General features: G+C 69.8%; 92 protein-coding genes, 1 tRNA gene and 1 pseudogene (2 of these 94 running past the window's edge). 42 read left to right on the forward strand and 52 right to left on the reverse strand.

Annotated features, from left to right (window positions below):
- From ACZ3H8_RS11560 to ACZ3H8_RS11590, 7 genes are all read right to left on the reverse strand, one after another.
- Positions 1 to 765, reverse strand: the 5' portion of a protein-coding gene (locus tag ACZ3H8_RS11560; RefSeq protein WP_467400320.1) for a M14 family metallopeptidase. 2,181 nt of this gene lie to the left of the window's left edge; only the first 765 of its 2,946 coding nucleotides appear in the window; it begins with the start codon at positions 763 to 765; its stop codon lies off the left edge, out of view.
- A 218-nt stretch (positions 766 to 983) separates the two neighbouring features.
- The gene (gene whiA, locus ACZ3H8_RS11565) at positions 984 to 1,973 is read right to left on the reverse strand and encodes a DNA-binding protein WhiA (protein WP_215093490.1); all 990 of its coding nucleotides are present in this window, start codon (positions 1,971 to 1,973) and stop codon (positions 984 to 986) included.
- Positions 1,964 to 2,998, reverse strand: a complete 1,035-nt coding sequence (locus ACZ3H8_RS11570; RefSeq protein WP_398988085.1) for a uridine diphosphate-N-acetylglucosamine-binding protein YvcK — start codon at positions 2,996 to 2,998, stop codon at positions 1,964 to 1,966. Before ACZ3H8_RS11570 ends, whiA begins: the two co-directional genes overlap by 10 nt.
- Positions 2,995 to 3,933, reverse strand: a complete 939-nt coding sequence (gene rapZ / locus ACZ3H8_RS11575) for an RNase adapter RapZ (RefSeq protein WP_467400323.1) — start codon at positions 3,931 to 3,933, stop codon at positions 2,995 to 2,997. Before rapZ ends, ACZ3H8_RS11570 begins: the two co-directional genes overlap by 4 nt.
- The gene (gene uvrC / locus ACZ3H8_RS11580; RefSeq protein WP_467400325.1) at positions 3,930 to 5,900 is read right to left on the reverse strand and encodes an excinuclease ABC subunit UvrC; all 1,971 of its coding nucleotides are present in this window, start codon (positions 5,898 to 5,900) and stop codon (positions 3,930 to 3,932) included. The genes rapZ and uvrC overlap by 4 nt, the downstream gene beginning before the upstream one ends.
- Before the next feature lie 269 nt (positions 5,901 to 6,169).
- The gene (locus ACZ3H8_RS11585; RefSeq protein ID WP_467401270.1) at positions 6,170 to 6,994 is read right to left on the reverse strand and encodes a hypothetical protein; all 825 of its coding nucleotides are present in this window, start codon (positions 6,992 to 6,994) and stop codon (positions 6,170 to 6,172) included.
- 5 nt (positions 6,995 to 6,999) lie between these two features.
- On the reverse strand, positions 7,000 to 7,620 hold the full coding sequence (locus ACZ3H8_RS11590; protein WP_467400327.1) for a papain-like cysteine protease family protein: 621 nt from the start codon (positions 7,618 to 7,620) through the stop codon (positions 7,000 to 7,002).
- A 240-nt stretch (positions 7,621 to 7,860) separates the two neighbouring features.
- Between ACZ3H8_RS11590 and ACZ3H8_RS11595 the strand changes: the two genes are divergently transcribed.
- The gene (locus ACZ3H8_RS11595; protein ID WP_467400329.1) at positions 7,861 to 8,793 is read left to right on the forward strand and encodes a hypothetical protein; all 933 of its coding nucleotides are present in this window, start codon (positions 7,861 to 7,863) and stop codon (positions 8,791 to 8,793) included.
- A gap of 16 nt (positions 8,794 to 8,809) precedes the next feature.
- Here ACZ3H8_RS11595 and ACZ3H8_RS11600 read toward each other — a convergent pair whose 3' ends face one another.
- A complete protein-coding gene (locus ACZ3H8_RS11600; RefSeq protein WP_467400331.1) occupies positions 8,810 to 9,238 on the reverse strand; it encodes a Rieske (2Fe-2S) protein in 429 nt (142 codons plus the stop codon).
- A 114-nt stretch (positions 9,239 to 9,352) separates the two neighbouring features.
- Here ACZ3H8_RS11600 and ACZ3H8_RS11605 point away from each other — a divergent pair, with 114 nt between their 5' ends.
- Positions 9,353 to 10,246, forward strand: coding sequence for a carbohydrate kinase family protein (locus ACZ3H8_RS11605; RefSeq protein WP_467400334.1), 894 nt, complete (start codon positions 9,353 to 9,355; stop codon positions 10,244 to 10,246).
- Between the two features lie 230 nt (positions 10,247 to 10,476).
- On the opposite strand, the gene uvrA is transcribed toward ACZ3H8_RS11605, so the two are convergent.
- Complete coding sequence (gene uvrA / locus ACZ3H8_RS11610; protein WP_467400335.1) at positions 10,477 to 13,473, reverse strand: excinuclease ABC subunit UvrA; 2,997 nt, start codon at positions 13,471 to 13,473, stop codon at positions 10,477 to 10,479.
- A gap of 200 nt (positions 13,474 to 13,673) precedes the next feature.
- Here uvrA and ACZ3H8_RS11615 point away from each other — a divergent pair, with 200 nt between their 5' ends.
- Entirely contained in the window at positions 13,674 to 14,366 is a 693-nt protein-coding gene (locus tag ACZ3H8_RS11615; RefSeq protein WP_467400338.1) for a maleylpyruvate isomerase family mycothiol-dependent enzyme, read from the forward strand.
- Between the two features lie 9 nt (positions 14,367 to 14,375).
- A complete protein-coding gene (locus ACZ3H8_RS11620) occupies positions 14,376 to 15,032 on the forward strand; it encodes an MBL fold metallo-hydrolase (RefSeq protein ID WP_467400340.1) in 657 nt (218 codons plus the stop codon).
- A gap of 48 nt (positions 15,033 to 15,080) precedes the next feature.
- Here the strand turns inward: ACZ3H8_RS11620 and ACZ3H8_RS11625 are convergent, their stop codons facing one another.
- From ACZ3H8_RS11625 to ACZ3H8_RS11650, 6 genes are all read right to left on the reverse strand, one after another.
- Positions 15,081 to 15,818, reverse strand: coding sequence for an alpha/beta hydrolase (locus ACZ3H8_RS11625; RefSeq protein ID WP_467400343.1), 738 nt, complete (start codon positions 15,816 to 15,818; stop codon positions 15,081 to 15,083).
- Positions 15,819 to 15,940: 122 nt separating this feature from the next.
- A complete protein-coding gene (locus tag ACZ3H8_RS11630) occupies positions 15,941 to 16,975 on the reverse strand; it encodes a TerC/Alx family metal homeostasis membrane protein (RefSeq protein ID WP_467400345.1) in 1,035 nt (344 codons plus the stop codon).
- Positions 16,976 to 17,198: 223 nt separating this feature from the next.
- Positions 17,199 to 19,241 (reverse strand): TerD family protein, encoded by a 2,043-nt coding sequence (locus tag ACZ3H8_RS11635; RefSeq protein WP_467400348.1) that lies wholly within the window; start codon positions 19,239 to 19,241, stop codon positions 17,199 to 17,201.
- A 97-nt stretch (positions 19,242 to 19,338) separates the two neighbouring features.
- The gene (locus ACZ3H8_RS11640; protein ID WP_215093514.1) at positions 19,339 to 19,917 is read right to left on the reverse strand and encodes a TerD family protein; all 579 of its coding nucleotides are present in this window, start codon (positions 19,915 to 19,917) and stop codon (positions 19,339 to 19,341) included.
- Between the two features lie 137 nt (positions 19,918 to 20,054).
- Positions 20,055 to 22,175, reverse strand: coding sequence for an excinuclease ABC subunit UvrB (gene uvrB, locus ACZ3H8_RS11645; protein ID WP_467400351.1), 2,121 nt, complete (start codon positions 22,173 to 22,175; stop codon positions 20,055 to 20,057).
- A gap of 59 nt (positions 22,176 to 22,234) precedes the next feature.
- Positions 22,235 to 23,113 carry an MHYT domain-containing protein gene (locus ACZ3H8_RS11650; protein WP_467400353.1) on the reverse strand — a complete coding sequence of 293 codons (879 nt, stop codon included), beginning with the start codon at positions 23,111 to 23,113 and terminating at the stop codon, positions 22,235 to 22,237.
- A 243-nt stretch (positions 23,114 to 23,356) separates the two neighbouring features.
- Between ACZ3H8_RS11650 and ACZ3H8_RS11655 the strand changes: the two genes are divergently transcribed.
- The 6 genes from ACZ3H8_RS11655 (at position 23,357) to ACZ3H8_RS11680 (ending at position 28,725) form a co-directional block, all read left to right on the forward strand.
- Complete coding sequence (locus ACZ3H8_RS11655; RefSeq protein WP_467400355.1) at positions 23,357 to 24,247, forward strand: glycerophosphodiester phosphodiesterase; 891 nt, start codon at positions 23,357 to 23,359, stop codon at positions 24,245 to 24,247.
- A gap of 37 nt (positions 24,248 to 24,284) precedes the next feature.
- Positions 24,285 to 24,815, forward strand: coding sequence for a methylated-DNA--[protein]-cysteine S-methyltransferase (locus tag ACZ3H8_RS11660; RefSeq protein WP_467400358.1), 531 nt, complete (start codon positions 24,285 to 24,287; stop codon positions 24,813 to 24,815).
- 81 nt (positions 24,816 to 24,896) lie between these two features.
- Positions 24,897 to 25,121, forward strand: a complete 225-nt coding sequence (locus tag ACZ3H8_RS11665; RefSeq protein ID WP_467400360.1) for a hypothetical protein — start codon at positions 24,897 to 24,899, stop codon at positions 25,119 to 25,121.
- On the forward strand, positions 25,118 to 26,377 hold the full coding sequence (locus ACZ3H8_RS11670; protein WP_467400363.1) for an MFS transporter: 1,260 nt from the start codon (positions 25,118 to 25,120) through the stop codon (positions 26,375 to 26,377). The genes ACZ3H8_RS11665 and ACZ3H8_RS11670 overlap by 4 nt, the downstream gene beginning before the upstream one ends.
- A gap of 489 nt (positions 26,378 to 26,866) precedes the next feature.
- Entirely contained in the window at positions 26,867 to 27,781 is a 915-nt protein-coding gene (locus tag ACZ3H8_RS11675) for a pseudouridine-5'-phosphate glycosidase (protein ID WP_467400365.1), read from the forward strand.
- Positions 27,778 to 28,725, forward strand: coding sequence for a carbohydrate kinase family protein (locus tag ACZ3H8_RS11680; RefSeq protein WP_467400367.1), 948 nt, complete (start codon positions 27,778 to 27,780; stop codon positions 28,723 to 28,725). Before ACZ3H8_RS11675 ends, ACZ3H8_RS11680 begins: the two co-directional genes overlap by 4 nt.
- A 31-nt stretch (positions 28,726 to 28,756) precedes the next feature.
- Here ACZ3H8_RS11680 and ACZ3H8_RS11685 read toward each other — a convergent pair whose 3' ends face one another.
- The 3 genes from ACZ3H8_RS11685 to ACZ3H8_RS11695 form a co-directional block, all read right to left on the reverse strand.
- A complete protein-coding gene (locus tag ACZ3H8_RS11685; RefSeq protein ID WP_467400369.1) occupies positions 28,757 to 29,395 on the reverse strand; it encodes a nucleoside/nucleotide kinase family protein in 639 nt (212 codons plus the stop codon).
- A gap of 7 nt (positions 29,396 to 29,402) precedes the next feature.
- Entirely contained in the window at positions 29,403 to 29,867 is a 465-nt protein-coding gene (locus ACZ3H8_RS11690) for a cupin domain-containing protein (protein WP_398988043.1), read from the reverse strand.
- Between the two features lie 481 nt (positions 29,868 to 30,348).
- Positions 30,349 to 31,080 carry a DUF7873 family protein gene (locus tag ACZ3H8_RS11695; protein ID WP_307664162.1) on the reverse strand — a complete coding sequence of 244 codons (732 nt, stop codon included), beginning with the start codon at positions 31,078 to 31,080 and terminating at the stop codon, positions 30,349 to 30,351.
- Between the two features lie 134 nt (positions 31,081 to 31,214).
- On the opposite strand from ACZ3H8_RS11695, the gene ACZ3H8_RS11700 reads away from it, so the two are divergent.
- Complete coding sequence (locus ACZ3H8_RS11700; RefSeq protein ID WP_467400372.1) at positions 31,215 to 31,673, forward strand: hypothetical protein; 459 nt, start codon at positions 31,215 to 31,217, stop codon at positions 31,671 to 31,673.
- Here the strand turns inward: ACZ3H8_RS11700 and ACZ3H8_RS11705 are convergent.
- Entirely contained in the window at positions 31,642 to 32,628 is a 987-nt protein-coding gene (locus ACZ3H8_RS11705; RefSeq protein WP_467400375.1) for a D-2-hydroxyacid dehydrogenase family protein, read from the reverse strand. The genes ACZ3H8_RS11700 and ACZ3H8_RS11705 overlap by 32 nt on opposite strands.
- A 35-nt stretch (positions 32,629 to 32,663) precedes the next feature.
- Here ACZ3H8_RS11705 and ACZ3H8_RS11710 point away from each other — a divergent pair, with 35 nt between their 5' ends.
- Positions 32,664 to 33,350, forward strand: a complete 687-nt coding sequence (locus ACZ3H8_RS11710) for a DUF2293 domain-containing protein (RefSeq protein WP_467400376.1) — start codon at positions 32,664 to 32,666, stop codon at positions 33,348 to 33,350.
- Between the two features lie 31 nt (positions 33,351 to 33,381).
- Here the strand turns inward: ACZ3H8_RS11710 and ACZ3H8_RS11715 are convergent, their stop codons facing one another.
- The gene (locus ACZ3H8_RS11715; protein WP_467400377.1) at positions 33,382 to 34,029 is read right to left on the reverse strand and encodes a chaplin; all 648 of its coding nucleotides are present in this window, start codon (positions 34,027 to 34,029) and stop codon (positions 33,382 to 33,384) included.
- A gap of 146 nt (positions 34,030 to 34,175) precedes the next feature.
- On the reverse strand, positions 34,176 to 35,537 hold the full coding sequence (locus ACZ3H8_RS11720; protein WP_467400380.1) for an amidohydrolase: 1,362 nt from the start codon (positions 35,535 to 35,537) through the stop codon (positions 34,176 to 34,178).
- 206 nt (positions 35,538 to 35,743) lie between these two features.
- On the opposite strand from ACZ3H8_RS11720, the gene ACZ3H8_RS11725 reads away from it, so the two are divergent.
- A complete protein-coding gene (locus ACZ3H8_RS11725; RefSeq protein ID WP_467400382.1) occupies positions 35,744 to 36,211 on the forward strand; it encodes a DUF3574 domain-containing protein in 468 nt (155 codons plus the stop codon).
- Positions 36,212 to 36,224: 13 nt separating this feature from the next.
- On the opposite strand, the gene ACZ3H8_RS11730 is transcribed toward ACZ3H8_RS11725, so the two are convergent.
- On the reverse strand, positions 36,225 to 37,406 hold the full coding sequence (locus tag ACZ3H8_RS11730; protein WP_467400384.1) for a cytochrome P450 family protein: 1,182 nt from the start codon (positions 37,404 to 37,406) through the stop codon (positions 36,225 to 36,227).
- Between the two features lie 38 nt (positions 37,407 to 37,444).
- Positions 37,445 to 37,795 carry a MerR family transcriptional regulator gene (locus tag ACZ3H8_RS11735; protein WP_467400387.1) on the reverse strand — a complete coding sequence of 117 codons (351 nt, stop codon included), beginning with the start codon at positions 37,793 to 37,795 and terminating at the stop codon, positions 37,445 to 37,447.
- A gap of 128 nt (positions 37,796 to 37,923) precedes the next feature.
- Here ACZ3H8_RS11735 and ACZ3H8_RS11740 point away from each other — a divergent pair, with 128 nt between their 5' ends.
- Both ACZ3H8_RS11740 and ACZ3H8_RS11745 read left to right on the forward strand, forming a co-directional pair.
- Positions 37,924 to 38,808: an SDR family NAD(P)-dependent oxidoreductase gene (locus ACZ3H8_RS11740; protein WP_467401272.1), complete on the forward strand. Its 885-nt coding sequence runs from the start codon at positions 37,924 to 37,926 to the stop codon at positions 38,806 to 38,808.
- 73 nt (positions 38,809 to 38,881) lie between these two features.
- The gene (locus ACZ3H8_RS11745; RefSeq protein ID WP_467400389.1) at positions 38,882 to 39,415 is read left to right on the forward strand and encodes a hypothetical protein; all 534 of its coding nucleotides are present in this window, start codon (positions 38,882 to 38,884) and stop codon (positions 39,413 to 39,415) included.
- Between the two features lie 27 nt (positions 39,416 to 39,442).
- On the opposite strand, the gene ACZ3H8_RS11750 is transcribed toward ACZ3H8_RS11745, so the two are convergent.
- Both ACZ3H8_RS11750 and ACZ3H8_RS11755 read right to left on the reverse strand, forming a co-directional pair.
- The gene (locus ACZ3H8_RS11750; protein ID WP_467400390.1) at positions 39,443 to 40,414 is read right to left on the reverse strand and encodes a DNA-3-methyladenine glycosylase family protein; all 972 of its coding nucleotides are present in this window, start codon (positions 40,412 to 40,414) and stop codon (positions 39,443 to 39,445) included.
- A 2-nt stretch (positions 40,415 to 40,416) separates the two neighbouring features.
- Positions 40,417 to 40,788 carry a VOC family protein gene (locus ACZ3H8_RS11755; RefSeq protein WP_467400393.1) on the reverse strand — a complete coding sequence of 124 codons (372 nt, stop codon included), beginning with the start codon at positions 40,786 to 40,788 and terminating at the stop codon, positions 40,417 to 40,419.
- An 85-nt stretch (positions 40,789 to 40,873) separates the two neighbouring features.
- Between ACZ3H8_RS11755 and ACZ3H8_RS11760 the strand changes: the two genes are divergently transcribed.
- Complete coding sequence (locus tag ACZ3H8_RS11760) at positions 40,874 to 41,335, forward strand: MarR family winged helix-turn-helix transcriptional regulator (RefSeq protein WP_467400395.1); 462 nt, start codon at positions 40,874 to 40,876, stop codon at positions 41,333 to 41,335.
- Positions 41,336 to 41,377: 42 nt separating this feature from the next.
- Here ACZ3H8_RS11760 and ACZ3H8_RS11765 read toward each other — a convergent pair.
- Positions 41,378 to 41,950, reverse strand: a pseudogene (locus ACZ3H8_RS11765) (ATP-binding protein); the annotation flags it as partial.
- Between ACZ3H8_RS11765 and ACZ3H8_RS11770 the strand changes: the two are divergent.
- The 6 genes from ACZ3H8_RS11770 (at position 41,949) to pglZ (ending at position 58,177) form a co-directional block, all read left to right on the forward strand.
- On the forward strand, positions 41,949 to 42,785 hold the full coding sequence (locus ACZ3H8_RS11770; RefSeq protein WP_467400397.1) for a helix-turn-helix domain-containing protein: 837 nt from the start codon (positions 41,949 to 41,951) through the stop codon (positions 42,783 to 42,785). The pseudogene ACZ3H8_RS11765 and the gene ACZ3H8_RS11770 overlap by 2 nt on opposite strands.
- Positions 42,785 to 42,982 (forward strand): DUF397 domain-containing protein, encoded by a 198-nt coding sequence (locus tag ACZ3H8_RS11775; RefSeq protein WP_467400400.1) that lies wholly within the window; start codon positions 42,785 to 42,787, stop codon positions 42,980 to 42,982. The genes ACZ3H8_RS11770 and ACZ3H8_RS11775 overlap by 1 nt, the downstream gene beginning before the upstream one ends.
- A gap of 141 nt (positions 42,983 to 43,123) precedes the next feature.
- Positions 43,124 to 47,776: a BREX system serine/threonine kinase PglW gene (gene pglW / locus ACZ3H8_RS11780; protein WP_467400403.1), complete on the forward strand. Its 4,653-nt coding sequence runs from the start codon at positions 43,124 to 43,126 to the stop codon at positions 47,774 to 47,776.
- Complete coding sequence (gene pglX, locus ACZ3H8_RS11785) at positions 47,773 to 51,387, forward strand: BREX-2 system adenine-specific DNA-methyltransferase PglX (RefSeq protein WP_467400405.1); 3,615 nt, start codon at positions 47,773 to 47,775, stop codon at positions 51,385 to 51,387. Before pglW ends, pglX begins: the two co-directional genes overlap by 4 nt.
- A 2-nt stretch (positions 51,388 to 51,389) precedes the next feature.
- The gene (gene pglY, locus ACZ3H8_RS11790; protein ID WP_467400407.1) at positions 51,390 to 55,301 is read left to right on the forward strand and encodes a BREX-2 system ATPase PglY; all 3,912 of its coding nucleotides are present in this window, start codon (positions 51,390 to 51,392) and stop codon (positions 55,299 to 55,301) included.
- Positions 55,298 to 58,177, forward strand: a complete 2,880-nt coding sequence (pglZ, locus tag ACZ3H8_RS11795) for a BREX-2 system phosphatase PglZ (protein WP_467400410.1) — start codon at positions 55,298 to 55,300, stop codon at positions 58,175 to 58,177. Before pglY ends, pglZ begins: the two co-directional genes overlap by 4 nt.
- A gap of 128 nt (positions 58,178 to 58,305) precedes the next feature.
- Here pglZ and ACZ3H8_RS11800 read toward each other — a convergent pair whose 3' ends face one another.
- Positions 58,306 to 59,019: a DUF3800 domain-containing protein gene (locus ACZ3H8_RS11800; protein ID WP_467400413.1), complete on the reverse strand. Its 714-nt coding sequence runs from the start codon at positions 59,017 to 59,019 to the stop codon at positions 58,306 to 58,308.
- 130 nt (positions 59,020 to 59,149) lie between these two features.
- Between ACZ3H8_RS11800 and brxD the strand changes: the two genes are divergently transcribed.
- The 4 genes from brxD (at position 59,150) to ACZ3H8_RS11820 (ending at position 66,769) form a co-directional block, all read left to right on the forward strand.
- Positions 59,150 to 60,484, forward strand: coding sequence for a BREX system ATP-binding protein BrxD (gene brxD, locus ACZ3H8_RS11805; protein WP_467400415.1), 1,335 nt, complete (start codon positions 59,150 to 59,152; stop codon positions 60,482 to 60,484).
- Complete coding sequence (locus ACZ3H8_RS11810; RefSeq protein ID WP_467400418.1) at positions 60,484 to 62,607, forward strand: DEAD/DEAH box helicase; 2,124 nt, start codon at positions 60,484 to 60,486, stop codon at positions 62,605 to 62,607. The genes brxD and ACZ3H8_RS11810 overlap by 1 nt, the downstream gene beginning before the upstream one ends.
- A gap of 147 nt (positions 62,608 to 62,754) precedes the next feature.
- Positions 62,755 to 64,713: a DNA/RNA helicase domain-containing protein gene (locus ACZ3H8_RS11815; RefSeq protein WP_467400420.1), complete on the forward strand. Its 1,959-nt coding sequence runs from the start codon at positions 62,755 to 62,757 to the stop codon at positions 64,711 to 64,713.
- Positions 64,714 to 64,846: 133 nt separating this feature from the next.
- Positions 64,847 to 66,769, forward strand: coding sequence for a DNA/RNA helicase domain-containing protein (locus ACZ3H8_RS11820; protein ID WP_467400422.1), 1,923 nt, complete (start codon positions 64,847 to 64,849; stop codon positions 66,767 to 66,769).
- Between the two features lie 53 nt (positions 66,770 to 66,822).
- On the opposite strand, the gene ACZ3H8_RS11825 is transcribed toward ACZ3H8_RS11820, so the two are convergent.
- From ACZ3H8_RS11825 to ACZ3H8_RS11860, 8 genes are all read right to left on the reverse strand, one after another.
- Positions 66,823 to 67,200: a hypothetical protein gene (locus ACZ3H8_RS11825; RefSeq protein WP_467400425.1), complete on the reverse strand. Its 378-nt coding sequence runs from the start codon at positions 67,198 to 67,200 to the stop codon at positions 66,823 to 66,825.
- A gap of 167 nt (positions 67,201 to 67,367) precedes the next feature.
- Complete coding sequence (locus tag ACZ3H8_RS11830) at positions 67,368 to 67,796, reverse strand: hypothetical protein (RefSeq protein ID WP_467400427.1); 429 nt, start codon at positions 67,794 to 67,796, stop codon at positions 67,368 to 67,370.
- 48 nt (positions 67,797 to 67,844) lie between these two features.
- Positions 67,845 to 69,092, reverse strand: a complete 1,248-nt coding sequence (locus ACZ3H8_RS11835; protein WP_467400429.1) for an SWIM zinc finger family protein — start codon at positions 69,090 to 69,092, stop codon at positions 67,845 to 67,847.
- Positions 69,089 to 71,980, reverse strand: coding sequence for a DEAD/DEAH box helicase (locus tag ACZ3H8_RS11840; protein ID WP_467401275.1), 2,892 nt, complete (start codon positions 71,978 to 71,980; stop codon positions 69,089 to 69,091). Before ACZ3H8_RS11840 ends, ACZ3H8_RS11835 begins: the two co-directional genes overlap by 4 nt.
- Before the next feature lie 151 nt (positions 71,981 to 72,131).
- Positions 72,132 to 73,091 carry a slipin family protein gene (locus ACZ3H8_RS11845; RefSeq protein ID WP_467400432.1) on the reverse strand — a complete coding sequence of 320 codons (960 nt, stop codon included), beginning with the start codon at positions 73,089 to 73,091 and terminating at the stop codon, positions 72,132 to 72,134.
- Positions 73,092 to 73,257: 166 nt separating this feature from the next.
- Positions 73,258 to 73,698, reverse strand: coding sequence for a DoxX family protein (locus ACZ3H8_RS11850; RefSeq protein WP_467400434.1), 441 nt, complete (start codon positions 73,696 to 73,698; stop codon positions 73,258 to 73,260).
- A 126-nt stretch (positions 73,699 to 73,824) separates the two neighbouring features.
- Complete coding sequence (locus ACZ3H8_RS11855; RefSeq protein WP_467400436.1) at positions 73,825 to 74,742, reverse strand: acyltransferase domain-containing protein; 918 nt, start codon at positions 74,740 to 74,742, stop codon at positions 73,825 to 73,827.
- Between the two features lie 55 nt (positions 74,743 to 74,797).
- Positions 74,798 to 75,955: an ADP-ribosylglycohydrolase family protein gene (locus ACZ3H8_RS11860; protein ID WP_467400439.1), complete on the reverse strand. Its 1,158-nt coding sequence runs from the start codon at positions 75,953 to 75,955 to the stop codon at positions 74,798 to 74,800.
- Between the two features lie 72 nt (positions 75,956 to 76,027).
- Between ACZ3H8_RS11860 and ACZ3H8_RS11865 the strand changes: the two genes are divergently transcribed.
- On the forward strand, positions 76,028 to 76,327 hold the full coding sequence (locus ACZ3H8_RS11865) for a DUF6343 family protein (protein ID WP_467400441.1): 300 nt from the start codon (positions 76,028 to 76,030) through the stop codon (positions 76,325 to 76,327).
- A 68-nt stretch (positions 76,328 to 76,395) separates the two neighbouring features.
- Here the strand turns inward: ACZ3H8_RS11865 and ACZ3H8_RS11870 are convergent, their stop codons facing one another.
- From ACZ3H8_RS11870 to ACZ3H8_RS11880, 3 genes are all read right to left on the reverse strand, one after another.
- Entirely contained in the window at positions 76,396 to 76,764 is a 369-nt protein-coding gene (locus ACZ3H8_RS11870) for a tetratricopeptide repeat protein (RefSeq protein WP_398988009.1), read from the reverse strand.
- An 85-nt stretch (positions 76,765 to 76,849) separates the two neighbouring features.
- A complete protein-coding gene (gene coaE / locus ACZ3H8_RS11875) occupies positions 76,850 to 77,464 on the reverse strand; it encodes a dephospho-CoA kinase (protein WP_467400443.1) in 615 nt (204 codons plus the stop codon).
- A 22-nt stretch (positions 77,465 to 77,486) separates the two neighbouring features.
- Positions 77,487 to 78,425 carry a PAC2 family protein gene (locus tag ACZ3H8_RS11880; RefSeq protein ID WP_467400446.1) on the reverse strand — a complete coding sequence of 313 codons (939 nt, stop codon included), beginning with the start codon at positions 78,423 to 78,425 and terminating at the stop codon, positions 77,487 to 77,489.
- A gap of 249 nt (positions 78,426 to 78,674) precedes the next feature.
- On the opposite strand from ACZ3H8_RS11880, the gene ACZ3H8_RS11885 reads away from it, so the two are divergent.
- Positions 78,675 to 79,634 carry a right-handed parallel beta-helix repeat-containing protein gene (locus ACZ3H8_RS11885; protein WP_467400447.1) on the forward strand — a complete coding sequence of 320 codons (960 nt, stop codon included), beginning with the start codon at positions 78,675 to 78,677 and terminating at the stop codon, positions 79,632 to 79,634.
- Positions 79,635 to 79,741: 107 nt separating this feature from the next.
- Here ACZ3H8_RS11885 and rpsA read toward each other — a convergent pair whose 3' ends face one another.
- Positions 79,742 to 81,250, reverse strand: a complete 1,509-nt coding sequence (gene rpsA, locus ACZ3H8_RS11890) for a 30S ribosomal protein S1 (protein WP_398988003.1) — start codon at positions 81,248 to 81,250, stop codon at positions 79,742 to 79,744.
- 365 nt (positions 81,251 to 81,615) lie between these two features.
- Here rpsA and ACZ3H8_RS11895 point away from each other — a divergent pair, with 365 nt between their 5' ends.
- Positions 81,616 to 82,419, forward strand: coding sequence for a class I SAM-dependent methyltransferase (locus ACZ3H8_RS11895; protein WP_467401276.1), 804 nt, complete (start codon positions 81,616 to 81,618; stop codon positions 82,417 to 82,419).
- Positions 82,420 to 82,457: 38 nt separating this feature from the next.
- Positions 82,458 to 85,007: an ATP-dependent helicase HrpB gene (gene hrpB, locus ACZ3H8_RS11900; RefSeq protein ID WP_467400449.1), complete on the forward strand. Its 2,550-nt coding sequence runs from the start codon at positions 82,458 to 82,460 to the stop codon at positions 85,005 to 85,007.
- Between the two features lie 9 nt (positions 85,008 to 85,016).
- Here the strand turns inward: hrpB and pgfA are convergent, their stop codons facing one another.
- From pgfA to ACZ3H8_RS11915, 3 genes are all read right to left on the reverse strand, one after another.
- Positions 85,017 to 86,006, reverse strand: a complete 990-nt coding sequence (pgfA, locus tag ACZ3H8_RS11905) for a cell envelope lipid trafficking protein PgfA (protein WP_467400452.1) — start codon at positions 86,004 to 86,006, stop codon at positions 85,017 to 85,019.
- Positions 86,007 to 86,018: 12 nt separating this feature from the next.
- The gene (locus ACZ3H8_RS11910; RefSeq protein WP_215093574.1) at positions 86,019 to 86,156 is read right to left on the reverse strand and encodes an SPW_0924 family protein; all 138 of its coding nucleotides are present in this window, start codon (positions 86,154 to 86,156) and stop codon (positions 86,019 to 86,021) included.
- A gap of 152 nt (positions 86,157 to 86,308) precedes the next feature.
- A complete protein-coding gene (locus tag ACZ3H8_RS11915; RefSeq protein ID WP_467400455.1) occupies positions 86,309 to 87,988 on the reverse strand; it encodes a lytic transglycosylase domain-containing protein in 1,680 nt (559 codons plus the stop codon).
- Between the two features lie 203 nt (positions 87,989 to 88,191).
- Here ACZ3H8_RS11915 and ACZ3H8_RS11920 point away from each other — a divergent pair, with 203 nt between their 5' ends.
- Positions 88,192 to 89,001 carry a DUF4184 family protein gene (locus ACZ3H8_RS11920; protein WP_467400457.1) on the forward strand — a complete coding sequence of 270 codons (810 nt, stop codon included), beginning with the start codon at positions 88,192 to 88,194 and terminating at the stop codon, positions 88,999 to 89,001.
- Between the two features lie 150 nt (positions 89,002 to 89,151).
- On the opposite strand, the gene polA is transcribed toward ACZ3H8_RS11920, so the two are convergent.
- Positions 89,152 to 91,860, reverse strand: coding sequence for a DNA polymerase I (gene polA / locus ACZ3H8_RS11925; protein ID WP_467400459.1), 2,709 nt, complete (start codon positions 91,858 to 91,860; stop codon positions 89,152 to 89,154).
- A 116-nt stretch (positions 91,861 to 91,976) separates the two neighbouring features.
- On the opposite strand from polA, the gene ACZ3H8_RS11930 reads away from it, so the two are divergent.
- The 4 genes from ACZ3H8_RS11930 to ACZ3H8_RS11945 all read left to right on the forward strand — a co-directional run bounded on the left by ACZ3H8_RS11930 (position 91,977) and on the right by ACZ3H8_RS11945 (position 96,380).
- Complete coding sequence (locus ACZ3H8_RS11930; protein ID WP_467400462.1) at positions 91,977 to 94,250, forward strand: FdhF/YdeP family oxidoreductase; 2,274 nt, start codon at positions 91,977 to 91,979, stop codon at positions 94,248 to 94,250.
- A gap of 83 nt (positions 94,251 to 94,333) precedes the next feature.
- A complete protein-coding gene (locus ACZ3H8_RS11935) occupies positions 94,334 to 94,807 on the forward strand; it encodes a PaaI family thioesterase (protein WP_467400464.1) in 474 nt (157 codons plus the stop codon).
- Positions 94,808 to 95,013: 206 nt separating this feature from the next.
- Positions 95,014 to 95,892: a trypsin-like serine protease gene (locus ACZ3H8_RS11940; protein WP_467400467.1), complete on the forward strand. Its 879-nt coding sequence runs from the start codon at positions 95,014 to 95,016 to the stop codon at positions 95,890 to 95,892.
- 137 nt (positions 95,893 to 96,029) lie between these two features.
- Positions 96,030 to 96,380, forward strand: a complete 351-nt coding sequence (locus tag ACZ3H8_RS11945; protein ID WP_467400468.1) for a hypothetical protein — start codon at positions 96,030 to 96,032, stop codon at positions 96,378 to 96,380.
- Between the two features lie 241 nt (positions 96,381 to 96,621).
- On the opposite strand, the gene ACZ3H8_RS11950 is transcribed toward ACZ3H8_RS11945, so the two are convergent.
- The gene (locus tag ACZ3H8_RS11950) at positions 96,622 to 96,807 is read right to left on the reverse strand and encodes a hypothetical protein (protein ID WP_467400470.1); all 186 of its coding nucleotides are present in this window, start codon (positions 96,805 to 96,807) and stop codon (positions 96,622 to 96,624) included.
- A 447-nt stretch (positions 96,808 to 97,254) separates the two neighbouring features.
- Between ACZ3H8_RS11950 and ACZ3H8_RS11955 the strand changes: the two genes are divergently transcribed.
- The 5 genes from ACZ3H8_RS11955 (at position 97,255) to ACZ3H8_RS11975 (ending at position 102,974) form a co-directional block, all read left to right on the forward strand.
- Positions 97,255 to 98,484, forward strand: a complete 1,230-nt coding sequence (locus tag ACZ3H8_RS11955) for a branched-chain amino acid ABC transporter substrate-binding protein (protein WP_467400473.1) — start codon at positions 97,255 to 97,257, stop codon at positions 98,482 to 98,484.
- A gap of 97 nt (positions 98,485 to 98,581) precedes the next feature.
- Positions 98,582 to 99,511, forward strand: coding sequence for a branched-chain amino acid ABC transporter permease (locus tag ACZ3H8_RS11960; protein WP_307664129.1), 930 nt, complete (start codon positions 98,582 to 98,584; stop codon positions 99,509 to 99,511).
- Between the two features lie 5 nt (positions 99,512 to 99,516).
- Positions 99,517 to 101,343 (forward strand): branched-chain amino acid ABC transporter permease, encoded by a 1,827-nt coding sequence (locus ACZ3H8_RS11965; protein WP_467400475.1) that lies wholly within the window; start codon positions 99,517 to 99,519, stop codon positions 101,341 to 101,343.
- Between the two features lie 3 nt (positions 101,344 to 101,346).
- Positions 101,347 to 102,258 (forward strand): ABC transporter ATP-binding protein, encoded by a 912-nt coding sequence (locus ACZ3H8_RS11970; protein ID WP_467400478.1) that lies wholly within the window; start codon positions 101,347 to 101,349, stop codon positions 102,256 to 102,258.
- A complete protein-coding gene (locus ACZ3H8_RS11975; RefSeq protein ID WP_307664126.1) occupies positions 102,258 to 102,974 on the forward strand; it encodes an ABC transporter ATP-binding protein in 717 nt (238 codons plus the stop codon). Before ACZ3H8_RS11970 ends, ACZ3H8_RS11975 begins: the two co-directional genes overlap by 1 nt.
- A 60-nt stretch (positions 102,975 to 103,034) precedes the next feature.
- On the opposite strand, the gene ACZ3H8_RS11980 is transcribed toward ACZ3H8_RS11975, so the two are convergent.
- A complete protein-coding gene (locus ACZ3H8_RS11980) occupies positions 103,035 to 103,688 on the reverse strand; it encodes an ANTAR domain-containing response regulator (protein ID WP_467400481.1) in 654 nt (217 codons plus the stop codon).
- Positions 103,689 to 103,786: 98 nt separating this feature from the next.
- Here ACZ3H8_RS11980 and ACZ3H8_RS11985 point away from each other — a divergent pair.
- Positions 103,787 to 103,861, forward strand: a tRNA-Leu gene (locus ACZ3H8_RS11985).
- Between the two features lie 138 nt (positions 103,862 to 103,999).
- Here the strand turns inward: ACZ3H8_RS11985 and pyk are convergent.
- Complete coding sequence (gene pyk, locus ACZ3H8_RS11990) at positions 104,000 to 105,433, reverse strand: pyruvate kinase (protein WP_467400484.1); 1,434 nt, start codon at positions 105,431 to 105,433, stop codon at positions 104,000 to 104,002.
- Between the two features lie 190 nt (positions 105,434 to 105,623).
- Positions 105,624 to 106,337, reverse strand: coding sequence for an SIMPL domain-containing protein (locus ACZ3H8_RS11995; protein WP_467400485.1), 714 nt, complete (start codon positions 106,335 to 106,337; stop codon positions 105,624 to 105,626).
- A 170-nt stretch (positions 106,338 to 106,507) separates the two neighbouring features.
- Between ACZ3H8_RS11995 and ACZ3H8_RS12000 the strand changes: the two genes are divergently transcribed.
- Complete coding sequence (locus tag ACZ3H8_RS12000) at positions 106,508 to 108,310, forward strand: bifunctional metallophosphatase/5'-nucleotidase (RefSeq protein WP_467400487.1); 1,803 nt, start codon at positions 106,508 to 106,510, stop codon at positions 108,308 to 108,310.
- Here ACZ3H8_RS12000 and ACZ3H8_RS12005 read toward each other — a convergent pair whose 3' ends face one another.
- From ACZ3H8_RS12005 to ACZ3H8_RS12025, 5 genes are all read right to left on the reverse strand, one after another.
- Positions 108,311 to 109,744, reverse strand: coding sequence for a lysine N(6)-hydroxylase/L-ornithine N(5)-oxygenase family protein (locus tag ACZ3H8_RS12005; RefSeq protein ID WP_467400489.1), 1,434 nt, complete (start codon positions 109,742 to 109,744; stop codon positions 108,311 to 108,313).
- On the reverse strand, positions 109,741 to 111,141 hold the full coding sequence (locus ACZ3H8_RS12010) for a pyridoxal phosphate-dependent decarboxylase family protein (RefSeq protein ID WP_467400492.1): 1,401 nt from the start codon (positions 111,139 to 111,141) through the stop codon (positions 109,741 to 109,743). The genes ACZ3H8_RS12005 and ACZ3H8_RS12010 overlap by 4 nt, the downstream gene beginning before the upstream one ends.
- 359 nt (positions 111,142 to 111,500) lie before the next feature.
- On the reverse strand, positions 111,501 to 114,029 hold the full coding sequence (gene pepN, locus ACZ3H8_RS12015) for an aminopeptidase N (RefSeq protein ID WP_467400494.1): 2,529 nt from the start codon (positions 114,027 to 114,029) through the stop codon (positions 111,501 to 111,503).
- Between the two features lie 95 nt (positions 114,030 to 114,124).
- Positions 114,125 to 114,511, reverse strand: a complete 387-nt coding sequence (locus tag ACZ3H8_RS12020; protein ID WP_467400497.1) for a chorismate mutase — start codon at positions 114,509 to 114,511, stop codon at positions 114,125 to 114,127.
- Positions 114,512 to 114,547: 36 nt separating this feature from the next.
- Positions 114,548 to 115,343: the 3' portion of a helix-turn-helix domain-containing protein gene (locus ACZ3H8_RS12025; RefSeq protein WP_467400499.1), read on the reverse strand. It continues 83 nt past the right edge of the window; the window shows 796 of its 879 coding nt (coding positions 84-879); the start codon falls outside the window, past its right edge — the gene reads right to left on this strand; the stop codon is at positions 114,548 to 114,550.

The following is a 115,343-nucleotide window of genomic DNA, read 5'->3' on the forward strand; positions in this document are numbered from 1 at the left end:
GCCGTCGCCGGGGGCGATCTTGCCGTCGCCGTTGTTGTCGCGGAGGTTCTTGCGCCACTGGCGCTCGGCGGTGCCCTTGAACGTGTAGTCGTAGCCGTCGGGGTTGGCCGAGATGACGAACCACAGTTCGGTGGAGTCGACGATCTTCGTGATCCGCGGGTCCTTGCCGTAGCCCGCGAGGTAGTGGTGCATCAGCCGACGGGTCATTTCCGGGGTGATCCACTCGCGGGCGTGCTGGTTGGACATATACAGCGTGGCGGGCTTGGAGCCGTCCTTGTACTTCTTGGCGCCCTTGCTGAGCTTGAGGGCGAGGATGTCCTGGCCCCCCACGGTCTTGCCGATGCTGACGACCTTGGTGAGGGCGGGGTTGGCCTGCGCGGTGGCGAGGATCTCGCGCTTCAGGCCCGTCTCGCCGCCGTACGGGCGGAAGACGCCGTCGCCCGCGGCGGCAGCGCGCTTCTCGGCCGTGGCCGAGACGGTGTGCTCGGTGATGCCGATGCCCTGCTCGCGCAGTTCGCCGGCCTGCTGTTCGGTGAGGTAGAGCTCGACGGTGGCGGTGCCCTTGTCGGGCACCTGCTCGCTGAGTTCATGTCCGTCGGCGCCCGCCGCGAGGATCAGCGGGACCTGGGCCTTGCTGACTTTCGCGTGCCATACGGAGAGTCCGTCGTCGTCACCCCCCTGTTCCGCCTGTGCGATCGGCGCCGCCACCAGTCCGGCCATCAGCAGTGAAGCCGCGGCGAGGATCGATCTCGCTCTGCGTCTCATGAGCCCCCCTTTTCTTTTGTGTGCCACGAAAGTGGACAGACGACAGGCTCATGACACTTCATGATCATGTCAAGAGCATACAAATAGACATAACGCCGCTGTCGGCGCCGGGAAGGCGCCGACAGCGGTGGGTCGATCATGGCGGTGGACATTCAGCCGGAACTCCGTCGGGAATCAGGCGGGACTCAGCCGCGGCTCAGGCAGGACTCAGCAGGGACTCAGCCGACGAGACCGTCGGCCATTTCCTCGGTCAGATTGGACTCCGTACCCGGAATGCCCAAGTCCTGGGCCCGCTTGTCGGCCATCGCAAGCAGCCGGCGGATACGGCCCGCGACCGCGTCCTTGGTCAGCGGCGGGTCGGCCAGTGCACCCAGCTCCTCGAGCGAAGCCTGCTTGTGCTCCATCCGCAGCCGGCCGGCCGCGGCGAGGTGCTCCGGCACCTCCTCGCCGAGGATCTCCAGCGCGCGCTGCACCCGGGCGCCCGCAGCGACCGCGGCGCGCGCCGAGCGGCGCAGGTTGGCGTCGTCGAAGTTGGCGAGGCGGTTGGCGGTGGCGCGCACCTCGCGGCGCATCCGCCGCTCCTCCCAGGCCAGCACCGACTCGTGCGCCCCGAGGCGGGTCAGCAGCGCGCCGATCGCGTCCCCGTCGCGCACGACGACGCGGTCCACGCCGCGTACCTCGCGGGCCTTGGCGGCGATGGAGAGCCGGCGGGCCGCGCCGACCAGAGCCAGAGCTGCCTCCGGGCCGGGGCAGGTGACCTCCAGCGAGGAGGAGCGGCCCGGCTCGGTGAGCGAGCCGTGTGCCAGGAACGCGCCGCGCCAGGCGGCCTCCGCGTCACAGGTGGCACCGGAGACGACCTGCGGGGGCAGCCCGCGGATCGGGCGGCCCCGGCCGTCGACGAGACCGGTCTGGCGGGCCAGTTGGTCGCCGCCGGCCACGACTCGTACGACGTAGCGCGAGCCGCGGCGCAGTCCGCCGGGCGCCATCACCATCAGCTCGGAGCTGTGCCCGAAGATCTCCAGGATGTCCCGCTTCAGCCGGCGCGCCGCGATGCCGGTGTCCAGCTCCGCCTCGATCACGATGCGGCCACTCACCAGGTGCAGCCCGCCCGCGAACCGAAGGATCGCCGAGACCTCCGCTTTTCTGCAGCAGGTCCGGGTGACGGGAAGCCGGGAGATTTCGTCCTTCACCGCTGCCGTCATCGCCATGGGCCGATCCTTCCATGCATCCGAAAAATACGGTCGTACGCGGCGGCCAACAGCTCCGGATCATGCTTCGGAACGCCGTCGGGCGAGGCCACGGGGGCCAGCTCGACCGCGGCGCCGAGCCGCGTTGCGGCGTCGGCGAGGGACTCACGGTCGGGCACGGCGGCCTCGTCGGCCAGCACCACGTCCAGGGCGAGTTTAGGCGCGTGTCGTCCCAAAACCTCCAAATGACGCTGCGGTGAGAAGCCATCTGTTTCCCCGGGCTGCGGCGCGAGGTTGAGGGAGAGGACCCGGCGGGCCTTCGTCTCGATCAGCGCGTCCAGCAGTTCTGGCACGAGCAGATGCGGGATCACCGAGGAAAACCAGGAACCAGGGCCGAGCACCACCCAGTCGGCGTCCAGGACGGCGGCGACGGCCTCGGGGACGGCGGGCGGGTCGTGCGGGACGAGGTGCACCGACTGCACCTCACCGGGCGTGAGCGCGACGGTCGCCTGGCCGCGCACGGTCTCCACGTCGTTCGGGCGGGCCGGGTCGTGGCCCCGGACCAGCGCCTGCAGCTCCAGCGGGACGGCGGACATCGGCAGTACCCTGCCGTGCGCGCCGAGCAGCTTGCCGACCAGGTCCAGGGCCAGGACATGGTCGCCGAGCTGCTCCCACAGCGCCACTATCAGCAGATTGCCGACCGCGTGTTCATGCAGGTCGCCCTTGGACTGGAAGCGGTGCTGGATCACCCGGGCCCAGGTCTGGCCCCAGTCGTCGTCGCCGCACAGCGCCGCCAGGGCCTTGCGCAGGTCACCGGGCGGCAGCACGCCGAGCTCGTCGCGGAGCCGGCCGCTGGAGCCGCCGTCGTCGGCGACGGTGACGACCGCGGTGAGGTCGCCGGTGATACGGCGCAGGGCCGTGAGCGACGCGGACAGGCCCATGCCGCCGCCGAGCGCGACGACCTTGGGCTGCGCGCCGCGCTTACGTCCGGTCGGCGCGTGCGTGGACCTGCGCAGTCGCCGCAGACGGAGGTTACGTCCGGTCACTCGCGCCCCATGTCCCGGTGGACAACGACGGTCTCGATCCCCGCGGAGGCGAGCCTGGCGGCGAGCTTCTCGGACGTGGCGACGGAGCGGTGCTTACCGCCGGTGCAGCCGACCGCGATGGTCACGTACCGCTTGCCCTCGCGGCGGTAGCCCGCGGCGATCAGCTGGAGCAGCTCGGTGTAGCGGTCGATGAACTCCTTGGCGCCGGGCTGGTTGAAGACGTAGTTCGACACCTCTTCGTTGAGGCCGGTGAACGGACGCAGCTCCGGGACCCAGTGCGGGTTCGGCAGGAAGCGCATGTCCACGACGAGGTCCGCGTCGACCGGCAGTCCGTACTTGAATCCGAACGACATCACCGTGGCCCGCAGCTCCGGCTCCTCGTCGCCCGCGAACTGGGCGTCCATCTTGGCGCGCAGCTCATGGACGTTGAGGCTGGAGGTGTCGATCACCAGGTCGGCGTCGCCGCGCAGCTCGCGCAGCAGGTCGCGCTCGGCAGCGATGCCGTCGACGATCCGGCCGTCGCCCTGGAGGGGGTGCGGCCTGCGGACCGACTCGAAGCGGCGGACCAGGGCGTCGTCGGAGGACTCGAGGAAGACGATCCGCCGGGTGACCTGCTTGGTGTCCAGGTCGGCGAGGGACTGGCGAAGGTTGTCGAAGAACCGCCGGCCGCGTACGTCGACGACCACGGCGATCCGGGCGACATTGCCCTGCGAGCGTGCGCCGAGCTCCACCATGGTGGGGATCAGCGCGGGCGGCAGGTTGTCGACGACGAACCAGCCGAGGTCCTCCAGACACTTCGCGGCCGTGCTGCGCCCGGCGCCCGACATTCCGGAGATGATCACCAGCTCGGGGATTGCCGCGTCCGCGGCCCCGCCGGGCTCGATCGTGGTGCCCGTACTCACGTCTGCTGCTCCGTCTCCATCGTGCTCAGTCATGTCCTGCTGCCCCCGTCGTTCTCTTCAATGATCTCTCCTGTTGCCGTATTCACGGCAGGAGCGGCCGGAGCCGCCTGGGCGAGGGCCACCACGACGGACTCCGCCGTCTTGCGGCCCATGCCTGGAACCTCGCAGATCTGCTCGATTGTCGCCTGCTTCAGCCGCTTCACCGAGCCGAAATGCTTGATCAACGCCTGTTTCCGGGTTTCACCGAGACCCGGGACCGCGTCCAGCGGGCTGGTCCTGATGCGCTTGGTCCGCTTGGAGCGCTGGTAGCGGATGGCGAAGTCGTGAGCCGTGTCACGGACCCGCTGAAGGAGATACAGCCCCTCGCTGGAGCGCGGCAGGACCACCGGGTCGTCGTCGTGCGGCAGCCAGACCTCTTCCAGTCGCTTGGCCAGTCCGCACACGGCGACATCGTCGATGCCCAGCTCGTCGAGGGCGCGCTGGGCGGCGGCCACCTGCGGCTGTCCGCCGTCCACGACGACGAGCTGGGGTGGATACGCGAAGCGCTTGGGCTTGCTGTCATCCTCGGGGGTGTCGTCGCCGATCCACTCCCCCGTCTTGTCCTTCTCCGCCAGATACCGCTTGAAGCGGCGGCTGATCACCTCGTGCATCGAGCGGACGTCGTCCTGGCCCTCGAAGCCCTTGATCTGGAAACGGCGGTACTCGCTCTTGCGCGCCAGGCCGTCCTCGAAGACGACCATGGACGCCACCACGTCCTCGCCCTGGAGGTGCGAAATGTCGAAGCACTCGATCCGCAGCGGCGCCGAGTCCAGGCCGAGGGCCTCGGCGATCTCCTCCAGGGCGCGCGAGCGGGTGGTGAGATCGCTGGCGCGTTTGGTCTTGTGCAGGGCGAGGGCCTGCTGGGCATTGCGCTGGACCGTCTCCATCAGGTCCTTCTTGTCGCCGCGCTGAGGGATACGGAGCGAGACGTTCGAGCCGCGCCGGCCGCTCAGCCACAGACTGACCGCGTCGCTGTCCTCGGGGAGGGCCGGGACGAGGACCTCCTTGGGGACGGCGTCGCCGCGCTCCTCGCCGTACAGCTGCTGGAGTGCGTGCTCGACGAGGCCGGCGGTGTCGACGGCCTCGACCTTGTCCGTGACCCAGCCGCGCTGGCCGCGCACCCGACCGCCCCGGACGTGGAAGATCTGCACCGCGGCTTCGAGCTCGTCCTCGGCGACGGCGATCAGATCGGCGTCGGTGGCGTCCGCGAGCACGACGGCGTTCTTCTCCAGGGCCCGCTTGAGGGCCTCTATGTCGTCACGCAGCCGTGCCGCCCTCTCGTACTCCATCTCCTCGGCGGCCGCCATCATCTGCTTCTCCAGACGACGGATGTACGTGCCGGTGCGGCCGGCCATGAAGTCGCAGAACTCCTCGGCCAGTTCGCGGTGCTCCTCGGGGGTGACCCGGCCCACGCAGGGCGCGGAGCACTTGCCGATGTAACCGAGCAGACAGGGGCGGCCCTTCTGCTGGTGATTCCTCAAGACCCCGGCCGAGCAGGTGCGTACGGGAAAGACCCGCAGCATCAGGTCGACGGTCTCGCGGATCGCCCAGGCGTGGCCGTACGGACCGAAGTAGCGCACGCCCTTCCTCTTGGCGCCGCGCATCACCTGGACCCGCGGGAAGTCCTCATTGAGGGTGACCGCGAGATACGGATAGCTCTTGTCGTCCCGGTACTTGACGTTGAACCGCGGGTCGAATTCCTTGATCCAGGAGTACTCCAGCTGGAGCGCCTCGACCTCGGTGGAGACCACCGTCCACTCCACCGAGGCCGCCGTGGTGACCATGGTGGCGGTGCGCGGGTGCAGATTCGCCACGTCCTGGAAGTAGTTGGCGAGGCGCTGGCGCAGGCTTTTGGCCTTCCCGACGTAGATCACCCGGCGGTGCTCGTCGCGGAATTTGTAGACCCCCGGCGAGTCGGGGATCTGTCCCGGCTTGGGGCGGTAGCTGGAGGGGTCTGCCATGTCGACCAGCCTACTGGCGCACAGTGACAGTGCGGGCCGGGACCGGGCGCCCGGCACCGTGGGGAAGCGCCGGGCGCCCGGGGCTCGTCGGGGCTCCGCCCCGAACCCTCCCCCCATAGCCCTTCGGGCATGGGAGGTGCCCCCACCCCCTACGCCCTGGCGGGCGTGGGGCCCCCGCCTCAAGCGCCGGAGGGGCTGAAACTCAGCCCGCCCGGCGTTTGAGGGCACGACCGAATGTCGTACCCGGTCCGGGGCGGAGCCCCGGCCGATCAGGCGCGGCGGCGCAGACGGACGGCCGTCAGCCCGCACAGGGCGAGGGCTGCGAGGGCGCCGGCTCCGACGGCCGCCGAGGCGAAAGTGACGGCGCCGTTCCGGTCGTTCTCCTCATGCACGGCGTAGCCGCCCGCGCCGCCCTTCCTCGCGTACCCCGACCCCGGGAGCTTGTCGGCGTACGCGGCCCGGACCCGGGCCTGGTAGGCGGCGAGCGTCGTGCCGCGGCGGCCCACCGCCCGTATCGCGTCCTCGTCCAGCGGGAGGATCTTCGTGCCCTTGTTGACGTACCAGGCGTCGATCTGCGGCTCGTGGAAGACGGTGCCGCCGGGGAGCTTTTGGTCGCCCAGCCGCGCGTAGCGGAACTCGTCGTCGCCGGTGGCGATGTTCACCACCTGCCACCGACTGCCCTGTCGGGCCGTCCACAGCGAGGCCTGCTGTCCGTCCGACGAGACCGCCTGGCTGGCGAGGAACTCCACCTTCGCCACGGGAGCGCCCGCCTTTCCGGCCACGAACTCCGGCGCGAGCGTGTGGACGGGGACGGTCGCGCCTTCGACGCGGGGAGCCGCTGCCGCCTTGCTGACGGCACCGTCGCGGGCGAAGAAACGGGACAGGGTCTCCAGGGTTGCGGGGGCCGTGGCGGCGCTGTGGGCCGCGGCCCGGTCCGCCGCCGAGGGGCCGGTGGAGGTGGCGGCGCCGGTGGCCGTGCCTGCGCCGACGGAAGTGCCTGTGGCAGTGGCCGTGCCGATGGTGCCGAGGGAGAGGCAGGCCGCGCAGGCGGCGGTGACGGCAGCTCGCGCGGTCGCTCGTGAGGTCCTCTTCATCGCGCTCACGCCCCGATCCGGTAGAGCGAGTGGGTCCAGGAGAAGGAGCTGTTGTTGACGTACCAGGCGTGGGAGGCCCAGTTGTAGCGGTCGCTGGAGGGCCATGGATCGCCCCAGTAGACCCAGCTGTTCGCGGTGTCGTAGCCGTAGATCACATGCATATGGCCGCCGCCGCTCGACCACTGGATACGGGTCTCGATGGGGCGGTCCGCGTCGATCTCCGTCTGCACGGTCGGGTAGCCCAGCCAGCCGGTGACGTACGAGCCGGAGTTGATGCCCGCCCAGCGCAGACCGTTCTGCACATTGCCCAGCGTGGCCTGCGAGTTGGGGCACTCGCTGCCCTGCTGGCGGTTGAAGGCGGCGTTGCAGAACTGGTTCTGCGAGTAGTTCCTGCCGAAGTACGCGGCGATGGTGTTGCCGCCCGCTGCCCAGCACCAGTTGGTCTTCTGCTGAGCCTGCATGGCTATGTTCAGGCGCCTCCAGGCGAGGGTGGACGAGTCGGACTGGTCGTCGGTCGGCGCGGCGGTCGCCGTCGACAGGGGCAGAGTGAACAGTGCGGCGAGAACGACGGCTGCGGCGGACAGCCGTCTGACTGCTGTGCTCTTTGGCTTGCTCTCTGTGCGCATCGCGTTCCTCCCAGTGGGGGTGGGGATGGAGGATCGCGTCCGGACGCTGCGGATGAGCATCAGTCCTTGTCGGAGGCGGGTCAACACGCTTCAATGCGGGGTGACACGGCGCTGTGAACGCTACGGCCGGGATGTGAACACCTCCGTCCCGCTCCACCTGGACGCCGGTCGCCGCCCACCCACAGCGGCTCGCCCCTGTCGTGAACGTTCACTCAATTCCCGCAAGTCGCTGGAGGAACCATGGGGCACACCGAGGCCGATCTGGCACAGGTGCTGCACACCGGCCCGTTCCATCTGGCGCTGCGGGCCGCCCTCGCGGTACGCGGGCTGCCGCTCCAGCGCGTCCAGCACCATCTCGCGCACCGCGGGATAAAGGTGGGCGTGACCAGCCTCAGCTACTGGCAGCAGGGCGCGCGCCGCCCGCAGCGCCCCGAGTCGCTGCGCGCCGTGCGTGCTCTGGAGGACGTACTCGAACTGCCCGGGAACTCGCTGATCCGGCTGCTCGGCATCGGCGAAGGCGGCGCGCGAACCGATTTCGAGCGCCCCGCCACGCGCTCCTACCGCTCACTGGTGGAGGCCTCCGGCGCGGTGGAGCAGCTGCTTGCCGGCCTGGAGTCGCCTGCTGACGGCGGGCTGCACACGGTGGGCCACCACGAGCGGGTACGGATCGGGGCGGGGCGCGAGCTGCTGGGGCGCGATTCGGCGCATGTCGTACGCGCCCACCGTGACGGCATCGACCGCTATCTGGCCATCCACCACGGTGATCCGGGCTGCGATCCCGCGCGGGTGGAGGTCAGCGCGCTGGAGAACTGCCGCACGGGGCGGGTGCGGTGGCACCGGGAGACCGGGGTGCTGATCGCGGAGCTGCTCTTCGACGCCCGGCTGCGCGCGGGTGAGACGTACCTCTTCGGCTACGGCTTCGAGGACGGGACCGGCGGGCCGAGCGAGGAGTACGTCCGCGGCTTCAGCTTCGCGGGCGGGCAGTACGTCCTGCAGGTGCGCTTCGACGAGGGTGCGCTGCCGGTGCGGTGCCGGCGGTTCGCGCAGGCCACGACGGGAGCACCGCGCGGCGCCAGGACGGATCTGACGCTGAGCGGCCGGCACCGCACGGTCCATCTGGTGGAGCAGGGCGTACGGCCGGGGATCCTGGGGATCGACTGGGACTGGGACTGACGCTCGCTGGCGTGCTTTACGCCTCGGGACCTGCGACGAGCTTGCCGCCCTCGGCCTTGATCGGGACCTCGGGGAGCGGCACGGTCGCCGGGCCCTGGAGCGCCTTGCCGGTCATGACGTCGAAGCGGCTGCCGTGGCAGGGGCAGTTGCCTTCGTTGCCCTCGACCTTGTCGAGGACGCAGCCCGCGTGCGTGCACTGCGCGCTGAATGCCTTGTACTGGCCCTTGGCCGGGCAGCTCACGACCAGGCGCTGCTCGCGGTAGAGCTTGGCGCCGCCGACCGGGACGGCGTCGGCAGCGCCGAGATCGACGGGCGCGGTGGGGGTGGGGTTCTCGGCGTGGCCGAGCTTCGATTCGGTGGAGCAGGCCGCGACCCCCAGCCCGGCTGCCCCGGCGAGGGCGGCGCCTTTCAGCACGGTACGGCGGGCGGCTGGCTGGCCGGACATGGAAACTCCACTGATCAGGGCGTCGGTGACAGACCCGACGATACCGGCGGAGATCGGCGGCCCTCCTGGCGGGCTCCCTGGTCGCCCCCGCAAGCGATGGGTTACGTTCTCGCCGTGATCGTCGTCGCCGGAGAGTCCTTGATCGACCTGGTCCCGCAGGGGGTCGGCGACCCGCTGCCCATGCTGCTGCCGCGGCTCGGCGGTGGTCCGTACAACACGGCGGTCGCGCTCGGGCGGCTCGGCGCGACGGTCGGCTTCTGCTCCCGGGTTTCGACGGACGGCTTCGGCGAGGCGCTGCTGGCCGGGCTGTATACGGCGGGGGTCGGGACGTCCCTCGTCCAGCGCGGGCCCGAGCCGACGACGCTGGCGGTCGCGAGCATAGGCGCGGACGGCTCCGCCGGGTACCGCTTCTATGTGCAGGGCAGCGCGGACCGGCTCTTCGAGCTGCCGCCCCAACTGCCGGATTCCGTACGGGCACTGGCCCTCGGGACCTGCTCGCTGGTGCTGGAGCCGGGCGCGAGTGCGTACGAAGCGCTGCTGCGACGGGAGGCGGGGCGCGGGGTCTTCACGCTGCTCGACCCGAACATCAGGGCCGGTCTGATCCCGGACGCGGACGCCTACCGGGCGCGCTTCGCCGGCTGGCTGCCGTATGTGTCGCTGCTGAAGCTGTCGGAGGACGACGCCCGGTGGCTCGGCGGCGTACCGGAGGGGCCCGCGGCGGTGGTGCTGACGCGGGGTGCGGCGGGGCTGTCGGTACGGACGCGGGGCGGGCTTGAGGTCTCGGTCCCGGCCACGGCCGTGACTGTCGCGGACACGATCGGCGCGGGCGACACGGTGAACGCGGCCCTGCTGCACGGCCTCGCGGCCCGGGACGCCCTGTCGGCGAACGCCCTGGCCGGTCTGGGCGCGGAGGGGTGGCACGAGGTGCTGCACTTCGCGTCCCGGGCGGCCGCGGTGACCTGCTCCCGCACGGGCGCGGAGCCGCCGTACGCGTGGGAGCTGTCCTAGCCCCTACCCGCCCTCCCCCAGAGCTTCGCCTGGGAGGTACCCCCATCCCGAAACTGGGGGCTTCGCCCCAGACCCCCAGTCCTCAATCTCCCCCGGACGGGCTGAAAGATTCAGCCCCTCCGGGGATTGAGGTGGGGGTCCCCCACGCCCGCAAGGGCGTAGGGGGTGGGGGCACCTCCCATGCCCGAAGGGCTATGGGGGAGGGTCCGGGGCGGAGCTCCGGCCCGGGCTCAGGCCTTGCGGGCCCGGGCGGTCCTGGCCGTGGCCGTCTTCTTCACCGGTGCCGCCTTCGCGGCGACCGCGTTCTTCGCCGCGGTGGTCTTCTTGGCCGCCGCCTTCTTCGGCGCCTTGCGCGCCGCCGGCACCACCGCGTCACTGATCCGCTCGGCGTCCAGGATGTCCCGCAGGAACTTGCCGGTGTGGCTGGTCGGCACTCCCGCGACTTGCTCCGGGCTGCCCTCGGCGATGACCAGGCCTCCGCCGTTGCCACCCTCCGGGCCCATGTCGACGACCCAGTCCGCGGTCTTGATGACGTCCAGGTTGTGCTCGATCACGATGACCGTGTTGCCCTTGTCGACCAGGCCGGAGAGCACATTGATCAGCTTGCTGATGTCCTCGAAGTGCAGACCGGTCGTCGGCTCGTCCAGGACGTAGACCGTGCGGCCGGTGGAACGCTTCTGGAGCTCCGAGGCCAGCTTCACACGCTGGGCCTCGCCGCCCGAGAGCGTCGGCGCGGACTGGCCGAGCCGCACATAGCCGAGGCCCACCTCGTGGAGGGTCTTCAGATGACGGGCGATCGTCGGGACGGCCTCGAAGAAGTCCAGCGCCTCCTCGATCGGCATGTCCAGCACCTCGGCGATGGACTTGCCCTTGTAGTGGACCTCCAGGGTCTCCCGGTTGTAGCGCGCTCCGTGGCAGACCTCGCACGGGACGTACACATCCGGCAGGAAGTTCATCTCGATCTTGATGGTGCCGTCGCCCGAGCAGTTCTCGCAGCGGCCGCCCTTGACGTTGAAGGAGAACCGGCCGGGGAGGTAGCCCCGGACCTTGGCCTCCATCGTCTCCGCGAAGAGCCTGCGGACATGGTCGAAGACGCCGGTGTACGTCGCAGGGTTGGAGCGCGGCGTACGGCCGATGGGCGACTGGTCGACGTGCACCACCTTGTCGACGAGGTCGTCGCCGTCGACCCGGGTGTGGCGGCCCGGCACCGACTTGGCGCCGTTCAGCTCGCGGGCCAGGTGGGTGTAGAGGATGTCGTTGACCAGGGTCGACTTGCCGGAGCCCGAGACACCGGTGACCGCGGTGAGCACGCCGAGCGGGAACGAGACGTCGATGTCGCGCAGGTTGTTCTCACGGGCGCCGTGGACCGTGAGCTGACGGGTCGGGTCCATGGGCCGGCGGATGTCGGGCGTCGGAATGGACCGCTTCCCGGCGAGGTACTGCCCGGTCACCGAGTCCTTGTTGGCGAGGAGATCCTTCAGCGAGCCGCTGTGCACGACCTTGCCGCCGTGCTCGCCGGCACCCGGGCCGATGTCGACGACCCAGTCGGCCACCTTGATGGTGTCCTCGTCGTGCTCGACGACGATGAGCGTGTTACCCATGTCGCGCAGCCGGACAAGGGTCTCGATGAGCCGGTGGTTGTCGCGCTGGTGCAGGCCGATGGACGGCTCGTCCAGTACGTACAACACTCCGACCAGGCCGGAGCCGATCTGCGTGGCGAGCCGGATGCGCTGGGCCTCGCCGCCGGAGAGCGTGCCGGCCGCGCGGTTCAGCGAGAGGTAGTCGAGGCCGACGTCGACCAGGAACTTCAGCCGTTCGTTGACCTCCTTGAGCACCCGCTCTGCGATCTTCTTGTCGCGGGCGTTCAGCCTCAGCTCGCCGAGGAAGTCCGCGCACTCGCTGATCGACATCGCGGCGACGTCGGCGATGGACTTCTCCATCACCGTGACCGCGAGGACGATCGGCTTCAGCCGGGTGCCCCTGCACGTCGGGCACGGCACCTGGCGCATATAGCCCTCGAAGCGCTCCCTGCTGGAGTCGCTCTCGGCCTCGCTGTGCCGCCGCTTGACGAACTGGACTGCCCCCTCGAAGACGGGCGAGATGTACGCCCGCTCCCGTCCGTATCTGTTGCGGTAGCGGACCTCGACCTGGGTCTTGTGTCCGTACAGCAGGGCCTTCTTGGCTCGCTGCGGCAGCCCGGCCCAGGGCATGTCGGTGGAGAAGCCGATGGCCTGGGCAAGACCGCCGATCAGCCGCCCGAAGTACTCCTTGGTGTGGCCGTGCGACCAGGGGTGGATCGCGCCGTCGTCGAGGGACCTCTCCTCGTCCGGGACGATCAGCTCGGGGTCCACCTCCATGCGCGTGCCGATGCCGGTGCAGTCGGGGCAGGCGCCGAAGGGTGAATTGAAGGAGAAGGAGCGGGGCTCCAGCTCCTCGAAGGACAGGTCGTCGTACGGGCAGTAGAGATGCTCCGAGAACATCCGCTCGCGCTCGGGGTCGTCCTCGGCGAGGTCGACGAAGTCGAGGATGACCATGCCGCCGGAGAGCCCGAGCGCGGTCTCCACCGAGTCGGTCAGCCGACGCTTGGCGCTGTCCTTGACGGTGAGGCGGTCGACGACCACCTCGATGGTGTGCTTCTCCTGCTTCTTCAGCGTGGGCGGCTCGGCCAGCTGGATCGTCTGTCCGTCGACCCGCGCCCTGCTGTATCCCTTGGTCTGGAGGTCGGCGAAGAGGTCGACGAACTCGCCCTTGCGCTCGCGCACGAGGGGCGAGAGGACCTGGAAGCGGCTGCCCTCGGGCAGCTCCAGCACCCTGTCGACGATGGCCTGCGGCGACTGGCGCGAGATGGGCCGGCCGCACTCGGGGCAGTGCGGCTTGCCGATACGGGCGAAGAGCAGCCGGAGGTAGTCGTAGACCTCGGTGATGGTGCCGACCGTCGAGCGCGGGTTGCGCGACGTCGACTTCTGGTCGATGGAGACGGCCGGGGAGAGGCCCTCGATGAAGTCGACGTCCGGCTTGTCCATCTGGCCGAGGAACTGCCGGGCGTACGAGGAGAGCGATTCGACGTACCGGCGCTGCCCCTCGGCGAAGATCGTGTCGAACGCGAGGGACGACTTGCCCGACCCCGAGAGCCCGGTGAACACGATGAGGGAGTCACGCGGGAGGTCGAGCGAGACGTTCTTGAGGTTGTGCTCGCGAGCGCCACGAACGATGAGACGGTCGGCCACGCCGGTCCGCACCTTTCTTGAGAGAAGCGGGGGCACAGCCCCCGTCCCAGACTATGGGGGCCGCCGGATCGTTTGGATTCCAAGCTGTGAAATGCCTGCTGCAACCAGGATGCTCCACTGAGCCTATAGCACGCGCATTCGAATTACGGCCACGCGCTGCCACCTTCACCCGATCGAGTCCCAGGGCTATCGTCGGCCCCATGATCGATCCCTTGCGTGACCTGGCCTCTGTACGTGAAGCCACCGACCGGCTCCTCACCGCAGCCGCCGGTCTTGACGAGTCCAGGGCCGCCGCACCGTCCCGGCTCCCGGGCTGGAGCCGCGGCCATGTGCTGGCCCACCTCTCCCGTAACGCTGACGCGCTCGTAAATGTTCTCGAGGGCCGCCCGATGTATGTGAGCGCCGAGGCACGCGAGACGGACATCGAACGGGACGCGCACCGCCCGCTCGCCGCCCAGCTCGCCGACGTACGCGAGAGCGCTGCCCGCTTCCAGTCCGCGTGCGCGGTCCCCGCCGACTGGAAGCGCACGGTCGAGCTGCGCAACGGCATCACGGACGCCGCGGCCCGCGTCCCCTTCCGCCGGCTCGTCGAGGTCGAGCTGCACCACGTCGACCTGGACATCGGCTACGAGCTGGAGGACCTGCCCGAGGAGTTCACCGGCCGGGAGATCGCCTTTCTCGCCCATCGCTTCTCCGGGCGCGCGGACGTCCCGCCGACCCGAATCGTCGCGGCCGGCAAGGGCTCCGGCGAGTGGCACACGGGCGGCACGGAGGGCGCCCCGGTGACGGTCACCGGCCCCGCCCCCACCCTTCTCGGGTGGCTCGCCGGCCGCCGCGACGGGGCGGATCTGGACACCGCGGGAGGCCTGCTTCCGGCGCTGCCCCCGCTATAGGCTGACCTCATGACGTACAGCGGAGTGGTGAAGGTCGGCGGCGCTGCGGATGTGCATGAACTCCCAGACCTGATGATCTCCAAGGTCGCGGTCGGCCCGATGGACAACAACGCCTATCTGCTGCGCTGCCGGGCCACCGACGAGCAGTTGCTGATCGACGCGGCCAATGAACCCGAGACGCTGCTGACGCTGATCGGCGACGACTCCATCGCGTCCGTCGTCACCACCCACCGCCACGGCGACCACTGGCAGGCGCTGGCCGAAGTCGTCCGCGCGACCGGTGCCCGCACCTACGCCGGCCGGTACGACGCCGAGGGCATCCCCGTCCCGACCGACGTGCTCGTCGAGGACGGGGACACGATCCGGGTGGGCCGCGTCGAGCTGACCGCCCGTCATCTCGTGGGGCACACTCCCGGCTCGATCGCCCTGGTCTACGACGACCCGCACGGCCACGCGCACGTTTTCACGGGCGACTGCCTCTTCCCCGGCGGGGTGGGCAACACGCGCAAGGACCCCGAGGCCTTCGCGAGCCTGATCAACGACGTCGAGACGAAACTCTTCGCCGTGCTTCCGGACGAGACCTGGGTCTATCCGGGGCACGGCAAGGACACGACGCTGGGCGACGAGCGGCCGCATCTGCCGGAGTGGCGCAAGCGCGGCTGGTAGCGCGCTCTCATTCCGCGCGCTCGTTTCGCGCTCTTGTACGCCGCCGTCTCAACTGCCGTCCGCCGACGGGACGTCGCTCGGCCCGACGTCGCCGAACCTGTCGAAGTCGTCGAACCCGTCCGCCACCGCCGACGGCAGCGGTCCCAGCCGCAGGAGTCCGGTGACCAGGCGGGCGGTGAGCGCGTGCCAGACGCCGGCGCGGCGGAGCATGGCGTGGTCGCCGCCGGGCATCCGCAGCGCGCAGGACTCGGCGCCGGCCGCGCGTGCCGCGGCCGCGAGCTCCCAGGAGCCGCGCGGGTCGGTCACCCGGTCGCGGTCGCCGTGCACCAGGACGACGCGCTTGCCCTCCAGATGTGCCACCGGCTCTCCGGCCGGGCACCACGGGGCGAGGCCGACGACGGCCTCCACGAGGGGGTGGCTCGCGGCCCGCAGGGCGGCCCGGCCGCCCATCGAGTGGCCGACCAGGACGACCGGAACCGGCCCGGTGAGAAAGGCCAGTTCGTCCAGGGCGCGCAGCGCGTCACGCGCCGCGTCGGCGCGCACGCCGTTCCAGCCGCGGTGGCGGTAGCTGACTCTGCCGAGCACCACATCGTGGTCGACCGTGGCGCGCGCGATCGCCCGTGCGAAGGGACGCATCCGGACGCCGGGCAGGTTCCACTGCGTCGGCGGCTCCAGGGCATCGGCAGTACCGCCGTGCAGCAGCAGAACGGCACCCTGCGGCGGCTCTGCGGCCCGGTCGAGCCGCAGAGCGGGGGCGGGCGGCCGCCCCTCTTCCTGTACGCGCATGGGTGTCACGTCCTTGCCGATTCGGGCCCGGCACCATTCGATGTCCTCGCTGACACTGCCCGGCTGCGCTCCCGATCATGACGGAGCCCAGCCATCCGCCCAAACCGCCCCGGCGACTGACGTCAGGCCTCGACGCTGTCCTTCTCCGCGTTCCCGGCGTTCCCGGCGTTCTCTGCGTTCCCAGCCTTCTCTGCCGCCTCGGATGCTTCTCGTTCCGCCTTCCTCTTCGAGGCGATCAGGCTGGTGATCGTGGTGACGATCAGCACGCCGCAGATGACCGCCAGCGAGAACGGAATCGAGATCTCGGGGACATGCACCCCGCTCTCGTGCAGCGCGTGCAGCACCAGTTTGACGCCGATGAAGCCGAGGATCACCGACAGGCCGTAGCTGAGGTGGACCAGCTTCCTCAGCAGTCCGCCGATGAGGAAGTACAGCTGACGCAGGCCCATCAGCGCGAAGGCGTTCGCGGTGAAGACGATGTACGGGTCCTGGGTCAGGCCGAAGATCGCGGGGATGGAGTCCAGCGCGAAGAGCACATCGGTGGTGCCGATGGCGAGCATGACCACCATCAGCGGGGTCAGGACGCGCTTGCCGTTGTTGCGTATGAAGAGCTTGGTGCCGTGGTACTTGTCGGCGACGCCGAAGCGGTTCTCGATGGACTTGAGGAGGCGGTTCTCCTCGAACTCCTCTTCCTCCTCGTCGGAGCGCGCCTCCTGGATGAGCTTCCAGGCGGTGTAGATCAGGAACGCGCCGAAGATGTAGAAGACCCACGAGAAGCTGGCGATGATCGCAGCGCCGGCGGCGATGAAGATGGCGCGCAGGACGAGAGCGATCAGCACACCGACGAGCAGCACCCGCTGCTGGAGGTGGGACGGCACCGCGAACTTCGCCATGATCAGGACGAAGACGAAGAGATTGTCGACGCTCAGCGACTTCTCGGTGATGAAGCCCGCGAAGAACTCTCCCGATGCCTGGCTCTCGCCGAATATCAGCAGGCCGAGGCCGAAGAGAGCGGCCAGGACGATCCAGACGACGGTCCAGATTCCGGCTTCCTTGATCGACACGTCATGGGGTTTGCGCCCGATGAAGAAGTCGACTGCGATCAGGGCACACAGACCAAGAATGGTCAGCACCCACAGGGTCCATGAAACGTCCACTGCGCCTCCGGCGTCGTACGGCTACTGATCAGCGTCGTCGCTGCCGGAGGTCTCCTCCACCCGCCGAGCGGCTCTGCCGCCACGGGCCGGCGCCCCGGGACCGGTATCGGTCCGTATTGACGGGAACGCCGCAGCCGGGAGTACTCCCCTCCGCTCAAAGGAGCGTACAGGAATCCCCAAGGGAAGGTAAAGAGCTTGGTAAAGCGGACTTCAAGTGTGCAGGTCAGCGACGCCAGGAGCGACGGGCTGCGGCCACCTGTTCCAGCACCTGGCGCAGCACGGCGCTGCCCTGCGGCACCGTGAGCGGTTCGTACGTCCAGGCGTGCCGGACCCACGGGTCGGCCAGATGGTCGTCCGGGACCGGGGTGATGCGCAGCAGCGAGCGCCAGAGCGGGTCGAGTACCGGTCCGTACGCGCTCGCGTCCTCGCGGTCCGCCACCATCAGCAGATGGACGCCGACCGCCGGGCCCTCGTCGGCGAGGTAGCGCAATTGGGTAACCGCGCGGTCGTCGAAGCCGTGCGGGAAGTCGTTGACTATCAGCAGCTGCTCCGCGGTGTCCAGGTCGGGCGGGAGCGAGTCGGCCGCGCCGCCGCGGACCGCCATCGTCACCAGGTCCACCCGCTGGGTGAGCTTGGCGAGCGTGTCGCTCACGCCCTGCGCGCCCGCCGCCGGCGGACCGGCGAGGACCCCGGAGCCGACCAGCGGGGCGAGCGAGGGGGCCGCGGTGCCCGCCGGGTCGATGACATGGACCGTGAATTCGCCCGGTGGATAGACCGCGAGCAGCCTGGCCGCGAGCGCGACCGCGCAGTCCAGGGCGAGCTTGCGCAGCTGTGCCTCGTCCAGCACCATCGCCGTCTCGGAACCGGAACGTCCGCTGTCCACCCAGAGCCCCCGCTCCAGCGGCAGCCGCACCAGGAACGGAATGCGCAGCTCGGGACTCTCGGGCAGCTGGAGATCGCCCAGGCGCAGCGCCATCGGGATCTCCATCGGGACGCGGTAGGCATGCCAGGCCGGATTGTCCCAGCGGGCGAAGGCGGGCGGCAGCGCGGGCTCGACGACCTCGGACTCGGTGGTGAGCTGGGCCAGGTCTCGGTCGAGGACCTCGCGGGCCCGGTCGGTCAGTTGCTCGCACTTGGCGCGGGCCGCCTCGCGGGCGGCGTCCCCGGCGCCGCCGATGCGGCTGCGGGGGTCGGAGAGCACCTGGTCGAGCTCCTGGTCCAGCCGGGTCTCGGCGAAGTCGACGGCGCTGCGGTACGCGGCGACGCTGCGGGCCAGGTCCTCGAACATGCCCCAGATCTGGTTGTAGAGCCGCTCCTCCATGGACCAGCCGGTGGCGTCGCCCGCGACGGGCGGGGCCGGCTGCCCGGGCTGGGCGGGATGGGCGGCCGGGGGCGGCGGCGGGGGCGCGACGGACTGGCGCCGCGGGTGCGCGTAGTTGATCGGCCCGCCCGCCGGCTGCGGGGCGTCGGGCGTGGGCGTCTGCTGGGAGCCCGCGGCGCCAGGCTGGGTGCCGGCAGCCGAAAGGCCGTCCGGAAGGGTCGCGTCCGGCCCCGGCGCAAGCGTCGCGTCCGGCCCGGGCGGCTGATTCGGTCCAGGCGGCTGATTCGGTCCGGGCGTCTGGTTCGGTCCGGGCGTCTGGTTCGACCGCGGCATGGCCGGCCTGGTGTACGCGCCGTCGGCGCCGCTCGTACGCAGCTGTGCCGGCTCCGCCCGGGGTGTGCGCATGGCCGTCGTCTCCTGGATGCCGGCGGCGGTCTCGCGGGCCGTGTGCAACCCCTGGTCGGCCAGCAGCTCCGCGAGCCCGCCCGCGTACCCCTGACCCACCGCGCGCACCTTCCAGGCACCCTGGCGGCGGTACAGCTCGACCGCGACGAGCGCGGTCTCGGCGTCAAGGCCGGTGATGGTGAAGCTCGCCAGCTCGGCGTCCTCCTGGCCGATGACGGCGACAAAGGGGGCCGCGGAGGCGCCGAAGTGGGCCGGGCCGCCGGTGCCTTCGGGGAGGGCGAGCAGCACATTGACCTGATGCACCGCCTCGGGCACCGCGTCCAGGTCGACGGTGAACCGGGGCGCTTCGGTGGCCCGCCGGGACACCTCGACGCCGGGCAGCATGGGTGCGCCGGGGTGGGCGATCCACTCGCCCCGCACGACCCCCTGCGGGTCGGAGCAGGTGGCGCAGGCCACGACCGGATGGCCTGCCGACACCCGAATCTCCAGGCGGGTGTGGGGCAAGGGGTGGTTCTGCCCCCGGACCAGCTCGGCCGTCATCGCTCTGTCCCCTCAGTGCTGTGCGGTGGTGGTAAGCGGTGCAGCTCCCGGCGGCCTGGTGCCTCCGGGAGCTGCGTGTCTTCCGTACGCTCCGCGCCTACAGGTGCGGCAGGATCGCCGGCATCAGGTCCTGGAAGGTACGGCCGTTGGCCGGGGTGCCGACGGCGGTCATCTGCCAGCCGCCGCCCACGCGGTGCACCTTCGCCATGATCTGAGCGGTGTACTGACCGCCGCCGGTGAGCGTGTAGCGGGCGAGCTCCTGGCCGTTGGTCTCGTCGACGATGCGACAGAACGCGTTCTGCACCTCTGCGAAGGTCTGCCCGGTGAAGGAGTTCACCGTGAAGACGATCTGGTCGATGTGGACCGGCACCCGCTGGAGGTCGACGAGGATGGCCTCGTCGTCGCCGCCCGACCCCGCTCCGCCGACCAGGTTGTCTCCGGTGTGGCGGACCGAGCCGTCGTCGCTGACGAGATGGCGGAAGAAGACCACGTCCACCGGCTGCTTGTCGGCGAACAGCACGGCCGACGCGTCGAGGTCGACCTCCCTCGTGCGCGACCCGAACAGTCCACGGCGAGGGGCCGCCTGCCAGCCCAGGCCCATCCGCACCGCACTCAGTTCGCCCCCGTCGGACTTCTGCAGGCTGATGCCCTGTCCCTTGGACAAGTTGACGCTCACGCGCTGTCCCCTCTCAGAACGTTCCCCTCGGCCGCCTGTCTGGGCGGTTGGACTGAAACCCTACGCAGTAGCGCCAATGGCGCAGCAGAATTGGCTCGTTTTTGTGTCGGTCTTGAAACACACCAGGTGCGCGGGGCTCAGGCGAGGCCCGCCTCCTTCATCTGGCGCAGCTCCTTCTTCAACTCGCTCACCTCGTCGCGCAGCCGTGCGGCGATCTCGAACTGCAGGTCGGCGGCAGCGGCCCGCATCCGGTCGGTCATCTCCTCGATGATCCCGGCCAGTTCGGCAGCAGGCCGGTCGGTGAGCACCTCGCCCGTCTTTCCGCCCCGGCCGCCGAGCACCGGGACCGGCGCCTTGGCACCCTTGCCCGGCTTGTCCGCCTTCGCCTGGCGGTAGCCGGTGCCGAGCAGCTCCTCGGTGTCGACCTCCTCGCGCGCGATGGTCGCGACGATGTCGTTGATCTTCTTGCGGAGCGGCTGCGGGTCGAGGCCGCGCTCGGTGTTGTACGCGACCTGCTTCTCCCGGCGGCGGTTGGTCTCCTCGATGGCCTGGGCCATCGCCGGGGTGATGGTGTCCGCGTACATATGGACCTGGCCGGAGACATTGCGCGCCGCGCGGCCGATGGTCTGGATCAGTGAGGTGCCGGAGCGCAGGAAGCCCTGCTTGTCGGCGTCGAGGATGGCCACCAGTGACACCTCGGGGAGGTCGAGGCCCTCACGCAGCAGGTTGATGCCGACCAGCACGTCGTACTCACCGGCGCGCAGTTCGCGCAGCAGCTCGACCCGGCGCAGGGTGTCGACGTCACTGTGCAGGTACCGGACCTGGATGCCCAGTTCGAGGAAGTAGTCGGTGAGGTCCTCGGCCATCTTCTTGGTGAGGGTGGTGACCAGGACACGCTCGTCCTTCTCGGTGCGCAGGCGGATCTCGTGCACCAGGTCGTCGATCTGGCCCTCGGTGGGCTTGACGACGACCTCCGGGTCGATCAGTCCGGTGGGGCGGATGATCTGCTCCACGAAGCCTTCGCCGCGGGAGAGTTCGTACTTCCCCGGGGTCGCCGAAAGATAGACGGTCTGGCCGATCCGCTGCTGGAACTCCTCCCACTTCAGCGGCCGGTTGTCGAGGGCTGACGGCAGCCGGAAGCCGTGGTCGACCAGGGTCCGCTTGCGCGAGGCGTCGCCCTCGTACATCGCGCCGATCTGCGGCACGGTGACGTGCGACTCGTCGATGACGAGGAGGAAGTCCTCGGGGAAGTAGTCGAGGAGGGTGTTGGGCGCGGAGCCGGGGCTCCGGTCGTCGAAGTGCATCGAGTAGTTCTCGATGCCGGAGCAGGAGCCGATCTGGCGCATCATCTCGATGTCGTACGACGTGCGCATGCGCAGCCGCTGGGACTCCAGCAGCTTGCCCTGCTTGTCGAGCTCGGCGAGGCGCTGCTCCAGCTCCAGCTCGATGCCGTTGATCGCCTTCTCCATGCGCTCCGGGCCCGCCACATAGTGGCTGGCCGGGAAGACGTACAGCGAATCGTCCTCGCTGATGATCTCGCCGGTGAGCGGGTGGAGGGTGGAGAGCGCCTCGATCTCGTCGCCGAACATCTCGATGCGGACGGCGAGCTCCTCGTAGACCGGGAAGATCTCGATGGTGTCGCCGCGGACCCGGAAGGTGCCGCGCGCGAAGGCCACGTCATTGCGCGTGTACTGGATGTCGACGAAGCGGCGCAGCAGCTGGTCGCGGTCGATCTCATCGCCGACCTTGAGGGGCACCATCCGGTCGACGTACTCCTGCGGGGTGCCGAGGCCGTAGATGCACGAGACGGAGGCGACCACGATCACATCGCGACGGGTGAGCAGGGAGTTCGTCGCGGAGTGGCGCAGCCGCTCGACCTCTTCGTTGATCGAGGAGTCCTTCTCGATGTAGGTGTCCGACTGCGGGACATACGCCTCGGGCTGGTAGTAGTCGTAATACGAGACGAAGTACTCGACGGCGTTGTTCGGCAGGAGCTCGCGGAACTCGTTCGCCAGCTGGGCGGCCAGGGTTTTGTTCGGTGCCATCACCAGGGTGGGGCGCTGAAGCTTCTCGATCATCCAGGCGGTGGTCGCCGACTTGCCGGTGCCGGTCGCACCCAGCAGGACGACATCCTTCTCATCTGCGCGGATGCGCCGCTCCAGGTCGGCGATGGCCGTCGGCTGGTCGCCGCTGGGCTGGTAGGGACTGACGACCTCGAAAGGCGCCACCGTACGTTCGATCTTGGAAACGGGCCGCATGGATCCACCGTACGACCCACCACTGACAACCGGGGGCGATCCGCTGTGGCCTCAGGCACTCACCAGTCGCCGGACCGCGGCGAGCCCCGGCGAGGTGACCGGTCGGCGGCCCAGGCCGCGGGCTCTCCCTGCCGCTGCCCGGCGCGCTGCGCGGGCACTCCGGGGCGGGCGGGCACCCCCTGGGCGGCCCGCTGCCAGTCCGGCGCTCCCATGACGAGCAGCGGGTCGAACATCACCACCACTCCGGCGATGAGCAGGAAAATCACCGGGCCGATCAGCATGGGCGCGAGCAGGGTGGCGGCCGAGTCGCCGGTGCCGGCCGAGCCCGCCGCCCCGTGCAGATGGACGCTGACCGCCGCCATCCCGGTGTAGTGCATGCCGCTCACGGCGATGCCCATCACCAGGCTGGCGCCGAGGCTCGCCAGGAAGCCGTGGACCGATACGGCCGCCCAGAGTGCCGAGGTGGCGGCCACGACGGCGATGACCACGGAGAGAACGACGGTCAGGGTGTCGTACTCCAGGCGTCCCTGCAGTCGCATTCCGGCCATGCCGAGGTAGTGCATGGAGGCCACCCCCAGGCCGGTGATCGTGCCGCCGGTGACCAGTGCCATGGGGGTCGCGCCGCGGTATCCGACGATGAAGATCCCGATGCCGACCATGACGATGGCGACCGCCAGGCTGGCGAAGGTCGTCGGTCTGTCGTAGCCGATGGGGGCCTCCGCGACGGTGAAGCCCATCATCGCGATGAAGTGCATCGTCCAGATGCCCGAGCCGATCGCGGTCGCGCCCAGGGCGAGCCAGCCCGGCTTGAAGGAGCGCCCGTTGCGGATGGATCTGGTGGTGCAGCGCAGGCCGAGGGCCCCGCCGAGGCACGCCATCATGTAAGCCGCCACGGGTGTGACGAGGCCGTAACTGAATCCGTCGACAGTCCCCTGCATGCCGGTAAGCCCTTCGCTCCTTGTGATCCCCGCGATCCCTGACGGAACGTCTGGTCCGGGGGCGAGAGTAGGGCTCTCGCCACTGTAAGCAAACAATTGAACGGAGATTTATCGACACAGAAACTGTCACGTGATGCGTTCTGGGCGGATCCGTTCACGTTCTGGCCATACTTCGCCTGTTCCACGTTGGCCGTCAACTGCCACCCTCGGCCCGTCCGTGACCCGACGCCGTGAGGAGTCCAGGTGTACGTACGACGCGCCGCAGCAACGGCCGCCGCCGTCCTGGGAGTCAGCGCGCTGCTGCTTCCGGGCCCCGCGACCGAGGCCGCCGAGGCCGCGGCCCAGACCGCAGGCCGGCACGGTGAACCCCTTGTGATCGCCCACCGCGGCGCCTCCGCGTACGCGCCGGAGAACACCTTCGCGGCCATCGATCTCGCCGCCGACATGGGCTTCGCCTGGGTCGAGAACGACGTCCAGCGCACCAAGGACGGCGAGCTGGTCGTCGTCCACGACGACTCCCTGGGGCGTACCACCGACGTGGAGCAGCGCTTCCCCGGGCGCGCGCCGTGGAAGATCAAGGACTTCACGGCCGCTGAGATCGCCACGCTGGACGCGGGCAGCTGGTTCGGCCCGAAGTGGGCGGGTGCACGAGTGCCGACGCTCAAGCAGTATCTGAACCGGGTCGACGACAACGGCCAGAAGTTGCTCCTGGAGATCAAGAAGCCCGAGGCCTACCCGGGCATCGAGAAGGACACCCTGCGGGTGCTGCGCGAGGAGGGCTGGCTCGACCGCCACCACGTCAAGCACAGGCTGGTCATCCAGAGCTTCGGCGCGGACAGCGTGAAGGCCGTGCACCGGCAGCGGCCCGACATCACGACCGGCTTTCTCGGTACGCCCGCGCTCGCCGATCTGCCGTCGTACGCGGCGTTCACCGACCAGATCAACCCGACGCACACGTCCATCTCGGCCGAGTACGTGGCCGCGGTGCACCGGCTCAAGGGCGCGCACGGCAAGCGGCTGTGGATCAGCACCTGGACCGTGAACGACGCGGCGGGGGCGGCGCGGGTGGACGGCTTCGGGGTGGACGGCATCATCACCAACAACCCGGATGTCGTACGGGACGCGGTGGACTGAACCGGCACTGTCAGTGCCCGGTCGTACGGTGGTTCGCATGAAGAGCTTCGAGTGGACCGTCGTGGGCACGGACATCGGGCCGCTGCTGCTCGCCGCGACCGAGGAGGGCCTGGTGAGCGTGGTCTTCCATGCCGACGCGGCGATACGGGACAGGGCACTCGGGCAGCTGGCGGGGCGGCTCGGCGCTGAGCCGGTTCAGGACGCGGCGGGCCTGCTGGCCGAGCCGATACGCCAGCTGGAGGCGTATTTCGCGGGCGGGCTGCGGGAGTTCGACCTGCGGCTGGACTGGTCGCTGTCCGGCGGGTTCAACCGGCAGGTGCTGCGGGAGCTGGCGGACGGCGTGCCGTACGGCACGGTCGTCGGGTACGGCGACCTGGCGGCCCGGGTGGGCCAGCCGGGCGCTGCGCAGGCCGTGGGCGCGGCGATGGGCTCCAATCCGCTGCCGGTGGTGGTGCCGTGCCACCGCGTGGTGGAGACGGACGGCGGTCTGGGCGGGTTCGGGGGCGGCCTGGAGACCAAGCGGAAGCTGCTGGCGCTGGAGGGGGTACTGCCGGAGCCGCTGTTCTGATGGGGGCCGGTGCCGAGGCATCCGGTCCGGATGCAGAGGCATGCGGTTTCGTACGCGCGTACGGGCTGGCACACTGCGCCAGTGACCACCAGCCCTGACGCGCCTGACATATCCGATGCGCCTGCCGCGGTCGTTGCGGGAGCAGTCGCTCCTGCCGCGACCGCGGCCGCCGGCAGCCCGGCCGCCTTCGCGACCGCCTCAGTGGCCGGTCGTGCGGCCGCCTTCGCGACCGGTCTCGCGCCCGCCTCAATGGCCGGTCTCGCGAACGCCTTGGCTCCCGGCTGTGGAACCGCGTACGCGCGGTGACGTCTACCGACAAGGCCGCGGCTCCCGCGCCGGTGTCGGCCGACGAGCTGCCCGCGCTGCGGCGGCGGATCACCGCGGTGCTCATCGCCAGCCAGATCCTCGGCGGGCTCGGCGTCGCGACCGGGATCGCGCTCGCCACCGTGCTGGCGCAGCAGGTGAGCGGGACCGAGTCGCTGTCCGGTCTTGCGCCGACCGCCACCGTGGCCGGGACCGCGCTGCTGTCCATGCCGCTGGCCGCGCTGATGACGGCCCGCGGGCGGCGGCCCGGACTCGTACTCGCCTATCTGATAGGCGCGTTGGGCGCGGGCGTGGTCGTGCTGGCCGCGGTCGTCGAGAACTTTCCGCTGCTGCTCCTGGGCATGGCCCTCTTCGGCGCCGGCTCGTCGGCGAATCTGCAGGCGCGCTTCGCGGCAGCCGACCTTGCCGAGCCCGAGCAGCGCGGCCGGGCCATCTCCAATGTCGTCTGGGCGACCACGATCGGCGCGGTTCTCGGCCCCAATATCGCGGCGCCCGCGGGCCGCAGCGTGTCCGGGCTCGGGATACCGGCGGCCGCGGGGCCGTTCTTCTGGGCGGCCGGGGTGTTCCTCGTCTCCGGGGTCATGGTCCTCGTCCTGCTGCGCCCCGATCCGCTGCTGACCGCCCGCGCGCTGTCTCCTGCCGACCGCTCCCCCGAGGGGCGCTCGCTGCGCGCCGGGATGCGGGCCGTACGTGAGTCGCCGATGGCCCGGCTGGCGCTGGTCACCGTCGCCGTCTCGCACACCGCGATGGTGTCGATCATGATGATGACGCCGGTCGCGCTCAGCCACCACGGCGCGGGCATCCAGCTGATCGGCCTGGTGATCAGCGGCCATATCGCGGGCATGTACGCCTTCTCGCCGGTGATGGGCTGGCTGGTGGACCGGGTCGGCCGGCTGGCGGTGATCGGCCTCGCGGTCGGGCTGCTCTGCTCGGCCGCTCTGCTCGCCGGTACGGCGGGGGCGAGCCACGGGCAGACCGCCGCCGGGCTCTTCGTCCTCGGACTCGGCTGGTCGGCGGGCCTGGTGTCCGGCTCCACGCTGCTCACCGACTCCGTGCCGCAGCCCGCCCGGGCCGCCGTGCAGGGCCTGTCCGACCTGACCTCGAACACGGCGGCGGGCGTCGGCGGCGCGGCCGCCGGACTGATCGTCGCGCAGGCGAGCTACGGCTGGCTGAACGTGGTCGGCGCCTGCCTGCTGCTGCCGATGGCCGCACTCGCCATACGCAGAGCGCGCAGCTGACCGTTCCGCTCCTGCCTGCGCCGAAATTCACCGCCCGGAAATCTTTCGCCGATCAGCGTCCCCGCTGGTCGGCGCATCCGTCTTTGGTAGGGCCAATGTTGCTCGCAGGGAGGGGGACGCACCCCCTGTCCAGCATGGCGTGCACCCGTCAAACTCAGCCTCGCAGCACTCCCCCACCCCGGACAGGAGAGCCCCATGTCGGCACAGCTCACCGGGCGCTGCCTCGCCCTCGCCACCGTCACAGGTCTGGCCGCGGCCTGCCCTCGATCTCCGCTCGGCGGCGTACTCCCGTATCACTCCTCGGTACGGCTACGCCCAGGCAAGGGGCGGCGCACTCGCGATCGCGCACAGCAGGGGCGATGCGAAGTTCGGCCGGATCGCGCTCGGTGATCCAGGTGGTGCGGACGGACCGGCTGCCCCGGCTGCCGCGGTGCGGCTGAGCGCTGTGGTTCGGGTTTGGGCGCGGCGCTCCCGTGCCAGGGATGGGACATGCTGCTGACCACGGAAGTGACGGAAGTATCCGCGGAAGTACAAGAAGCGCTCGCCGCGCACCGGCCCGTCGTGGCCCTGGAGTCGACGATCATCGCGCACGGACTGCCGCGTCCGCGCAATCTGGCCGTCGCCGAGGAGCTGGAGGCGATCGTACGGTCCGGGGGCGCCGTTCCCGCCACCGTCGCGATACTGGACGGAAAGGTCCACATCGGCCTGGACAAGCGGCAGTTGGAGCGGATCGCCGAGGACGCCGACGTACGCAAGCTCGGGCAGCGGGACCTCGCGCCCGCGCTGGCGGCCGGGGTGAGCGGGGCGACGACCGTGTCGGCGACGGCGTTCCTGGCGGCGCGGGCCGGGATCCGGGTCTTCGCGACCGGCGGACTCGGCGGGGTGCACCGCGAGTGGACCGAGACTCAGGACGAGTCGGCGGATCTGCGGGTGCTCGCGCAGACCCGGATCGCGGTGGTGTGCGCGGGCGTGAAGTCGGTCCTCGACGTTCCGGCGACGCTCCAGCGGCTGGAGACGCTTGGGGTCGGGGTTCTCGGGTACGGCACCGACCGCTTCCCCGGCTTCTATCTGACCTCCTCCGGACAGCCGGTCGACTGGACGGTCCGTACGCCGGAGGAGGTGGCGGAGGTGATCCGGGCGAAGGAGGAGCTGGGCGGGCCGGATTCGGCGCTGATCGTCGCGAATCCGGTCCCGGAGGCGGAGCAGCTGGATCCGGCGCTGCACGACCGGGTGCTCGGCGAGGCGCTGGACGAGTGCCGGGAGCGGGGGATCAGCGGCCAGGCCGTGACGCCGTTCCTGCTCGACCATCTGATGCGGCGGACGGAGGGGGCTTCGCTGGAGGCGAATGTGGCGGCGGTGCGCGGGAACGTGCGGCTGGCGGCGCGGATCGCGGCGGCGCTGTGACGGCCGCCACCGGCGGGTTGCTGGTCATCGGCGATGTGGTCACCGATGTCGTGGCCCGGCACCGGGCTCCTCCCCCAGCCTTCGGCCGGGGGGACCCCCGACTCACTTCGTTCGCCCGGGGGACGGACACGGCGGCCCGGATCCGTATCCTGCCGGGCGGGGCGGGGGCCAATGCGGCATGCTGGGCGGCGCGTTGGGGCTGCACGGACGTACGTCTCCTCGGCCGGGTCGGCCGCGACGAGGCGGGCTGGCACGAGGCGCGGCTGCGCGCCGCGGGCGTACGGCCGCTCCTCGTCGCGGACGCCGAGGCCCCGACGGCCACGGTCATCGCGCTGGTCGACGCGACCGCCGAGCGGACGTTCCTCACCGACAGCGGTGCGGTGCTGCGTATCTCCCCTGCCGACTGGTCGCCGTCGCTGCTGGACGGCGTCGGCCATCTGCACCTCTCCGGCTACCTCCTCTTCTCCCCCGCCGGCCGTCAACTGGCCCGGCTCGCCCTGGAGTCGGCGCGGACCCGCGCCGTCACGGTGAGCGTGGACCCGGCCTCGGCGGGCTTCATCGCGGAGCTGGGCGTGGACGGCGCGCTGGCAGCGCTCGCGGGCGCGGACGTGCTGTTCCCGAACGCCGACGAGGCCCGCCTCCTCACCGGCCTGCCCGACCCGGCCGACGCGGCAGCGAAGCTGAGCCGCCTTGTCCCGCTGACCGTCGTCACGCTGGGCTCGGACGGCGCGCTGGTCGCCGAGTCCGGCACGGTCACGGCGCGCGTCCCGCCGGTTCCGGCGGAGGCGGTGGACTCGACGGGCGCGGGCGACGCCTTCACCGGCGCGTTCCTCGCCGCCCGGCTGGCAGGGGCGGATGCGGCGACGGCCGCGGCGGAGGGCTGCCGGGCGGGCGCGGAGGCGGTGACGCTGATCGGCGGCCGACCGCACAGCCCGGGAGCCTGAGCGGAAGCAACCGCAGAACCCGGGCTGAAGGTCAGCGGAGGCCGCCCCACGCGGGGTGACGCGGATCATCGGCGCGTACGACCACATCGGCGGCCTCCGCCGGCCCCACCTCGTCCTCGTACCGCCCGAACGCGGGCAGTGTCCAGCGCTCGCTCCCCGGCGTACGCCGCCGCAGCGCCGCGGGCGACAGCCGCAGATGCACGCTCAGATCGAACGGGAACCAGTGCCCGAGCAGAAACGGCCCGTGCAGCAACAGCACGCCGCCGGACGGGAGTTCGACATGCGGACTGCGCGTCGCCCGGTCGGTCACGGGATCCCACAGATCGGGCAGCACGCGCCCGCTGCCACCGGCCTCCAGGGGCCCGAAGACCTCCCGCCACAGCGCGCCGGTGTCGAACCAGCCGCTGTAGTACGTATCGGGGTCCTCGCGCCCGTACTCGTACCGCAGCGAGGCGGGCCGCAGAAACCCACTCGTCCCGGCCACGAGCACGCTCCGTCCGCGCAGCCGCAGCGCCTCGGCCACCCGCTCGGCAAGCTCACCGGTCCGCGCGGCTGGGGCGCCGTCGACGCCGACCCGCAGCCAAGGGCTGCCGTCCTCGGCCTTCCCCGCCACGGCCCGGTCGGCGAGGGCCTCGGTCAGCCGCTCCCAGGTGATCGCTTCGAGTCGCACCCGTCCATCATGCTCCGGCGCAGGCCGGCGCGTCGGCGTCGATCGACAGCGGGCTGCCCTTGGGCAGCAGATACGTCACGTACAACACCACCGGCTCGCTGCCGAGGTTGCGCCCGATGTGCCGGTGCTTCGGGCCGGAAGGCTCGATGAACGCCGTACCGGCAGGAGTCACCTCGACGGAACAGTCGTCCAGAGTCCGGGTCAGTGTCCCGGACTTGACGACGGCGAGGAGCTGCCCGGGGTGGGTGTGCCAGCCGGTGGAGCCGCCCGGGGCGATCGTGATCGTCCGTACGACCACATCCGTCTTCCCTCTGGCCTTCAGCTTGAGGGTCCCCTCCGAAACGCCCTGCGCGAGGACTGTGCCCGAAACGCCGCTGCCGGGTGTGGCGTTCGCCGCGGACGGCACCGTCGCGAGCGCCGCAAGACATCCGACCAGGACCATCGCCGTACGCGTTCTGTCCTTGAATCCCATGGAACCCCTCCAACTCAGCGGCGTCGCCGAAACCGCCTCAACGTACCGGATGAGAAGTCCGTTCCGGGCCGGAAACGGGAGCGGGCCCGGGGGCGTAGCCGGCCCCCGAGCCCTGTGATGCCACCCATGTCGCACGCCGGCACGCTTAAGAACCCGAGTCAGTCGTTATGTCGCCGCGTCCTGCCTTTGGACCACCGCACATCGAGCTGCGCGGGCCGGACTTGAACCGGCATTTCGACGCACCAGGGCCCGGGCCCGGTCGATCCGGCGATCGGCGGCGAATGCTGAGTCTGGAGCAATAGTCTGAGATTGATCGCGGTCTGCCTCTGCCGAGTTGGGCTACCGCGGCCCGTACGTACGGAAAGTGCCGCGGGGAGGACTCGAACCTCCACTGGAACCGCTCAGTCACGACAAGCTTCAGTTTCAGCTTGCGCTCCTCGCGCACCCCGTCCGCACAAGGGCGGACGGGGAATCTTTGAGGCTACCCGAACAGGTAGCCAAATACGGCGTCGCCCACCCGCTGGTCGGTGACCTCCGCGCCGTTCGCCTCCTCGCGGGCGAACTTCACAGCCTGCTGCAGCTTCTCCACCCGCTCCAGCAGCTCGTTCACCCGCCGGGCCGGCAGCGCACCGGAGAACTTCACGGTCGTCCAGTAACCGACAGGAATGTCCTCGTAGTACACCTCGACCTGCGCCGGGTGCTTCTCGGTCGCCTCCGCCTTCACATGGTTGCGGGGGACCTTCTTCGTACGGAGAGTGCGTACCGACTCGGTTTTCCACGCGTCGGTCGACGGGTCCTGCGTCCACGACTCCGAGGCATCGAGCACCGGGAGCTTGCGCACAAAGGTGTTGATGTCCGTCAACTGCTTCTCGAGGAACAGGAGATACGCCACCGGCACCTCGCTCACCAGGACGCGCCCGTCCACCGTCACATCGGCGCGCGCGGCGCAGTTGGCCCAGTCCTTGGTGGCGGTCACGTCGAACAGCCGGGTCAGCGTCTTCGCCGTCTCGCGCAGCACGTCCTCGGCCTTGACCTGGACCCGCGTGGACTCGGGCGGCAGCTGCTCGCCCTCCTCGTCCTTGGGCTGGTACGTACGCGAGATACCGGCCAGCAGCGCAGGCTTCTGCAGCCCGTGGTGGGCCGCCGTCAGGTCCTGGTGCGCCTTGGACTTGACGCCTTTCTCGACTGCGATGATCTGATTGAGTTTCGCCACGTCGATCAAGCTAGCAAGACCTGCGACCCCCGCTCGAACGATTATTCAGATCCCTGTTCAGATCCGTTGCTCAGATCCGTTGCTCAGATCCGTTGCTCAGACCGCTTGTTCAGATCCCTCGGGGAGTACGCACCATGGAGACAGCCGTCATCGCGGTCATAGGCACTCTGCTGGGCTCGATCGCCACCCATTTCTTCCAGCGCCAGGCGGCCGAGCGCACCGCCGCCCTCGCCCGCGCCGAACAGTTGCGCCAGGAGCGGATCTCCGCGTACAGCGCCTTCGCGGGCGCGCTCGTCGACTACCGGCGCGGCCAGAACGACCGCTGGCACCGGGCGAAGGAGTCGCCGGGCAGCGCGGTCGCCGAGGAGGCGCGCATCGGCTCGTACCGGCTGCGCTCGGCGGCCCATCAGGCGCTGATCCGCGTCCAGTTGGTCTGTGACGACGTCCAGGCCCTGGAGCTGGCCGCGTCCGCCTTCGAGGTGACGAACTGCATGCACGAGGCGCCGGACGAGACAGACCGGTCGCAGCGCTCGGAGCAGGCCCGCGAGACGCTGTCGGAGTTCATCGGGGCGGCTGCGCCGGGCGTGCGCTGAGCGTACGCATCGGGCGGCCGGCGAGATACCCGGCGATGTCCTCGACGGCCTGCCGGAAGTACCCCTCGTAGTTGCGCCGGGTGACATAGCCGAGGTGCGGCAGGCCGAGGAAGTTCGGCGCGGTGCGCAGCGGGTCGTCGGCGGGCAGCGGCTCGGTCTCGAAGACGTCGGAGCCCGCCCCGGCGATCCAGCTGTCGTGCAGGGCCCGCACCAGCGCCGCCTGGTCGACGATCGCGGCCCGCGAGGTGTTGACGAGATATGCGGTGCGCCGCATCCGCTTGAGCTCGCTCGTCCCGATCAGACCGCGGGTGCGGTCGCTGAGCTGCAGGTGTACGGAGACGAAGTCACCGGCTTCGAGCAACTCCCCGAGGGAGTGCGCTCGTACGACTCCATGCTCGGCGGCCCGCTCGTCGTCGAGGTTCTGACTCCAGGCGATCACCTCCATGCCGAAGGCCTGGCCGACGCGGGCGACTTTCGCGCCAATCTTGCCGAGGCCGACGAGGGCGAGCCGGCGGCCGTGCAGATCGGCTCCGACGGTGGACTGCCAGGGGCCGTTCTGGTGGAAGGCCGAGCCCTCCCGCACCACATGGCGGGCCAGACCGAGGATGAGCGCCCAGGTCAGCTCCACGGGCGGTTCGGAGCTGCTGTCGGTGCCGCAGACGGTGACGCCGTGCCGGGCCGCTGCTTCGAGGTCGATGGAGGCATTGCGCATGCCGGAGGTGATCAGCAGCTTGAGGCGCGGGAGGCGGGCGAACAGCGATTCGGGGAAGGGGGTCCGTTCGCGCATCGCGACGAGGATCTCGCAGTCGCCGACGGCTTCGGCCACCTCGTCCTCGGACGTGAAGTGGCTTTGCACCGACCGGACTTCGACCTCGCGCGCAAGGGCCGACCAGTCCGCCATGGAGAGCGCGACGCCCTGGTAGTCGTCGAGCACGGCACAGTGCAGCAGCGTCATGGGAGCGGAGCGTACCTGGTGGGTACCCTCCGGGCATGGACCTGGTGGTGATCGAACCACTGAAGCAGCGGCACTGCGCGGAGTGCCGTAAGGGGCCTCTTCCGCTGCATCTGCTGGAGTTCAACGCACCGGTCTGTCTGGACTGCGCGGACCTGGCCCACCTGGTGTATCTGCCGCGGGGCAGTGCGGCGCTCACCCGCCGTGCCCGCGAGGCGAGTTCGCTGTGCGCGGTGGTGGTCCGCTTCAACCGCCGCCGCAAGCGGTACGAACGCCAGGGGCTGCTCGTCGAGGAGGCGGCGCTGGCCCGCGCCGAGTCGGCGTGCCTGGCGGACGCGGATGCGCGGGCCCGTCACCGCGAGCGAAGCGAGATGGGGGTCCCCCCGGCCGAAGGCTGGGGGAGGGACGCGGTGCGCAGGGCGGGCGAGGACGTACGGTTCACGGCCGACCTCACCGCCGAGATCCTGCGGCTGTTCCCCGGCTGTCCGCCCGCTCGCGCCCGGGACGTCGCGGCGCACGCCTCGGTGCGCGGCAGCGGCCGGGTGGGCCGCACCGCGGCGGGCCGCTCCATGGAGGTGGGTGCGGTGACGGCCGCGGTGCGGGCGTCCGTACGGCATCTCGATACGGAGTACGACGCCCTGCTGATGGCCGGGGTCGCCCGCCACGAGGCGCGGACGCGGGTGGCGGCGGTGATCGAGGGGGTGCTGGCGTCCTGGCGCGCGTAGGCAAGCGCGCGGACTGGGCCGAGCGCTCGGACTAGGCGCGGCGCCCCGACTCCTGGGCGGGCCGGAAGCGGCGGTAGAGCACCATGCCGCCGAGCAGCATCGCGGCACCGGCCGGCACGGCGTACGCGACCGGTCCGGCACCGGTGCGGGCGAGCGCCACGTCGGGGCCGGGTGGCTGCGGCGCGGGGGTGTGCGGCGTTGCGGCCCTCGGCGGGGTGGCGGGCCGCGGCCGGACCGGCGGCTTGCCGGGGGTGTTGGACGAGGAGTTGCCGACTGCGGCGTTCCCGATGCCGACGACGTTCACGGAGTTCCCGGTGACGTTGACGGGGATATCGATGGGGAGCTGGACGCTGTTGCCGGACAGGACGCCAGGGGAATCCTTTCCGCCGCTTTCGGCGGTGGCGCCGGAGGATCCGGTCTGCGAACCACCGCCTCCTTGGCCGGAGTTGGCGCAGGAATTTCCGGCGGCCGGGTTGAGGAGTCCCACGACATCGACCGTATTGCCGCACACATTGACCGGGACGTTCACGGGAAGCTGCACCGTGTTGCCGGCCAGCAGTCCCGGCGAACGGGCCGCACCGCCGTCCGCGTTCGAGTCTGCGTGCGCGTAGCCCGAAATGGCGAGCGCGCCACCCGTGAGCATCACGGTGGCCAGACCCTTTCGGTGAACCTGCCTCATGGGTTCCCTGCCTTCAGAAGACGTTCACGGGCACTCGCCCGCACCGGAATAACGCCATGCGGCCAATAGGGTTATGGCACATTCACCTTTCACTCTTTCGGGTATGCGGCTTGTCGAACAGGCCCTCGTGGCCGCACGCCGGACCGCTAACCGTCGTAGTCCTGGATCCTGCGGCCCTTGCGGCGCTCGGTCAACGCGGGCAGCTGAGCGGTGAGTTCGGCGACGATCGCCCGTACGTCGAGGGTCAGCAGCCGCCGGTCCCGCATCAGGATCCGCCCGTCGACGACGGTGGTCCGTACGTCACCGGAGCGCGCGCTGTGCACAAGGGTCGCGGCGATGTCGTGCAGCGGCTGGGTGTGCGGCCCGGTGAGATCCACCAGAATCAGATCGGCCCGCCGCCCGGGAGCGAGCGCGCCGATCTGCTCACCGAGCCCAATGGCCCGCGCGCTCTGGGTGGTTGCGTGGTCGAGCGCCTGGCGGGCGGTCAGCCAGGTCGGGTCGTCCTCCACGGACTTCTGCACCAGTGCGGTGAGCGCCATGCTCTCCCACACATCGAGGGTGCTGTTCGACGCGGCCCCGTCGGTGGCCAGTCCGACGGGAATCCCCGCGGAGGCGAGCGCCCGGATCGGAGTGGTGTCCCAGGCGAACTTGAGGTACCCCTTGGGCGCACTGGCGACCGCGATCCGCCCGGCGCCCCGCCGCAGCACGGACAGGTCCTTCTCAGTGATCCCGGTGCCGTGCGCGATGAGCACATCCGCATCCAGCAGCCCGGCCCTCTCGAGCACCTCGACGGGCGTACGGCCGCACCGCGCAAGGCTGTTCTCCGTCTGCGCCGCGTTCTCGGCCGCGTGGATGTGCACGAGCAGCCCGTGCTCACGAGCGAGCTCGGCAGTGGCCTCCAGATCGCCGTCGTCGACGGTGTACGGGGCGTGCGGAGCCAGCGACGTGGTGATCCGCCCAGCGGCCGCACCCCGCATCCGCAGCGCGAAGTCGAGGGAACGCTCCCGCCCTTCGGCGCCCTGGCTGGAGAAGTAGGCCCAGCCGAGATTGGCCCGCAGCCCGCTGTCCGCCACGGCGGCGGCCACCTTGTCCATGGAGAAGTAGTGATCGGCGAAGGCGGTGACCCCGCCCCGGATCATCTCGGCACAGGCCAGCTGGGCCCCGAGCTCGACGACCCGGTCGGTGAGGTTTGACTCGATGGGCCAGATCCAGTCGTTGAACCACTCTTCGACGGGCATGTCCTCGGCGATTCCGCGCAGGGCGACCATCGGTGTGTGGGTATGGCAGTTGATCAGCCCGGGCATGGCGAGCTGCCCACGCCCGTCGATGCGCTCGACGGCCTGTACGCCGGCCACGGCATCGGTGGATGTCACGGCGTCGATGACTCCACCGCGTACGACGACGGCCGCGTTCTCGACGAAGTCGATCTCACCGCGCTCACCGTGCACGAGGGCGGTGCACCCGTCCACGACGAGATCGGCGGGCCGGTCCATGTCCGCAGCAGCCATCTGGTCCTCCTCCTGACGTCCTCGGCTCCCAGTCTGTCGGTCCCGATCTGCCCGCGGACACATCGAGGGATGCGCTCGTGCGGGTGGTTTCCGGACGAATTCGGCGTCCCGGCGCACTGTATTCGTGGCCCGCTTGGTGGAGTCGCGACGCACGTGGTGGCCGCCCTGCGGCCCCCGATGGCCCCCGATGGAAGGACCCGCTCCCCGTGCCCACCTTGAAGCAGCGCTCTCTCCTTGCCGTCGCCGGTGCCGCCGTACTGGCAGTGGGTGCGCCCGCCTCCACCGCCGCGCTCGGCAGTGAACAGGCGAAGGCACCCAGGGCCTTGTCCGCGTCGGCGCGTGGTGCGGCGTACATCGAGACGCGGCTCTTCTTCGGTACAGAGCGTCCGGACGGCGGACCCGATGTGACCGACCGGCAGTTCATGGCGTTCATCGACCGGAGTGTCACGCCGAGCTTCCCGTCCGGGCTGACGGTCCAGGACGGCCGCGGACAGTGGCGGGACTCCAACGGCACCATCGAGCGGGAGCGTTCGTACGAGCTGATCCTGCTCTACCCGGCCGCGGAGGCACACGCACGCGACCCGCAGATCGAGCGGATCCGCGAGGCCTACGTCGTGGCGTACGCACAGGACTCGGTGGCCCGGCTGGACGAGCCGACGCTCGCCGACTTCTGAGGGCGCCCCTGGCTCAGGAGCGCACGGGCAGAGTGAGCAGCCCCCGGGCGCGCATCGAAGGCCGCCATCGCAGTTCGCCGTATGGGACGTCGAGCTCCAGCCGCGGAAACCGCTCCAGCAGCGCGGCGAGAGCGATCTCGGTCTCCATCCGGGCCAGAGGGGCGCCCAGGCAGTAGTGGATGCCGTGGCCGAGCGCGAGGTGGCCGGTCGCGTCGCGGCCGATGTCGAGACGGTCGGGGTCGGTGAAACGGTGCGGGTCACGGTGGGCGCCCGCGAGCGAGAGCAGGACGGTCTCGCCCGCCGGGATCGTGACGCCGCCGACGGTGATGTCCTCGGTGGGGAAGCGGCGGATGGCCAGCGGTACGGGGCCGTCGTAACGGGCCAACTCCTCGACGGCGCCGCCCAGTCGGTCAGGGTCGGCGCGCAGCACAGCCAGTTGGTCGGGGTGGCTGAGCAGGGCCAGGGTGGCGTTGCCGATGAGGTGGACGGTGTTCTCGTATCCGGCGAACAGGATGAGGAAGGCCAGGGACATCAGCTCGTCCTCGCTCAGCCTGTCTTCCTCGTCGCGTACCGCGATCAGGGCGGAAAGCAGGTCGTCGGCCGGCTCGGCGCGCTTGCGGGCGATGAGCTCGGTGAAGAACGCCAGCATGCCACCGACCGCTTCCTTCGCCCGTGACGGCTCCGCAGGGTCCGGGGCAACCAGAGCGTCGGTCCACGCCCGGAAATCGCGCCGGTCTTCAGGGGCCACGCCGAGCAGGTCACAGATGACGTTGATCGGCAGCGGCGCGGCGTACGAGGCGATCAGATCGGCGCGGCCGTGCGGGGCGATGGCGTCCAGCAGCTGATCGGCTGTTCTCCGGATCGGCTCGCGCAGCTGCGCGACGCGACGCGGGGTGAACGCCTGGGACACCAGACGCCGGATGCGGGTGTGGTCCGGCGGGTCCATGTTGAGCAGATTCGCGTCCAGCGCCGGCGGCAGCGCCATCCCCCGGTAGCCGCCGGGTGCCGCGTTGCGCTTGTCCAGGGAGAGCCGGGGATCGGCAAGTGCCTGGCGTACGTCGTCGTAGCGGGTGACCAGCCAGGCCGGCAGCCCGTCCGTCCCGGCGATGCGGTGTACGGGCCCGGCCTCGCGGAGCCGCGCGTACACGGCGTAGGGGTCGGCCATCAGCTCGCTCGTCGGATCTTGGAGTGCCATGGCTCCACCCTAGACAGAGGCGAGCAACACAGGCCCGGTCAGGCGAAGTTCTCGCTGAGGTAGCGGGTAAGAGCGTCGCTGGTACGAGACAGCTCTGCGGCCTGCTCGGAAACGCTGTCGCGGATCTCGCGGATCTTCGCCAGCAGTGTGGGGCAGACCTCGGGCTGCCGTCCCGCCGCGCCTTCGCAGGGCAGGATGTCGCGGATCCTGTCGGTCGGCAGGCCGATGGCCAGCAGCGCACGGATGCGGAGGACCGCTTCGGGCGCTTCAGGACCGTAGTCGCGATAACCATTGGCCCGGCGTGCGGACGTGAGGATGCCCTGCTGCTCGTAGTAGCGCAGCGAGCGGGCGCTGACGCCGGTCGCTCGACTCAACTCGCCGATCGTCATGCTTCTCCACTCGCAGTCGCTTACCGCCCGGACGCTTCCTTGACCTTGACACTGATGTCAAAGTTTAGCGTCGGCGCATGAGCACTCGTTCTCCCCGATTTCCTGCCCTCTCATGGTCCACGGATGACATGCCCGACCTGGCCGGACGTACCGCCATCGTCACTGGCGCCGCAAGCGGTCTCGGACTGGCGATCACACGATCGCTTATCGCCCACGGCGCGCAAGTAGTCATGGCGGTGAGGAACACAGCCAAGGCCGAACTCGTGCGCGCCGAACTGCCCCAAGGTCCGGGTGAAGCGGTGGTGATGGAACTCGACCTGCTCGACCTGGCCTCGGTGCACCGGTTCACGGCTGCGTTGCACGACCGGTTCGCGGCGGTCGACCTGCTGATCGAGAACGCCGGGATCAGCAGCCAGTCGCTCACGCTGAGCGCCGAGGGCGTGGAGAGCCAGTTCGCGACGAACCACCTGGGCCACTTCGCGCTGACCGGTCTGCTGCTGGATCTGCTCGGCAAAGGCCATGATCCGCGGATCGTCGTCGTCGCGTCCGCGCTGTATACGAGCGCCGACTTGGACCTGGACCGTCTCGACGGTAGTGGCACCTACTCACCGGGCCGGGCCTACAACCGCTCGAAGCTCGCCAACGTACTCTTCGGCCGCGAACTCCAACGTCACCTGCAAGCGTCCGGCTCCACGGTCAGAAGCTTCGTCGCCCACCCGGGCATGGCGAAGACACCGCTGCACACGACCTACCCCTCACCCGCGCTGCGGCTGGTGACGAAGACGGCGGCGGCGCTGATCGGACGGCCCGCAGAACACGCTGTCGTTCCGATCCTCTACGCCGCAACCTCCCCCGACGCCTCGCCGGACAGCTTCTACGGCCCGACCGGCCCCAAGCTCCACCCACGGGTGCAGCCCACGGCGTTCACAGGCCCAGGCCGCGACCTCGACGCAGCCCGGGCCCTATGGGCGAAATCACAACAACTCACGGGTGTCCACTACCCCAACGGCTGAGCGGGCAGGACCATTCCGGTGCTGTCGACGGCTGCCTGCCGTATTCCGGCCCCGCAATGGGCAGTTCTCCCCCATGACGGATCGCCCGCTGCTCCTTCTCGACGTCGACGGCCCTCTCAACCCGTACGCGGCCCGCCTCCCCCGCCTGCGCGGCTACGCGACACACCGCCTGCACCCCTCGTACTGGCTCTCCCACCAACCCCCGGGCTCCCGCCGCCACCGCCGAGGCCTGCGCATCTATCTCAACCCGGCCCACGGCCCACGGCTGACAGGTCTTCCCTTCGAACTGGCCTGGGCCACCACCTGGATGCACGAGGCCAACACCATGATCGCCCCGGGCGTCGGCCTGCCCGCCGACCTGCCGGTGATCGAGTGGCCGGAACTCTTCGCGAAGGACCCTGACGGGCTGTACTGGAAGACCCGGCCGCTGCTGGAGTGGGCGGCCGGGCGCCCGTTCGCCTGGGTGGACGACATGATCACGGACCTGGACACGGCGCACGTCGCGGCGCATCATGACGCGCCTGCGCTGCTGTTGCGGATCCATCCGCGGCGGGGGCTGCGGGAGGCGGACTTCGCCACGCTGGTCAGTTGGGCGGAGGGCTTGTGACGCCGGCGGACTTGACCGCCGCGGGCGCTACCGCACCGAGCGACCGCGGGCTGCCGGCTCGGCCTTCTCCTCGCGGCGGGTGCGCAGCAGGAGTGCGACCCAACTGCGGTAGGGCGCCCAGTGATCGCTGATCCCGGCGAGCCGGCGCGCATCGGAGGCGTCGGGATCGCCGAGGCCGTAGGCATCGGCCATCGAAGCGTGAAGCCGGCGTTCATGACGGGGGAAGACGTCGGGGTGTCCGGCGCCGCGGATGAGGATGAGCTCCGCGGAGAAGGGACCGATGCCGGGCAGGGTCCGAAGATGAGCGAGGGCGTCTTCCGCCGGCATCGCGCGCAGCCGGGCGGCGTCGAGATCACCGGTGAGAGCCGCGTCGGCGAGGACACGCAGCCGTTCGACCTTCGTCTCGGGCAGGCCCGGAACACGGCTGAGTCCGCGCAGGACCAGCGGGGTGGGGAAGGCGTGCAGCGACTCCCCGGCGACGGTGACGCGCGGTCCATGGTGCTCGGCGATGCGGGCCTTGATCGCGGCGGCCTGGACCATCCGGATGCGGTGGCCGATGACCGCCCAGGCCGCGGCCTCGTACGGCGAGTAAAAACACACCGGCCGCAACCCCGGGTACGCCGCGATGAGCTGGGCCACGACGGGATCGGCCTCGGCGAGCCGTGGGAACCCGCTGCCGTCCACGTCGAGCGAGAGGATGCGGGCCAGTTGCGCCCGCACCGCGCTCATCCCATCCGATTCCGCAGTTGCTGTGCCCATCTCGTCGTTGCCCGGATTCCCGGTGTGCACGGTGACATCCGCCTGTACGGTGCCCTCCGAGCCCTCCGCCTGCCTCACCTCCGCGCTCACCGTCGAGTGGCCGTCGTCAGCGGGAAAGGCCAGGCGCAGCACCCTGCCGTCCGAGGCGTCGCGGTACCCGGCGGGTGTAAAGCCCTCCAGGAACCGCAGGCTCGCCGCAAGTGAGAACGGCCCACGCGGGGTGATGACGATGGCGGTCATGGTCAGCCTTCGTGCGTAGTGATGGCGTACCCCTCAGGGCCGACGAACGTGAACATCCTGCCGAACGGGCCATCCTCGGGTGCCTTGACGATGGGGATCCCGGCGGCGTGGAGCCTGTCGTGCAGGGCCTGCGCGTCAGTGGTCCGGAACCACAGGGCGACCCCGAGGCCGGGCCGCTCGACGGCGTCGAGATCCACTCCCGGCAGCGGCTCGCGGACGGCGAACGGAACCGGCTCGGTGGCGAACACCACGGCGCCGGGCGGCGAGGCAGGCGCCCGGCGCAGCCCGAGATGCTCCTCGTAGAAGGCGGCAGCCGCCTCGACATCGCGCACCTGCAGAGCGATGAAGTCCGGGCCGCCGGCGGTCACAGTCATAAGTACTCCTCGATCGTGTTGCATGTCAGGACTTTGACATAAGCGGAAGATAGACGGCGCCGCGCTTACATGTCAAACTCCTGACATGCACGATGGGACTGCTTCCAGCCAGGCTCCGCGGGCCGCCGACGTGACCGAGCGCCTGGGATACCGCCTTAAGCGCGCCGCCGCGGCGCTGCGCAGCGCGATGGACAGAGCACTGCGTGAGTACGGCCTGACGGTGCCGCAGTACGCCTGCCTCGAACTCCTCGACCAGCGCCCCGGCCTGTCCAACGCCGAGCTAGCCCGCGGCACCTTCGTCACGCGGCAGTCCATGAACGTCGTCCTTCGTGGACTGCAGGACGCAGGCCTCATCACCCGGCCGGCCACCACCGACCGCGGTCGCGCTCTGCCCGCCCACCTCACCGAGGAGGGCCACCGTCGCCTCGCGGCGGCACGCTCCGCCGTCTACGCCATCGACCAGCGCATGACCGACGCCGTCCCGGAGCAACGTCTCGCCGAGCTCCTCGCCGACCTCGACCACATGGCGGCGGCACTCGACGGGTGAGAACGGCCGCGCGTCAAGGTCGATCGAGCACCAGACGGTCTTCAAGACGGGATCACTGCGGTCGATGCCCCAGTCGGCTGCGAGGGCGTCGACGAGAAGCAGGCCGCGACCGCCCTCGGAGTCGAGGGGTGCGGCCCCGAGGTCAGCCGGGGCGGGCAGCCCGCGGTCGCGGCGGGCATCGCTGACCTCCATACGGAGCATGCCAGGAGGAATAACGGTGAGCCCCAGCCGGAAATCCCGGCCGGGGACACGGCCGTGCGTGATGGCATTCGCGGCGAGTTCAGCCGCCAGGAGGGCAGCGGTCCGGGAGGAGTCGGAGTCGTACGGCCAGCCCCAGGCGTCGAGTTGCTGAGTGGCGAGTCGTCGGGCGAGTCGGGCGCCACGGCGAGTCGCGCTCAGCCGGACCGTGAAGCGGTGGGTGGGGACGGGGAGTTCAGTGCTGACGGTTTCGTGATTCACATCACTCAGCGTGTCCGTGCGTGCGTAACCTGAACAGGAGCGTTGTCGGTACGCAGCGTGATTGTCCAAGCTCGGAGGGACGCTGTCCGGGTTGTCGGGCGTGACGCAGGGCGCAGGGCGGCGTTGGGCAGGGGCGCGGCGAAGGTGGGACGACATGGCGGATGAGGCGGAGCAGCAGCCGGACTGGGACGAGGGGACGGCGGAACTCCTCAAGACCGTCGGCAAACAGGTCCGACTGTGGCGTGAACGGGCCCACTTGACGCAGGCCGAGGTCGGCAAGGCGATCGGCTACACGGAGCACCAGGTCTCAGCGGTCGAGCGGGGGCGGCGCATCGCGAAACCGGAGTTCCTGGACAGGGCGGACGAGGCGCTTGGGGCGGGCGGGATCCTGGCTGCGTTCAAGGAGGACGTGGAACGGGCCCGGTATCCCAGGAAGGTGCGGGATCTCGCCAAGTTGGAGGCGGACGCGGTCGAGTTGGGCGCGTACGCGCACGAGGTTATCCACGGTCTGCTGCAAACCGAGGATTACATTCGGGCGCTCTTCCAGATGCGTACGCCGCTCCTCGACGAGGAGACCATCGAGCGGCACGTGGCTGCACGACTAGCCCGCCAGGAAATCTTCAGCCGTTGGCCCGCACCGATCATGAGCTTCGTCCAGGAAGAGGTGACTCTCGGCCGCCCGATCGGTGGCAGGATGGTGCAGCGAGGCCAACTCGAACGACTTCTGGAAATCGGCCGGTTGCGGAACGTCTCGATTCAGGTGATGCCGACGGACCGCGAGGAGAACGCTGGGCTGGGCGGCTCGTTCCGGCTCATCGAGCCCCGGCAGGGGTCCAGGGTGGCACACACGGAAGTGCAGCAGTTCAGCCGTGTGACCGTCGAACGAAACGCGGTCCGCGTCCTGGAAGCGCGGTATGGAATCATCCGGGCGCAGGCTCTCACGCCACGGGAGTCACTGGCCCTCATCGAGAAAGTGCTGGGAGAAACTTGATGAACACCCGCTCCGCCGACAGCGAGCTTGAGTGGTTCAAGAGCAGCTACAGCACCAACGAAGGCCCCGACTGCGTCGAGGTCGCCTCCGCCCCCGGCACCGTCCACGTCCGGGACTCCAAGGACAAGGCAGGCGCGCAACTCGCCTTCACAGACGGCTCATGGGCGGCCTTCGTCCCGTTCGCGGCCTCCCGCTAGCGCTCAACTTCCCTACGCCCCAAGGCATTTGCTTGCCTCGAACCTGCCGGTATTCCACGCCTACCCGTTACGATCTGTGCTGGGGAGTTCGCTGTCTGAACAGCGTAATCAGTACAGATCAACATGAAGCGGGGACGGCGCATGCGGGACGGCCGGTGGACGACGGTCACCGACTCCGAATTCGAGCATGAGCGCCGCGGGCTGGAGGCAGTCCGCAAGCACCTTCCGGACACCGAGCCGTGGCGTGCCTGGTCGAACTTCACCTTTACTGCGAACTCCGGCCATGTCCGCGAGGTCGACCTGCTGGTCGTCTCGCCAGGCGGTGTGTGCCTGATCGAGTTGAAGGACTGGCACGGCTCGGTCGAGTCCCGCAACGGCGGCTGGCTGCAGACCCAGCCCAGCGGCCGTCAGATCTCCCACGGCAATCCCCTGCACCTGGCGAACAAGAAGGCCAAGGAGTTAGGCGGGCTGCTGTCGCAGAACGCCGGCCGGAGGGTGTGGGTGTCGGAGGCGGTGTGCTTCACCGACTCGTCCTTACGTCGGCGACTGGCCGCTCACGACCAGCATGGTGTGTACACGGTCAGCGATCTGGTCACGATGCTGAAGCAGCCCCCGAGTGAGGAGCGGCGCCGTATCGACGGACCGGGTTCCCGGGCGATCAAGGCAGCCCTGGAGCGGGTCGGCATCGCGAGAAGTGATGCAGAGTACAAGGTCGGTCCGTACCTGCTGAACCGGAAGTCCTTCGACTCGGGCCCGACTTGGGCCGACTACCTGGCGCGCCACAGCGACCTGCCGGAGGACGCGCGGATCCGGATCTATCTACGGGAGCGCGGTTCGGACGCGGGACTGCGCGCGTCGGTGGAGCGGGCGGCCAGGCGTGAGGCGGCGGTGCTGCAGCGGTTCCGGCACCCCGGCGTCGTACAGCTCAAGCAGTACGACTCCTCCGGGCACTCCGCGGGCCCTGCGCTGATCTTCGACTATGACGCACAGACGCTGCGCCTGGACGAGTACCTGACCCAGTACGGCGAGAAGCTGGACATCCTCAGCCGCATGGCACTGGTACGCCAGCTCGCCGAGACCGTGCGCTCGGCGCATGGCCGCCGCATCTTCCACCGGACCCTGGCCGCACGCGCGATCCATGTGATCCCTCGTACGCGACGCCGGGCGGTGGGCACGGGCGGCGAGGACACCCCCTGGCTCAGCCCGCACCTCCAGGTCTCGGACTGGCAGGTCGCGGTGTCGCGCAGCTCTGAACAGAGTGAGCCCGGTGGCGAGCGTCTGGCGCCGACCTCGTTCTCGCGTGCGGGCGCGCATCTCGCGGAGGGCTCCGACCCGTATCTCGCGCCGGAGCTGACCGCGCTCAACGCCGACCCGATCACGCTGGATGTGTACGGGCTCGGCGTGCTGACGTACTTGCTGGCGACCGGCAAGGCCCCTGCCGCCAGCCAGGCCGAGCTGGTGGCGCGCCTGGAGGCGGGCGAGGGCCTGCGGCCGAGCGCGGTGGTGGACGGTCTGTCGGAGGACATAGACGAGCTGGTGCAGGCGGCGACGGCGTTCCGCCCGGAGCAGCGGCTGTCCTCGGCGGACGAGTTCCTGGAGATGCTGGAGATCGTCGAGGAGGGCCTGACCGCGCCTGCGGCCGCCTCCGCCGAGACTCCGGTCCCGGTATCGCGCCCGGCCGCCGAGCCGGAGAAGGACCCGCTGGACGCGGTGGCCGGGGACGTTCTGGCGGGCCGCTGGGAAGTGCGCCGCCGACTCGGTACGGGCTCGACGAGCCGCGCCTTCCTCGTCCGGGACCTGGAGGCGGACCCGCAGGCCCGCCGCTCAAAGGCTTTCGTCGTTCTGAAGGTCGCGCTGTCCGACAGCCGCGGCGAGGTGCTGGCGCGCGAGGCCGAGGTGATGGGGCGGCTGCGCGCCGACTCGCGAATAATCCGCCTCGTCGATCCGGAGCCGCAGCGCATCGGGGGCCGAACGGTCCTCGTCATGGAGTACGTCGGTGACGAGCGCGACACCGACACCGAGGCGGCGACGTCCGGCTCGAAGTCCCGCCGCCGCGAGGAGACGGTCGCCCGTCAGCTGCGCGAGCAGGGCCGCCTGTCGGTGGACCAGCTTGAGGCGTACGGCGACTATCTGTTCGGCGCGGTGGACTTCCTCGAGGGCGAGGGAGTGTGGCACCGCGACATCAAGCCGGACAACATCGCGATCCGTATCCGCCCGAACCGCACCCGTGAACTGGTGCTGATCGACTTCTCGTTGGCGGGTTATCCGGCGAAGGAGACCGGGGCCGGCACGGACGGCTATCTCGACCCGTTCATCGGCACGCTGACCCGCTCCTACTACGACGCCCACGCCGAGCGGTACGCGCTGGCCGCGACCCTTCATGAGATGGCCTCGGGCGAGTTGCCGGTGTGGGGCGACGGGAAGGTCTCCGCACGGCAGACCGACCCGGAGAAGGAGCCGTACCCGCAGATCCAGGCGGACGCCTTCGACTCGGCGGTACGTGAGGGCCTGCGCGCGTTCTTCCGGAAGGCGCTGCATCGGGATGCGGCGCAGCGCTTTCCCGACCTGAAGCCGATGCGCGCCGCCTGGACAAAGATCTTCCTGGCGATGGACGAGGCGGTGCCCTCGTCCCGGCGCACCCGGCACGGAGCAGCGCACAGCGAGTCCGCCGAGGCCGCCACCCCGGAAATCGCCGAGGCCGAACCGGAGAACGCCGAGCAGCAGCGCGACCGGATCGCCGCGGATGTCGAGCGGAACACGTCCATCGCGGCGTCCGGTCTGAGCCCGGCCGCGGAGTCCTTCGTCTACGGGCTGGGAGTCAACACCGTCGGCGAGCTTCTCGACTACAGCCAGCGCCGCCTGGTCAACGCCCCCGGCCTGGGCTCGAAGACCCGTCAGGAGGTCCTCGGCCGCATCAAGGAGTGGCGCCAGCTGCTCGCCGAGAAGCCCGCCGCCCCGCTCACCCCGGAAGGCCGCAAGGCCGCGAAGGAGGAGCTGTCGGCGGCCGAGGCGGCGCTTGTGGCGGCGAGCGACAGCGCACTGGGCCTACCCGAGCAAGCCCTTCGCACGGTCAGCCTGGACACCCTCGCGACCCTGTTCGTACCGGAGCTCAGGAAGGACGGTTCCAACCGCAACGAGGTCGAGATGGTACGGCTGTTGCTGCGCCTGCCCGACGAGAGCGGCGTACTGCCGGAGATCGGCGTCTGGCCGAAGCAGAAGGACGTGGCGGAGGCGCTGAGGCTGAGCCATGGCCGTATCCCGCAGATGCTGAAGACGCAGCGGACGCGGTGGAGGAAGCATGCGGCGGTGAAGGCCCTGCGCGCCGAGATCCTGGAGCTGCTGAGTAGTCTGGGCCGGATCGCCTCTGCGGCGGAGGTCGCGGACGCGCTGGCGGTACGGCGTGGCACGCGGCTGCAGGAGCGTGAGCAGCGGCGGGCGCTGGCACTGGCCGCGGTGCGGGCCGTGGTGGAGGTCGAACAACTCGTCCCGGACGAGAGCGAGTTCTCGCACGCGGCGAACCGTGACGCGGCCGATGAGGGGATGGGCGCGGGCCTGTTGGCGCTGGAGTTCAGCGAGGAACGCGACGCACCCGAGACGCCGTCCGCGCCGGGCCTGCTGGACTACGCGCAGCGGCTGGGCCGGGTCGCGGACCGGCTGGCGAAACTCGACACGCTGCCGACGGCTGCGACGGTGCTGGGCGAGTTGGGCGCGATCAGCGCGCCGAGCGGGGTCGTGGAGTGGGACGAGCGCCGGACGGTGGAGGTCGCCGCGGCGGCCTCCCGGAACGCGGCAGCGACTCCGCGTCTGGAGATCTACCCGCGCGATCTGTCGCTGGTACGGGCGCTGCGGCTCACCCAGGCCGGACTGGTGCGGCTCATCCCGGGTGTCGCGGAAGCCTGGCAGCCCGGCCTGACGGGCGAGGACGTACACGAGCGGGTGCGCGCCCGCTTCCCCGAGATCCTGGACGGGCGCGGCGGGCACTCCCTGCCGACGGGCGGGCCGCTCACGAAGGCCTTGCAGGAGGCCGGTTTCGACCTGGTGCTGTCCCTGCGGGAGGGCACCCGGACCTTGCGGTACCTGCCTCGGCAGATCGACATCGGCTCCAGCTACCTGTCGTCGGGCGCGGGGCGGCAGGTGACGGGCACGGCGGTCGCCACCCGCTACTCGGACGACCCGCAGCTCGGGGGCGCGGTCGCGGCGGAGGAGCGGCTGGGTGCGTCCACGCGGCGGGACGGTTTTCGGGTGCTGACCGTGCGGACCATGTACGCGCGGGACGCGGTGGGTGAACTCGCGGGCGGAAACGGTGGCCGCTTCGCGGCGGAGGCCGTGTCGGTGACCGGGCTGTTCCTCGGCGCGCTGCACGAGCAGGTGGACCCGCGCCCCTTGCCCACCTGGGAGACGATCCTGCGCGCGGATGTCGCGGAGCCGGGTTCGGTGGCGGCGACGAAGTTCGCCGAGTACGCCGTCACCGCGTGGGGCGAGGTCGAGCCGCGGGTGAGCGGACTGTTGTCGGTGAGCGCTTCCAGGGTTCCTCTGCTGCTGGTGGACGCGGGTGTGTTCGCGCGGTACGACGCGATGGGGGTGCTCGACCGGCTGGCCGAGCAGGCCCGGCAGGGCGGGCGGCCGCTGTGGCTGCTCTGCCCGCAGGCCGACCCGGCGCGCGCGCCGCGGCTCGGGACGACGGCCGTGCCGTATCAGGCGGGGCTGGGCGAATGGATAGTGCTGCCGGACTCGTGGGTGACGAACGCCCACCGGGCCGGCGGAACGGTACTTACGGGAGACGTGGCGAAGTGATCGACCGCAAGGCGCTGTTAACGGACCTGATCAAGCAGGTCAAGGCGGTCGAGGCCGATCTCGGCAAGCAGGTCAGGGCCGTGCCGGAGGTGGGTGCGCGGCTGCGGGGCGAGTACGACCGCGCGTTCAAGCTGGGCCGTACGGCGGCGACTTGGGGTTCCTGGCTTGGCGAGCGGGTTACGCAGGTCGGTGTTGCGTGGGTGCTGGGGTCTGTGTTCGTCCGGTTCTGCGAGGACAACGAGCTGATACCCGAGCCGTACCTGGCGGGTACAACGGCCGAGCGCCGGGACCTGACGGAGGCGCGGTACGCGGACTACGTGGCGACTGGTGAGGACCCGACGTACCGCGGCTGGCTGGAGCGGGCGTTCGCGGAACTGGGCGCGGGGCAGGCCGGCAAGCTGCTCTTTGACGAGCGGCACAATCCGCTCTTCCAGATCCCGCTGTCGCATGACGGGGCGCGGGCGCTTGTCGATTTCTGGCGCGAGCGGGACGGGGAGGGCGCGTCCCTTGTCCATGACTTCACCGACCCGCTGAACGACGACGGGACGGAGGGGTGGGACACGCGGTTCCTGGGTGATCTGTACCAGGACCTGTCGGAGGCCGCGCGGAAGACATATGCGCTGCTCCAGACACCGGAATTCGTTGAGGAGTTCATCCTCGACCGGACGATGGACCCGGTGGTCCGGGAGTTAGGTGCGTCGTTCGGCGAGCTGAAGATGATCGACCCGACGTGTGGGTCGGGGCACTTTGTGTTGGGCGCGTTCCGGCGGCTGGTGCGGTTATGGGGCGAGCGGCAGCCGGGGCGTGAGCTTCACGAGCGGGTGAAGGCTGCGCTGGACTCGGTGCACGGGGTGGACATCAACCCGTTCGCGGTGGCTATCGCGCGGTTCCGGTTGCTGGTGGCGGCGATGGCGGTGGCGGGCGTACGGACGCTGGCCGAGGCGGGCAGATACGAGTGGCCGATCCACCTGGCGGTGGGCGACTCGCTCATCAAAGCGCGACAGCTCGAACTGAGCCTGGTGAACGAGGAGTCGGGCGACGAGCTGGCGGAATTCGCGTACGCGACGGAGGACGTGCACGAGCACAAGGGGATTCTGGAGCAGGGGCGCTATCACGTGGTGGTGGGGAATCCGCCATACATCACGGTCAAGGACAAGAAGCTGAACGCGTTATACAGGGACCTGTATGACGCGTGTGCGGGGACGTACGCACTTTCGGTTCCGTTCGCTCAACGTTTCTTCGAGCTGGCGAAGGCTGGCGACTCCGAGGGCCGTGGCTACGGAATGGTTGGCCAGATCACTGCGAACTCTTTCATGAAACGGGAGTTCGGAGCCAAGTTGATCGAGGTGTACTTCGCGCACAAAGTTGAGTTGACGGAGGTCATCGACACTTCAGGCGCGTACATTCCCGGGCATGGGACACCTACGGCGATCCTGATAGGGCGACGGCGGAGTGGCAGTGGCCGCGCGGAGACGGTCCGCACGGTGCGAAGTGTTCAAGGTGAACCGGCTGCGCCAAACGACGGCTCGGAGGGGCTGGTCTGGAACGCCATCGTGAGTCAGATCGATGATCCAGGCTCGATCAGCGAGTGGGTGTCTGTAGACGACCTTGATAGGCAGCGATATTTCGGCAGGCAGCCGTGGATCTTGGCCGACGGTGGACTGGAGATGGTCGAAGCAATCGACACGAATTCCACACATGGCATCGACACCTTGGCCAAGCGGATCGGTTTCGTGGGCATGACCCATGCCGACGACGCGATGATTCGCCCGAGCCGAGCATGGTCTCCAGCCATGTCCGATTACCTTGTTCCGATCGGGGCCGGTGACGAAGTCCGCGATTGGAGCGTCACCACTGACAACATGGCATTCTTCCCCTACAGCGATAACAAGAACCTCAAACCACTTAACGGGGCTGCCGCATATTCCGCCGATCTGTGGCCTTACCGTACGGATTTGGGGAGCCGAGCGACTTTCTCCGGAGGTACATACAACTCCGCAGGCCGACCATGGTGGGAGTGGCATCAGCTTCCCAAAGATCAAGGCGCGCATGCTTGGTCAATCGCTTTCGCAGAGGTAGCGACACACGATCACTTTGTTTTGGACCGGGATACGAAAGTCTTCAAGCAGTCTGCGCCTGTAATCAAGCTCCACAAGGAGGCAAGCGAGGACGAGCACTTGCGGCTCCTTGGGCTGCTCAACAGCGCTATCGCCTGCTTCTGGCTGAAGATGAATTGCCACAAAAAGGGAGGAAGTCCCGAATCTGGCGGCGGGCAATCCGACCAACCGTGGTCCTGGAGCTACCAATTCAACGGTACAAATATCGAACGGTATCCCCTTCCTGTCGCGTTTCCCACCGACCTCGCCACTGCTCTCGATACCCTTTCAGGGAAGCTCGCATCCATCAGTCCTCATGCGCTGACGCATAGCGACGCACCCACCCCCACCACCGCCTCCCTCCGGGAGGCCCGCACCGCGTGGCACTCCACCCGCGCCCAGATGATCGCCCTCCAAGAAGAGCTCGACTGGCAGGTCTACTCCCTCTACAACCTGCACGCCGAAGACCTCCGCGCCCCCGAATCCGACGTCCCCGAACTCGCCCTCGGCCAGCGCGCCTTCGAGATCGTGCTCGCTCGCCGGGTCGAAGCCGGCGAAGCCTCCGGTGAGTGGTTCAAGCGGCACAACTCCACCCCCATCACCGAGATACCCGCCCACTGGCCCGACGCCTACAGCCAGGTCGTCCAGAAACGCATCGACGCCATCGAGTCCTCCCGCGCCATCGGAATGGTCGAGCGCCCCGAGTACAAGCGACGCTGGGCCACCGACGGCTGGGACGCCCTCCAAGAGCGCGCCCTTCGCTCCTGGCTGCTCGACAAGATCGAGGACCGCGACCTCTGGTTCCAGGACGAGCGGCCCACCCTCCTCACCCGCGCCCAGCTCACCAACTCCCTGGCTGCCAACAACGACTTCGTCTCCGTCGCCGCCCTCTACGCGCCCCGCAAGGAACTTGCCACCATCGTCGCCGAGCTGCTCGCCGACGAGCACGTCCCCTTCCTCCCCGCCCTGCGCTACAAGCCCACCGGCCTGAAGAAGCGCGCCGACTGGGAGCACGTCTGGGACCGCCAGCGGCAAGAGGACGCCGCCCCCGACGAGCCCGCCAAGCGGAGGATCCGGGACTCGATCCCCGTCCCGCCGAAGTACACCTCCGCCGACTTCCTCAAGCCCTCCTACTGGCGGGCCCGCGGCAAGCTCGACGTACCGAAGGAGCGCTTCATCTCCTACGCCACGACCACCATCCCGGGCGCCCCCGACCTGCTCGGCTGGGCGGGCTGGGACCACCAGGAGCAGGCGTTCGCGCTCGTCATGCACATCGCGACCAACCCCCCATCCGACGAGGAGCTCGTCCCGTACCTCGCCGGGCTCCTGGAGCTTCAGCCCTGGCTGAACCAGTGGCACGGCGACTTCGAGGCCCTCTACAGCGGCTCCCCCGCGAGCTATTTCGCCGGCCAGCGCGCGATCCACCAGGACAGGCTCGGCCTCACCGACGACGATCTGCGTGCCTGGCGCTCGGCCGCTCCCGTCCGTGCTCGCCGTACCACCAAGGGGAAGTGACCATGGCCGCGAACAACACCCAGCCGCCGCTGCTGCGCGATGTCATCGACATCAAGCCGTCCATCTCCACCTCCGACTTCGTGCTGAAGCTCGCCGAGGCTGTCACCGAGGACGGTGCCGCCCGCGCGCTGCGGGACTACGTCGTCACCGAGCGGCTGCTGGAGAACTTCGACGAGGCCCTCGACCTGATCAAGGCCGCGCTGGACGGGCACACCTCGAAGGCCGCGTACCTCCACGGCTCGTTCGGTTCCGGTAAGTCGCACTTCATGGCTGTACTGCACGCCCTGCTGAAGGGCGACCAGGCGGCCCGCGCCCGCGCCGACTTCGACCCGCTGCTCGCCCGGCACGAGTGGCTCGGCACCGAGCGGAAGAACTTCCTGCTCGTGCCGTACCACATGCTCGACGCCAAGTCCCTGGAACAGCGCGTCCTCGGCGGGTACGTCTCCCACGTCAAGGCCCTGCACAAGGACGCGCCCACCCCTCAGGTGTACCGGACGGACAACCTCTTCAAGGACGTGCAACGGCTGCGCGCGAAGATCGGCGACGAGAAGTTCATCGACGGGCTCGGCGGCTCCGACTCGGCCTCCGGCCCGGTCAGCGAATGGGGCGTCGGGTTCTCCTGGACTCCCGCCCTGCTCGACACCGCGCTCGCCGCCCCGGAACCGGACGGCACCGAGACCTCGCTCAATCTGGTCAACCCGACCAAGCCCGTCGAGCTCCGCGCCAAGCTGGTGCACGACGCGATCGCCGGCTGGTTCCCGGGCTTCGCCAAGAACGCCTCCGAGGGCGAGGAGGGCTTCATATCCCTCGACGCCGGCCTCGCCGTCATCGCCGAGCACGCCAAGTCCCTCGGCTACGACGGTCTGATCCTGTTCCTCGACGAGCTGATCCTGTGGCTCGCCACTCTCATCCACAACCAGAAGTTCGTCTCCCGGGAAGCCGGGAAGATCACCAACTTCGTGGAGGGTGCGGACTCCCGCCGGGCCATCCCGATCGTGTCGTTCATCGCACGCCAGCGCGACCTGCGAGAACTGGTTGGCGAGGAGGTCTCCGGCGCGGCCGAGACCTCGATCCAGGACAGCCTCAACCTGGCGTCGGGACGCTTCGACAAGATCACCCTGGAGGACCGCAACCTCCCGCAGATCGCCCATGCCCGCCTGCTCAAGCCCAAGGACGCCGAGGCCGCGGCACAGCTCGACGCGGCATTCACCAAGGCCAAGAAGGCCGGACCGCAGGTGTGGGACACGCTGCTCGGCTCGGACGGCACGACCGGCGCGGACGAGGAGTCGTTCCGGCTGACGTACCCCTTCTCGCCCGCCTTCATGGACACCCTCGTCCATATCTCGTCCGCGTTGCAGCGCTCCCGTACCGGTCTGAAGCTGATGGGCCAGCTGCTGGCCGACCACCGCGACGACGCACGACTCGAGCAGCTGATCCCGCTCGGGGACCTCTACCCGGTGATCGCGGACGGCGGCGACAAGCCGTTCGTGGACAGCCTGAAGGCGGAGTTCACGGCGGCCGACAAGCTGTACAGGACCAAGCTCCGTCCGTACCTCCTCGGCTTCTACGAGGTCACCGAGGAGGACATCGAGCGCTACCGGCACCGGCCCGAGACCATCACCGACCGCCAGCTCACTCAGCGATGCTTCGCCTTCACCGGCGACAACCGGCTGATATGCACCCTGCTGCTGTCCGCGCTCGCGCCCAGCGTGCCCGCCCTGCGTGATCTGACGATCCGCCGCCTGGTCGCGCTCAACCACGGCTCGGTGGTCGCCCCGATCCCAGGCACCGAGGTCGGCACGGTCCAGCCGAAGATCGCCGAGTGGGCGTCCCGCTTCGCCGAGATCAAGCCGACCGGAACCGAGGTCAACCCGGGCGTACGGCTCGAACTGGCCGGTGTGGACGTCGACTCCGTCATCGCCAACGCCAACGTCAACAACAACCAGTCCAACCGCAGCACCCTGGCCAAGCAGCTACTGCGCGAGGAGCTGGGCATCCAGGATCTGGGCCAGATGGGCGCCGACGAGCTGAAGTTCGTCTGGCGCGGCTCGAACCGCACCGCCGAGGTCATCTTCGGCAATATCGCCGACCGCGACGACATGCCCGACCACGAGTTCTCACCCAGCGACGAGACCAGCTGGCGGTTCGTGATCGATCTGCCCTACGACGAGGGCGAGTACGGCCCCGTCGACGACGCCAACCGCATTCGCGACCTGCGCACCCGGCAGACCGAGCGGTCCCGCACCGTAGCCTGGATCCCCACCCATCTGTCGGCCGCCCGCTTCCAGGACTTCTGCCGCCTGGTCACCATCAGTTCCGCGCTCGCCGACCCGCAGCGCTTCGACAGCCAGTACGCCTCGCACCTCAACGCCGACAACCGGGCCCGCGCCAAGGGCCTCCTCGAGAGCCAGCGCGACTCGCTCATCAAGACGGTGAAGACGGCGTTCAAGCAGGCGTACGGGCTGGCCGACAAGAAGCCCGCCGACGTCGACGTCGCCTTCGGCGACCACTTCGAGCCGCTGCCCGACGTGCCGGATCTGAAGCCCGGCTTCGGCCAGTCGCTGCACGACGCGGCTCGGACGGTGGCAGGCAAGCTGCTCGCCCATCAGTACCCGGCCCATCCCGACCTCGACCCCGAGGGCACCGGCCCCGCGGTGAAGCCCGCCGACGCCAGGATCGTCTTCGCCCATGTCCGGGCCGCGACTGAGGCACCCGACCGAGCCGTCGACGTACCTGCGAAGGACCGGACGCTGATGCGGCGCATCGCCACGCCACTCGGGCTCGGGCAGCAGAAGGAGGCGTACTTCCAGCTGTCCACCCGCTGGGTCGACCATTTCCACCAGCAGGCCCGCAACGAAGGTGTCACCGGCGACCTCACCGTCGTACGCCTCGCCGAATGGCTGGACCGGCCCGAGCCGATGGGCCTGGAGCCCTTCCTCGCCAACCTCGTCATCGCCTCCTACGCGGAGATGGACGACCGGGTGTGGGTGCGGGCCGGCGCGCTGCTCGACCCGGCGCCCGAGCCCTCGGCCGTCAAGTCGGGCGACGCGCTGCGCGCCCAGCCGCTGCCGGAGGAATCCGTGTGGCGCGAAGCCGGGGAGCGCTACCAGGAGATCTTCGGCGAGAAGCCGCCGACGCTGCGACGTGGCCGGATGGTCAGCCAGTTCGCACGGCAGATCACCGGTCAGGCCCGCAGGTTCCAGCCGCACGCGGCCGATCTCGTGCGGGAGTTGGAGAAACACGCCCGCCTGCTCGACCTGGACGGCGGTGCCGAGAACGACGAGTCCGGGCGCCTCGCGCTCGCTCGGCGTTCCCTCGCCCTGCTCGATGCGCTGATCGCCGCAGACCGGGGTCCGGCAGGTGGCACCGGCGGTGCCAAGCAGGTGATCACCACCCTCGCCTCCGTCGACCTCGGTGAGGTCTCCCCCAGCCGCTACGGGACGTCCATCAAGCAGGCCGAGGCCGTTGCCTCGGCGCTGGCGACCGCCGCCTGGGACACCCTCGCCCTCGCACCCAACTGCGGACCCGAAGGCGAGGCGCTGCTGGAGTCGCTGCGCGGCGCGGCCCGCGTGGATCAGCGGACTTCGAACCTGGTGAACGCGCTGAACGAGGCGCGCAAGGCCGTCGTCGCCCTGCTCGGGCGCAGCCGGATGGCGAACCAGCCCGCACCCACCCCGGTGGCACCGCTGCCCGTCCCGCCCGCGCGGACGCCCGGCTCGGTCAATCTGCATACCGGCACAAGCCACCCGCCCGTACCGACAACGCACACTCCGGGCACGGGCAGCACGCCACGCTCGGGCGGCGGCCGGACCAAGGCCTCGCAGGCCCTCGCCTCGTTGCGGGCCGAACTGGACGAACTGGCGACACGGGAACCCGACGCCACCATCGAGATCACCTGGCGGGTGGTGGAGTGAGTACCGCAGTCATCACCAGCGCGGTGCGGCTCAACACCGCCACCGTCACCCAATACCTGGCGTCCCAGTCAGGACTCGCCTCCGGCAGGCGCAAGGCCGTACTGCTGCGCGCCGCCCCGGCCTGGGACGGCCGACCCGAGCTGTCCTGGGGCGAGCGGCGAGCGCTGGTGGCCGCAGCACCGTCCCCGCTCGCCGTGTACGAGCTGGTGCTGACCCACCTCGGTGCGGCGGACCCGTCCGGCCCCGAGGTGCTGGTCGTGCTCACCGACCGGGAGGAGGCGGAGCTCGGCCCCGACCTCCTGTCCAAGGTTCACAAGCAGCGCGTCAACACCGTCGACACCTGGGACGTCGTGCGCGAGGCGTTCGGCGCCGGCGGAACCGACCACCGCCTCTTCGACGAGAACTGGGCCGCCGAAGCACTCCTGGACGCCACCCCGCCCGGCGGCTGGTCCCAGCTCACCGGCGGCGTACTGTCCCGCACAGATGCGCTGGCCGCACTCACCCTGCGGCGGCTCGGCATCGGCCGCTATGACCCCGACCGCGGCCCGCACAGTCCGGCGGCGGGCGACGACGGGCTGGACGTCCACACCCTGCTGCGCTGGTCGCTCGCGCCCGGCGGCCCGGAGCGGCTCCTCGCGCTGCGAGCGCCCGAGCGCGCCGGGCTCGCCCGGTTCCTGAGCGAGGAGGACCAGGCAGGGCTCACCGGGCGCGCGCTGCTGGCGCTGGTCGGAGCCGAACACGGGCCGGACGCGGTCGCGTTCGGGCTGGTGTGCGCGGCGCTCTGGGTCCACGCCGACACATCGGCGGACGCCGAGGACTACCGCGCTCGTGGGCGCGCCGAGCGCTGGTTCGGGGACGAGCCGCCCGCACACGGCGAAACCCTCGACGCACTCGTGGCCGCCTTCGGTCGCGCCTGCGAGGAGCTCGTGTCCGCCCTGCTGTTGAGCGGTCGTTCCGAGTTGGACGAGGACGCAGGGCGGGCGCGGCGGCTGACCGGGGCTGTACTGGATCGGGCAGCCTCTTTGGTGCGGCAGTTCGGTGCGGAGCGAGCCGCCGAGACAAGCCCCTTGCTGGCGGCGGGACTTGAGGCTCGCTTCGCGGCCGTCGGGCGGGCCCTCGTCGTCGGCGATCCGCAGCGGACCGCCGAGGCCGTGAAGTCGCTGAGCCGGCACCGGCTCGCCCCGGATGCCGACGCCCGTACCCGTATCGAGCGGGCGCGCATGGCGCAACGGCTTGCCCAGTGGCTCGCGACCGATCCGCCGGTGGAAGCGGAGACAGTGGCGGCCGGTATCGGTCGGCATGTCGCCGAGACCGGGTGGGTGGACCTGGCTCTGGAACACATCGAGGCGGGGGGCGACCCCGATCCCGTACTGAAGTCCGCGTACGACACCCTGTGCGTCTCGACGCGGGCACTCCGGCGGGAGGCCGACCGGCACTTCGCGCTGACGCTCGCCACCTGGACGACGGGCGGCACAGACCCCGGTTCCATGCTGACCGTGGAGTCATTCCTCCCGCGGGTCGTGGGCCCGGTGGTGAAGGCCGGGGAGCGTCGAGTGCTCATGCTCGTCCTCGACGGGATGAGCGCGGCGATCGCCGCGGAACTGGGCGAGGAACTGCGTGAGCACTGGGCGGAGTACGACCCTCTGCCCGGCACGAAAGACGCCCCGCGCCGCAGGGCCATGGCCGCTGCGCTGCCGACGATCACGTCGGTGTCGCGCACCTCGCTGTTCGCCGCCCGGCTCATGGAGGGTTCACAGGCCGACGAGAAGCGGCTCTTCCCCTCCCACCGCTTCTGGGGCGATCAGAGCGTGGCGGTCTTCCACAAGGACGCCCTGCGCAGCGAGACCGGCGGCGCCCCCTTCGGACCTGAGCTGGACGAGGCGCTCGCCAGTGACCGTACTCATGTCGCGGTGGTCCTCAACACCGTCGATGACCGGCTCGCCACGGAACAGAAGCTCGGCGACGGAGCATGGCGGCTCGACCAGATAGGGAAGCTGCGGGAGCTGCTGCGCGTCGCCGCCGGCCAGGGCCGCGCGGTCATCCTCACCAGCGATCACGGGCATGTCATCGACCGGCACGGCGTGAAGGTGGAGGCCGAGGGCATGCAGTCGGCCCGGCACCGTACGCCCGGCGGGTCGCTTGCAGAGACGGAGGTCGCGCTGGCGGGGCCGCGTGTGGTCTCCCCCGAACCGGGCGGTGCCATCGTCGCCCTGTGGGACGCGGACTCCCGCTACACGGCTCTGAAGGCGGGCTACCACGGAGGCGCGGCGCTCGCCGAGTTCACCATCCCGGTGCTGGCCTTTCTGCCGTTCGGAGCGACGCCGCCGAAGGGCTGGCGGGAACTGGGCAGTCAGCAGCCGTCGTGGTGGTCTCTTACCCCGGGCACGCCTGAACCGCAGCCGACGTACCCCCGTGTGGCTGAGGTGTCACCCGTGCCGTCGAAGAAGGCGGCGAAGAAACGGCAGGAGGAGGCCGAGCGCGCTGCCGCAGGCGAGCAGTCACTCTTCGACGTCACCCTGGTGCCCAGCACAGAAGGTGTCCTGCTCGCTCCGGAGCTGGTGTCGCCCGACGATGCGCTGGTGAACGGACTGCTCGGTTCGGAGACCTTCCTGGCCCAGGTGCAGCTGCTGGCGCGCAAGCCGGACCTCGCCCGGGTGGAGAAGGCGGTATGTGCACTGCTCGACGCGGGCGGCACCCTCCCGGTGACGGCGCTGGCGCAGCGCATCGGCCTGCTCGCCACCCGTGCAGACGGCTTCGCGGCCGTCCTGCGACAGCTGCTGAACTACGACGGTGTCCAGGTCCTGGAAACCCTCCCGGACGGCCGCACACTGCGGCTCAATACGCGCTTGATGCGGGATCAGTTCGAGCTCACCTGATCAACTACCGACAGTGATGCGCCCCACTGACAGAGTGAGGGGCTTGTGCTAGCCTCCGAATCAGGCCGTCACCAGAAACTGACGCCCGATTCGCCTTAGGCCCCGCGGTTGCGGGGCCTTTGTGCATCTCAGGGCGCCCAGCACTGCTGGTGGACCACCCGCGGCTCGACATGGGACCACAGCAACTCGTTCGCCTTTCGCGCGCGCGAGTCCGCGTCCTGCCCGCTGATCAGCCGCCGGTGCAGATAAGCGATGAGGTCAGCGGCCTGCAGCAGGCGGCTCGCCTTCGACGGGGCGAAATGAATGGTGTCGACGATGCACGGCAGCATGCTGCTCAGCGTGCCGCCCGTGCCGTCCCGCTGGTAGTCACGGAAGTGCTGTCGATGGTCGTCGGCCCCGTGGATCTCGTCAGCGATCACCAGCGCCAGCTGGCCCACCCCATGACTACAGTGGTCGATCTGCTCCAGCAGCTGCCGAAGGACGATCTGGTGGGGGCGGCAGGAGTCTCCGTGCCGCGCCTGGTACGCCAGGACGTCGAGCCCGCGGACGATGATCTGTACATCGTGCGCCGCAATCGCCTTCATGGCGTCCGCGTAGACGCCGATCCGGGCGCGGATCATGTTGTTGCCTTTGTTGCCCATGCGGGTCCAGTCTTCCCGTGCCTGGACGAGGGCGTGTCCGTGCAACTCGGCGCTCTCCTCGACGGGATACCTCTCGGCAGCCTTGCGCACCACCGAGTCGAGCGCGCGCCCGAGCGGACGGAGGTGCTGCTCGGCCACGAGCAGCGCGACCATCCAATAGTGGTCCTCGTCATATGACTCATCGACATAGGTGAGCAACACACGGTGATTGTGGCACACAACGACGCCGCGGCAGCTTGGAGTTGCCCCTTGCCGACCGGTCGGCGACGAACCGGGGTACCGGCCTACCAGCACGGCCACGGCGCCCCGGGCCGGATGGAAGACTGGCGGGGTGAGTGCAGACCGCCGGAACCGAACGACCCCCGTCAGCAGGGCCCGCCGCCGTGATGTGATCGATGCGCTTCGGCGGGGAGCCGTGCCCGAGAGCGGGCTCAATCTGCTCGCTACCGGACTCGGGCGGTTCGAAACCGCTCTGGACTCCGAACTGGACGCCGTGGCCTCGGGCTCGTCGGTGTTCAAGGCCGTGCGGGGTGAGTACGGATCCGGCAAGACGTTCTTCACCCGCTGGCTCGGTGAGCGTGCCAAACGCCGCAACTTCGCCGTCGCCGAGATCCAGATCGCCGAGACCGAGACTCCCCTGCACAAGCTGGAGACCGTCTACCGACGTCTCACCGAGCGGCTGGCCACATCCAGCTTCGCGCCCAGTGCGCTCCGTCCCATCGTGGACGCCTGGTTCTACGCGCTGGAAGAGGACGCACTCGCCGCCGGGACTGGTGAGGAGGAACTGCCGGAGGAAGTCCAGCGGTTGATGACGGCGCGGCTCGACGAGGTCTCCCGGCATGCCCCGGCCTTCGCCGCTGCGCTGCGCGGCTACCGCACCGCCCTCACTGCAGGGGACGAGAGCACCGCCGCAGCCGTATTGGCCTGGCTGGGAGGGCAGCCGCATGTGGCCGCCGCCGCACGCCGGGCAGCCGGGGTACGCGGCGACCTCGACCACTTCGGTGCGTTCGGCTTCCTTCAAGGGCTGCTCACCGTGCTCCGGGACTCTGGACACACCGGCCTCTTTGTCGTACTCGACGAGGTGGAGACCCTGCAGCGGGTCCGCTCCGACGCACGCGACAAGGCGTTGAACGCGCTGCGGCAACTCATCGACGAGGTGCACTCGGGACGATTCCCCGGCCTCTACCTTGTGATCACGGGGACACCCGCCTTCTACGACGGCCAGCAGGGCGTCCAGCGCCTCGCTCCGCTCGCCCAGCGGCTGGCCACCGACTTCACCACCGATCCGCGCTTCGACAACCCTCGCGCCGTGCAGGTGCGACTTCCCGGATTCACCATGGACTCTCTCGTGGGCCTGGGGATCACCATCCGTGATTTGTATGCGAGCGGCGCCACAGCACCGGAGCGAATCAAGGCGGTGGCGGACGACACGTACATCGCCGACCTGGCCCGAGCGGTCGGCGGGGCCCTCGGCGGCAAAGTCGGGGTGGCACCCCGGCTGTTCCTCAAGAAGCTCGTCGGTGATGTGCTCGACCGCATCGACCAGTTCGACGACTTCGATCCGCGACAGCACTACCGGCTGACCCTCTCCGGCAGCGAACTCACCGACACGGAACGCAATCTCGCTGCCGGCGGGACGGCCGACGACATCGACCTGGAGCTGTGATGGCGGCGGCCGATCCGTTGGATCGACTCGACCCCGTCGTCCTGCACCACATCGTCAACACCCTTGGCTGGCCCGACCTGCGTCCATTGCAGCGGTCTGCGATTGGTCCCCTGATCGACGGCGAGGACGCGGTACTGCTCGCGCCGACAGCGGGCGGCAAGACCGAGGCCGCGTGCTTTCCCCTGCTCTCCGCGATGGCACAGCAGCGTTGGACAGGCGCCTCGGTGCTCTACCTGTGCCCCTTGAAGGCTCTGCTGAACAACTTGGCGCACCGTATCGACTCGTACGCCCAGTGGCTGGGCCGGAGCGCTGCCCTGTGGCACGGAGACACCCGGGAGTCACAACGCAGCCGCATCCGTACCGCACCACCAGACATCTTGCTCACCACACCTGAGTCGCTCGAGGCAATGCTGCTCGGGGTGAAGACCGACCATGCCCGGCTTCTCGGCAGAGTACGAGCGGTGGTCGTGGACGAGGTCCACGCATTCGCCGGAGACGACCGGGGCTGGCATCTCCTGGCCGTACTGGAGCGGCTGGAGCGGGTAACAGGCAGGCGTATTCAGCGCGTGGGGCTGTCAGCGACGGTCGGCAACCCCGAGCAGCTCCTCACCTGGCTGCAGGGAGCGGGCGCGGGCAAGCGAACCGGGCATGTCGTCGCACCTCCTCTCACGGCCGCCCCCGCCAGTGCGCCGCCCGCCGGTGAGGTCGAGCTCGACTATGTGGGGTCGCTGGACAACGCCGCAAAACTCATTGCGGCCCTGAACCGCGGCGAGAAACGTCTCGTCTTCTGCGACTCGCGACGCCAGGTCGAAGAGCTCGGCGCGGCGCTGCGAGCCCGCGAGGTCACCACTTTCCTGTCCCACGCCTCGCTGTCGGCCGAGGAGCGGGCCCGCTCGGAGCAGGCGTTCGCCGAGGCACGGGACTGTGTGATCGTCTCGACCTCGACCCTCGAGCTCGGCATCGACGTGGGCGACCTGGACCGGGTCATCCAGATCGACTCACCAGGCAGCGTCGCATCCTTCCTGCAGCGCATCGGCAGAACCGGGCGACGAGCAGGCAGCGTACGAAACTGCCTGTTTCTGGCCACGCGTGAGGACACGCTGCTCCAGGCGGCGGGCCTGTTGCTGTTGTGGGGGCGCGGCTGGGTCGAACCGGTGATCGCGCCGCCGGAGCCCCGGCACCTGGTCGCGCAGCAGCTCCTTGCCGTGACCCTTCAACAGCACAAAATCGGCGATCAGTTGTGGGACCGGGAGTGGAATGGGCTGGCCCCCTTCGACCGGTCTGCCGAGCCTGTACTGCGGCATCTGGTCGACGAGGGCTTCCTCGACGAGGACGGAGGTCTGCTCTTCATAGGTCCGGAGGCCGAACGGCGCTTCGGGCAGCGGCACTTCATTGAACTGACTGCTTCGTTCACCGCCCCACCGCAGTTCACCGTCCTGTCAGGGCGTACGGAGATCGGGCAGACCGATCCATCGGTACTGACCGAGGAGCGCCCCGGACCACGGCGGCTGCTGCTCGGTGGGCGCAGTTGGCACGTCACGTTCATCGACTGGCAGCGACGACGCGCCTTCGTGGAGCCGGCCGACGGCGGAGGCATCGCCAAGTGGACCGGCGGAGGCATCGCCGGACTGTCGTACGACCTCACCCGCGCGATGCGGGAGGTGCTGCTGGGCGCCGATCCACCCGTCGCGTTGACCCGCCGAGCCCAGGCTTGCCTGCAGGAATGGCGTGAGGAGAAGGCGCCGGACCTCGCGCATCCTGCCGGAACACTGGTCACCCGGGCCGGAGAGGACGTGCGCTGGTGGACCTGGGCCGGTTATCGCGCCAATGCGACGCTGGCCGCGACCCTGTCGTCGATCTCCGATCCTGTGCAGCGGCCGACCGACGGCTTTGTGCGGCTTCGGGAGGACCTGACCGCGGAGATGTGGCGGGAGGCCCGCGCAGACGCCGGCGAGGCGCTGGTCCTGCCCGACGTCGACCGGCGTGCGGTGCGAGGGCTGAAGTTCTCTGCCGCACTTCCCGAGCGGCTGGCGGTCGCCACCGTCGCTGCCCGGCTGGCGGATTTCGAAGGTGCGTCTGCCGCACTTGCCGAGCCGGTGCGTCTGCTCATCACGCGTTCGTGAGCCGGTAAACCCGCTTCCTTGCAGGGTCCCTGCACCTGCCGAGCAGGCGCCCGCTAACGTACTGGCCGTCATTGCGGCCCGACGGGCTTCCGTACACCGGACATGCCCCCACCCGCACGAGTTCTTTCGTGCCATGGGGGATCTTCCTTGCTGCTCCAGAAGTCGGCCGCCGACCTCTCTCCGTACATCAGGCCCAGCGGTACGGCCCATCTCCCCCTCACCGAGCTGCTGATAGCCGAGTACGGCATGGTGCACCGCGCGGACCGGAACTCTGCCCCAGGTGCCGGGCTGATCCGGTCCTGGGACCGGAGCCTCCCACCGGTCATCGAGTTACTGAACAGGCTGGGCCTCGGCGCAGTGGAGGTCATGATCGAGTACAAGCTGCCCGGTCGCGACGGAGACGTCGATGTCGTCCTCGCCGGGCGGCACCCGCTGACCGATGATCTGTCGTATGTCCTTGTCGAGTTGAAGCAGTGGCGACGAGCCCAGGTCTGGCCCGACAACCCCGTGGCCGTCGACATCGGCGACGACAAGCTGAAGCTGCATCCGGTGCGGCAGGTGCAGCGGTACTGCGAGTACCTCATCCAGCATCTCGCCCCGCTGCACGGCCATCGCGACCGCATCGCGGGGGCAGCTCTGTTACACAACGCGACAGACGGCATCGAGCAGCTCTACGAACTGCCCGCCAACGCCTTTGGCAGTCTTTACGGCGCGGACCGCATGGACGGCTTCGCCTCGTTCCTCCGAAGCCGACTGGCGGCGAAACCCGGCCTCCGCGCGGCAGAGGTTCTCCTCCGAGCGGAGCAGTACGAGGCACCGTCCTCGAGCGAAGCCTTCAGCCGGGTAGGCGAACCGCACCCGGTGTACGCCCTCCAGGAGGAGCAGGAGATGGCCTTCCGGGAGGTGTACGAGACCGTCCGTCGCCCCAGCAGGGCGAAGAAGAAGGTCGTCATCATCCAGGGAGGTCCCGGCAGCGGGAAGACAGCCGTCGCCGTGGAGCTTCTGCGCACGATGAAGCAGGAGGGGCGGCATGTGGTGCATGCGAGCGGGTCGGCATCTTTTACCAAGAACCTGCGGGCGGCCGCCAAGGATGCGGCACCACGGGGCCAGAAGAGCCGGGCCGAGCGGCAGGCTCGCCAGGACTTCCGCTTTTTCCAGACGTTCGGCGATGTTCCTGAGAATTCGATCGAAGTCCTTATCTGCGACGAGGCTCATCGCATTCGAACCGTGTCTGATGGCCAGTACGTCCCCCGATCGGTCAAGGAACGCGGTTGGCCACAGGCAGACGAGCTGATCTCCGCCGCCGAAGTGCCGGTGTTTCTGCTCGACGACTGGCAGTCGCTTCGGCCTGGGGAGGTGGGGACTGTCGATTACCTCAAGGAGCGCGCGGCCGCAATGGACTGCGAGGCCGTGGTCCATCAGCTACCGGGAATGTTCCGCGCCGAAGGCAGCATCGAATTCCGCAACTGGGTCACCGAGTTGCTGGGACTCGCCAGAACCAGCCCCAGGCCCTGGACACCCGACGGCCGCTTCGACCTCCGCTTCGCCGAGACACCTGAGGAGTTGGAGACATTCCTCGAGAAGCGCCTCACCGACGGAGCGAGTGCACGGATGACGGCCGGCTTCTGCTGGGAGTGGCGTGCACCCGACGACGGGCTACTGAGGATGGAGGTTCAGATCGGCGACTGGCATCGGCCCTGGAATGCCCATGCAGCGGTGACCGAAGAAGGTGTTCCGGAGACCAGCCAATGGGCGACAGATGACCGCGGCTTCGGCCAGGTCGGCTGCATCTACACGGCCCAGAACTTCGAGTTCGACTGGAACGGCGTCATCATTGGCCCGGATCTGGTGTGGCGAGGCAACGGGTTCGTCGTGGACCGGAGCAAGACCCATGACGGTGAGCTCAAGAAGCGATCGGCCGACGACGCGGACGTCGAGCGCTGTGTCAGGAACGCCTATCACGTCCTTCTCACCCGCGCCCGCACGGGCACCGTCATATACGCCGAGGACCGGGAGACACGGGATGCACTGCGCCGGCTGATCTCGGGCACCATCGCTGAGCAGCCGATCCGCAAGCGGAAGCGAAAGCCCCGACCGACCGACTGATCCACTCACGGCCATGTCGTTGCCACCGCCACCGAGCTAATCTTGATCGCATCGATCACGCGGCCCGACGGGCTTCCGCTTCAGGACATGCCCCCACCCGCACGAGCTACTTCGTGCTGCCTGGGGGCAATCCTTGCTGTTCCGCGACTCCGCCGCTGCGGTCGCCGCCCGCCATCTCGAAGGGTCGCTGGCCCTGCACCTGACCGAGCAGTTCGTGCATGCACACGGCTATCGGCCGGGTGCTTCCGAGGTGCGGTCCTGGGAGCGGAGCATTCCCGCGCTGACCGGTGCGCTGCTCGACGCCGGGCTCGGCCAAGTGGAGATGCTGCTCGAGTACGGGCTGCCGCTGACCAGCAAGCGGGCGGATGTGGTGCTGGCCGGCACTCATCCGCGTACGCAGGAGCCGTCGTACGTCGTTGTGGAGCTCAAGCAGTGGAGCGAGGCGCACCCGGATGACGACGATCCGCTGCTGTGCCGGGTGGACGCGTACACGCGGCCCGTACTGAACCCGATCGAGCAGGTGCGGGGATACTGCGACTACCTGGTGGCATTCAATGGGGCGCTTGCGGAGCATCCCGAGCGCATTTCCGGAGTCGCATATCTGCACAATGCGACCGAGTTCGGCATCGGTGGCTTGTACGAGGTGAAGCAGAGTGAGCGCGGACGGCTCTTCTCTGCCGAGCGGCGGGGCGAGTTCCTTGAGTATCTGCAGTCGAGACTCGCTCCGGTTTCCGGTGCTGACGCAGCCGATGCGCTGCTCGCAGGGAAGGTGCGGCCGTCCAAGCAGCTGATGAGTGTGGCAGCGCAGGAGGTACGCGAGCGCGAGCAGTTCGTGTTGCTGGACGAGCAACGTGTCGCGTACGAGATGGTGTTGCGGGCTGTCCGGAAAGCGCACGAGTCCGACCACAAAGAGGTCGTTGTGGTCACCGGCGGGCCGGGTACGGGCAAGAGCGTGATCGCGCTGTCGCTGCTCGGCGAGTTGTACCGGCAAGGCACTCCGGCCCTGCACGCGACTGGATCACAGTCGTTCACCAAGACGATGCGTAAGGTCGCGGGCGCCCGTAAGCCCGAAGTCCGCGACCTCTTCAAATACTTCAACAGCTTCATGACAGCCAACCGCAATGGCCTGGATGTGCTGATCTGCGACGAGGCGCACCGTATCCGCCAAACCTCCGCGAATCGGTGGACGTCGGCCGCCGCTCGTACCGGCAAGCCCCAGATCGAAGAACTGTTGGACGCGGCCCGTGTGCCGGTCTTTCTCCTGGACGAGCACCAGGTGGTGCGGCCCGTCGAGATGGGGACGGTGCATGAGATCAAGGCCGCAGCAGCGGCCAAGGGACTGGAGTGCCGGGTCGTGCCGCTGGACAGTCAGTTCCGGTGTGGTGGCAGCGACGCGTATCTGCGGTGGGTGGTGCGGCTATTGGGCTTGGAGGACGGCGGTCCGGTGGGATGGGAGCCCGACGACCGGATGGAACTCGAAGTCGTGGATTCACCAGAGGGGTTGGAAGCCGTTCTCCAGTCGCACCAGGGTCAGGGCTACGGGGCTCGGATGTCTGCCGGGTACTGCTGGAGGTGGTCCGACGCGAAGCCCGGCGAGCCGTTGCCCGCGGATGTGGAGATCGGCGGCTGGGCGCGGCCGTGGAACCTCAAGGGCGAGCGGTCGGTTATGGGTGCACCGCCCTCTGCCTTGTGGGCCACGGACCCTGCCGGGTTCGGCCAGGTCGGCTGCGTGTACACGGCGCAGGGCTTCGAGTACGACTGGAGCGGGGTCATCCTCGGACCCGATCTGGTCTGGCGGGCCGACCGGTGGGTCGTTGACCGCTCGGCGTCCAAGGACCCGGTTTTCAAGAAGGCGACCCCGGATGAGGACGTGGACCGGCTGATCCGCAACACGTACAAGGTGCTGCTCACGCGCGGCATGGTCGGCACCGTGATCTACTCCACGGACGCGGAGACCCGGATCAAGTTGCGCGAGCTCATCTACGGCACGTCGATGGATACTGCTTCAGAGGCCCTCCCTCCCTCGCAGACTCTCGGAGCAAACCTGCGCCGCTGATACGCACATGCACCACGGCGTCCGGCCAGAGCTTGAGGCAACATGAGGCTGACCTAGCCGCCCCAGACGTCGCCGTGACGATGGCGGGTCGGCGGGTGGTCGAGGTCCTCGGCCGTTTCGAGCAGGTCGTTGGCAGCACGGAGGCCCTTGAGCGCCGACGTACAGAAGCCGCGCAGCGCAGCGCGGGCGGTGGCCTCGCCATCGGCGCGGCTTGAGACAGGTACGCCACGGGCGCGCGGGTACTCGTACGACGCGAAGCCGCGGACGATACGGCGCGGGATGGGGCGGCGGCCGACGTGCCGGGACTCGTGCAACTCTGCGTACGCGTAGCGGAGTTCTGTGAGTGCGTGGGCCGTCCACGGGCCGGGGGAGGTGGACCACCAGCTCGTGGCGCGATGTTTGAGGGGGACGTGGTGGACAGTGCGGGACATGGGCAGACCTCTGCCGGCCCGCCGGAACATCCGGCGTGGCCGATCTAGAAGTCGGCCGCCGTGAAACGTCCCCATCGCTTGGTACGCATGGCCTGGAGAGTGGCAGGCATGGGTCTGCGCCGTCGAGCGGATTATGAGTGACTCCAGCGGGCGGCCCGTCCCCCGGCTCAGCCGCGCTGGCTGCCGAAGTGGATGTTCCCGATCGTGCCCGACTGGATCACCGGACCGTGCTGTGTGCCGCCGCTGATCGTGTTGTGGACGTCGTGCCCCTGCGGGGCGCTCCACTCCGGCCACAACTCGTCGAGCAGCGCGCGCAGTTCCGCCGCGGCCTCGGGGTCCGCTCGGAGGGTGCGGCGCATGCGGGAGCGCCATTCGGCCTGGATGTCGGCGGCTGCCTCCTCGTCCGCGGACTGCTGGGCGTCGACCAGTTCGGCGCGGGCGGTGTCCAGGTCGGCGGCGACGCTCTCGGGGGTGGTGGAGCCGCGGGAGAAGAAGCTTACTGCGCGCTCGCGCACCGAGGTCCAGGTGTCCGCGACCATCTGCTGGACGAGCGCGGTCGCTCCCGCCGTCGCCAGTGCCATCAACTCGGCTTCCACGAGGCCCCCTTCGGCCGATTGCAGGTCCTGTGCAGAAAGCCTAGTCGGTCACCTTCCCAGCAGCGCGGTGAGCGCGCCCACCGGGTCGGCGTCGGGGGTGCCGCGGGGCCACCAGTCCTCGCGGTCCGGGTCCGATTCGTAGCCGTACCAGAGGCCGTCGCGGCCGAAGCGGAGTTGGAGGGAGCGGGTGGAGAGGTGGTTGCGCCAGGGGCGGAAGTGGGGGAAGTCGGCGGCGATCAGGGCCGGGCGGGCCCGGTCGAAGGGGCCCGCGGGCGGGTCCCAGGGCTCTTCGAGTACGGCTAGGGCCTCACGGCCGCCCTGCCGCCAGGCGGCCACCGCGCGGGCCAGGTCGGTGGGGGTGTGGTCGGTGGCGGCGGCGAGGTCGCGGTAGAGGGCGCGGGTGGAGGCGGTCAGGCCCGAGCCGGGGTGGGCGGCGGCAAGCCGGACCGCGTCCTGCCATTGGGTCAGCTCTGCGGTGGGGTCGGCGCCGGTGGTGAGGAGGGTGTGGGCGCGGGCGGCCGCCTCGGTGGCGAGGAGGTCCAGGGCGAGGGGGTCGGGCGCGCCGGGCGTGTGGGGGTAGGCCGGAGGGCGGCCCGGGTGGCTGGGCGCGGGGAACGGGGGCGGGAGAGCCGGGAGCGAGCGCGGGGCCAGCGCCTCGCCGGCCGGGACCGTCGGCAGGGGCGCGGCGGTCGCGGCGCTGGTCCGCTCGGCCGCCGACCGGGTCGCGTTGCGATGGGAGAGGTCGGCGAGGATTTCGCGTTCAGCGCGGCCGCGCATCAGGAACAGCACGAACGGGTCCTCGTCGAGCAGCCTGGCCGTCTGGTAGCAGAGCGCGGCCGCGTGCTTGCAGGGGTAACCGTCGTCCGGGCAGGAGCAGTCGGGGATCAGGTCGCCGGGCGTGGGCAGGAGGTCCGCCACGGCTGCCAGCGCATGTGGTACGTCCTTGTCGAGCAGCGCCGCGATGTGGTCGGGACGGGCCGCCGCCGCGGCCAGGAACTCGTCCCAGTCGTCGTCGGTGAGCGTACGGAGGCGGATCTCCGTGCGGTACGGGCGCGGTCTGGTGCCGTGGACGTACGCCATGACCCGGCCCGGCGTGACCGTGATCGCGTCGACATGGCCGCGGCCCGCGTACGCACGGCCCCGGGTCAGCCGTGCCCGGTCCAGCGCGGTGTCCTCCAGCGCCTCCACCCAGGCGTTGCCCCACCAGCTGGACGCGAACTCCTCGCCCGCGAGGGGCTCCAGGGCCGGGAAGGTGCGCCGACGGTCGTCGTAGCGGGAAGTCGTGCGCGGCGTCATGACGGCCTCCGCAGCGAGACGAGGTCGGCCAGCTCACGGTCGGTCAGCTCGGTCAGGGCCGCCTCGCCGGAGCCGAGGACCGCATCGGCCAGCGCCCGCTTGGACGCGAGCATGTCGGCGATCCGGTCCTCCACCGTGCCCTCCGCGATCAGCCGGTGGACCTGCACCGGCTGTGTCTGACCGATGCGGTAGGCCCGGTCCGTCGCCTGCTCCTCCACCGCCGGATTCCACCAGCGGTCGAAGTGCACGACATGGCCCGCCCGGGTCAGATTCAGGCCGGTGCCGGCCGCCTTGAGAGAGAGCACGAAGACCGGGATCTCGCCGGACTGGAAGCGGTCCACCATGCGCTCGCGCTCCGCCACCGGCGTTCCGCCGTGGAGGAGTTGGGACCCGATCCCCCGGGACGTGAGGTGCGCGGAGAGCAGGCGGGCCATGGAGACGTACTGGGTGAAGATCAGGACTGAGCCGTCCTCGGACAGGATCGTCTCGAGGAGCTCGTCGAGGAGTGCGAGCTTGCCGGAGCGGCCGGCCAGCCGCGCGGCGCCGTCCCCCGCACTGTGCTCCTTCAGGCTGTGCTCCTTCAAATACTGCGCGGGGTGGTTGCAGATCTGCTTGAGGCCGGTCAGCAGCTTCATCACCAGCCCGCGCCGCGCGATGCCCTCCGCGCTCTCGATCGCCGCCATCGTCTCCCGTACGACCGCCTCGTACAGCGACGCCTGTTCCCGGGTGAGCGCCACGGGATGGTCGGACTCCGTCTTCGGCGGCAGCTCGGGCACGATGCCCGGATCGGACTTCTTGCGACGCAGCAGGAAGGGGCGGACCAGCCGGGACAGCCGCTCGACGGCGTCGTCGTCCTCGCCGTTCTCCACGAGGCGTGCGTGGCGGGAGCGGAAGGCCTTCAGCGGGCCGAGCAGTCCTGGGGTCGTCCAGTCCAGCAGCGCCCACAGCTCGGAGAGGTTGTTCTCGACGGGCGTGCCGGTCAGCGCGACCCTGGCCGGGGTGGGGATGGTGCGCAGGGCTTTGGCGGTCGCCGAGAACGGGTTCTTGACGTGCTGCGCCTCGTCGGCGACGACCATCCCCCAGGTGTGCGCGGCCAGCCGGTCCGCGCTGGTGCGCATCGTGCCGTACGTGGTGAGGACGAAGCCGCCGTCGAGCTCGGGCAGGGTGCGGTCGGCGCCGTGGAAGCGGCGCACCGGCACGCCGGGGGCGAAGCGGGTGATCTCCCGCTGCCAGTTGCCGAGCAGGGAGGCGGGGCAGACGACCAGCGTCGGGGCGGTGCGGTCGCGGTGGAGGTGAAGGGCGATCACCGTGACCGTCTTGCCGAGGCCCATGTCGTCCGCGAGGCAACCGCCGAGCCCGAGCGAGGTCATCAGGTCGAGCCAGGCAAGGCCCCGCAGCTGGTAGTCGCGCAGTGTGGCGGCGAGGGCGGGCGGGGGTGCGACCGGGGTGGAGGCCGCGGTGAGCCGGTCACGAAGGGTCGCCAGCGCGCCCGTCGGCACCGCCTCCACCGTCTCGCCGTCCACGTCCGCCGTGCCGGTCAGCGCCACCGCGAGCGCGTCGACCGGCTGCAGCAGCCCCAACTCCCGCTTGCGCGCCTTGCGTACGAGATCGGGGTCGACCACCACCCACTGGTCCCGCAGCCGCACGATCGGGCGGTGCGACTCGGCCAGCGCGTCCATCTCGCGCTCGGTCAGCGGATCGCCGTCGAGCGCCAACTGCCAGTTGAACTTGAGCAGTTCCTCGCTGTCGAAGAAGGGTGTGCCGTCCGTCGCCGAGCCGGGCGCGGGCCGTACGACCGCGGCGGCCGAGAGCGTACGGGCCAGCTCCTTCGGCCAGTGCACGGCCACCCCGGCCGCCGCCAGGCGTGCCGCCCCCGGTCCCAGCAGCTCGTACAGCTCGTCCTCGGTGAGGGGCAGCACATCGGGCACGTCCCGCTCGAGGAGGCCGGCGAGCGGCGGCCAGACCCGGGCCGCGCGGCGCAGCGCCAGCACCGCGTCGATCCGGGCACGCGGCCCGAAGTGCTCGTCCCCGTCACCCGCCCACAGCCGGGCCGCGTCGATGACGAGCGTCGGATCGGCGAGGCTGTGCACCTGGACGAGGGCCGCCCCGGCGTTGCGCTCCGCTCCGTCGTCCTGCTCCCCGATGTCGAAGAGCTCGAACGCGGACAGGTCGAGGCGCAGCGAGATCCGCACCCCCGCGTCCATGCCCGCCGCGGCCTCCGCCGCCCACTCCCGCGCGCCGGGCAGATGCTGGGCGGAGGCGGCGGCGAACGGCGCCCCCGCGGCGTACGCGGCGGCCGGCGTACGCGGCAGGGTGTCGGCCACCGCGTCGAAGAACGACCTCACCAGCGTCTCGGGGTCGGGCAACTGCAACGGCCGCAGATCGGGAACGGGGACGGGGACGGCATGCGCCTCGTACGGCATGGCGGCGGCGATGGCCCGCAGCTGGGCGATGTCGGCCGCGTCCAGGGGCCCCGCGCGCCACGCGTCATGATCGGCCGCGGTCAGTCCGGGCAGCAGCCTGCCGCGCGCCACCAGATGGACGGCGTGCAGTGCGGCCGCACCCCAGCAGGCCGCGGCGGGGTGCGCGGCCGGGTGGTGGCGGGCGCGGGTCAGGAGCGGTACGGCCTCGGCGACCGGCAGCAGCAGGGCGGGGACGGTGCGGCTGCGGACGTCTGTGCCTGTGCCGGTGCCGGTGCCTGTGTCGGTGCCGGTGCCTGTGTCGGTGCCTGTGCCTGTGTCGTCGCGGCCTACGACGGTGAGTTCGCCGGTCGCGCCCCGGAGCCGGTCGCCGTCCGGATCCCAGAAGGCGACCCGGCCCTCACGCGGCAGCGGCGCCGGAATGAAGACCGCGGCACAGGTGTGCAGCGTCTCCCGCAGGCGCAGCATGTCGTCGGACGTCACAGGGTCACCTCCCACCCACAGGCCGTATGCGGAAGTACCGAAGTACTGGATCTACGACCTTACGGGTGGGGTCTGACAATGGACACCGACAGCCGCCCGAGCACCCCGCGACCTGCGGCGACGGTGCTGCGACGGGTCAGGCCGCGGGCGGCACCGATGGCGGCGCGAGCGGCGGGACGGCCTGCGGCGGTGGCGGTGACTGCGCGGGTGCCTGTGCGGGCTGTGACTGCGGTGACTGCGGTGACTGCGACTCCACTTGCGGCGGCTGGGACTCGGCCTGCGGATCCACGGCCTGTGAACCGGCGCGCGACTCCACCGCCTGCGGCTGCCCTGGCGGCTGAGCCGCCCGTTCCAGGAACCGCAGCAGCTCCACCGGGAAGGGCAGCACCAGCGTCGAGTTCTTCTCCGCCGCGACGGCTACCACGGTCTGGAGCAGCCGCAGCTGAAGTGCCGCGGGCTGTTCCGACATCACGCCGGCAGCCTGCGCCAGCTTCTTGGATGCCTGGAGCTCGGCGTCGGCGTTGATGACCCGGGCCCGCCGCTCACGGTCCGCCTCCGCCTGCCGCGCCATCGACCGCTTCATGGCCTCGGGCAGCGAGACGTCCTTGATCTCCACCCGGTCGATCTGCACGCCCCAGCCGATCGCGGGACTGTCGATCATCAACTCCAGCCCCTGATTGAGCTTTTCGCGGTTCGACAGCAGATCGTCCAGATCGCTCTTGCCGATGATCGACCGCAACGACGTCTGCGCCATCTGCGAGACCGCGAACCGGTAATCCTCCACCCGGATCACGGCATCGGCGGCGTCGACGACCTTGAAATAGATCACCGCGTCGACCCGCACCGTCACGTTGTCCCGCGTGATGCCGTCCTGCGCGGGCACCGGCATGGTCACGATCTGCAGATTGACCTTACGCAGCCGGTCCACGATGGGCACGATCATGGTGAAACCCGGGCCGCGCACTTCACTGCGCAACCGGCCGAGGCGCAGGACCACACCTCGCTCGTACTGCTTGATCACCTTGGCGGCCGCCATGACATACACCAGACAGCCGGACGCGGCCACCACGCCCGCAGTCACCAGCTCCTCGACCATCAGGGCACCCCCTACCGTCCGAGCCGGATTTCAAATACCACGGTATGCCCGATATACCCCCTCGGGCGAGCCTCAAGCGCCAGCGGATCCGTGCCCTGCCGCGGCGGAACGGAGGAAGGCCGCACCCGTCGCGGGTGCGGCCTTCCTGAGCGGAGACCCCCTGCGGCTAGAGGCGCTTGCGTACGAGAGCGACGAGCTCCGCCGTGTGATTGCGCCGCACCCAGGCGATCCCGCCGAAGACGACGAAGAGGATGACCGGCGTGATCGCGTACTGACCGTCGAACACCGTCACCTGAGTGATGAAAGCGCCGATCATCAGGCCCATGAAGGCGAGCGCCGAAAGCCCGGAGAGGATCGGGATCACCAGCGCGATCGCGCCGGCCAGCTCCAGACCGCCGGTGAAATACATGAACCAGTCGCCGAAGCCGATCTTGTCGAAGGACTCCGCCGCGGAGGAGTGGCCGATGAGCTTGGGAGCGGCGCTCGCGACGCCCATGAACACCGCGAGCACGATCTGGAGCGTACGCACGGCGAGGTCCGAGCGGCGGCCCAGGGTGGTTCCGGTGGTAGCGGTCGTGGTGGCGGTGGTGGCGGTCGTTGCGGACATCGTGGTCTCCTCCGGAGGAGCGTTCCGTAGTGCTTTCGCAGAGGTAGACCGGGAGGCGGCCCGGGACTCATCGCTCCCCCGGGCCCCGGCTTCAAAAACTTCGACTTCCCTTGTCCGGCACGGCGTTCAGAGCTCGAACCAGCCGTGGCCGGAGTACCAGTGGCGGCCCGCTCGCAGATGGTCGCCGATCGCGCGCTCCAGCGTCGTACGGCGCGCCAGCGCATCGAGCGGCAGTTCCGGATCGCCGAACACAAAGCCGACCGGAACGTCGTCCTCCGCCTCCTTCTTCTCGTACGCGGAACGGAAGCGGTCCTGGAAGCGGACGATGTTGGAGTCCTTCGGCAGATACTCGGCGAGCTGCCGGTCGAGCAGCCATGAGTGGCAGGTGGCGACCCGGTACGTCTCCTCGGGGAAATGCCGCGCGAAGAACTCCCTGGCCCGGGACAGGGACCGGTCGCACGCCGCGGGCGTGATCGGCCCGAGGAAGTCGGGGATGTGCACATTCAGCGCGAAGTCCCCCGGCCCCAGCGGCAGTCCGGCCGCCCGCACGGCCTCGCCGGTCCGCACGCCGAGCCGGGACCGCTGAAACTGCAGCCGCCCCAACTGGTAGATCTCGCCCCGGAAGTGGAGACCCAACCAGCCCGGTATCAACAGTCCGCCGGTGCCCCGGCGCCTGCGGTGAAGGGCCACATGGCGGCCGAGGTCGGCCAGCGTGTGACGGGAGACGCCGTCCGGCACGGAACGTTCCCGGTGGTACGCCCGTACGTACGGGAGGGCCGCGACGAAGACGTACACCGGGAAGCAGCGGGCAGGCGCGCCCGAGTCGTCGGGCATCCGCGGCAGTTCCCCGCCTCCGCCGATCCTGCCCATGTCCTGGAGCATCTCCTGGATGCCCGTCTCCAGCAGCCGGCGCAGCCCGGGGTCCGCCGTGATCCGGCCCCGCAGCGCGAGGAGTTCGTTGATGTCCTCGTGCGGCACCGCCAGATCCAGCAGCGCCTCGGCCAGCTCGTCCGCCTCCGGCAGCTCCACCAACGCGGTTGTCACCAGCGACTCCTCCCCCTCACCGTCCCGAATATCCGCGGTATCCGGAATATCCGGCTCAGTTGTGCGGATATCGGTCGTACGGATGCGCCGGCTCGCCGTACCCCACCGTGGCGTGCTCGGTCTGCAGGCTCAGATCGTCGGCCAACTCGGCGATCACGCCCCGCCCCTCCGTCAACACCAGCCAGGATGCAGGCAGTTGTACATCGCTGTACCGCACGCCGAGCAGATTGCCGCAGATGGCTCCGGTGGAGTCGCTGTCGCCCGAGTGGTTGACCGAAAACAGCAGGGCCTCGGTGACGTCGTTCGTACGGGCCAGGGCGCAGTAGACGGCGATGGCGAGGGCTTCCTCGGCGACCCAGCCCGCGCCCAGCGACTCGACCTTCTCTGCGGTCGGACGGCCGCCCCGGGCGGCCAGGTCCACTGCCGCCCGGAGCGCCGCCGTGGTCTCCTCGTGCTGCTGGTAGCCGCGCAGCAGTTCCATGGCCCGCAGCACCGCGCCCTCAGCCGAATCGCCCTCCATCAGATGCGCGATGATCGCGGCGAACGCCCCGGCCGCGTAATAGCCGGTCGGGTGCCCATGGGTGATCTGCGCGCAGTGCGCGGCCAGCTCGAACGCCCGCCGGGGCTCCGCCCCGACCAGCCCGAAGGGTGCCGAGCGCATGACGGTGCCGCAGCCCTTAGAGCCGGTGTTCACCGGACCCGGATCCCCCAACACGGCCGTCACGTCGGGGACATACCGCTGAGCGAGCCCGGTCAGACAGGCGTTGCCGGGTGCCCGCCGCGCGTACAGGAAGGGCTGCCGCCTCAGCCATCCCGTCCTGACGTAGTCGCCCTCGGTCGGCTCGGGCGGGGCCGGGTAGTTCTGTGTGTCCAGCCAGCGCAGATAGGCGTTGCGCACGCAGGCCGTCTCGCCGCCGCCGATGCCCTTCCCGGCCGCTCTGGCCTGCGCACGGATCAGCCCTTCGGCCGTGAACAGCGTCATCTGAGTGTCGTCCGTGATCCGCCCCCTCACGCCGTCGGAGTCCGGTACGAGTGAGGTCACACCCTGCTCGCCGTACATCCCGCGGATCGCGCCGAGGGAGAGGAACTCGACCGGATTGCCCAGGGCGTCCCCGATCGCCCCGCCGAGCAGGCATCCGCGGATCCTGGCCCGACGGACGGCCGTGCTCTCCCAAGACTGCTTGTCCACTGCTCGGCTCCTCGACGTCGACATCGGCTCGGCTCGGCTCGGCTTCGGTTACGGGAACGGATACGGGTGCATCCTGGAGTAGGAGATGCGATTGCCATGCGCACTGGGAGTGAACCGACAACTGCACGCAGTCCCCTGCGACTGCGGCTCTGGCTGAGTGTATGGGGCCTGATCTGGGCCGGGGCGGGCACGGCGGCATTCGCCCTCGCAGCGCGCCCCGGCTGGGCGGTGGCGTGCGGAGTGCTGCTGCTGATCGTCACCATTGATCTGTTCATGGTCCTGCGGCACATCCACCAGGGGCCGCACTACCAGCCGGGCCGCGACATCCCGCCGTACGAACCGGACCACGGCGGCCGCGCCCCGCGCCCCGGTCGCAACCCGCGCCTCGGTCGCTAGACGCGGCCCGGTCGCTGGACGGCCAGTGGATTCTGTGAGATCAGGCCTCGAAAGCCGGGCCTCGGATGTCAGGCCTCCGCGTCGAAGCGCGCGGCCTTTACATACTCCGGCTTCGGGTCCAGCGCCGCCGCCAGGCGGAAGTGGCGCTTGGCCTGTTCCGGACGGCCGGCCCGCTCGAAGGTGCGGGCCAGTGCGAAGTGGGCGAAGGCGTTGTCCGGCTCGCGCTCCAGGACCAGCTCGAATTCGAGCTCGGCCGGGCGCAGTTGGGCCGCGGCGAAGAAGGCGCGGGCACGCAACAGCCGGGCCGCGGTGTTCTCGGGGTGGGCCGCTATCACCGAGTCCAGCAGTTTCACGGCGCCGCGCGGATCCCTCGCTGCCAGCAACTGCTCGGCCGCGCGGTAGTCGATGACGTGCGTCTCCGGATTGCTCTTGGGCACGGTCGCATCCTTCCCCTTGCTGCCCGGTTCCAACACCACGTCCGGCAACGGTATTCCGATCAACTTCGCACGGGTCTGCGGATGCCTAACGGGAGCCGGGCTGCGCGGCGGCGCGCTGGGTCAGCTCCGCCCAGACCTTCCGTACCTGCGGCTCCAGATTCTCCAGCGGCCCGTCGTTGTCAATGACCAGATCGGCGATGGCTCGCCGCTGCTCGCGCGTGGCCTGGGCAGCCATCCGTGCTCGCGCCTCGGACTCCGCCATTCCGCGCAGCCGTACCAGCCGGTCCAGCTGCGTCTCGGGCGAGGCGTCGACGACGGCCACCACGTCGTACAGCGGCGCCAGGTCGTTCTCGGTGAGCAGCGGTACGTCGTGGATCACGACGGCGTCCGGCCCTGCGCCCTTCTCCAGCTCCATGGATCGCGCCCCGACCAGCGGGTGGACGATCGAGTTGAGCGTCGCCAGGCGGTCGGAGTCGGCGAAGACGATCGAGCCGAGCCTGGGCCGGTCCAGGGTGCCGTCGGGGTTGAGGATGTCCAGGCCGAAGGCCTCGACGACGGCCGCGAGTCCGTGCGTACCGGGCGCGACGACCTCACGAGCGATCTTGTCGGCGTCGATCAGCACCGCTCCGTACGACTCGAGCAGTCGGGAGACTTCGCTCTTGCCGGCACCGATTCCGCCGGTCAGGCCCACCTTCAGCATGGCCGCAGCCTACGCGAGCGGGCTATGCATCACCCTCCCGCTCAGCGAGGAAGCGTTCGAAATCGCGGCCGATCTCGTCGGCGGACGGCAGGTCCACCGGCTCCGCGACCAGACTGCCCCTGGTCTCTGCGCCCGCCACCGCGTCGTACTGATGCTCAAGGCCCCGCACCAGCGCCACCAACTCCTCGTCGCCCTCGCCGATCTGCCGCTCGATCTCGGTCTGGGTGCGGTGCGCCTCCGTGCGCAGCGAATGTGCGACGCCCGGCAGGACGAGGCCCGTCGCGGCCGTGATCGCCTCCAGGGCGGTCAGCGCGGCGTCGGGGTAGGAAGATCGTGCGACATAGTGCGGCACATGCGCGGCGACGCCGAGGACGTCGTGGCCCCACTCCACCAGGCGGTACTCGACCAGCGACTCCGCGCTGCCCGGCACCTGCGCCTCGTCGAAGGGGCTGCGATGGCCCGGCATGAGGTCCGTGCGGTTGCCGTGCGGGGTGAGGCCGACAGGGCGGGTGTGCGGGACGCCCATCGGAATGCCGTGGAAGTTGACCGCGAGCCGCACGCCGAGCCGCTCGACGATCTGTCGGACGGCGGCGGCGAAGCGCTCCCACTCGACGTCCGGCTCGGGTCCCGACAGCAGCAGGAACGGCGCGCCCGTGGCGTCCTGGACCAGCCGGACATCCAGCGTCGGCGTCTCGTAGGCGCTCCAGCGGTCGCGGCGGAAGGTCAGCAGCGGGCGGCGGGCGCGGTAGTCAACCAGCCGGTCGTGGTCGAATCGGGCCACCACCTGGTGGGGCATTGTGTCGAGCAGGTTGTCGACGATCTGCTCGCCGGCCTCACCCGCGTCGATGTATCCGTCGAAGTGATACAGCATGACCAGACCTGCCGATTCCTGGGCGAGCGCCATGTCGACGACGGCGAGGCCTTTCGGCTCCCATTCGTACAAACCCTGCGGATCAAGCACGATTACCGCTCCTCCTCGTGTTCGTACAGAAGAACGCCCGGTGACTCACGGGCATTCCCGCCTCACGCGATGAACACACCGAAGGGGAGGCTCTGTTCAGGGCGGCGGGCTTGCGGCGGGCTTGCGGCGGATTTGTCGCGAACTGGTCCCGACCTTGACATGCCCAGAGCGCATCCCTACCGTCACGAGGCAGTTCATTGTTCAGAAACGCGCCCATCGTTTACATACAAAAACGGGAAGGCATCCCCCATGCGCACCCGAAAGCTGCTCCCCGCCCTGCTGGCCGGCGCACTCGCGACCGGCGGACTGTCCTTACTGGCCACACCCGCGGGCGCCGCAGCGGTCATCGATGTGACCACCGCCGCCCAGCTGAAGTCGGCACTGTCCGCCGCCCACCCCGGCGACACGATCCAGCTCGCCGACGGCACCTACACCGGAAACTTCAAGACCACCACCGCAGCCACCTCCGGCTCCCGCATCACCCTGACCGGCTCCTCGAAGGCAGTCCTCAAGGCCGGCGGCGGCTACGGTCTGCATCTCAACGGCGCCTCGTACTGGACCGTCAAGGGGATCACCGTCACCGGCGGCCAGAAGGGGATCATGACCGACTCGGCCGACGGCGTCGTGATCGACTCGGTGACCGTGCACGGCCTGGACATGGAGGGTGTCCACTTCCGCAAGTCCAGCCGCAACGGCGTCATCAAGAACTCGCGGATCCACGACACCGGCAACAACGGCAGCGGCATGGGCGAGGGCGTCTACGTCGGCTCCGCGAACACACTCTCCGACAAGAGCGACAACGTGCAGATTCTGGACAACACCATCGGCCCGGACGTCGGCGGCGAGGCCATCGACATCAAGGAAGGCACCACGGGCGCGAAAATCATCGGCAATGCCTTCGACGGCCGCGGCCTGACCGGCGCCAACTTCGACGACTCATGGATCGATGTGAAGGGCAACAAGACCCTCGTCGAGAACAACACCGGCAAGAACACCACCAACAACGGCTACGAGACCCACACCCAGCAGAGCGGCTGGGGCTGCGGCACCGTCTTCCGCGGCAACACGTCCGATCTGCGCGGAGCCTCCGGGACCAAGCAGCTCGCCATCAATGTCACCAACTACAGCTCCAGCTGCCCGACGACGGTCTACGCCGGCAACACCGTCACCGGCGGCAAGGGCCTGACGAACATCCCCGTCACGCCATAACCTCACGCCATAACGTCGCGCCATAACGTCGCGCCATAACGCAGTAAGGCCCGCTCCCCAGGGGGAGCGGGCCTTACTTCAGCTAGTTACCAGCTGGGGTCAGAGCGTCAGCTCTGGCCGCCGGCCAGCTTCTCGCGCAGGGCAGCCAGGGCCTCGTCCGACGCCAGGGCGCCGGAGTTGTCGTCCGACTCCGAGGAGTACGAACCACCCGTGACACCCGCACCGGCGTTGCCACCGGCGGCCGGGGCGGCAGCGCCCTCGGCAGCAGCGGCCTCGTCGGCCTCGCGGGACTTGATGACCTGGGCCTGGTGCTGCTCGAAGCGCTGCTGCGCCTCGGCGTACTGGCCCTCCCACGCCTCGCGCTGGGTCTCGAAGCCCTCGAGCCAGTCGTTGGTCTCCGGGTCGAAGCCCTCGGGGTAGATGTAGTTCCCCTGGTCGTCGTACGACGCGGCCATGCCGTACAGCGTCGGGTCGAACTCGACCGAGGCCGGGTCGGCACCGAAGGACTCGTTGGCCTGCTTCAGCGAGAGGCTGATGCGACGGCGCTCGAGGTCGATGTCGATGACCTTGACGAAGATCTCGTCGTTGACCTGGACGACCTGCTCCGGGATCTCCACGTGGCGCTCGGCCAGCTCGGAGATGTGGACCAGACCCTCGATGCCCTCGTCGACGCGCACGAACGCACCGAACGGAACGAGCTTGGTGACCTTACCCGGGACGACCTGACCGATCTGGTGGGTCCGGGCGAACTGCTGCCACGGGTCTTCCTGCGTCGCCTTGAGCGAGAGGGAGACGCGCTCGCGGTCCATGTCGACGTCGAGAACCTCGACGGTGACTTCCTGGCCGACCTCGACAACCTCGGAGGGGTGGTCGATGTGCTTCCAGGAGAGCTCGGAGACGTGGACGAGACCGTCGACGCCACCCAGGTCCACGAAGGCACCGAAGTTGACGATCGAGGAGACGACGCCGGAGCGGACCTGGCCCTTCTGCAGGGTGGTGAGGAACGTCTGGCGAACCTCGGACTGGGTCTGCTCGAGCCAGGCGCGGCGGGACAGGACCACGTTGTTGCGGTTCTTGTCCAGCTCGATGATCTTCGCCTCGAGCTCCTTGCCCACGTAGGGCTGGAGGTCGCGGACACGGCGCATCTCGACGAGAGATGCCGGCAGGAAGCCACGGAGGCCGATGTCGAGGATGAGACCACCCTTGACAACCTCGATGACGGTGCCGGTGACGATGCCGTCCTCTTCCTTGATCTTCTCGATGGTGCCCCAGGCACGCTCGTACTGGGCGCGCTTCTTCGAGAGGATCAGGCGGCCTTCCTTGTCCTCCTTCTGGAGAACAAGGGCCTCGATCTCGTCGCCGACCTTGACGACCTCATTCGGGTCGACGTCGTGCTTGATCGAGAGCTCGCGGCTCGGGATGACACCTTCGGTCTTGTAACCGATGTCGAGCAGGACCTCGTCCCGGTCGACCTTCACGATGACGCCGTCGACGATGTCGCCGTCGTTGAAGTACTTGATCGTCTCGTCGATCGCGGCGAGGAAGGCTTCCTCGTTACCGATGTCGTTGACCGCTACCTGCGGAGTGGTGGCGGTGGTCTCGGTGCTGCTCGTCATGTGGGAAAGGGCTCCGGTACGGACGGTGAGTCGTAGGTACTGCTACGCCGAGAGCCCGTATCGCAGCTGCAGAAGCCGGACAGCCTAGGAAGCGCCGCCCGTGAGAAGGGGGCGCCTCGTGAACCGAGGGGACATACATACAGATGCGAGCGCGACCTGCTCTGTCTGAGGCGCGCAGGCCCGCAGCGCAACTTGTAGCATACGGGCGCAGCCGGACACGGTCAATGCGCGAAGGCGCACACCCGGGGCGAATGCCCTATACCCGACACAACTAACCACGCGGCGGTAGCCGCATATTGGCGCCGCGCCGAGGCCACAATGGCCGCCATTGGCCGCGCTGAACGCAAACTACAACGACGGTGACGATGTTCCAAGATTTCGAGCCGGAAGCCACCCGCCGTAACGCCGGCGACTCGGAGAGCAGCCGCGCCAGCCGCGGCTGGTGGGACCGGAACGCCGATGAGTACCAGACCGAACACGGTGCGTTCCTCGGCGACGACCGATTCGTGTGGGGGCCGGAAGGGCTCGACGAGGCGGAGGCCGGGCTGCTGGGTCCGGCCGGTTCGCTGAAGGGGCTCGACGTCCTCGAGATCGGCGCGGGCGCCGCGCAGTGCTCGCGCTGGCTGGCCGCGCAGGGCGCGCGCCCGGTGGCCCTGGACCTCTCCCACCGGCAGCTCCAGCACGCGATGCGGATCGGCGACGACGTCCCTCTGATCGAGGCGGACGCGGGGGCGCTGCCCTTCCTGGACGGCTCCTTCGACATCGCGTGCTCGGCGTACGGGGCGGTGCCGTTCGTCGCGGACCCGGTGAAGGTCTTCCGCGAGGTACGGCGTGTGCTGCGGCCGGGCGGGCGGTGGGTCTTCTCGGTCACCCACCCGATCCGCTGGGCGTTCCCAGACGAGCCGGGCCCCGAGGGTCTTTCGGTGGCCGCCTCGTACTTCGACCGCACTCCCTACGTAGAGCAGGACGAGGCGGGTCGTGCGGTGTATGTGGAGCACCATCGGACGATCGGCGACCGCGTGCGGGACGTGGTGGCCGGCGGCTTCCGGCTGGTGGATCTCGTCGAGCCCGAGTGGCCCGACTGGAACAGCCAGGAGTGGGGTGGCTGGTCCCCGCTGCGCGGGAATCTGATCCCCGGCACGGCGATCTTCGTCTGCGAGCGCGACTGAGGCGGCTTCGGCCTCAGGACTCTTGCGAGACTGGGGCGGTGATCCGCGACGAAGCACTCGGCAGCCTGCCCGTACGCTCCGCCCTGCCCGCCCTGGAGCGGGCGCTGGACGAGCACGGGTGCGCCGTGCTGTGCGCGCCCCCGGGAACCGGCAAGACCACCCTCGTGCCGCTGGCCCTCGCCGAGCGCGGCGCACGCGTCGTGGTGGCTGAGCCGCGGCGGATCGCGGCTCGGGCCGCAGCCAGGCGGATGGCGTGGCTGCTGGGCGAGAAGGTCGGCGGGAAGGTCGGCTTCACCGTGCGCGGGGAGCGCGTGGTGGGGCGCGGGACGGTGGTGGAGGTGGTGACCACCGGTGTGCTGCTGCAGCGGCTGCAGCGCGACCAGGAGCTGGCCGGGGTCGATGTGGTGATCCTCGACGAGTGTCATGAGCGGCATCTGGACGCGGACACGGTGGCCGCCTTTCTCCTGGATGTGCGCGCCGCGCTGCGCCCCGAGCTACGGCTGGTGGCGGCCTCGGCGACCACCGACGCGCAGGGCTGGGCGCGGCTGCTCGGCGATGCGCCGGTGGTTCAGGCGCAGGGCGTGACGCATCCGGTGGAGGTGGTGTGGGCCCCTCCCGCGCGGCCGGTGCGGCCGCCGCACGGGATGCGGGTCGATCCGGCGCTGCTGACCCATGTGGCCGCTGTGGTGCGCCGGGCGCTCGCCGAGCGCGCGGGCGATGTGCTGTGTTTTCTGCCCGGGGTCGGTGAAATCGCCCGGGTGGCGGGCCAGTTGGGGAATGTGGAGGCGGAGGTGCTCCAGGTCCACGGGCGTGCCCCCGCGGCGGTCCAGGACGCGGTGCTGTCCGGGGGCTCCGGGCGTCGGGTCGTGCTCGCGACGTCGGTCGCCGAGTCGTCGCTGACCGTGCCGGGCGTACGGGTCGTCGTGGACGCGGGTCTCGCGCGCGAGCCGCGCACCGATCACGCGCGAGGTCTGAGCGCGCTGACCACGGTGCGAGCTTCGCAGGCGGCGGCGCGACAGCGGGCGGGACGAGCCGGCCGGGAGGCTCCGGGCACGGTGTACCGCTGCTGGTCCGAGGCGGAGGACGCCAGGCTGGTGCGGTTTCCGTCGCCCGAGATCAAGGTCGCTGACCTGGCGGAGTTCGCCCTGCAGTCGGCGTGCTGGGGCGATCCGGCGGCCTCGTCTCTCGCGCTGCTCGACCCGCCCCCGGCCGGTGCGCTGGCCGCGGCGCGCTCGGTGCTGTCCGCGGTCGGCGCGGTGGACGCGGCGGGCCGGGCGACCGAACGGGGCATACGGATGGCCCGGTTGGGCCTGCATCCACGGCTGGCGCGGGCGCTCCTGGACGGCGCGCACGAGGTGGGTGCGCGCCGGGCCGCGGAGGTGGTGGCGCTGCTCAGCGAGGAGCCGCCGCGGGAGTACGGGGACGACCTGGCCGCGGCTTGGCGCTCGGCGCGCCGGGGCGGTGACGCGTACGCCACGCGCTGGAGCCAGGAGGCACGTCGGCTGGCCGCCGCGGCGGACGCACCGGGGCTCCGCCCCGGACCCCGCGCCTCAAACGCCGGCGAGGCTGCAAGTGTCGGCCCGGGCCGCGCCAGCCCCCTCTCCGACGACGCCGCCGCCGGGATCGTCGCCGCGCTCGCGTTTCCCGAGCGGGTGGCCAAAGCCCGTGGCGAAGGCGCGTTCTTGATGGCCTCCGGGACCGGCGGCGAGCTCGTCGCCGGATCGGGGCTGCGCAACGCGCCCTGGCTGGCCGTCGCCGTCGCGGACCGGCCCGCGCACGCCGCCTCCGCGCGGGTGCGGCTGGCCGCCGTCGTCGACGAGGAGAGCGCCCGTACGGCCGCCGCGCATCTGCTCGTCACCGGCGAGGAGGTCCACTGGGAGAACGGCGACGTCGTCGCACGGGAGGTGGAGCGGCTGGGGGCCGTGGAGCTGTCCGTACGCGCCCTCAAGAACCCGGACCCCGCTCTCGTACGCGAAGCTCTGCTGGACGGGCTGCGGCGCGAGGGGCTCGGGCTGCTGCGCTGGACGCGCGAGTCGGAGGGCCTGCGCGAGCGGCTCGCCTTTCTGCACCGGGAACTGGGCGCGCCCTGGCCCGATGTGTCGGACGCCGCGCTGCTGGACCGTACCGACGAGTGGCTGGAGCCGGAGCTGTCCCGGGCCCGGCGGCGGGCCGATCTCGGGCGCGTCCAGGCCGGGCAGGCGCTCCAGCGGCTGCTGCCCTGGGCGAGCGGCGACGCGGCCCGGCTCGACGAGCTGGCGCCGGAGCGGATCGAGGTGCCGAGCGGCTCGCGGATCCGGGTGGAGTACGGCGGGGCGCAGCCCGTCCTGGCGGTGAAGCTCCAGGAGTTGTTCGGGCTGCGCGAGACGCCCACGGTCGCGGGCGTGCCGGTGCTGGTGCATCTGCTCTCGCCCGCCGGACGGCCCGCCGCCGTCACCGCGGACCTGGCGTCCTTCTGGAAGGACGGATACCGCTCCGTACGGGCGGAATTGCGCGGCCGTTATCCCAAGCACCCCTGGCCCGAGGATCCTTCGACGGCGGAGCCGACCCGGCACACCAAGGCGCGCCTCAGCAGGGAGAGCGGCAGCTGATCCGACGGGTCAGACAGGGGCGGGCTCGGGCTCCGGCTCGGCCGCGGGCGTCCGCCGCCTGCGGCTGCGCGCCTCCAGGACCAGCGCGAGCGCCAGCAGCGCGCCGCCCAGTACGAGGAAGCCCCAGGGCAGATACGAGGTCATCAGCAGCACCAACTGCCGCTGGGACTTGACCAGTTCTACGGTCGAGTCGACGTAGTCGGGGCGCATCTTCACATGCCCGGCGAACGCGGTGACCTTGTCGCGGCCACCCAGCAGCGTGCCGCCGCGCAGCTCCTCCTTGTGGATCTCCTCGCCATTGACGGGCGCACCGGTGACCGGGTCGACCCAGAACATCCGCTTGGTGGTGTACCAGCGGGTGGTTCCGGTCTGCTTCTCCAGCGTGGTCGCGTCGATCCCCGGGATGGGCATCTTCTTCGGGTACGGCACCTTGGTCCACGGGATGGTCTGCTCGAAGTAGTAGACGTCGAGCCCGCGGAACTTCTGCGTCCCCTTGTAGTGGATGGGCGCGGACGTACGGGCCTGGGCGTCGAAGTACTCGTAGGCCCGCTTCTCGGTGAGGAACGGCCACTTGAACTCGATGCCCTCGCGCCGTACCGCGTCACCGTCGACGGTCTCGCCGGTGGCGTGCACAGGCGCCTGGCTGTGGGCGTCGAAGATGTAGCGCTCGGGGATCTGGGAGACCATCTTGCCGTCGGGGCCCTGGACGTACGAGAGGGAGTCCCAGACGACGACGTCGCGGCCGGCGCTGCGCTCGATTTTCTCGGACTCCTCCACATTGCCCTTGAGCGTCTGCACGATGGTGACCTTCTCGACCTCCTTCGCCGTGAGCGAGCCGTAGTCGAGGAGGATGGCGGGCTTCGCCTCCAGCACCATCTCCTGGTACTGGCCGGCCGGGATCTTCGCGAGCCGCGGGAAGGCGTACCAGCGCAGCAGCGGCGAGAGCGCGGCGAAGAAGACGGCGAATGCGAGGAGTACGAGGCTCGCTCTGCGGCGCATGGTCCGGCCCTCCTACTTCTTGGGGCCGGGGACGGTGGTCAGCAGCGGCTTGGGGGAGGTCTCGCCGGGCGGCGCACCGATCGCCGAGATGGTCAGAACGAGGGCGAGGGCGGCGGCCAGCCCGATGGCGGCGGCGACGAGGGCGCGCATGCTCGGCCTCCCGGTGGCTCGGATCCGATGCGGATCTGATATGGCGTCAGGGCGGAGGCACCGTAGCAATGGAGCCGCGAGATGAGAACACGTTGCACCGCCCCTGTGCCGGCAGGCGACACAGGGGCGGTGCGGGAGTGCTGCGCTGCGGGTCAGGCCGCCGGTGTGGCGACCTTGAGCTCGATGGTCACGATTCCGCCGCCCGGCGTGGTGAGGCGAAGCAGGAAGGTGCCCGTCTGATCGTCCGCGAAGATCTTCGGGAGCTTCAGGACGCCGTTGGCGTCGGTCTTCAGGTCCGTGAGGGTGCGGATCGTCTTGCCCTCGGCGTCCTTGAAGTAGGGGCCCTTGTCGTTCACGGCCGGGTCGTCCGCCGAGGTGATCATGGTGGCGGTGACCGCGACACCCGACGCGATGGCGCCCTTGTAGGTGGCCTTGACCTCGACGGCGTCCGCGAACTCCGTGCCGGGGGCGGCCGTCAGGACCTTCTCGTCGGTCCTGGCGATCACGTCCGCCGCCCGGACGGTGACGGTCGCGGCGAAGTCGACGGCGGGCAGGACACGGCCCACCACTGTGGCCCGGACCCTGAAGCCGCCGGTCTTCTCGCCCGCCTGGAGCGCGGGCGATGCGACTGTGCCATCGGCGCCGGTGCTGAGGGTGACGCTCGCCTTCCCGCCGGTGAAACGGGTGTCGGTGTCGCCGACGACGTCGAAGCGGACGGCCTGGTTCGGGACGGTCCGGCCTTCGGTGTTCTTCACCCGCACGATGGCCCGCCCGGTGAAGGCGTGGCCCGCCATGGCGGTCAGCTCGCCGGTGCCCGCGTCCTCGATACGGGAGACCGGCGGCGGCGTCGGAGTGGGGGGCGGCGTCGGGGTGGGGGGCGGCGTGGGGGGCGGCGTCGGGGTGGTGGTGCCGCCACCGGGCTTCGGCGCGTTGGGCGTCGGCTTGGGGCTGGGGGTGGAGGGGGGCGTCGGAGTCGGCGTGGGTGTGTTGCTCTCCGCAGAGTCGGAGCTGTCGGGCCCGTTGGAGATCGGCAGCACACCGGTGCCGTCCGGGACCTCGTGGGTGCCGCGCTTGTAGTACTCGAACCAGGACAGAACCGTACGCAAGTACTCCCGCGAGTGGTTGTAGCCGAGGATCGCCCGGTCGAGGTCGGACTTGACCGCCAGGTCGCGGCCGTCGGCGCAGAGATAACGTCCGGCGGCGAGTGCGGCGTCGTAGATGTTGTTGGGGTCCCGGCGGCCGTCGGCGTTGGCGTCCTGACCCCACGTCTCCCAGGTGGACGGGATGAACTGCATCGGGCCGACCGCGCGGTCGTGCGTCGAGTCGCCGTCGTACGCACCGTTGTCGGTGTCCGAAATGTTCGCGAAGCCGACGCCGTTGAGGACCGGGCCGAGGATCGGCGAGAGCGTGGTGCCCTCGGCGTCGACACGGCCGCCGCGCGCCTGGCCGGACTCCACCTTGCCGATCGCGGCGAGCAGTTGCCACGGCACATGGCAGCCGGGGTCCGAGCCGGCGATGGTCTGCTCGGCCTGCTTGTACGCCGCGAGGACGGTGGCGGGTATGCCCGCTTCCGTCGTGCCCGTCGCGGGCAGATCGATTGAAGTGCCCGGTTTGTCCGGGGTGTTCAGCGGCGGAAGGTCCGTGTAGTACGGGGAGTTGCCGGTGACCGGGGTGCCGGACGGCGGGGTGGCGTCGGAAGCCCCCTGGCTGTCGCCCGTGGTGGCATGCGTGATGCCGGGCGCCTGTGAGGCGGAGAGTGCGGCCACAGCGGCCGCGGCCACAGCGGTCGTGGTCGCTCCCCTGCGCAGTCGGCGGCCGAATTGCGCTGCCATACGTCTGTTCCCTCCCCGTCGGCGGCTGCCCGCGCTCCCCAGCGCAAGGACTCAGGTGACCCTACGGCAACTCCGCGCCCTGAAACACCGGCCCCTGACCGCTTTTCACCAGTCCGCCACCTCTCGGTCGCCCGGAATCCGGAGTCGGAGCATCACGCATACTGGGCGCCATTGATCAACAGCGGTCACCAGGGGGCACGACCATGCCGTTCACACTGAGCCATGCCGCGGCGGTGCTGCCGGGCATCCGCAGGGACGGGGTGGCGCGCGGTCCGCTGCTCACCTCGGCGCTCGTGATGGGCTCGTTCGCCCCCGACATGACGTACTTCGCGGCCACCGCCGTTCCGGGCGCGATGGAGTTCGGCAATGTCACCCATGCCCCGCTCGGGGTGCTGACGGTCGATGTGGCGATCACGGCGGCGCTGGCAGCGGTGTGGCTGATGGTGCGTGAGCCGCTGCTGGCTTTACTGCCCGCCGCCTGGCAGGGGCGCGTTCACGCCTTCGTACGAGGGCGTGGGCCGCGCGCGGACCGGCCCCCGGCGCTCGCGCTCCGGTTCTATGCATCTGCCGTCATCGGCGCGAGCACGCATGTCGTGTGGGACGCCTTCACCCACCACGACCGGTGGGGCACGGAGTTGCTGCCGGTGCTCAACGAGACGGCGGTGGGGCTACCGGTGTATTCGTACGCGCAGTACGGCACTTCGGCGCTGGCCATGGTGGCGCTGGTGTGGTTCACGGTGTCGGCGCTGCGGCGGCAGCCCGCGGTCGCCGCGCCCGCGTCGGTGCCGGTGCTGGACGGGCGGGGGCGGTGGCTTGCCGGGTCGCTGCTGGCGGTGTGCGTGCTGCTCGGCGTCGTACAGCGGTGTGCGCGCTGGTACGCGTACTACGGGTGGGGGGACTCGCCCCTCGACATCATCCCGACGGCCTGCTTCGGGGCGGGCGCGGGGCTCGCGGTGGGCCTTGTGGTGTACGGGGCGGGGATGCGGCTGCGGGGGCGCGCGGTGCGGGTCTGAGGCGTGAGCCGTGTGCGGCGGATCTTCCCCCTGCCCGCCCGTTCCCGAACTGGGGCAAGCCCCCAGACCCCCTACTCCCCCCACGCCCGCCAGGGCGTAGGGGGAGGTCCGGGGCGGAGCCCCGGTGGAGGGCCCGCGCGGGTGCCACGGTCAGTGCGCCGCAGACTCCCAGTCCGTGCCCACGCCCACCGAGACGTCCAGCGGCGCGCGCAAGGACACGGCCGCGGACATCTCCTTGCGGACCAGCGACTCGACCCGGTCGCGCTCACCCGGAGCGATCTCCAGGACGATTTCGTCGTGGACCTGGAGCAGCAGCCGGGAGGAGAGCTTCGCCTTCACCAGCGCACGGTCGACATGGAGCATGGCGACCTTGACGATGTCCGCGGCGGTGCCCTGGATCGGGGCGTTGAGCGCCATTCGCTCGGCCGTCTCGCGGCGCTGGCGGTTGTCGCTGTTGAGATCGGGCAGATAGCGGCGGCGGCCGAGCATCGTCTCGGTGTAGCCGGTGGCCCTGGCCTCGTCGACGACGCGCCGGAGATAGTCCCGGACGCCGCCGAACCGCTCGAAGTAGGTGTCCATCAGGCCGCGCGCCTCGGCCGCCTCGATGTTCAGCTGCTGGGAGAGGCCGAACGCCGAAAGGCCGTACGCCAGTCCGTACGACATGGCCTTGATCTTGCGGCGCATCTCCGCGTCGACGGCTGACTTCGCCACCCCGAACACCTGGGAGGCGACGGTGGTGTGCAGGTCCTCGCCGGAGGTGAAGGCCTCGATCAGGCCCTCGTCCTCGGAGAGATGCGCCATCACACGCAGCTCGATCTGGCTGTAGTCGGCGGTCATCAGCGACTCGAAGCCCTCGCCGACGACGAAGCCGCGGCGGATCGCCCGGCCTTCGTCGGTGCGCACCGGCACATTCTGAAGGTTCGGGTCGGTGGAGGAGAGCCGGCCGGTCGCCGCCACGATCTGGCTGAAGCTGGTGTGGATCCGGCCGTCGGCCGCGACCGTCTTGATCAGGCCCTCGACCGTGGACCGCAGACGGGCCTGCTCGCGGTGGCGCAGCATGATCACCGGCAGCTCGTGCTCGGTCTGGGCTGCCAGCCAGGCCAGCGCGTCCGCGTCCGTGGTGTAACCGGTCTTGGTCTTCTTGGTCTTCGGGAGGTTCAGCTCGCCGAAGAAGACTTCCTGGAGCTGCTTGGGCGAGCCGAGGTTGAACTCGTGCCCGACGGCGGCGTGCGCCTCCTTCACGGCCTGCTGCACTGCGCCCGCGAACTGCTGCTCCATGGCCTCCAGATGGGGGCGGTCGGCGGCGATGCCGTGCCGCTCCATGCGGGCCAGCAGGGCGGAGGTGGGCAGTTCGACGTCGTGCAGCAGCTCTGCCGCGCCGACCTCACGCAGCCGCTCGGTGAAGGACTCGCCGAGGTCGAGGACCGCGCGGGCCTGCGCCATCAGGGCTTCCGCCTCGGCCTGTTCGTCCGTGCCGAAGGCAAGCTGGCCGTCGGCCGGGGCCGGGGCGAGCTCACGGCCCAGGTACTCGATGGCGAGCGCGTCCAGCGCGAAGGAACGGCGCCCCGGCTTGACGAGGTAGGCGGCGAGGGCGGTGTCCATGGTGACGCCGTCCACGCTCCAGCCGTGCTCGGGGAAGACCCGCATCGCACCCTTGGCGTTGTGCATGACCTTGGGCCGGCCGGCGTCCGCGATCCAGGCGGCGAAGGCCCTCTCGTCGGACTCGTCGAGCTGGGTGGTGTCGAACCAGGCGGCCGCTCCGGAGGCCGCGGCGAGCGCGATCTCGGTGACATTGCCGGTGCCCAACGCCCAGGTGTCGACGGTGGCCACGCCGAGCGGCTGTGTGCCGTGCTCCTCCAGCCACGGCGCGAGCTCGCCGGAGCCCAGGACCGCGCCGTCCAGCTCGACGCCGGCGGCCGGGGCGACGGGCTCCTCGGCCTCGGCGCCCGGGTCGACGGCGAGCAGGCGCTCGCGCAGGCTCGGGTTGCGGATCTCCAGCACGTCCAGCACGCCCTTGACGGCGGCCCGGTCGTACGGAACGCGCTCCAGGTCCTGCGGAGCCTTGGGCAGCTCCACGTCGCGCACCAGCTGTGTGAGGTGGCGGTTGAGCTTGACCGCCTCCAGATGGTCGCGGAGGTTCTCCCCGGCCTTGCCCTTGACCTCCTCCACACGCTCGACCAGATCGGCGAACGAACCGAATTGGTTGATCCACTTCGCGGCCGTCTTCTCGCCGACGCCGGGAATGCCCGGAAGGTTGTCGGACGGGTCGCCGCGCAGCGCCGCGAAGTCGGGGTACTGCTGCGGCGAGAGTCCGTACTTCTCGAAGACCTTCTCCGGGGTGAAGCGGGTGAGCTCCGAGACGCCCTTGGTCGGGTACAGCACGGTCACATGGTCGGAAACCAGCTGGAAGGAGTCTCGGTCGCCGGTGACGATCAGCACTTCGAAGCCAGCCGCCTCGGCCTGCGTGGCGAGGGTGGCGATCACGTCGTCCGCCTCGAAGCCGTCGATCGCGAAGCGGTCGGCGTGCATCGCGTCGAGCAGCTCCCCGATCAGCTCGACCTGGCCCTTGAACTCGTCAGGGGTCTTGGAGCGGTTCGCCTTGTACTCCGGGAACTCCTGCGAGCGCCACGTCTTGCGGGACACGTCGAAGGCCACCGCGAAATGCGTGGGCGACTCGTCGCGCAGTGTGTTCGCCAGCATCGACGCGAAGCCGTAGATGGCGTTGGTCGGCTGGCCGGTCGCGGTCGTGAAATTCTCCGCGGGAAGCGCGAAGAACGCCCGGTACGCCAGGGAGTGCCCGTCCATGAGGAGCAGGCGCGGTCGGTTGTCTGCGGTCTTCTTCGATGCCGTCTCAGCCACGTCCACGATCCTGCCACGTACCACTGACAATCCCGACCCCCGGGCATTCCCGACCGTGACCGCAACCGTGGCAGGATCGAAGACTTACCGCAGATGCATGCTCGAGGGAGAGCGCGATGTCCAGCAAGCCGCCCGCAGGTGATCCGGTCCAGGACGCGCCGCAGGTCTCGGACCCGCAGCACGCGGCCGCCGGCCTCGCCGCCATCGGGCACACGCTGCGCATCGCCCAGCAGCAGATGGGCGTGCGCCGCACCGCGCAGACGCTCCTCAAGGTCAACCAGAAGGACGGCTTCGACTGTCCGGGCTGCGCCTGGCCGGAGGGGGACAAGCGGCACGCGGCGGAGTTCTGCGAGAACGGCGCGAAGGCCGTCGCCGAGGAGGCGACGCTGCGCCGCGTCACACCCGACTTCTTCGCCGCGCACCCCCTCGCGGATCTCGCCTCACGCAGTGGCTACTGGCTGGGGCAGCAGGGCCGCATCACGCAGCCGATGTATCTGCCTCAGGGTGCCGACCGGTACGAGGCGGTGACCTGGGAGCGCGCCTTCGCGATCATCGCGGAGGAGCTCACGGCGCTGGCCTCCCCCGACGAGGCGCTCTTCTACACCTCGGGCCGCACCAGCAACGAAGCCGCCTTCCTGTTCCAGCTCTTCGCCCGCGAATTCGGCACCAACAATCTCCCCGACTGCTCCAACATGTGCCATGAGTCCTCCGGATCGGCGCTGAACGAGACGATCGGCATCGGCAAGGGCAGCGTCTCGCTGGAGGATCTCCACCAGGCGGACCTGATCATCGTCGCCGGGCAGAACCCCGGCACCAATCACCCCCGGATGCTCAGCGCTCTGGAGAAGGCCAAGAACGCGGGCGCGAAGATCATTTCGGTGAATCCGCTGCCCGAGGCGGGTCTGGAGCGGTTCAAGAATCCGCAGACGCCGCGCGGCATGATCAAGGGCGTCGCGCTGAACGACCTGTTCCTGCAGATCCGCATCGGCGGCGACCAGGCCCTGTTCCGGCTGCTGAACAAGCTGATCCTTGAGACAGCGGGCGCGGTCGACGAGGAGTTCGTAGGCGAACACACGCATGGGTACGAGGAGTTCGCGACCGCGGCCCGCGGGGCCGACTGGGACGAGACGCTCGCCGCGACCGGGCTCGACCGTGCCGCCATCGAGCGGGCACTGGAGATGATCCTCGCCTCGAAGCGCACCATCGTCTGCTGGGCGATGGGCCTGACCCAGCACAAGCACGCCGTGCCGACCATCCGCGAGGTGGTCAACTTCCTGCTGCTGCGCGGCAACATCGGCCGCCCCGGCGCCGGCGTCTGTCCGGTGCGCGGGCACTCCAACGTCCAGGGCGACCGCACCATGGGCATCTTCGAGCGGCCGGCCCCCGCCTTCCTGGACGCGTTGGAGAAGGAGTTCGGCTTCGCGCCGCCGCGCCACCACGGTTTCGACGTCGTACGGTCCATCCAGGCGCTGCGCGACGGCGAGGCGAAGGTCTTCTTCGCCATGGGCGGCAACTTCGTGAGCGCCAGCCCCGACACCGAGGTCACCGAGGCCGCGATGCGCCGGGCCCGGCTCACCGTCCATGTGTCGACCAAGCTGAACCGCTCGCACGCCGTGACCGGCGCCCGGGCGCTGATCCTGCCCACCCTCGGCCGCAGTGACAAGGACATACAGGCGGGCGGCAGGCAGGTGGTGACCGTCGAGGACTCGATGGGAATGGTGCACGCCTCCCGCGGCAATCTGACACCGGCGAGCCCTCATCTGCTGTCCGAGCCGGCGATCGTGGCCCGGCTGGCGCGCGCGGTGCTCGGCCCCGGCTCACTGACGCCATGGGAGGACTTCGAGAAGGACTACGGGACGATCCGCGACCGCATCGCGCGCGTGGTGCCCGGTTTCGAGGACTTCAACGCGAAGATCGCCCACCCCGGCGGCTTTACGCTCCCGCATGCCCCGCGCGACGAGCGCCGCTTCCCCACCGCCACCGGCAAGGCCAATTTCACCGCGGCGCCGGTCGAGTTCCCGAAGGTTCCGGCGGGCCGGCTGCTGTTGCAGACGCTGCGCTCGCACGACCAGTACAACACCACGATCTACGGCCTCGACGACCGCTACCGCGGCATCAAGGGCGGCCGCCGCGTCGTCCTGGTGCACCCCGACGACGCGCGTGAACTGGGCCTGGCGGACGGCTCGTACACCGATCTGGTCAGCGAGTGGAAGGACGGCGTGGAGCGCCGGGCCGCCGGTTTCCGCGTGGTGCACTACCCCACCGCCCGGGGCTGCGCCGCCGCGTACTACCCGGAGACCAATGTGCTGGTCCCGCTGGACTCCACCGCCGACATCAGCAACACCCCGGTGAGTAAGTCCGTGATCGTCCGGTTCGAGAACAGGGAATGAGACCACCGGGCTAAGCGTTCGCTCAGGCATCTGATAAGACGGTGCACACCGCACGCAACGTACTGAGATCGGAGCCGGGCCGCATGGGCGAGCAGAGAACCGTGAAGTTCCCGCAAGAGGTCATCGACGAATACGCCGCCCTCGGGGTTGATCTGCCCGCACTCTTCTCCGCCGGACATCTCGGCAACCGCATGGGCGTGCAGATCGTCGAGGCGGCGGCGGACCGGGTCGTCGGCACGATGCCGGTCGAGGGCAACACCCAGCCGTACGGACTGCTGCACGGTGGCGCGTCCGCCGTGCTCGCCGAGACGCTCGGCTCGGTCGGCTCGATGCTGCACGGCGGGGTCACCAAGATCGCCGTCGGTGTGGATCTCAACTGCACGCACCACCGGGGCGTCCGCTCCGGCCTGGTCACCGGCGTCGCGACGCCGGTACACCGTGGTCGCACCACGGCGACGTACGAGATCGTCATCACCGACGAGCAGGACAAGCGGGTCTGCACGGCGCGGCTGACCTGTCTGCTGCGGGATGTGAACCCGGACGGCACGACGGGCTGACACCCGCGGGCCGCAGCCGGCACAGCGGTCCGGCGTCCCACACCGGCACCGGACCGCAAATCCTTGCCAACTTCCCCTCGGCCACAGGAATCAGTCAAGCAACAGCCAAGTAATCCCGTCACTCTTGCCGCACGGCCCACACGCGCGCTTCACTGTCGACCACCCCACAGGAGAACCCCCGTCCCACGACATCGAAGGGTCTCCCCTTGACTGCCGTTCCCGTACGCCTGAGTGCCGCCACCGCCGCGGCCTGCGCCCTCGTCCTCAGTGCGGCACTCCCGTCCTCAGCGATCAACTCGTACAACGCCACACCCGCGCCGGAGCGCACCGAGGTCGGCGCCCTCGTCGCCACTTGGGACAACGACGACAACCCCGCCACCCCCGACCGGGTCGACTGGGTCTGCTCCGGCACCATGATCGACGCGGACACCTTTCTGACCGCCGCGCACTGCACCACCGACTGGCCGGCGAACGTGAAGTTCTACGTCTCCCTCGATCAGGATGTGCAAGCCGGCCTCGACAGAGCCGCCGCCGAACACCCCGGCGACCCGGCGGCCGTGGCGAGGGCCGTCGCCGTTCAGGGCACCGCCCACAGCCACCCCGACTACCCGGGCCCCGCCTCGGACAATCACGACATCTCGGTCATTGAACTGACCGCCGCCCAGGTCAAGGCTCGCTGGACCTTCACCCCGGCCACTCTCCCCAAGGCCGGAGCGCTCGACGCACTGGGCCCGCAAGGACTGCAAGACACCTCGTTCTTCGTCGCGGGGTACGGAACCCAGGAGGCCACTCGCGGCCCCGGCGGCCACACCCACCCCGGCGGCGGCGTCCGAATGAAGGCCCCCGTCACGTTCGACGCCCTCAACAAAGCCTGGGTACGCCTGGCCATGACCGCGCCCCAGGGCAACGGCGGGGCCTGCTACGGCGACTCCGGCGGCCCCAACTTCGCCACCGTGGACGGCAAGCGCACCGTGGTGGCCACCACCATCACGGGCGACGGCCCGTGCTACGCCACGAACGTCTCTTACCGCCTGGACACCCCCGGCGCCCGCGCGTTCCTCTCCCCCTTCGCCAAGCTGCCGTAGCCCGCGCCACCTCCCCACGGCGGGTGCCGCCGGACCGCACGTCCGGCGGCACCAGGCGCACCATTGCCCTCTCCCGCCACCCCCGCTAGCGTCGCGGCATGGGGCCAGGACCGCCACGCCGAGCAAGGCACCTTGCGATGTGCGCCGTCGCGCTGCTGGTCGTCCTCACCGGCTGCGGGGGCGGCGGCCCCACCAGCTCCGCCTCACCGGCTCCGCGCAGCACCCCACCGAAGGAACTGTGCGAACGGCTGATCTCCCACTGGGCGCGGGTCGTCCTCGACGGCGGCGAGCAGGCCAACCTCGACTACCAGGCCATGGGCCTGTCCGGCGGGCAGAACGAGATTCTGCTGGACGTGGTGGCTGCCGCCCGCGCCGAGCAGAAGCGCCAAGGAACCGACGCCGCATGGAAGTTGATCGACCGTCAGGCAGCGGACCGCTGCACCGAGCGCCACCGCAGCGGGACGCCGACCGGGGGGCCCTGGCAATGAGCGGAGTCGGCCCGGTCGAGCCGGGCGAGGGCACGTACGCGCCGGACGACGCCCACGCTCCCCTCGCGGCCGGGCCCCGGCTCAGCCGGCCGGGCGCGTTCGCCGGGCGGCATCGCCCCGTGATCATCGCCGCCGCATCCGCGGCCATCCTCGCCGCAGGCGGGTCGCACCTCTGTCTGACCCGGCCGACGCCGCCCCCGCCTCCCCCGACGCCATGGCCGGCGCAGGCGGTCGCCTTGGCCTACGTGGCACCCGCCCGGCCGGTCGCCGGACACGACTCGTTCGATTTCACCGTCATGGTCACCACCGTCTCCGGACCGCCGGTCACGGTCGAGCGGATCACCCAGAACTCCGCAGGCCTGAGGATCTCCACCACCCCGGCGGCGCCGTTCACTGTGAGTGCTGGAAAACCACGCAAAGTACTCATCGTGGTCCATGTGTCGGAATGCGGAAAAGTGGCACGGAATGCCGCGCTCCCTTTCCTTGACGTAACACTGCGTAATGCGCGCGCAATGCAAGAACATAGTTACATTCTGGGCGACCGGTACGCCCGAGACCTGGCCGGAGCAGTTGGCACTGCGTGCCACCAAGATCGGACGTCAGGACTCAAACCGCCGAACGGTCCTGCAGGTTCTCAGCATGCGGACAAGACGAACCGGCCGGAATTCCCCCGTTCCCCCCACGAGAATCCGCTATGCATTACGCCGCGGCATAACAAGAGCGTCACATCCTTGGCCAGACCACTCCACCTCCCCCAATACCGCGCTTAGAGTCACGCCCAGTCACCGCGCCGCCGGATTACCTTCAGTTCGGTTCCAGCGCTCGACTCGGTACGTCCCGTGGGGGGCGGCCGTGCCAGGTGAAAGGACTGATCGTGCGTCAACGTTCGCTCGTAGCCATGACGGCTGCACTCACTGCGGGAGCCCTTGCGCTCACCGCCTGTGGCTCTCGCGACGACAGCAGTGGTGGGGCCGAGGGCGGCGGTACCACGGTCGTCATCGGCGTCGATGCCCCGCTGACCGGTGAGCTCTCCGCGCTGGGTCTCGGCATCAAGAACTCTGTCGACCTCGCGGCCAAGCAGGCCAACGCGAAGAAGTACGTCGAGGGCATCACCTTCAAGGTCGAGGCATTCGACGACCAGGCCCAGCCGTCCTCCGGACAGCAGAACGCCACCAAGTTCGTCGCCAACAAGGACGTCCTCGGTGTCGTCGGCCCCCTGAACTCCTCGGTGGCCGAGTCCATGCAGAAGGTCTTCGACGACGCCAAGCTGGCCCAGGTCTCGCCCGCCAACACCAACCCGGCCCTGACCCAGGGACCGAAGTGGAACAGCGGCGAGAAGGCCCGCCCGTACAAGTCGTACTTCCGCACCGCGACCACGGACGCCATCCAGGGCCCGTTCGCCGCGCAGTACCTGTTCAACGACGCCAAGAAGAAGAGCGTCTTCATCATCGATGACAAGAAGACGTACGGCGCCGGTCTCGCCGCCACCTTCAAGGCGGAGTTCGAGAAGCTCGGCGGCAAGGTCGCCGGCACCGAGCACGTGAACCCTGACACCAAGGACTTCGCGGCCGTCGTCACCCAGATCAAGAGCTCCAAGGCCGACGTCGTCTACTACGGCGGCGAGTACCCGGTCGCGGGCCCGCTCAGCAAGCAGATCAAGAAGTCCGGTGCCGCGATCCCGCTCGTCGGTGGCGACGGCATCTACAGCGCCGACTTCATCAAGCTCTCCGGCAAGGAGGGCGTGGGTGACCTCGCCACCTCCGTCGGTGCGCCGGTCGAGACGCTCCCCTCGGCCAAGGACTTCGTGGCCAACTACAAGGCCGGCGGCTACAAGGAGGCCTACGAGGCCTACGGCGGCTACTCGTACGACTCCGCCTGGGCGATCATCGAGGCTGTGAAGAAGGCCGTCGAGGGCAACGACGGCAAGCTTCCCTCCGACGCCCGCGCCAAGGTCATCGAGTCCCTGCAGGGTGTCTCCTTCGACGGTGTGACCGGCAAGGTCTCCTTCGACGAGTACGGCGACGCCACCAACAAGCAGCTCACGGTCTACAAGTACGAGGGCACCGCCTGGAAGGCCGTCAAGTCCGGCACGTTCGCCGGCTGATCCTCAGTCCGTAACACCTCACATGCCGCGCGGGGCGCGCCGCACAACCAGCGCCCCGCGCGGTGTCATATCCGTCGAAAGACTCGGAGGACCTGCGGTGCACGAACTGCCGCAACAGCTGGTCAACGGCCTGCTACTGGGATCCATGTACGGGCTCGTCGCCATCGGCTACACGATGGTTTATGGCATTGTCCAGCTCATCAACTTCGCCCATGGCGAGATCTTCATGACCGGAGGGTTCGGGGCCCTCACGGTCTGGCTCATCCTTCCCACCGGCACCACCATGTGGCTGGCCCTGCCACTCATGCTGGTCGGCGCGATCATCGTCGCCACCACCATTGCGGTCGGCGCGGAACGCTTCGCGTACCGGCCACTGCGCACCGCACCCCGCCTCGCCCCACTCATCACCGCCATCGGCCTCTCCCTGGCCCTGCAGCAGGCGGTGTGGGCCTGGTACCCCGAGGCGAAGTCCTCCCGCACCTTCCCCGAAATCCCCGGTGGCCCCTTCCACCTCGGCAGCGTCACCATCCAGACCGGTGACATCTTCCTGCTGATCGCCGCTCCCATCTGTATGGCGATCCTCGCGTTCTTCGTCATGAAGACCCGCACCGGACGCGGTATGCAGGCCACCGCCCAGGATCCGGACACGGCCAAGCTCATGGGCATCAACACCGACCGCATCATCGTGGTCGCGTTCGCCCTCGGCGCCGCGTTCGCCGCCGTCGGAGCCGTCGCGTACGGCCTCAAGTACGGCGAAGTGAACTTCCGCATGGGCTTCATTCTCGGCCTCAAGGCGTTCACCGCAGCCGTCCTCGGCGGCATCGGCAATATCTACGGCGCCATGCTGGGCGGTCTCGCCCTGGGCATCGCCGAAACCATGGCCACGGCCTACATCAACGACATCCCCGGCATGCAGCAGCTCGGCGGCCAGTCCTGGGCCGACGTCTGGGCCTTCGTACTTCTCATCGTCGTGCTCCTCGTCAGGCCACAAGGCCTCCTCGGCGAGCGCGTCGCGGACAGGGCGTGACACCGATGACGACACAGACTCCCACCGCGGAAACCCCGCGGACCCCGGCCGACAGCGCTCAGACGGGCCTCATCTCCCTCCCGCCGAACATCGCGCGCGCCGTCGCGACCGGAGGCGGCGCACTCACCGTCATCTCCGCGTTCCTCGCCTGGACCTGGACGGCCGCCTTCCCCGGCGACCTCACCGTCTACGGCTACCCCGGCGGGCTCCAGTGGCTCGTCCTCATCGCGGGCGTCCTGACCACCCTGTTCGGACTCTCCTCGTACGGCGTCAAGGGCCTCAGGTGGCTCGCTCCCGCCGGTGCCGACAGCTCCATCAGGCTCTCCGCGCTCGGCGCCTTCGCCACCACCTGGTTCACCCTGATCGCCATCAGCTACGAGCTCGGCGGCCTCGCCAACCTCGAGCCCGGTGGGTACGTCGCGGGAATCGCCACCCTGGTCGCCCTCATCGGCGCCCTCGGGCTGCCCTTCGAGCGCCCCGCGCCCGACCCGGCAGACCCCGAGGACACCGGCTGGGACCAGTTCCGGCACAACGCCCGCGGCTCCTTCACCACGTTCAAGGCGGCCTTCGCCAGCGGCACCGCGGCACCCGCCCGCAAGCTGCCCTCCTACGTCGAGATCCTGATCATCGTCGCGGCGCTCAGCTTCGGCCTGGTCGTCTTCACGTACGGCATCGGCACCGAGTACGACGAACTCTTCATCGGCTTCCTCATCACCGCCGGTTTCGGGTTCGCCGCGCTCTTCAAGTCCGGCCTGGTCGGACGGGTGTCCGCGATCACCGCCAAGCACCGCAATGTGACGATGGCCGGCGCGTTCGCCGCCGCCGCTGCCTTCCCCTTCACCCAGTCCGACGACCAGTACGCGACCATCGGCGTCTACATCCTGATCTTCGCCACCGTCGCCCTCGGTCTGAACATCGTCGTCGGCCTCGCCGGACTCCTCGACCTCGGTTACGTCGCCTTCCTCGGTGTCGGCGCGTACGCCGCGGCCATGGTCTCCGGATCGCCGTCCTCGCCGTTCGACATCCACCTCCCCTTCTGGGGGGCGGTCCTCGTCGGCGCCACCGCGTCCATGGTCTTCGGCGTCCTGATCGGCGCCCCGACCCTGCGACTGCGCGGCGACTACCTCGCGATCGTGACGCTCGGCTTCGGTGAGATCTTCCGGATCACCGTCAACAACCTCGACGGCACCTCCGGCCCTGACATCACCAACGGGTCCAACGGCATCTCGTCGATCCCGAACCTGCAGATGTTCGGCTTCGACTTCGGACTCGAGCACAGCATCTTCGGCATCACCATCGGCCGGTTCGCGAACTACTTCTTCCTGATGCTGCTGATCACCCTGATCGTCGTGGTGGTCTTCCGCCGCAGCGGAGACTCCCGCATCGGCCGCGCCTGGATCGCGATCCGCGAGGACGAGACCGCGGCGCTCGCCATGGGCATCAACGGCTTCCGGGTCAAGCTCATCGCGTTCGCTCTCGGTGCGACCCTGGCCGGCCTCGCCGGTACGGTCCAGGCCCACGTCACCTACACCGTGACGCCGGAGCAGTACCAGTTCGCCCACGTCGTCCCGCCGAACTCGGCCTTCCTGCTGGCCGCGGTCGTCCTCGGTGGCATGGGCACCATCAGCGGACCGCTCGTCGGCGCCGCGCTGCTCTACCTGATCCCGGCCAAGCTGCAGTTCCTCGGCGACTACCAGCTCCTCGCCTTCGGCCTCGCGCTCGTCCTCCTGATGCGCTTCAGGCCCGAGGGACTCATCCCCAACCGGCGCCGCCAGCTCGAGTTCCACGAATCCGCGGAAGCGCCCGCAGTCCTCAGCAAGACAGGGGCCTGATCCATGACCACCGACACCACCACGAAGGGCACCGCCCCGGCCACCGCGCCCGGCGAGACGGTCCTCGACGCCCGCGGCGTCACCATGCGGTTCGGCGGCCTCACCGCCGTACGCTCGGTCGACCTCACCGTCAACAGCGGCGAGATCGTCGGCCTCATCGGCCCCAACGGCGCGGGGAAGACCACCTTCTTCAACTGCCTCACCGGTCTCTACATCCCCACCGAGGGCGAGGTCCGCTACAAGGGCACCGTCCTCCCCGCCAAGTCCTTCAAGGTCACGGCGGCGGGCGTCGCGCGAACCTTCCAGAACATCCGCCTCTTCGGCAACATGACCGTTCTGGAGAATGTGCTCGTCGGCCGCCACACCCGTACCAATGAAGGCCTCTGGTCCGCCCTCCTGCGCGGCCCCGGCTTCCACAAGGCCGAAGCCAAATCCCGGGCACGGGCCATGGAACTCCTCGAGTTCATCGGCCTCGCGGGCAAGGCGGAACACCTCTCCCGCAACCTCCCCTACGGCGAACAGCGCAAGCTCGAAATCGCGCGCGCACTCGCCAGCGACCCCGGCCTGCTCCTCCTCGACGAGCCGACGGCCGGAATGAACCCGCAGGAGACGCGGGCCACTGAAGAGCTCGTCTTCGCCATCCGGGACATGGGCATCGCCGTCCTCGTCATCGAGCACGACATGCGCTTCATCTTCAACCTGTGCGACCGCGTCGCGGTTCTCGTCCAGGGCGAGAAGCTCGTCGAAGGCGACAGCGAGACCGTCCAGGGCGACGAGCGCGTCATCGCCGCCTACCTCGGCGAGCCCTTCGAAGGCGCCCCCGGCGACGAAGAAGTGGCCGAAGTGGAAGCGGCCGAAACCGGCGCAGCGGGGTCCACCGGACCCGCCGAGTCCGCCAGCAAGGAGAACGACTGATGACCGCACTTCTCGAAGTCGAGGACCTGCGCGTCGCCTACGGCAAGATCGAGGCCGTCAAGGGCATCTCGTTCAGCGTCGAAGCCGGCGAGGTCGTCACCCTCATCGGCACCAACGGCGCCGGCAAGACGACCACCCTGCGCACCCTCTCAGGCCTTCTCAAGCCTGTCGGCGGCCAGATCAAGTTCAACGGCAAGTCGTTGAAGAAGACCCCGGCCCACCAGATCGTCTCGCTCGGACTCGCCCACTCCCCCGAGGGGCGGCACATCTTCCCGCGCATGACGATCGAGGACAACCTGCGGCTCGGCGCCTTCCTCCGCAGCGACAAGGCTGGAATCGAGAAGGACATCCAGCGCGCCTACGACCTCTTCCCCATCCTGGGTGAGCGTCGCAAGCAGGCCGCAGGCACGCTCTCCGGCGGCGAGCAGCAGATGCTCGCCATGGGGCGCGCGCTGATGTCCCAGCCCAAGCTGCTCATGCTCGACGAGCCCTCCATGGGTCTCTCCCCGATCATGATGCAGAAGATCATGGCGACGATCGTCGAGCTCAAGGCCCAGGGCACCACCATTCTGCTCGTCGAGCAGAACGCCCAGGCCGCGCTGTCGCTCGCCGACCAGGGCCATGTCATGGAGATCGGCAATATCGTGCTCTCCGGCACGGGCCAGGACCTGCTCCACGACGACTCGGTCCGCAAGGCCTACCTCGGCGAGGACTGAGCCGTACGCATACGGAGAGGCCCGCACCCCGAGCTCGGGGTGCGGGCCTCTCCGTATGCCCTACTGGTCCTTCGCGGCCTTCTTCTCCTCGGCGTCCTCGATGACCGCCTCGGCGACCTGCTGCATCGACAACCGCCGGTCCATCGACGTCTTCTGGATCCAGCGGAACGCGGCCGGCTCCGTCAGCCCGTACTGCGTCTGCAGAACGCTCTTCGCACGGTCCACGAGCTTGCGCGTCTCCAGCCGCTGCGAAAGGTCGGCGACCTCCTGCTCCAGCGCCTTCAGCTCGGTGAACCGGGACACCGCCATCTCGATGGCGGGGACCACATCACTCTTGCTGAACGGCTTCACCAGATACGCCATGGCCCCGGCGTCCCGGGCCCGCTCGACGAGATCGCGCTGCGAGAACGCGGTGAGCATCAGGACGGGGGCGATGGACTCCTCGGCGATCTTCTCGGCCGCGGAGATCCCGTCCAGGACGGGCATCTTCACATCCAGAATCACCAGATCGGGCCGGTGCTCCCGGGCCAGCTCGACGGCCCGCTGCCCGTCTCCGGCCTCGCCGACGACCGCGTAGCCCTCTTCCTCCAGCATCTCTTTGAGGTCGAGACGGATGAGGGCCTCGTCCTCGGCGATCACGACACGGGTCGTCAGCGGAGGGACATGCGACTTGTCGTCGTCGTCGACGGGCTGGGGCGAGTCGGGGGCGGTCACGGGAGCTCCTCGTTCAGGACAGGCACAGCTCCCAAGAGCCTACCCAGCTGCGGTAAGGTGGTGCTGCAGCAGGTCGGGGGCAACCTTTGATTCTGCGAGCCCCGGTAGCCCAATTGGCAGCAGGCAATGGATTCAAAACCCATACAGTGTCGGTTCGAGTCCGACCCGGGGCACTTTTCCTTCGGTTCCAAGGTCACGTCGGAATAGTTGAAGTTCACGTGAACGTGTGATCGTTTCACCGTTCCGCCCCGGGCCATGAAGATCCAGCCGGGCTCGGCCGCATGTACGACCTGGATACGCGCACCCGACGCCTACTTGAGGCTGTCGTCCTCGCCGATGTGGTGGACGCGCACCAGGTTCGTCGAGCCCGGGACGCCGGGCGGCGAGCCCGCCGTGATCACGACGATGTCGCCCTTCTCGCAGCGGCCGATCTTCAGCAGCTCCTCGTCGACCTGAGCGACCATCGCGTCCGTGGAGTCGACACGCGGGCCGAGGAAGGTCTCCACGCCCCAGGTGAGATTGAGCTGGGAGCGGGTGGCCGCGTCCGGGGTGAAGGCGAGCAGCGGGATCGGTGAGCGGTAGCGGGAGAGGCGCCTGACCGTGTCGCCGGACTGGGTGAAGGCGACCAGGAACTTCGCGCCCAGGAAGTCGCCCATCTCCGCGGCCGCGCGGGCCACGGCGCCGCCCTGGGTGCGTGGCTTGTTGCGTTCGGTCAGCGGGGGCAGGCCTTTGGCGAGGACGTCTTCCTCGGCCGCCTCGACGATGCGGCTCATCGTCTTCACCGTCTCGACGGGGTACTTGCCGACGCTGGTCTCGCCGGAGAGCATCACGGCGTCGGTGCCGTCGATGACGGCGTTGGCGACGTCGGACGCCTCGGCGCGCGTGGGGCGGGAGTTGTCGATCATCGAGTCGAGCATCTGGGTGGCGACGATGACCGGCTTGGCGTTGCGCTTGGCGAGCTTGATCGCGCGCTTCTGGACGATCGGCACCTGCTCCAGTGGCATTTCGACGCCGAGGTCGCCGCGGGCGACCATGATGCCGTCGAAGGCGGCCACGATGTCGTCGATGTTCTCGACGGCCTGCGGCTTCTCCACCTTTGCGATGACGGGGAGGCGGCGGCCCTCCTCCTCCATGATCCGGTGGACGTCGTCGATGTCGCGTCCGCTGCGTACGAAGGAGAGCGCGATGATGTCGGCCCCGATGCGCAGCGCCCAGCGGAGGTCCTCGATGTCCTTCTCGGAGAGGGCGGGGACGGAGACTGCGACGCCGGGGAGGTTGAGGCCCTTGTGGTCGGAGACCATGCCGCCTTCGACGACGGTGGTGTGGACCCGGGGGCCGTCCACCGCGGTCACTTCGAGGGCAACCTTGCCGTCGTCGACGAGGATGCGCTCACCGGTGGTGACATCGCCCGCGAGGCCCTGGTAGGTGGTGCCGCAGGTGTGTCGGTCGCCTTCCGTCTCCTCGACGGTGATGGTGAATTCATCGCCGCGTTCAAGCAGTACGGGGCCTTCACGGAAGCGTCCGAGGCGAATCTTCGGACCTTGAAGGTCGGTGAGGACGCCGACGCTGCGGCCTGTTTCGTCGGATGCTTTGCGTACGCGCTGATAGCGCTCCTCGTGCTCGGCGTAGGTGCCGTGGCTGAGGTTGAAGCGGGCGACGTCCATTCCGGCTTCGACCAGTGCCTTGATCTGGTCGTATGAGTCGGTGGCGGGTCCCAGGGTGCAGACGATCTTTGCTCGGCGCATGCTTCGAGCCTAGGGCTTACCGGCGGGTAGAGAATTGGTCGCGCATGACTACTCAACAACCTTTACATGAAGGGTTATTGACAAGTGTTGAATTGTGCGCAGCGGTGCTCTGATGAGCATTCATGACAAGTATGCGCGCAGCACCCAGGGGCCGGTCCATAACGCAGTGTGATCACGGGGACCTCGGTCGCTAAAGCTGCGGGGGCGTCATCGTGAAGCGCGCGTTCACCTGTGCGTAGACCGTCTGGCGCTGCGGCTCCAGATCGAGGGCCGGGGCCGTCTCGGCGCCCTCGGCTGAGCCGTACGCGGCCATACGCATGCCGCCGGGAGCGGGCGGCATGCCGTACGGGACGGTGTTCTCCGCACCCAGGTCGGCCAGCTCGACCAGGGCGGACAGCCGCGCCCCCAGTGCCTCGGCGTACTCACGGGCGCGCTGGACCGCCTCCCGCACCGCCTGGCGGCGGGCCTCGCCGTGGGCCGGGGAGTCGGGGCGCAGTGACCACCAAGGACCGTCGACCCGGGTCAGCTCCAGGTCCGAGAGCCGGGTGGTGAGCTCTCCGAGCGCGGTGAAGTCGGCGAGCTCGGCGGTGATGTGGACCCGGCCGTGATAGGCGCGGACCCGTTCGCCCCTGCCGTGGCGGCCCAGTTCGGGGCTGATGGAGAACGCGCCGGTCTCCAGCTTCTCCACCGACTCGCCGTACGACTTGATCAGGTCCAGGACCGCGGAGTTGCGGCGGGTGAGGTCTTCCAGCGCGCTGCGCCGGTCCGTGCCGCGTGCGCTGACCGCGACGCCGATCCTGGCGATCTCCGGGTCGAACTCCAGGCGCGCCTCGCCGCGCACGGCGACGCGCGGCGTCTCGGGGGTGCCGTACGGCGCGGCGGTGTGGGGTGCGTCGGTGGTCACGGGAAGCTCCCTCGTACGTCCTCAAACAGTCGTCATGGACACTCTCGCACCCGCCGACGACAACTGGCAGACACCAGATCGAAACCCGCGAGGGGTGTTGCCGCGCGATGCTTCTGAGCCAGAATCTACGCGCGTTGTGCAGCTGACCGATGGACATCGAGGGAGACGAAATGCCGCTGAACCGAAGGACGTTCCTGGAGCGTTCGGCCGCCGCCGGGGCGGGAGTGGCCGTCGCCGGCGCCGCCGCCGCGCCCGCCGCGGCGGCACAGGGCCAGAGCCACGGACGTCCGCCGAAGCGGTACTCCTTCACCGTCATGGGCACCACCGATCTGCACGGCAATGTCTTCAACTGGGACTACTTCACGGACAAGGAGTTCGACGACAAGGCACACAACGACGTGGGCCTGGCGAAGATCTCGACACTTGTCGATCAGGTGCGGAAGGAGAAGGGGCGGCGCAACACCCTTCTCATCGACGCGGGTGACACCATCCAGGGCACCCAGCTGTCGTACTACTACGCGAAGGTCGACCCGATCACGGCCAAGCGCGGCCCCGTGCACCCCATGGCGCAGGCCATGAACGCCATGGGCTACGACGCGGCGGCGCTCGGCAACCACGAGTTCAACTACGGCATCCCGGTGCTGCGGAAGTTCGAGGAGCAGTGCGACTTCCCGCTGCTCGGCGCGAACGCGCTGGACGCCAAGACGCTCCGTCCGGCCTTCCCGCCGTACAGCATCCACCGCCTGTGCACCCCGCACGGCCGTGACGTCAAGGTCGCGGTCCTCGGCCTGACCAATCCCGGCATCGCCATCTGGGACAAGGCCAATGTCCAGGGCAAGATGGTCTTCCCGGGTCTGGAGGAGCAGGCCGCGAAGTGGGTGCCGAAGCTGCGCTCCATGGGCGCGGACGTCGTGATCGTCTCCGCTCACTCGGGCTCCAGCGGCACTTCCTCGTACGGCGACCAGCTCCCGTACATCGAGAACGCCGCCGGTCTCGTCGCCGAGCAGGTGCCCAGCATCGACGCGATACTCGTCGGTCACGCGCATACCGAGATCGCCGAGTACTTCGTCGCCAACAAGGAGACCGGCGAGAAGGTGGTGCTCTCCGAGCCGCTCAAGTGGGGCCAGCGGCTCACCCTCTTCGACTTCGACCTGGTCTGGAACAAGGGCTGCTGGACGGTCGAGAAGGTCGGCGCGCAGGTCCTCAACTCCAACACGGCCGCCGAGGATCCGAAGATCATCCGGCTCCTTGACGACGAACACAAGAAGGTCGTCGCGTACGTCAACCAGGTCATCGGCACTTCCGCCGCCGCGATGGCCGCGACCGAGGGCCCGTACAAGGACGTCCCGATCATCGATCTGATCAACCATGTCCAGGCGGAGACGGTGAAGGCTGCCCTGGCCGGCGGCGAGTACGCGGCGCTGCCCGTCGTCTCCCAGGCCTCCTGTTTCTCCCGGACGGCGGCGATCCCGGCCGGCCAGGTGACGATCCGCGAAGCGGCCGGCCTGTACGTCTTCGAGAACACCCTGGAGGCGCGGCTGCTGACCGGCGCCCAGCTGAAGGACTATCTGGAGTTCTCCGCGAAGTACTTCGTCCAGACGGCCGCCGGTGCTCCCGTGGACCCGGCGAAGCTCACCAACGCCGACAGCATTCCGGACTACAACTACGACGCTCTGTACGGCCTGACGTACGAGATCGACATCGCGAAGCCGGCCGGTTCGCGGATCGTGAACCTGTCCTTCGCGGGCAAGCCGATCGATCCGGCCGCTCAGTTCGTGCTGGCGGTCAACAACTACCGGGCCAGCGGCGGCGGGAACTTCCCGCACGTCGCACAGGCCAAGCAGCTGTGGGCCAATTCGGACGAGATCCGCAACACGATCATCACGTGGGCGAAGGCCAAGGGCACGATCGATCCCGCGCAGTTCGCTTCGGTGGACTGGAAGCTGACGCGGGACGGCACGCCCGTCTTCTGATCAGGAGTGTTCCATCAGCGGGCGCAGGCCCTCCGGCGTGTGTGCCGGCAGGGCCCGTTCGCGGTCCAGGCCGAAGCTGGTGAAGGCGGTGCGACGCGGCAGCGGGTAGGGCTCCTTGCCGGTGAGGGAGTTGAGGATGCTCGCGCTGCGCCAGGCGGCCAGGCCAAGGTCGGGCGCGCCGACGCCGTGCGTGTGCCGCTCCGCGTTCTGTACGTACACCGAGCCGGTCACCGAGCTGTCCAGGATCAGCCGGAACCGGTCGTCGATGCGCGGGCGCCCGGCCGCGTCACGGATCATGTGCGGGTCGAGGCCGGCCAGCATCCGGTCGAGCGAACGCTCGCGGTAGCCGGTGGCGAGGACAACGGCGTCGGTGGTGAGGCGGGAGCGGGTGCCCTGCTGGGTGTGCTCGATGTGGAGTTCGACCTTGGTGGTGGCGACCCGGCCGGCGGTGCGGACCGAGACGCCGGGGGTGAGGACGGCGTCGGGCCAACCGCCGTTCAGGGTGCGGCGGTAGAGCTCGTCGTGGATGGCGGCGATGGTGTCGGCGTCGATGCCCTTGTGGAGCTGCCACTGGCGTGGGACGAGGGCGTCGCGGGTCTGCTCGGGCAGCGCGTGGAAGTAGCGGGTGTAGTCGGGGGTGAAGTGCTCCAGGCCGAGCTTGGAGTACTCCATCGGCGCGAAGGCTTCGGTACGGGCCAGCCAGTGGATCTTCTCGGCGCCCGCCGGCCGGGCCCGTAGCAGGTCGAGGAAGACCTCGGCGCCCGACTGTCCGGAGCCGATGATCGTGATGTGCTCGGCGGCCAGCAGCCGTTCGCGGTTGTCGAGGTAGTCGGCGGAGTGGATGACCGGGACGGTCGGGGCGTCGGCGAGCGGCCTGAGCGGCTCGGGCACGTACGGCTCGGTGCCGATCCCGAGCGCGATGTGCCGCGTGTACGCACGCCCCAGGGCCTCCGCCTCGCCCTCGGCGTCGAGTTGCGTGAAGTCGACCTCGAACAGGGAGCGTTCGGGGTTCCAGCGCACAGCGTCGACCTGATGGCCGAAGTGCAGGCCGGTGAGGCTGTCGCTGACCCAGCGGCAGTAGGCGTCGTACTCGGCGCGCTGGATGTGGAACCGCTCGGCGAAGTAGAAGGGGAAGAGCCGGTCCCGGGAGCGCAGATAGTTGAGGAAGGACCAGGGGCTGGCGGGGTCGGCGAGCGTCACCAGGTCGGCAAGGAACGGAACTTGGAGGGTTGCGCCCTCGATCAGCAGGCCGGGGTGCCAGTGGAAGGCGGGCCGCTGCTCGTAGAAGGCGGTGGCGAGACCGCCGTGGACGCCGTCGGCGAGCGCGGCGAGGGAGAGGTTGAACGGGCCGATGCCGATGCCCACGAGGTCGTGGGGCTGGGGGTCCCCCCACGCCCCCTGGGGGGAGGGTTGGGTTGCGGGCATGCCGGTCATCGTGGGGTGCTGCCTTTCACGAGTTCGATCAGGACTTCCTGGACCAGAGCTGCCAGGTCACCGGGGGTGGCGTGCGGGTTGAGCAGGGTGGCCTTGAGCCAGAGGCGGCCGTCGGCGCGGGCCCGGCCGAGGACGGCGCGGCCGTCGGCGAGGAGCGTGCGGCGGATGCCCGCGGTCTGCTCGTCGGTGGCCCCGGTGGGCCGGAACAGGACGGTGGAAAGTACGGGCCGCTCGCACAGGTCGAGGCGGGGGTGTTCCTCGACGAGGTCGGCGAGTTGCTGGGCGGCGGCGCAGGCGCGGTCGACGAGCGCGCCGAGGCCGGTGCGGCCGAGCGCCCGGAGGGTGACGGCGACTTTGAGGATGTCGGGGCGTCGTGTCGTACGCAGGGAGCGGCCCAGCAGGTCGGGCAGGCCGGCCTCGGTGTCGTCGTCGGCGTTGAGGTAGTCGGCGGTGATGGCGAGGGGGGCGGTCAGGGCCCGGTCGGGGATGGCGAGCAGGCCCGCCGCGATCGGCTGCCAGCCCAGTTTGTGCAGGTCGAGGGTTACGGATTGGGCGCGCTCCAGGCCGGCCAGCTTGCCGCGGTGCTCCGCGCTGAACAGCAGCGGTCCGCCGTAAGCGGCGTCGATGTGGAGCTCGGCGCCATGGCGCCCGCACAGGTCGGCGATCTCGGGGAGCGGGTCGATTCGCCCTGTGTCGGTGGTGCCCGCGGTGGCGGCGACGAGGAGCGGGCCGGGCAGATCCGCGAGGGCCTTGTCGAGTGCGGCGAGGTCGAGGACGCCGGAGGGGGTGGGGACGGTCACCGGCTCGGGCAGGCCGAGGAGCCAGGCGGCGCGGTGCACGGAGTGATGGGCGGCGGCGCCGCAGATCACCTGGACCGCGCCGTGGCGTTCGCGGGCCAGCAGCAGGCCGAGCTGGTTGGACTCGGTGCCGCCGGTGGTGACGAGGGCGTCGGGGTCGGCCTGGTGCGGGTAGACCTCGGCGGCGAGGGCGCGGCAGACCACGGCCTCCAGCTCTGACGCGGCCGGGGCCTGGTCCCAGGAGTCCATGGAGGGGTTGAGCGCGGAGGCGGCGAGATCGGCGGCGACGGCGAGCGCGAGTGGCGAGGTGTGCAGATGGGCCACGCACAGGGGGTCCGCGGGGTCGGCGGCGCCGTGCGAGAGGGTGCGGACGAGGCCGCGCAGGGCGTCTTCGGCACCGGTGCCGCGGTCGGGGAGCACGGGCTCGGCGGCCTCGCGGACCCGCGCGGCCACGGCGTCGGGGCCGCCGGCAGGGAACGGCCCGCCGCGCGCCACCGCGCCCTCGTGGAGCGCGTCGAGCACGACGGCGAGCAGCGGCCGCAGGGCGTCGGGGCCTGCGATTCCTCCGGCGAGGGGCGGGCCGGGCGGCGGCGTACTCATGCGGGGTCCTCCGGTGAGCGCGGGGTGTCACACCAGGGTGTACGGGGGACCCGGCCGGGTGCCCGCAGAGCTCAACGATCCGGACCCGAAAGTGGTACTGCGGTGGGGAAGGGGGGAGTTGGGGGGCGGGTTGTTGATATGGCGGGGCGGGTGAGCGGGGTGCGGGGGGCCGCTGCGCGGGGCCTGTTCCCCTACCCGCCCCTTCCCGTAACCGGGGCTCCGCCCCAGACCCCGCGCCTCAAACTCCCCCAGACTTCGTCCGGGCCCCCACGAGGCTTCAGTTTCCGCCGGAGGAGCTGAATTTCAGCCCCTCCGGCGATTGAGGAGCGGGGGTCCGGGGGCGGAGCCCCCGGGGGCGGCTAGCCTCCGCGGACCGTCAACGCGCGGCGCAGGTCGTCGAGTTGGTCGGCCAGCTTGCGGCGCAGCGCCGGGATCAGGTCCGCGTCGCGCAGGCACTCCTCGCCCAGTCGCAGCGCCTCCGCGTCCACCGCGTGGAGCGGGAAGGCGTAGCGGCCCGCCGCCTCCGCGATGGCAGGGCCGCGGCGGGTGGCCAGGGACACCGAGTCGGAGTAGTAGCGGGGCACGTACTCCCTTACCAGATCGGCCTGTTCGGGCTGCCAGAAGCCCTGGGCCGTTGCCGTGAACAGGTAGTTGGACAGCGAGTCGGTGGTGAACAGCCGCTGCCAGGCCGCCGCCTTCGCCTCCGGCGTGGGCAGGGCTGCGCGACAGCGGGCCGCGCCCTCCTGGCCGGTGGCGCTGGGGTCGCGGTGCAGTTCCGCGGCGATCGCCGCGTCGTCGATCGCGCCGAGGACTGCGAGGCGGTACAGGATGCGCCAGCGCAGTTCCGGGTCGAGCTCCGGGCCACCGGGCACGCTGCCGTCGCCGAGCCACTCCTGGAGCGTCTCCGGCTGGGCGGCGGCGTCGATGAAGTGGCGTACGGCGGTCAGGCGCAGGCCGGGGTCGTTGCCGTCCTCGGTGCGGCGCAGCAGGTCGCGGCAGATGCCCCTGATCGCGCCGAGGGCGGCGGGCCGCTCGTCGGCGGGGAGGTAGCGGTCGGCGATCTGACCGGCGGCGAAGGCGAGGACGCCCTGGACGACGGCGAGGTCCGACTCGCGCGGGAGATGGGCGCGGGCGGCCTCCAGATAGGCGGTGGGGGTCATGGTCAGGGGGCCGGAGTTCGCCCCGCGGGAGACGCTGCCGCCGTCGCGGACCATGTCGCGGGCGGCGTTCCACACGACGGCGCGGGTCAGCGGGTCCGGGATGCTGGAGAGGGAGCGTACGGCCGTGTCCCAGGAGGCGGCGTCCAGGCGGACCTTGGCGTAGCTGGCGTCGCCGTCGTTGAGGACGACGAGGGCCGGGCGGCGGCCCGGGTGGGTGCCGCCGTTCCCGTTCTGCGGGACGTCCAGTTCGAGCCTGTCTCGCAGCACGAGCCGGCCGGGGTCCACCGGGTCGGCGTCGTACGCGCCGACCGCGATGCGGTGCGGACGGCTGCCGTCGCGGGCGATCTGCAGCGCCCAGCTGCCGTTGGACTCGGTGATCGTCGGCGTGAGGGTGTCGACGCCCGTCGTACGCAGCCAGGACGCCGCCCAGCCGTGCACATCGCGGTCAGTGGCGTGCGCGAGGGAGTCGATGAAGTCGGCCAGTGTCGCGTTGGCGAACTTGTGCCGGGCGAAGTGGGTGTTGATCCCGGCGAGGAAGTCCTTCTCGCCCAGCCAGGTCACCAGCTGGCGCAGGGCGGACGCGCCCTTGGCGTACGAGATGCCGTCGAAGTTGAGCATCGCCGACGCGGTGTCGGGCACGGCGTCCGGGTCCGGTGCGACGGGGTGGGTGGAGGGCCGCTGGTCGGCGTCGTAGCCCCAGGACTTGCGGCCGATCGCGAAGTCCACCCAGGTGTCGGTGAAGCGGGTGGCCTCGGTGAGGGTCTGGTAGCCCATGTACTCGGCGAAGGACTCGTTCAGCCAGATGTCGTCCCACCACTTGAGCGTGACGAGGTCGCCGAACCACATGTGGGCCATCTCGTGGGCGATGACCATGGCGCGGGTCTGCCGCTCGGTGTCGGTGACCGCGGAGCGGTAGATGAACTCGTCGCGGAAAGTGACCAGGCCCGGGTTCTCCATCGCCCCGGCGTTGAACTCGGGCACGAATGCCTGGTCGTAGGAGTCGAAGGGATACGGCTCCTCGAACTTCTCGTGGTACCGGTCGTAGCACTGGCGCGTGATCTCGAGGATCTCGTCGGCGTCCGCGTCGAGGTGGGGCGCGAGCGAGCGGCGGCAGTGGATGCCGAAGGGCAGCCCGGCGTGCTCGGTTGTCACGGAGTGCCAGGGGCCCGCGGCGACGGCCACGAAGTAGGTGGCGAGCGGTGGGGTCTCCGCGCAGGTCCAGCGGCCGTCGCCGTCGGGGGTGGCGACGCCGTTGCCGAGGACGGTCCAGCCCTCGGGCGCTGCGACGGAAACGTCGAAGACGGCCTTGAGGTCGGGCTGGTCGAAGGCGGCGAAGACGCGCTGGACGTCCTCCATGAAGAGCTGGGTGTAGACGTACGTCTCGCCGTCGGTGGGGTCGGTGAAGCGGTGCATGCCTTCACCGGTGCGGGAGTAGCGCATGTCCGCCTCGACGCGCAGCTCGTGCTCCCCGGCGCTCAGGCCGGTGAGCGCGAGCCGGTTCTCGGCGAGTGACTCCGGGTCGATGGGCTGCCCGTCGAGAGTGACGGAGCGCAGCACGGCCGGCTTGAGCTCGACGAAGGTGTCCCCGGCCGCGCGCGCGGTGAACTGGATGACGGTTCGGGAGTCGAAGGTCTCTTCGCCACCGGTGAGATCGAGCTCGACCGTGTACCGGTGGACGTCGAGGAGCTGGGCTCGGGTCTGCGCTTCGTCGCGCGTCAGTACGGACATGGGGGCCATGCTGCCCGATGGCCCCTGTCCTGCACACGGGGTATCGATTGTGCTCTCGGCGCACAGACCTGCGGCGGGGGGCCTCAGGCGTCGGGTTATGCCTTCGAGTCGTTGTCCGGGGCGGTGTCCAGGGCGGTGTCCGGGGCCGTGTGCCGGTCGGCCGCCGGATCGGCCTTCGGGCCGGCCGCGATTGTCTCGTGGTGGCGGATGACCTCGGCGATGATGAAGTTCAGCAGCTTCTCCGCGAAGGCGGGGTCCAGCTTCGCGCTCTCCGCGAGCTGCCGCAGCCGCTCGATCTGGCGGGACTCACGGTCCGGGTCGGCGGGCGGCAGATGGTGCTGCGCCTTGAGGTGGCCGACCTGCTGTGTGCACTTGAAACGCTCGGCGAGCATATGGACGACTGCCGCGTCGATGTTGTCGATGCTCTCGCGCAGACGGTTCAGTTCGGCGCGCACGTTCTCGTCGATGTCCCTCGTGGTCATGGTCATCGAGCTTACGTCGATCAGGTTGCCCGCCGATCACGAGGTGATCGTCGGCGGGTGTTCGGGGTCCGGGATCCGGTTGCTCCAGCCGCCCGGGACGGCGCGGCCCTGCTGCTCGCGGAAGCGGATTGGGGCGGTGCCGACGCGGCGGGTGAACAGCCGGGAGAAGTACGCCGGGTCCTCGTAGCCGACGCGGCGGGCGACGGCGGCGACGGGGAGTTCGGTGGCCGCGAGCAGTTCCTTGGCCCGGCCCAGGCGGATGCCGAGAAGGTAGTCCTTGGGGCTGCAGCCGGCGCCGCGGCGGACCGCGGTGCGCAGTTCGGCGGGGGTCATGCCGTGCCGGGCCGCGTGTTCGGCGACGGAGAGCGGCTGGAAGGCGTCGCGGGCGAGGGCGGTCAGCACCGGGTCGCCGGCGGCATTGGTGTCGGCGCGGCCGCGGCGCAGGGCGACGAGGAGCTCATGGACGGCGGCGCCCGTCTCGACCTCCAGGAGCGGGTTGCCGAGGCGTGCGGCGCGGACGATGCGGCCGACGGCGGCGCGCGCGCCCGTGGCCTCGGAGAGCGGGACGACGGGCCGGTCGGGCTCGATGTAGCCGAGTTCGGTGTACGTGGCGGTGGCGGGCCCGGTGAAGTCGACGAAGCTCTCGTCCCAGCCGCCGGCCGGATCGGGGCCGTAGTGGTGCGGAACGCCGGGGGTGAGCCAGATCAGGGCGGGCGCGGTGACGGCGGCGCGCCGTCCGTCGGGTCCGCGGAACCAGCCGCCGCCGGCGCTGATCACGACGGCGACATGGTGGTCGAGGGTGCGGGGGCCGACGGTGGGCAGGACGCCGTGC

The organism is Streptomyces sp. NPDC002868, from assembly GCF_055563295.1.

What these genes read in the sequence shown, in the direction of transcription:
- whiA (WP_215093490.1), bottom strand. Translation starts at nt 1,973, where the DNA reads ATGGCGATGACGGCAGCGGTGAAGGACGAAATCTCCCGGCTTCCCGTC.
- rapZ (WP_467400323.1), bottom strand. Translation starts at nt 3,933, where the DNA reads ATGACTGAGCACGATGGAGACGGAGCAGCAGACGTGAGTACGGGCACC.
- uvrC (WP_467400325.1), bottom strand. Translation starts at nt 5,900, where the DNA reads ATGGCAGACCCCTCCAGCTACCGCCCCAAGCCGGGACAGATCCCCGAC.
- ACZ3H8_RS11585 (WP_467401270.1), bottom strand. Translation starts at nt 6,994, where the DNA reads ATGAAGAGGACCTCACGAGCGACCGCGCGAGCTGCCGTCACCGCCGCC.
- ACZ3H8_RS11590 (WP_467400327.1), bottom strand. Translation starts at nt 7,620, where the DNA reads ATGCGCACAGAGAGCAAGCCAAAGAGCACAGCAGTCAGACGGCTGTCC.
- ACZ3H8_RS11595 (WP_467400329.1), top strand. Translation starts at nt 7,861, where the DNA reads ATGGGGCACACCGAGGCCGATCTGGCACAGGTGCTGCACACCGGCCCG.
- ACZ3H8_RS11600 (WP_467400331.1), bottom strand. Translation starts at nt 9,238, where the DNA reads ATGTCCGGCCAGCCAGCCGCCCGCCGTACCGTGCTGAAAGGCGCCGCC.
- ACZ3H8_RS11615 (WP_467400338.1), top strand. Translation starts at nt 13,674, where the DNA reads ATGATCGATCCCTTGCGTGACCTGGCCTCTGTACGTGAAGCCACCGAC.
- ACZ3H8_RS11620 (WP_467400340.1), top strand. Translation starts at nt 14,376, where the DNA reads ATGACGTACAGCGGAGTGGTGAAGGTCGGCGGCGCTGCGGATGTGCAT.
- ACZ3H8_RS11625 (WP_467400343.1), bottom strand. Translation starts at nt 15,818, where the DNA reads ATGCGCGTACAGGAAGAGGGGCGGCCGCCCGCCCCCGCTCTGCGGCTC.
- ACZ3H8_RS11635 (WP_467400348.1), bottom strand. Translation starts at nt 19,241, where the DNA reads ATGACGGCCGAGCTGGTCCGGGGGCAGAACCACCCCTTGCCCCACACC.
- uvrB (WP_467400351.1), bottom strand. Translation starts at nt 22,175, where the DNA reads ATGCGGCCCGTTTCCAAGATCGAACGTACGGTGGCGCCTTTCGAGGTC.
- ACZ3H8_RS11650 (WP_467400353.1), bottom strand. Translation starts at nt 23,113, where the DNA reads ATGCAGGGGACTGTCGACGGATTCAGTTACGGCCTCGTCACACCCGTG.
- ACZ3H8_RS11660 (WP_467400358.1), top strand. Translation starts at nt 24,285, where the DNA reads ATGAAGAGCTTCGAGTGGACCGTCGTGGGCACGGACATCGGGCCGCTG.
- ACZ3H8_RS11675 (WP_467400365.1), top strand. Translation starts at nt 26,867, where the DNA reads ATGCTGCTGACCACGGAAGTGACGGAAGTATCCGCGGAAGTACAAGAA.
- ACZ3H8_RS11690 (WP_398988043.1), bottom strand. Translation starts at nt 29,867, where the DNA reads ATGGGATTCAAGGACAGAACGCGTACGGCGATGGTCCTGGTCGGATGT.
- ACZ3H8_RS11700 (WP_467400372.1), top strand. Translation starts at nt 31,215, where the DNA reads ATGGAGACAGCCGTCATCGCGGTCATAGGCACTCTGCTGGGCTCGATC.
- ACZ3H8_RS11705 (WP_467400375.1), bottom strand. Translation starts at nt 32,628, where the DNA reads ATGACGCTGCTGCACTGTGCCGTGCTCGACGACTACCAGGGCGTCGCG.
- ACZ3H8_RS11710 (WP_467400376.1), top strand. Translation starts at nt 32,664, where the DNA reads ATGGACCTGGTGGTGATCGAACCACTGAAGCAGCGGCACTGCGCGGAG.
- ACZ3H8_RS11715 (WP_467400377.1), bottom strand. Translation starts at nt 34,029, where the DNA reads ATGAGGCAGGTTCACCGAAAGGGTCTGGCCACCGTGATGCTCACGGGT.
- ACZ3H8_RS11720 (WP_467400380.1), bottom strand. Translation starts at nt 35,537, where the DNA reads ATGGCTGCTGCGGACATGGACCGGCCCGCCGATCTCGTCGTGGACGGG.
- ACZ3H8_RS11730 (WP_467400384.1), bottom strand. Translation starts at nt 37,406, where the DNA reads ATGGCACTCCAAGATCCGACGAGCGAGCTGATGGCCGACCCCTACGCC.
- ACZ3H8_RS11735 (WP_467400387.1), bottom strand. Translation starts at nt 37,795, where the DNA reads ATGACGATCGGCGAGTTGAGTCGAGCGACCGGCGTCAGCGCCCGCTCG.
- ACZ3H8_RS11740 (WP_467401272.1), top strand. Translation starts at nt 37,924, where the DNA reads ATGCCCGACCTGGCCGGACGTACCGCCATCGTCACTGGCGCCGCAAGC.
- ACZ3H8_RS11745 (WP_467400389.1), top strand. Translation starts at nt 38,882, where the DNA reads ATGACGGATCGCCCGCTGCTCCTTCTCGACGTCGACGGCCCTCTCAAC.
- ACZ3H8_RS11750 (WP_467400390.1), bottom strand. Translation starts at nt 40,414, where the DNA reads ATGACCGCCATCGTCATCACCCCGCGTGGGCCGTTCTCACTTGCGGCG.
- ACZ3H8_RS11755 (WP_467400393.1), bottom strand. Translation starts at nt 40,788, where the DNA reads ATGACTGTGACCGCCGGCGGCCCGGACTTCATCGCTCTGCAGGTGCGC.
- ACZ3H8_RS11760 (WP_467400395.1), top strand. Translation starts at nt 40,874, where the DNA reads ATGCACGATGGGACTGCTTCCAGCCAGGCTCCGCGGGCCGCCGACGTG.
- ACZ3H8_RS11770 (WP_467400397.1), top strand. Translation starts at nt 41,949, where the DNA reads ATGGCGGATGAGGCGGAGCAGCAGCCGGACTGGGACGAGGGGACGGCG.
- ACZ3H8_RS11775 (WP_467400400.1), top strand. Translation starts at nt 42,785, where the DNA reads ATGAACACCCGCTCCGCCGACAGCGAGCTTGAGTGGTTCAAGAGCAGC.
- pglW (WP_467400403.1), top strand. Translation starts at nt 43,124, where the DNA reads ATGCGGGACGGCCGGTGGACGACGGTCACCGACTCCGAATTCGAGCAT.
- pglY (WP_467400407.1), top strand. Translation starts at nt 51,390, where the DNA reads ATGGCCGCGAACAACACCCAGCCGCCGCTGCTGCGCGATGTCATCGAC.
- ACZ3H8_RS11810 (WP_467400418.1), top strand. Translation starts at nt 60,484, where the DNA reads ATGGCGGCGGCCGATCCGTTGGATCGACTCGACCCCGTCGTCCTGCAC.
- ACZ3H8_RS11825 (WP_467400425.1), bottom strand. Translation starts at nt 67,200, where the DNA reads ATGTCCCGCACTGTCCACCACGTCCCCCTCAAACATCGCGCCACGAGC.
- ACZ3H8_RS11835 (WP_467400429.1), bottom strand. Translation starts at nt 69,092, where the DNA reads ATGACGCCGCGCACGACTTCCCGCTACGACGACCGTCGGCGCACCTTC.
- ACZ3H8_RS11840 (WP_467401275.1), bottom strand. Translation starts at nt 71,980, where the DNA reads ATGCTGCGCCTGCGGGAGACGCTGCACACCTGTGCCGCGGTCTTCATT.
- ACZ3H8_RS11845 (WP_467400432.1), bottom strand. Translation starts at nt 73,091, where the DNA reads ATGGTCGAGGAGCTGGTGACTGCGGGCGTGGTGGCCGCGTCCGGCTGT.
- ACZ3H8_RS11850 (WP_467400434.1), bottom strand. Translation starts at nt 73,698, where the DNA reads ATGTCCGCAACGACCGCCACCACCGCCACCACGACCGCTACCACCGGA.
- ACZ3H8_RS11860 (WP_467400439.1), bottom strand. Translation starts at nt 75,955, where the DNA reads ATGTCGACGTCGAGGAGCCGAGCAGTGGACAAGCAGTCTTGGGAGAGC.
- ACZ3H8_RS11865 (WP_467400441.1), top strand. Translation starts at nt 76,028, where the DNA reads ATGCGCACTGGGAGTGAACCGACAACTGCACGCAGTCCCCTGCGACTG.
- coaE (WP_467400443.1), bottom strand. Translation starts at nt 77,464, where the DNA reads ATGCTGAAGGTGGGCCTGACCGGCGGAATCGGTGCCGGCAAGAGCGAA.
- ACZ3H8_RS11885 (WP_467400447.1), top strand. Translation starts at nt 78,675, where the DNA reads ATGCGCACCCGAAAGCTGCTCCCCGCCCTGCTGGCCGGCGCACTCGCG.
- rpsA (WP_398988003.1), bottom strand. Translation starts at nt 81,250, where the DNA reads ATGACGAGCAGCACCGAGACCACCGCCACCACTCCGCAGGTAGCGGTC.
- ACZ3H8_RS11895 (WP_467401276.1), top strand. Translation starts at nt 81,616, where the DNA reads ATGTTCCAAGATTTCGAGCCGGAAGCCACCCGCCGTAACGCCGGCGAC.
- pgfA (WP_467400452.1), bottom strand. Translation starts at nt 86,006, where the DNA reads ATGCGCCGCAGAGCGAGCCTCGTACTCCTCGCATTCGCCGTCTTCTTC.
- ACZ3H8_RS11910 (WP_215093574.1), bottom strand. Translation starts at nt 86,156, where the DNA reads ATGCGCGCCCTCGTCGCCGCCGCCATCGGGCTGGCCGCCGCCCTCGCC.
- ACZ3H8_RS11915 (WP_467400455.1), bottom strand. Translation starts at nt 87,988, where the DNA reads ATGGCAGCGCAATTCGGCCGCCGACTGCGCAGGGGAGCGACCACGACC.
- ACZ3H8_RS11920 (WP_467400457.1), top strand. Translation starts at nt 88,192, where the DNA reads ATGCCGTTCACACTGAGCCATGCCGCGGCGGTGCTGCCGGGCATCCGC.
- ACZ3H8_RS11930 (WP_467400462.1), top strand. Translation starts at nt 91,977, where the DNA reads ATGTCCAGCAAGCCGCCCGCAGGTGATCCGGTCCAGGACGCGCCGCAG.
- ACZ3H8_RS11935 (WP_467400464.1), top strand. Translation starts at nt 94,334, where the DNA reads ATGGGCGAGCAGAGAACCGTGAAGTTCCCGCAAGAGGTCATCGACGAA.
- ACZ3H8_RS11945 (WP_467400468.1), top strand. Translation starts at nt 96,030, where the DNA reads ATGTGCGCCGTCGCGCTGCTGGTCGTCCTCACCGGCTGCGGGGGCGGC.
- ACZ3H8_RS11950 (WP_467400470.1), bottom strand. Translation starts at nt 96,807, where the DNA reads ATGAGTACTTTGCGTGGTTTTCCAGCACTCACAGTGAACGGCGCCGCC.
- ACZ3H8_RS11965 (WP_467400475.1), top strand. Translation starts at nt 99,517, where the DNA reads ATGACGACACAGACTCCCACCGCGGAAACCCCGCGGACCCCGGCCGAC.
- ACZ3H8_RS11970 (WP_467400478.1), top strand. Translation starts at nt 101,347, where the DNA reads ATGACCACCGACACCACCACGAAGGGCACCGCCCCGGCCACCGCGCCC.
- ACZ3H8_RS11975 (WP_307664126.1), top strand. Translation starts at nt 102,258, where the DNA reads ATGACCGCACTTCTCGAAGTCGAGGACCTGCGCGTCGCCTACGGCAAG.
- pyk (WP_467400484.1), bottom strand. Translation starts at nt 105,433, where the DNA reads ATGCGCCGAGCAAAGATCGTCTGCACCCTGGGACCCGCCACCGACTCA.
- ACZ3H8_RS12000 (WP_467400487.1), top strand. Translation starts at nt 106,508, where the DNA reads ATGCCGCTGAACCGAAGGACGTTCCTGGAGCGTTCGGCCGCCGCCGGG.
- ACZ3H8_RS12005 (WP_467400489.1), bottom strand. Translation starts at nt 109,744, where the DNA reads ATGACCGGCATGCCCGCAACCCAACCCTCCCCCCAGGGGGCGTGGGGG.
- ACZ3H8_RS12010 (WP_467400492.1), bottom strand. Translation starts at nt 111,141, where the DNA reads ATGAGTACGCCGCCGCCCGGCCCGCCCCTCGCCGGAGGAATCGCAGGC.
- pepN (WP_467400494.1), bottom strand. Translation starts at nt 114,029, where the DNA reads ATGTCCGTACTGACGCGCGACGAAGCGCAGACCCGAGCCCAGCTCCTC.
- ACZ3H8_RS12020 (WP_467400497.1), bottom strand. Translation starts at nt 114,511, where the DNA reads ATGACCACGAGGGACATCGACGAGAACGTGCGCGCCGAACTGAACCGT.